We start from the raw sequence: 114,028 nt of genomic DNA on the forward strand, positions 1-114,028 counted from the left end.
CCGCGTACCAGCTTCACCTGCGTCTCCTCATACCGGCACGGCCGGTTGGTGCGATGCCGGCAACGCCGGTTCGCCGTCGACGATAGCCGCGTGTGTCATGCGGGAGCAATACGCTTATCTTTCGCACGGCGGTCGCCCGCTGGCACCGCTCCGCGCGCGCCGGCAACCGCAATCCGTCATCCTGACGAAAGTCAGGACCCAGAGCCAAGCAGGACAGCGCCCCGTAACCCTGGATCCTGACTTCCGTCAGGATGACGGACGGGACGGGCAGGGATACCAACCCCGCGCGCCCAAACCGCCCCGCGCAAACCGCCGCCCCGATCACACCACACCGCACCCAATCCCGTCATCCTGACGAAAGTCAGGATCCAGAGCCAAGCAGGCCAGCACCCCGCAACCCTGGGTCCTGATTTTCGTCAGGGTGACGAACGGGGAGGGGCAGGGCCTCCAACCCCGCCGCAACGCTCGCCAAACAACCCGCCGCCCCGATCACACCGCACCCCCACCCCAATTCCGTCATCCTGACGAAAGTCAGGACCCAGAGCCAAACAGGACAGCGCCCCGTAACCCTGGGTCCTGACTTTCGTCAGGATGACGAAGGGGGGGGCAGGGGGGCGGATAACCGAGGTGGGGGGGCGACCCCGGCCGCCCTCAAAGGACCAATCCACTGGCCAGCCAGTCCCGCCCAACCCACCCCAACCCCCCGCACGCCCCCCCGCACAGATCCCAGGTGTCCCACGCCGCAAATCCCGCTAGGGGCGGCCGGGTGATCGAACCCGTTCCCATCGCCACCGGCCCGGCGCCCGCCGATGCCCGCGCCGAGTTTCGCGCGCTGCTGCGGCTCGCCACGCCGCTGGTCGGGGCGAACCTGATCCAGATGGCGGTGTCCGCGGTCGACGTGATCTTCGTCGCGCGGCTCGGCACGGTCGATCTTGCCGCCGCGACGCTCGGCGTGTTCGTCTTCAACTTGCTGATGTTCGCGCTGATCGGGCTGACCAGCGCGGCGGCACCGCTAATCGCCGCCGAACTCGGCCGCCGCGCGCATGCCGTGCGCGAGGTCCGGCGCAGCGTGCGGATGGCGCTGTGGCTCGGCATCCTCGGTTCGCTCCCCGTCATCCTGGTCCTCACGCAGGGCGAAACGCTGATGCGGCTCGCCGGGCAGGACCCGGAGGTCGCGCGCCGCGCCGGCCGGTTCATGACGATCATCGCCTTTGCGCTGCTGCCCGGCGTGCTCGCGGGCGTCATGCGCACCGCCGCGGCGGCGCTCGGCCGGCCGGGCTGGGCGTTTCTCGTCACCGGGCTGTCGCTGCTCGTCGGGATCGCGGGCAACTGGCTGCTGGTGTTCGGCAATCTCGGCTTCCCCGCGCTCGGGCTGGAGGGCTCGGCGCTCGCCAGCGTCGCCAGCCTCGGCGTGATGATGATCGCGTATGGCGTGATCCTGACGACCGACCGGCGGCTGCGGCGCTTCCACCTGTTCGGCCGCTGGTGGCGGACCGAATGGTCGCGCTTCCACGAGATCGTCCGGCTCGGCACGCCGATCATGCTGACCTGGATCTTCGAGGGCGCGCTGTTCGGCGGCGCGGCACTGCTGATGGGGCTGATCGGCGTCGCGGAGGTCGCGGCGCATGCGATCGCGCTCAACATCGCCGCGATCGCGTTTCAGGTGCCGTTCGGCGTCGCGCAGGCGGCGACGATCCGCGTCGGCATGGCGTACGGCGCGCAGGACCGGGTCTGGATCACTCGCGCGGGCAATGTCGCGCTGGTCGTCGGGATCGGCTTCATGGCGGCCAGCGCACTGCTGATCTGGGCGGTGCCGCGGCTGATGATCGGCGTCTATGTCGATCCCGACCTGCCGCAGAACGCGGTCGTCGTCGCGCTCGCGCTGCGGTTCCTCGGCGTGGCCGCGGTGTTCCAGCTCGTCGACGGCGCGCAGGCGGTCGCGGCGGGCGTGCTGCGCGGGTTGCAGGATACCCGGACGCCGATGCTGATCGCGCTGTTCGGCTATTGGGTGATCGGCTTCGGCACCGCGATCCTGCTCGGCTTCCGCACGCCGCTTGCGGGCGAGGGGGTGTGGTGGGGGCTGTTCGCAGGGCTCGCGGTGGTGTCGGTGCTGCTGCTGTGGCGCTGGTCGCGGCGCGATCGGCTGGGGCTCGTCCTGACCCGCGGAATGTAACGATTGACGCGATTTTCGTTTGGACGCCCGTTGACGATGCCGGGGACGCGGCACATATGACGGCTGTTGGCACTCGATATCGTCGAGTGCCAGAAATCTGTCACAAACCTAAAGGACATGGATCCCATGAACTTTCGTCCGTTGCACGACCGCGTGCTGGTGAAGCGCCTCGAAGCCGAAGAGAAGACGGCTGGCGGCATCATCATCCCCGACACCGCCAAGGAAAAGCCGCAGGAAGGCGAAGTCGTCGCCATCGGCACCGGGACCCGCGCCGAGAACGGCACGATCACCCCGCTCGACGTCAAGGCTGGCGACAAGATCCTGTTCGGCAAGTGGTCGGGCACCGAGGTCAAGGTCGACGGCGAAGATCTGCTGATCATGAAGGAATCGGACATTCTGGGCATCGTCGGCTGACGCCGACGTGGCCTGGATCGGCTTTTAGAGCTGGTCCGGACCGCGCTCAAAAATACCGTTTTCGTCTCAACATTCACAACATTCGTTTGAAAGGGTAGCTGACATGGCTTCCAAGGACGTAAAATTCGGTCGTGACGCGCGCGAGCGCATCCTCCGCGGCGTCGACATCCTCGCCGACGCGGTCAAGGTGACCCTGGGGCCCAAGGGCCGCAACGTCGTCATCGACAAGAGCTTCGGCGCACCGCGCATCACCAAGGACGGCGTCACCGTTGCCAAGGAGATCGAGCTCAAGGACAAGTTCGAGAACATGGGCGCGCAGATGCTGCGCGAAGTGGCCTCGAAGACCAACGACATCGCCGGTGACGGCACGACCACCGCGACGGTCCTGGCGCAGGCCATCGTTCGCGAGGGCATGAAGTCGGTCGCAGCGGGCATGAACCCGATGGATCTGAAGCGCGGCATCGATCTCGCCGTCGTCAAGGTCGTCGAGGACGTCAAGGCGCGTTCGAAGCCGGTTTCGGGTTCGAAGGAAGTGGCGCAGGTCGGGATCATCTCGGCCAACGGCGACCGTGAAGTCGGCGAGAAGATCGCCGAAGCCATGGAGAAGGTCGGCAAGGAAGGCGTGATCACCGTCGAGGAAGCCAAGGGTCTCGAATTCGAGCTCGACGTCGTCGAAGGCATGCAGTTCGACCGCGGCTATCTCTCGCCCTACTTCATCACCAACCCCGAGAAGATGACCGTCGAGCTTCAGGATCCCTACATCCTGATCCACGAGAAGAAGCTGTCGAACCTGCAGGCGATGCTCCCGATCCTGGAAGCCGTCGTTCAGTCGGGTCGTCCGCTCCTGATCATCGCCGAGGACATCGAGGGTGAGGCACTCGCCACGCTCGTCGTCAACAAGCTGCGCGGTGGCCTGAAGGTCGCAGCGGTCAAGGCACCCGGCTTCGGCGATCGTCGCAAGGCGATGCTCGAGGACATCGCGATCCTGACCAAGGGCGAGATGATCTCGGAAGACCTCGGCATCAAGCTCGAGACCGTCACGCTCGGCATGCTCGGAACCGCCAAGCGCGTCACGATCGACAAGGACAACACCGTCATCGTCGACGGTGCCGGCGATCACGAGACGATCAAGGGCCGTACCGAAGCGATCCGTCGCCAGATCGAGAACACCACCAGCGACTATGACAAGGAGAAGCTCCAGGAGCGTCTTGCCAAGCTCGCCGGCGGCGTTGCCGTGATCAAGGTCGGCGGGTCTTCGGAAGTCGAAGTCAAGGAGCGCAAGGACCGCGTCGACGACGCGCTGCACGCAACCCGCGCAGCCGTCGAAGAGGGCATCGTCCCCGGTGGTGGTACGGCTTTGCTGTACGCGACCAAGGTGCTCGACGGCCTGACCGGTGCGAACGAGGACCAGACGCGCGGTATCGACATCGTCCGCAAGTCGCTGACCGCTCTGGTTCGCCAGATCGCGCAGAATGCGGGTCATGACGGTGCGGTGGTTTCGGGCAAGCTGCTCGACGGCAACGACTCGAACATCGGCTTCAACGCCGCGACCGACACCTACGAGAACCTGGTGGAAGCCGGCGTGATCGATCCGACCAAGGTCGTCCGCACCGCGCTGCAGAACGCGGCATCGGTCGCAGGCCTGCTGATCACGACCGAAGCGGCCGTGAGCGAAATGGCCGAAGACAAGCCCGCCATGCCCATGGGCGGCGGCGGCGGCATGGGTGGCATGGGCGGCATGGACTTCTGATCTTGGACCGGGGCAGGTCAACCTGCCCCGGACACAGGATCAGAACGGCCGGCGGGCTGGACGGCGAAAGCCTCCAGTCCCGTCCGACGAAAAGGGCCGGCTTTGCCGGTCCTCCGTTCCGACCAAGACGACCCAAAGCAAAAGGGCCGGGGAGCGATCCCCGGCCCTTTGTCCGTCCTCACTATTGCGAGAAGGCCTCAGCGGTTCTTCATCGCCGCGATCAGCTTCTTCACTTCCTGGCTGCGACCGCGCGGCATGATCAGCACGTCGTTGCCGCTCGCCACCACGATCAGGTCCTCGACCCCGACCAGCGCGACCTTGACGCCGTCGCTGCGCACCAGGCAGTTCTTGGTATCGATCGCCAGCACGCTGCCATCGCCATCGCCGCGATGCGCATTGCCGTCCGCGTCGCGCGCGCTGATCGCATGCAACGCGTCCCAGCTGCCAACGTCGTTCCACCCCATCGCCACCGGCACCACCGCGACGCGGTCGGCCTTTTCCATCACCGCATAGTCGATCGAATCATCGGGCGACGCGGCAAAGGCCTCGGCGTCGGGATAGATCCGCGTGCCTTCGCGGCGGGCGAGCTTCATCGCATCGGTCGTCGCGACCAGGATGCCGGGATCATGCTGAGCAAGGGCAGCGAGATAGGCATCGGCGCGGAACAGGAAGATGCCGCCATTCCAGGCATGATCGCCCGAAGCCAGCATCGCCTCCGCCTTGTCGAGCGGCGGCTTCTCGACGAAGCGCGCGACGCGGTGGACACCCGCAGCCAGCTCCTCGCCGACCTGGATCCAGCCATAGCCGGTTTCAGGCGCGTCGGGGGCGATGCCGAACGTCACCAGCCAGCCCTGCGCGACCATCGGCAGCGCCGCGGCGATCGCGGCGTGGAAGGCGGGCAGGTCGGCGATGACGTGATCGGACGGCATGACGAGCATCGCGTCGCCGCTGCCGGCACCGGTCTCGCCCGCGGCGATCGCCGCGAGTGCGATCGCGGGCGCGGTGTTGCGGCCCATCGGCTCGAGGATGAGCGCCTGTGCCTCGGCGCCTGCATCCTTCAGCTGCGCTTCGACCAGATCGGCATGCGCGGCGTTGGCGACGACGATCGGCGCCGCGAAGCGTTCGCCCTGTGCGCGGCCTGCCGTCAGCTGCAACATGGTCTGGTCCGCGGTCAGCGCGAGCATCTGCTTGGGCATTTCGGGACGCGACATCGGCCACAGCCGGGTGCCGGAACCGCCGGACAGAATCACGGGTATAATCGTTCGAACTGTCATGCGACCTCCACTCGGGAGACCGTATAACGACCAATCCGGGACTTCCAATCGCAAACCACCCCGCCAGCGCGCGGTCTTCAGCCTTTGTTTGCGAATTGGTGCAAAGAGACAGCTAGGTGTCGGGTGCGTTTACAGTCACCCTGTCGGGATCCCGCCGAACGATGATCAGGCTCTTCAAGCACTACGTCCCCTATGCGGTGCTGCTGCTCGGCATCGTCGACGCCGTGCTGCTGGTCGTGGCGGGGGAGATCGGCTGGGTCGTCCGTGCGCATCAGATCGGCATGGCGGTCGAGCCGATCCACACGCGCGTGCTCCAGCTCGCGACCTTCGCCGCGGCGTTGCAGATCGCGCTGGTCGCGGTCGGCGCCTATGGCGTCGCCTCCTTCCTGTCGCTGCGGTTCGCCGCCGCGCGGCTCGCGGTCGCCTTCTCGCTCGGCGTGATCTTCCAGTCGCTGATCTTCTTCCTGGTCCCCGCGCTCACCTTCTGGCGGTCGAACCTGCTCTATGCGACGCTGATCGCGGCCGTCCTGCTGGTGACGGTGCGCGCGGTGCTTGGCCGGCTGCTGGGTGGCGACACGTTCAAGCGACGAATCGTCGTGCTCGGCGCTGGCCATCGTGCCGCGCGGATCCTCGCGCTCTCGCAACAGCCCGGGATCAATTTCGTCGCGGCGGGCTTCGTCGCGATGGGCGAGGCGGAGGCGGTGGTCGACGGTGCGATTCCCCGCGCCGACATCCCGAACCTGGCGGCGCATATTGTCGACCTGAACGCGGGCGAAGTCGTCCTCGCGCTCGAAGAACGGCGCAACGCGCTGCCGCTCAAGGATCTGCTCCGTGTCCGCACGACTGGCGTTCAGGTCATCGAGATTTCGACCTTTCTCGAACGCGAAACCGGGCGGATCGATCTCAACAGCGTGAACCCGTCCTGGCTGATCTTTTCCGACGGTTTCGCCAGTGGCCGGATGCTGTCGAGCGTGTTCAAGCGCGCGTTCGACATCGTCGCCAGCCTGATCCTGCTCGCGGCCACGCTGCCGGTCATCCTGGTCACCGCGCTTGCGATCAAGCTCGAGTCGCGCGGCCCCGCCTTCTATCGCCAGCGGCGCGTCGGCCTCTACAATCAGGGGTTCGACATCCTGAAGCTCCGCTCGATGCGGCAGGATGCCGAGATTGCCGGCAAGGCGGTCTGGGCGGCGGAGGACGATCCCCGCATCACGCGGATCGGCCGTTTCATCCGCAAGGTCCGCATCGACGAACTGCCGCAGACCTGGACCGTGCTCCGCGGCGAGATGAGCTTTGTCGGCCCGCGCCCCGAACGGCCGCAATTCGTCGACGAACTCGAGACCCAGCTGCCTTATTATGCCGAGCGTCACATGGTGAAGCCGGGCATCACGGGCTGGGCGCAGATCAACTATCCCTACGGCGCATCGATCGAGGATGCGCGGCACAAGCTCGAATATGATCTCTATTACGCCAAGAATTATTCGCCCTTCCTCGACATGCTGATCCTTCTGCAGACGCTCCGGGTCGTCCTGTGGCCGACCGGCGCGCGCTGAGCGTGGCATGATCGCGCTGCTGATCCTGTGGGCGCACGCGCTGGCCGCGCTGCTGTTCGGCGCGCTCGTGTTCAGGCAGGCGCAGCGGCCCGCCGGCGGCTGGTCGAACGCGGCCTTTGTCGGCCCGCTCGTCCTGACGACGCTCTGGGCGCTGGCCGTGTCGGGCATAGACTTTCGCGATATTAGCACCCGGATCGCCGAAAGCGCGCGCACCATCGCCTGGCTCGGCTTCATGTTCGCGCTCGTACGCCGGGAACGGACCGGCAATCGTGCGCTGGGTGCTGTCTATGGCACCGTCGTGGCGATCACGGTGATCAGCGCGTTGCTCGCAGTCGTCGAACTGGTACCGATGGACGCCGATGCGCAGGCACAGACCGAGTCGGCGCGGCTGGTGTTCGGGATGATGGTGGCGATCAGCGCCCTGGTGCTGGTCCATCATCTGCATCAGGCAGCACGGGCCTCGCCCGACGCGGCGTGGCACGGCGGACGGCTGGTCGTGGTCGCGGTCACGATCATGTGGAGCGTCGATCTGCTGCTGGCTGTCAGCGCCTATGTCGCGCCGCGCTGGACGCCCGTGATCGTTGCCGCACGCGGTGTCGCGATGATCGGCATGGCGCTGCTCCTTCTCGTCGCGGTCACCCGTCGCGGCGACTGGACGTTCGCGGTGTCGCGGCGCGTCGCCACCCGGTCGCTCGGCGCGATCGCGGTGATCAGCTATGTCGGGATCACCGCGGTCGCGACCAGCGTCGCCGATGCCTATGGCGGCGAACATGCGCGGCTGATCCAGACCGCGATCATCTGCGGTGCGACCGCCGCGCTGTTCGGGCTGCTGGCGACGTCGTGGCTGCGCGCATGGGCGAAGGTGAAGATCGCCAAGCACCTGTTTCGCCATCGCTATGACTATCGCGCGGAGTGGCAGCGTTTCACCGAGACGCTGGGCGCACCGGGCGACGGCACCGCGCCGCTCGACGGACGGATCGTGAAGGCGGTGGCGGACCTGACCGACAGCCCGGGCGGTCTGTTGCTCGTCCCCGACGGCCTCGGCATGAGCAGCGCCGCCGCCTGGAACTGGGAGATGACGACGGCGCCGGCACCGATGTCGGATCGGGCGCTGGCCGAGCGTCTTCGTCTCAGCCCGCGGATCATCGAGCTCGACCCCGTACGACGCGGCACGGCGCCGGCGGAGGAAATCGCGAGCGTGCCGCACTGGCTCAGCGCGTGCCCCGCCGCCTGGGCGATCGTGCCTCTGGTGCATGGCGGTGCGCTGGTCGGCGCGATCATTCTTGCCCGTCCGCCGGTCGATCGCGCGCTGGACTGGGAGGATTTCGACCTGTTGCGGGTCGCGGGCCGGCAGGCGGCGAGCTACCTCGCCGAGGACCGCGCGCATGCAGCGCTCGCGGACGCGCAGCGGTTCGACGAATTCAACCGTCGCTTCGCGTTCATCCTGCACGACATCAAGAATCTCGTCAGCCAGTTGACGCTGGTCGCGCGCAACGCAGAGCGTCACGCCGACAATCCGGCGTTCCGCGTCGACATGGTCGCCACTCTTCAGGACTCAGCCGATCGCATGAACGCGCTGCTCGCCCGGCTTTCACAAACGCACGCGGCCCCCAGCGAGCCGTTCCAGCCGGTCGATGTCGCAGCACTGGTAAACCGCGTCGTCGGCACGCGTCGCGCACAGCATCCGATCGCGGCACAGGCGACCGGACAGGTGCTCGCCCGGGCGCAGGCGGCACGGCTCGAACAGGTGCTGGGCCACCTGATCCAGAATGCGATCGAAGCGAGCGACCGCGATGCTCCGATCGTCGTCGCGGTTGCGGCGAACGGCGCGACCATCGCGATCGACGTGATCGACCAGGGGTGCGGGATGAGCCCCGCTTTCGTCCGCCATCAGCTGTTCCGGCCGTTCGCCTCGTCCAAGCCGCTGGGGTTCGGGATCGGCGCGTTCGAGGCACTGCAACTGGTCGAGGCGATGGGGGGATCGCTCGATGTCTTCAGCCGGGAAGGTGAGGGGACGCGGTTCCGCATATCGTTGCCGGCGGCCGATGCGATGGAGGCGGCGGCATGAGCGCATCGGCATCCCCTGTGGAGGCGCGCCCGGTGCTTCTGATCGTCGAGGACGATCTCGGGCTGCAGCGACAGCTGCGCTGGGCGTATGAGGGCTATGAGATCGTCGTCGCCAGCGACCGCGCCACCGCGATCGAAGCGGTTCGTGCGCACGAACCCGCCGTCGTCACGCTCGATCTCGGCCTGCCACCCGATCCCGACGGCGTCACCGAAGGCTTTGCGACACTGCGCGAAATCCTCGCGCTGAAACCCGATACCAAGGTGATTATCGCCTCCGGGCACGGCGCCCGCGAAAGCGCGCTGCTCGCGATCGCGGAGGGGGCGTGGGATTTCTATGCCAAACCGATCGATATCGACGTGCTCGGGATGATCGTCGCACGTGCGTTCCACGTCCATGGCCTCGAGGCGGAGAACCGGCGGCTTGCGGCGCGGGTAGCAGCGAGCGGGACGGGATTTGGCGGCGTGATCGCTGCCTCGCCCGAAATGGCGCTGGTGACGCGGACGCTCGAACGGGTCGCGCCCGCCAATGTGGCGGTGATGCTGCTGGGCGCGAGCGGCACGGGCAAGGAAGTGCTCGCGCGCGGCATCCATGATGCGTCGCCGCGCGCGCGGGGCCGGTTCGTCGCGATCAACTGCGCGGCGATTCCCGAGACGTTGCTCGAAAGTGAACTGTTCGGCCATGAAAAGGGGGCGTTCACCGGCGCGATCAAGACCACCGAGGGCAAGATCGAGCAGGCCGCAGGCGGCACGCTGTTCCTCGACGAGATCGGCGACGTGCCCATGACGCTGCAGGTCAAGCTGTTGCGGTTCCTGCAGGAACGGGTGATCGAGCGGGTCGGCGGCCGCAAGGCGATCCCGGTCGACACGCGGATCGTCTGCGCGACGCATCAGGATGTCGACGCGATGGTCGCGACGGGCCGGTTCCGCGAGGATCTCTATTATCGGCTGGCGGAAATTGTTGTCCGGATCCCCTCATTAGCGGAGCGCAGCGGCGACGCGGCGCTGCTCGCGCGGCATTTTCTGGCGAAGTACGCCAAGACGATGAATGCCGGCGTAACCGGCCTCGCCCCCGATGCGCGCGCGGCGATCGATGGCTGGAGCTGGCCGGGCAATGTTCGCGAGCTCGAAAACCGGATCAAGCGCGCGGTGATCATGGCCGACGGCAAGCTGATTACCGCTGCCGATCTCGACCTCGGCGGTACCGCCGACACGGCCGATGGGCTCAACCTGCGGGCGGCGCGGGAGGTGGCGGATCGCAAGGCCATCCGTCGCGCGCTGAGCCGTGCCGGGGGCAATATCTCGAGCGCCTCCAGGCTGCTCGGGATCAGCCGGCCGACGCTGTACGATCTGCTCAAAAGCTATGATCTCCATGCGTGACCCGCGATATCCGCTGTTGCGCCGCAGACGCGCACCGCGGCGACGGCGTGTGTTCACGCGGAGCCATGCCCGTCTGCTGGCGATCGCGCTGCTCGTGGTGGCGGTCGCGGGGACGGCGACGCTGCTGACGCTGCGGCGCGATCCCCCCGATGCGCGACGCTTGCTCCGCGACGCGCGGATCACGCTGCAGTCGGGCAATTACAGCGCGGCCCGGTCCAATGCGCAGGCGGCGATCGCGGCGGCGCCGTCGAACGGGCCTGCGCATGTGGTCCTTGCACGCGCCCTGCTCGAACTGGGAGACGGGCTCGCAGCCGAGGCCGAACTGACCCGCGCGCGCGATGCAGGCATCGCGATCGCCACGCTCTACCCGTTCCAGGCGCAGGCGCGGCTGCTCCAGAATGACCCGGTCGGTGCGATCGAGGCGGCCGACCGCGCCGCACCGCGCCAGGCCGCCTATGCTCGCCGCATCCGCGCCGCCGCGCTGGCACTGCTCGGCAACGGCGCTGCAGCCCGCGTTGATCTTGGCCGCCTGGTGGCAGAGCAGCCTCGCGACGGGCGCAACTGGACTGCGCTCGGTCGCGTGGCGCTGGCTATCGGCGATGTCGGTACCGCCGCGGATGCTGCGACGCGCGCGGTCGCGCTGTTGCCGGATGAGCCCGCGGCGCTGACGTTGCAGGGCGAAATTGTCCGCCGGCGGTACGGCCTGGTCGCAGCACTCCCCTGGTTCGAGCGCGCGCTTGCACGCGATGCCTATTATCATCCGGCGCTGATCGAATATGCCGCCACGCTCGGTGATGCCGGGCGGTATCGCGCCATGCTGGCGGCGACGCGACGCGCGCAGCGGGCGCGACCCGGCAGCCCGCAGGCGCTGTATCTCCAGGCGGTGCTCGCGGCGCGCGCGGGCCGGACCGAACTCGCGCGCGGGTTGCTCCAGAAGACTGGCGGGGCGATCGACAGCATGCCCGGTGCGATCCTGCTCAGCGGTGTGCTCGACTATGCCGAGGGGCGGTTCGAACAGGCCGGCGCGATGTGGCGCGGTCTCGCGCGGCAACAGCCGCTCAACGTCAGCGTGCGCCGGCTGTTGGGCGCCGCGTTGCTGCGGTCGGGTGATCCGCGCGGGGCGCGGGAGGTGCTGAGGCCGATCGTCACCCGTGCGGACGCCGACAGCTATGCGCTCGTGCTTTTCGCGCGTGCGGCAGCCGCCACCGCAACGACGGATCGGGAGCGCGAGGGTGTGGCGCAGGATCTCGATCGCGCAAACCGCGGTGCCACCGGGATGGCGACGGCCTTCGCGATCGACGATCAGGTCGGCACGCTCGACGCGGCGATCCTGCAGGTTCCGGGGGATCCGGGCGCTCTGCTGGCGGCGATTCGCGGCCGGATTCAAGCGCGCGCGCCGGGTGATGCGCTTGCCCGCGCCCGCAACCTTGCGCGGGCAAGCCCCGGCGCGCCCGCCGCCCAGTCGACGCTGGGCGACACCTTCGCGGTGGCGGGGCGTTACGCGGACGCTGCACCGCTTTATGCGCGTGCTGCGGATCTCAGCTTCGACGAACCGACGATGCTGCGCCTGGTCGACGCGCTGAGCCGGGTCTCGCGCCAACGCGAGGCATCGACCGCGCTGGCCCTGTATCTTTCGCAAAATCCGCAGAGCCTGACCGGCCAGCGAATCCTTGGCCATTGGCACGTGATGGCGGGCAACTGGACCGCCGCGATCGATACGCTCGAAGCGGTGCGCCGGCGGATCGGCAATCGTGACGCGGGGCTGCTGACCGATCTCGCGCGCGCCTATGCCGGGGCGGCGCCGCGTGACGGCGCAGATACGGCTGCGCTTCGCTATGCGCGCGCCGCCCATGCGCTTGCGCCGATGAATGCAGCGGCGACCGACGCCTATGGCATCGCGCTGGCGGGCGTGGGCAAGCTGGACGGTGCGCGGCAGGTGCTGACCAAGGCGGTGGCGCTGGCCCCCGGGGATCGCGCCATCGCCAGCCATCTCGCCGAGCTCCGTTAGACCTTGTCGCACGGCGGCGGTGCCGTCATGACCGCGCGATGACCGACCCGCTCGACAGGATCGCCGCCGCCCTCGAACGCCTCTCGCCGCCGCCGCCGCCAGTAGCGGACTGTCTGGCGTTTCCCGCCTATGTGTGGCGCAACCGGGCGCTTGTCCCGATCCGCGGTTTCGCCCCGCTGCCGCTCGATCTGCTGATCGGCATCGATCGGCAGAAGCATCTGCTGCTGGAGATGGTCCGGCGTGTCGCCAGCGGTCACGCGGCGCATGACGTCCTGCTATGGGGCGCGCGCGGTACCGGTAAATCGGCGCTGGTGAAAAGCGTTGTCGCCGCGGTCCAGGCCGAACAGGGCAATGTCGCGCTGATCGAGATCGCCGACATGACCGCGCTGCCGGACCTGTTTGCGATGCTGGCGCCCGTTGACCGCGCCTTCATCGTCTTCGTCGACGATCTCGGCATCGATACTCCGTCCGAGGCGCGTGTGCTGCGATCCGTGCTCGAAGGCGGTGCAGAGCCACGTCCCACCAATGTGCGTCTGGCCGTGACGGCGAACCGCCGGCATCTGGCGCCACGCGATATCGCCGAACAGGAAAGCACCATCAATCCCCGCGATTCGATCGACGACCAGCTTGCGCTTGCGGATCGGTTCGGGCTGAGTCTGGGGTTTCATGCCGTCGATCAGGACGGCTATCTGGCGATCGTCGCGGGCTATGCGGCGCTACACGATCTGCCATTTCGGCCCGACGAGGCCCTGACATGGGCAACGCAGCGGGGAAGTCGTTCCGGGCGTGTTGGCTGGCAGTATATCGTTGATCTAGCGGGGCGGTCCGGGCGCGCGATCAGCAAATAACGTAAAAAGGGCCGGCGCCGAAGCGCCGACCCTCAGAACAGCTTAGTTGCTGTCCGAATCGTTGTCGTTGTCGTCCTTGACGATGGCGACAACGCCAATCGCAACGACGCCAGCTGCGATCAGGCCGGCGATCACGCCAGCGCCTGCAGCCTTGTTCTTGCCGGTCGTTGCCGAACCGACGCGTGCCTTCGAAACCGACAGGCTCGACGCAGGGTTGGCAGGCGCAGCAACGGCTGCAACCGACGTGGACATCATAGCGATAGCGAGCGCGCTACCGGTCAGGTTCTTCAGCTTCATAAGACTCTCCAAAACGTACAATGGCGGGATGCTGCAACGCAGTAACATGTGTCAAGTTCCAAATGGTTCGGAACGGTTTAGCTGCCGCTATTCGCCAACCTGCTCAGCCAGCTCCAGCCAGCGGAGTTCCGCGGCCTCTTTTTCGGCGCGCGCCGCCTCGATCGCGGCGGTCAGCCTGGCGAAGGTTGCATTGTCGCGCATGTACAGGTTCGGCGCGGCAAGCTTTGCGGCATCGCTAGCGATCTGGGCGTCGAGCGCCTCGATCCGCTTGGGGAGCAGCTCATAATCGCGCTGATCCTTGTAGGTCAGTTTCGCGCGCGGCGCGGGGGCCGGCGGGGCGGTCGCGGCGACCTTCTTGGAGGCCCGCTTGCCGCTGGTCTGGGTCGCACGGCGCTTTTCCCAATCCTCGTATCCGCCGGCGACGACATCCACGGTTCCGGATCCATCGAGCCCAAGCGTGATCGTCACGGTCCGGTCGAGAAAGTCGCGGTCATGGCTGACGATCAGGACGGTGCCGTCATAATCGCCGATCACCTCCTGCAACAGGTCGAGCGTTTCGAGGTCGAGATCGTTGGTCGGCTCGTCGAGCACGAGCAGGTTCGACGGCTTGGCGAATTCGCGCGCGAGCAGCAGTCGCGATCGCTCGCCACCCGACAGCGACCCGATCTTGGCGTCCACCATGTTCGGGTCGAACAGGAATTCCTTGAGATACCCGTGGATGTGCTTGCGCACACCAAGCACGTCGATCCATTCGCCGCCATCGACGACGACCTCGCGGACCGTCTTTTCAGGCGCCATCAGGCTGCGCTGCTGGTCGATCACGACCGCGTCGAGCGTCTGGGCGAGCTTGATCGAGCCGCTGTCGGGCTGGATCTCGCCGGTCAGCAGCTTCAACAGCGTCGACTTGCCCGCGCCGTTGCGGCCGACGATACCGATCCGGTCGCCGCGCGTGACGCGCAGCGTCAGGTCGCCGATGATTGTCCGGTCCCCATACGCCTTGGTGACGTTCTTGGCGTCGATCACCACCTTCGACTTGGTGTCGTCGCTGCCCGTCACGAGATTGGCGGAGCCCTGCGGTCCGACCATCGACGCGCGTTCGGCACGCATCTCGTGCAGCTTGGTCAGGCGGCCCTGGTTGCGCTTGCGGCGCCCGGTGACGCCGCGCAGCAGCCAATGTTCCTCCAGTTTCAGGCGTGCGTCGAGCTTCTCGGCCTGGCGCTGTTCCTCGGCATAGACCTGTTCGGTCCACGCCTCGAATCCGCCGAAACCGATCTCCGCACGCCGGATCGCGCCGCGGTCGAGCCACAGGGTCTGCTTGGTGAGACGCGTCAGGAAGGTACGGTCATGGCTGATAACGACGAACGCGCCGCGGAAGCGCTTGAGCCAGTCTTCGATCCATTCGATTGCGCCGATGTCGAGATGGTTGGTCGGTTCGTCGAGCAGCAGCACGTCGGGGTCCTGCGCCAGCGCACGGACGATCGCCGCGCGGCGGCGCTCGCCACCCGACGCGGATGTGGCTTCACGCGACAGATCGATGCCGAGCTGGTCGGCGATCGAGTCGGCTTCGTAGCTGACCGGCGCATCGTCGCCGCCCATCACGTAATCGCGCAGGGTCGCAAAGCCGCGCAGGTCGGGCTCCTGTTCGAGGATCACGACCCGGGTGCCCGGGACGATCGTCCGGCGGCCCTCATCGCCCTCGATGCTGCCGCCGAGCAGCTTGAGCAAGGTCGTCTTGCCCGCGCCGTTGCGCCCGATCAGCGCGAGGCGATCGCGCGGACCGATATGGATATCGAGGTTGCGAAAAAGCCATCCAGAACCCTGGACAAGGCCGAGGCCTTCGAATGCGAGAATAGGTGCTGCCATGTCCGGGTCACCTAGGGTCGCCGGGTGATGCAGGCAAGTTACACTATGCTGTCGTCCTGCTGTCGCCCTCATTCACAGGCTGTTCAATGCGCCGGGCCTATGCCACCTCCATGAAGATGCTGCTAATCCTGACAACTCTTGCTGCTTTCCCGATGCTGACGCCGTTGGCGGCGGGCGTTGCGGTGGCGCAGGCGCCCGATCAGCGACATGGCGACCAGCGTTCCGCCTTCGAAGCGCGCAGGACCGGCCGGTCGCTGTCGCTGCGCGAGATCGAGGCGCGGGTGATGCCGATGATGCAGGGCGCGCAGTATCTCGGCTTCGACTATGATGCGGGCAGCGGCATTTACACGCTGAAGTTCCTGCGCAATGGCAATGTGATCTGGGTCGACGTCGATGGCCGGACCGGCCAGATCATCGGCCGCACCGGCCAATAGCCCGGCCGCGAGCAATTCAAGCGAGAGGATTATCATGCGCGTTCTGATCGTCGAGGACGAGCCGAATCTCGGGGCTCAGCTCAAGAATACCCTCGAGGGCGCCGGCTATGCGATCGACCTCGCAGTCGATGGCGAAGAGGGGCATTTCCTGGGTTCGACCGAGAATTACGACGCGGTCGTGCTCGACCTCGGCCTGCCCGAGATCGACGGCCTCACCGTGCTCGACCGCTGGCGCAAGGAGGGCAAGGTCATGCCCGTCCTCGTGCTGACCGCGCGCGACAGCTGGTCCGACAAGGTCGCCGGGCTCGATGCGGGCGCCGACGACTATGTGGCAAAGCCGTTCCAGAGCGAGGAGCTGATTGCGCGCCTGCGGGCGCTGATCCGCCGTGCGAGTGGCAACGCCTCGTCCGAGCTGACCGCCGGTGACATCCGCCTCGACACGCGCAGCGGCAAGGTGACGCGTGCGGGCGAGCCGGTAAAGCTGACCGCGCAGGAATATAAGCTGCTGAGCTATCTGCTGCACCATAAGGGCAAGGTCGTCAGCCGCACCGAGCTGATCGAGCATATCTACGACCAGGATTTCGATCGCGATTCGAACACGATCGAGGTGTTCGTGACGCGTATCCGCAAGAAGCTGGGTCAGGACGTGATCACGACGATCCGCGGGCTTGGCTACAGCCTCGAAGATCCCGACGCCTGACCGACATGATTGCGCCGGATAGCTGATGAACACGCCCCCGCTGGCTGCCGACCTGCCGCTTCACGTGCAGGCCCGGGCAAAGGGATCGCTGTCGGGACGCATGATCCTGATCGCCGCGGTGTGGATCACGGTGCTGTTGGGGGCGGGCGGGTTCGCGCTCGACCGTGTCCTATCGAGCGCGGTGACGCGCAATTTCGACGATCAGCTGGAGTATGTCCTCCGTTCGCTGCTGAGTTCGTCCGAGATCGGGCCCGAGGGCGAGGTGATCTTCACGCGCGAAGCCGCCGCCGACCAGCGGTTCCTCGAGCCCGGTTCCGGCCTGTACTGGCAGGTATCGGGCCGGGGGCGCGAGGATTTCCCATCACGCTCGCTCTGGGACCGGCGGCTGGCGTTCGGGTCGTCGCATGACGATCTGAACGTACATTTCTACGACAGCAAACAGTTTCGCGACGAATCGCTGCGGGTCGTCGAACGCGACGTCGTCCTGCCCGGATCGAAGATCCACTGGCGCTTCCAGGTCGCGCAGGCTCGCGAAGGGCTCGATGCGCAGATCACGACGCTGCGGCGCACGCTGGTTCGCAGCTTCGCGCTGCTTGGGCTAGGCCTGATCATCATGGCCGCGATGCAGACGTTCTACGGACTCTGGCCGCTGCGCCGTGTCCGCGAGGAGATTGCGCGGATGCGCGCCGGCCAATCCAACCGGGTGGGCAGCGCGATGCCGATCGAGGTCGCGCCGATGGTCGAGGAACTGAACGCGCTGATCGAGCATAACGAACGTCAGGCCGAGGAGGCGCGGCGGCATGCGGGCAATCTCGCGCATGCGCTGAAGACCCCGCTGACCGTGATCATGAACGCCGCGACTGCGCAATCGGACGATCTGGCCGATACCGTCATTCGTGAAGCGCGGACGATGCGGCGCCAGGTCGATCATCACCTCGCGCGTGCGCGTGCGGTCGGCCGGCGCGGCTCCGCGCATAGCCGCGCCGATGTCTGGCCGAGCCTCGAATCGGTCGAACGTGCTGTCGCCCGTCTGTATCGGCATGTCCGGATCGACATTACCGGCGACAAGACGCTCAAGGTCCATGTCGAACGCCAGGATCTCGACGAGATGCTCGGCAATCTGATCGAGAACGCCGCGAAATATGGCGGTGGCAGCGTCTTCGTGACGGTCGGCGCGCAGGCCGGGTTCGTCGAGTTCCTGGTCGAAGACGACGGCGTCGGGATCCCTGAGGAACAGCGCGTCCGCATCTTCGATCGCGGCGTGCGGCTCGATACGGGCAAGCCGGGAACGGGGCTGGGGCTCGCGATCGTCCGCGACGTCGCCGAGATCTACGAGGGCACGGTCGGGCTCGAGGAGAGTGAGGACCTCGGCGGACTCATGGTCCGCCTGAGACTGCCCGCCGCGAGCTGATCAGGCCGCGATCTTCAGTTCCTGCATCACGTCGGCGGTGATCGACAGGCTCCGCTTGCGCGCTTCGTGGTCGAAGATCGCACTCGTCACCATCAGCTCGTCGACGCCGGTACGCTCGACGAACGCAGCGATCCCGCGCGCGACCTTGGCCGGGCTGCCCACGGCCGAGCATTGCAGGACATGGTCGAGAATCTGGTTGCCCTGCGCGCCAAGCGATTCGCGATAGCCCGCGACCGGCGGCGGCAACTGACGCGGATTACCGGTACGGAGCGCGACGAACGACTGCTGCTGCGAACTGGCGAGCAGTTCGGCCTCGGCATCTGTATCGGCCGCGAAGATGTTGAAGCCCGCCATGACGTGGGGCTTTACCAGCCGTGCCGAGGGGCGGAAATCCCGACGATAGATGGCGAGGGCCGCATCGAGCGCATCGGGCGCAAAATGCGACGCAAAGGCATATGGTAGGCCGAGTGCGGCGGCGAGCTGCGCACCGAAGGTGCTGGAGCCGAGAATCCACATCTCAACATGCGCGCCCGCGCCCGGCGTCGCGACGATCCCGGTCTGGCCGTCATTGGCGAAATAGCTCTGCAGCTCCATCACGTCCTGCGGGAAGGCGTTGGCGTCGGTTTCGAGCGTGCGGCGCATCGCGCGGGCCACCCTCTGGTCCGAGCCGGGCGCGCGGCCGAGGCCGAGGTCGATCCGGCCGGGGAACAGCGCGTCGAGCGTCCCGAACTGCTCGGCGATCACCAGCGGGGCGTGGTTGGGGAGCATGATGCCGCCCGATCCGACGCGTATCGTACTGGTCGCGGCGGCGATATGCGCGATCACGACCGCAGTGGCGGCGGAGGCAATACCGGTCATGCCGTGATGTTCGGCAACCCAGTAACGCTGAAATCCGACGCTCTCGGCATGGCGCGCGAGATCGGCCGCGTTGGCGAGCGACTGTGAAACGGTGCCGCCTTGGACGACGGGGACGAGATCGAGCAGGGAATAGCGTGTCATGCACTGGATATAGGTACCGAGCGGTAGCTTATCCAGTGTCCGCCAAATTTGCTGCGTCGCGCTCCGCGTGACCTGACCGCGCCGGCTTGTCCCTGCGCGCCGCGGTGCCTAGAGGTTCGCTCCGATGCTTGCCCGACTTGACCATGTCCGCAACTGGATCTTCGATCTGGACAACACGCTGTATCCGGCGAGCGCCGATCTGTTTTCGCAGGTCGACGCACGGATGACCGGGTTCATCCAGGACCTGCTCGGGCTCGAGCATGACGAGGCGCGGCGCGTGCAGAAGGGCTATTTCCACAATCACGGCACGACGCTGTCGGGGTTGATGACCGAGCATCACGTCGATCCGCACGCGTTCCTCGCGCATGTCCATGACATCGAGATGGACGTGCTGGAGCATGATGCGCCGCTGGTCGCGGCGATCGCCAAGCTGCCCGGGCGCAAGCTGATCTTCACCAACGGCGACACGCCCTATGCGCTTAAGATCCTCGACCGTCTCGGGCTTGGCGCGAGTTTCGAGGCGATCCACGACATCCATGCGATGGACCTGATGCCCAAGCCGCATGCATCGGCCTATGCAGGCTTTTGTACCGCGTTCGACATCGACCCCGCGCAATCGCTGTTCGTCGACGACATGGTTCGTAATCTGCTGCCGGCCAAGGCGATCGGCATGACGACGGTGTGGGTCGACAACGGGTCGGAACAGTCGCCGGGCGCGGAACGCGACCATATTGATTTCACCATCCCGGTGCTCGCGCCGTGGCTGGAAACCATCCTGGAGACATCATGAGCAACCTGCAGACGATCATCGACGCCGCCTGGGACGACCGGGCAAATCTCGGTCTGGAGACGAAGGGCGAGATCCGCGATGCGGTCGACAGCGCGCTGGCGATGCTCGATGCAGGCACCGCGCGGGTCGCGGAGCCCGCCGGTGACGGGTGGCAGGTCAACCAGTGGCTGAAGAAGGCCGTGCTGCTGTCGTTCCGCCTCAACGATAATGTCGTGATCGACGGCGGATCGGGCGGCGCACCCGCGTTCGACAAGGTGCCGTCGAAGTTCGCGGGCTGGGGCGAGGCGGAGTTCCGCGCGGCCGGCATCCGCGTCGTTCCCGGTGCGGTCGCGCGCCGCGGCAGCTTCATCGCCAAGGGCGCGATCCTGATGCCGAGCTTCGTCAATATCGGCGCCTATGTCGGTGAGGGCACGATGGTCGACGCCTGGGCGACCGTCGGATCCTGCGCGCAGATCGGCAAGAACGTCCATCTGTCGGGCGGCGCGGGCATCGGCGGCGTGCTCGAGCCGCTTCAGGCGGACCCCGTGATCATCGGCGACGGCGCATTCATCGGCGCGCGTGCCGAGGTCGCCGAGGGCGTCCGCGTCGGCGAGGGCGCGGTGCTGTCGATGGGCGTGTATCTGGGCGCGTCGACCAAGATCATCGACCGCGCGACCGGCGAGGTCTTCAAGGGCGAAGTGCCGCCTTACGCGGTCGTCGTGCCGGGTTCGATCGGAGGCGGGGACGGCAAGCCCGCGCTTTACTGCGCCGTAATCGTCAAGCGCGTCGACGCCCAGACGCGGTCGAAGACGAGCATCAACGACCTGTTGCGCGACTAATCCGGCCGCAGTGATGGTCGCGCAGACACTGTTCGCGATCGTCGCCGTCTACGTATTGGCGATCCTGTGGCGGGGGCGGACGTTCCGCGCTCGCCTGCCAACACGATCAGGGCGCGGCCCTGCAAAGCGTATGACGGCCTGGGCGGTCGGGTTGGCGGTGTCGTTCGGTCTGCCCGCTCTGATTGGCCTCGTACTGCTCGGCCAAAATCCGCTCGCGGCGGCGCAGCCGGCGGCGATCGCGCTGGTGCCGGACGACTGGCCGCGCCTGCCGATCGCGCCACTGATCCTCGGCATGGCGCTCGGCACGCTCGCGAACGCGGCGATCACGCATGCCTTGTGGCGAAGCGGCCGGCGCGCGTTTCAGATCGGCACCTTCCCGGACGTTTTGCCGAAAGCGCGGGAGGACATTCTCCCGGCCATCGCCCTCGCGATCAGTGCCGGGATCAGCGAAGAGCTGTTCTTCCGCTTGTTCCTGCCGCTGCTGATCGCGCTGGTGTCCGGCAGCGCGCTGGTGGGGACGGTCATCGCCGCCCTCTGCTTCGGCGGGGTGCATCGCTATCAGGGGTGGCGCGGCGTCGTCGCGACCACGCTGTCGGGCGTGGCGCTGTCCGTGCTCTACGGCCTCACGAACAGCGTGTGGATGGCGATCGCGTTTCACATAGCGATCGACGTCAACGCGCTGGTCGTGCGGCCGATGGCGCGCGGGGCGTGGCGCGCCTAGTTCTTCATCCGCCAGCCGGTCTTGAAGATCAACGCGATCACGACGAGGCAGGCGACGAGGAACGCCGCGGTCACCGCGAGGCTGATGCCGACCGCGACATCACCTTGCCCGAAGAAGCTCCAGCGAAACCCGCTGATCAGATAGACGACCGGGTTGGCCAGGCTGAGCGTGCGCCAGGGCTGGGGCAGCATGTCGATCGAGTAGAAGGCGCCACCGAGAAACGTCAGTGGCGTGATCAGCAGCGCGGGGACGAAGTTCAGCTGTTCGAAGCCGTTCGCCCAGACGCCGATGATGAAGCCGAACAGGCTGAACGCGACGGCCGTCAGGATCAGGAAGGCGAACATCGCGAACGGATGCGCGATATGCAGCGGCACGAAACAGGCGGCGGTCGCCAGGATGATCAGGCCGATGATCACCGACTTGGTGGTCGCCGCCCCGACATAGCCGATCACCATCTCCATCGCGGACACGGGCGCGGAGAGCAGTTCGTAGATGGTGCCGGTGAATTTGGGGAAGTAAATCCCGATCGATGCGTTCGCGATGCTCTGCGTCAGCAGCGACAGCATGATCAGGCCGGGGACGATGAAGCTGCCATAGCCGACGCCGCCGACCTCCTGCATCCGGCTGCCGATCGCGCCGCCGAAGACGATGAAATAGAGCGAGGTCGTGAGGACGGGGGTGACGAGGCTCTGCCACAAAGTGCGCAAGGCCCGCGCCATTTCGAAGCGATAGATCGCCCAGACGCCGTGCCAGTTGAGGAAGGGGGTGTTCATGCGCGCTCTCCGACGAGATCGACGAAGATGTCCTCGAGGCTCGACTTGCTGGTTTCGAGATCCTTGAAGCCGATGCCGAGTTCGGCGAGCTTGCGCAGGAGCGAGGGGATGCCGGTATGGTCCGCCTGTGCGTCGAACACATAGCGCAGGCGCTTGCCGTCGTCCTGCAGCGACACGTCCCATTCGGCAAGCTCGGGCGGGATCGCGGTCATCGGCTCCTGCAACGCCAGATCGAGTTCGCGCTTGCCGAGCTGTTTCATCAGCGATGCCTTGTCGTCGACGAGCAGCAGCTTGCCCTTGTTGATCACGCCGACGCGGTCGGCCATCTCCTCGGCCTCCTCGATATAATGCGTCGTCAGGATGATCGTCGTGCCACCCTCGCGCAGGCGGTGGACGAGCTTCCACATGTCGCGGCGCAACGCGACGTCGACACCCGCGGTGGGTTCGTCGAGGAACAGGATCTCGGGCTCGTGGCTCAACGCCTTGGCGATCAGGACACGGCGCTTCATCCCGCCCGACAATTCCATGATCTTCGCATGGCGCTTGTCCCAAAGCGACAGGTCACGCAGCACCTGTTCGATATGGGCGCTGTGGCCCGAGCGACCGAACAGGCGGCGGCTGAAGGTGACGGTGGCGAGCACCGTCTCGAACATGTCGACGTTCAGCTCCTGCGGGACCAGACCAATGCGGCTGCGCGCCTGCTTATAGTCGTGGATCGCGTCGAAGCCCGCGACGGTAATCGTTCCTGCGCTGGGCGTGACGATCCCGCAGATGATGCTGATCAGCGTGGTCTTGCCCGCACCATTGGGCCCGAGCAGCGCGAAGATCTCGCCCTTGCGGATGTCCAGATCGACGGGGTGGAGTGCGGTGGTACCGCTTTTGTAGGTCTTCGTGACGCCCGCAACGGACAGGATCGGTTCGGTCATTGGGGCCCCTTTTAAGTGAGGGGAAGATGGGGGCGGTGGGGTGTGAAAGTAAGGCCTGACGCGACCCCATCGTCATCCCCGCGGAGGCGGGGATCCATAGACTCGGGCGTTCGCCAATATGGGTCCCCGCCTCCTCGGGGATGACGAAATGGGGGTTTGCGAGGTCGGCTTATCCGGCGCGGGCGGCGGCGACCGCCTTTTGCAGGTCCTCGAGCGGCAGCGCGCCGGACAGGATGCGGTCGCCGACCACCCAGCTCGGCGTGCCCGTCATGCCGAGCTTGGCCGCGGTTTCCATGTTCTTGCCGATCTCGGCATCGGCGGTCTTGGTGAAGCCTGCCGGATTGATGTCGACCCCGGCCTTCGCCGCCGCCGCCGCGATCGTCGCGTCGCTGACCGGGCCGCCGGCGTAGAGCGCGTCGTGGAAGGCTGCGAACTTGCCCTGTTGGGCGGCCGCGAGGCTCGCGCGGGCAGCGACGCGGCTTTCTGCGCTGAGGATCGGCAATTCGCGGAAGACGACGCGGATCTTGGGGTCTGCGGCGATCAGCTTTGCGATCATCGGCAGGCTCGCGCGGCAATACCCGCAATTATAATCGAAATATTCGACGAGCGTGACGTCGCCCTTGGGGTTGCCCGCCCAGGCGCTGCCGAACGGCGTGACGATCGCATCGCGGTTGGCAGCGACCGTCTTGCCCGACTCGCGGTCGCGCAGTTTCTCCATCGCTTCGGGCAGGATCTCGGGATGCGCGAGCATGTAGTCGTGGACGATCGCCTCGACCTGTGCGCGCTCGACGCCACCGCCCTGGCGATCATAGCCCCACACCGCGAATCCGCCCAGGACCGCCCCGACCGCCGCGATGGCGGGCAACATCATCTTGTTCATCGGCGCCGCTTATACTGCTTGGGATTGTCGTCCATCTCGTTCTGCGCGGCCATTGCGATATCCTGCGCGCGGATCCAGTCGGGGGTGTTGGCGGGGATGTTGGCAAGCGCATAGCGCGCGCTGGCCGATGCGGTCCGCATGTCGCCGCCCATGCTCGCGCGCTCGGCGGTGGCGAGCGCAGCGCGCGCGGTATCGCCGGTCAGCTCGTAGACGGTGCCGAGCTGCATCCAGGCGAACGGATTCTGATCGTCGCGGCCGACCGCGGTGCGCAGGACCTTCGTCGCCTCGGGATAATTCGCCTTGTTCTCGGTCGCGATCAGCGCGTGGCCGAACGTCGTGGCGATCAGCGGGTTGTTGCGCGAACCCTCGGTCGCCTCGCGCAACGGGACGAGCGACTCGACCGGCCTGCCCGCCTCGAGCAGGATCTGGCCCTTGATCTCGAGGAAATAGGGATCGTCGGGCTTGGCCTTCACCAGCGCGTCCGCCTCAGCATCGGCTTTGTCGGGATAGCCCGATTTATGATAGGCATAGGCCCGGGCGTAATGCGCGTAGATCGACTGGTCGCTCGGCGGATAGCTTTGCAGCGTGCGCGGCGCGGGCAGGACATAGCCGGCAAGCTTGGCCTTCACGCGGCGGAAACGTTCCTCGAGCGCAGCATCGGGCCTGTTAGCCCAGGCGGGCGACGCCTGGAGATCCGCTGTCAGCGCCGAGACGCGCTCGCCCGACAGCGGATGCGACTGCATGAACGGGTCGATATTGGCGGTGCCGAAGCGATATTCCTGCTGCTGCAGCTTCTTGAAAAAGCTCAGCATGCCGCGGCCCGTGACGTTGGCCTCCCGCAGATATTTGGCGCCGCTCGCATCCGCAGTGGATTCCTGCGTGCGGCTGAACGCCAGGTAATTGCCCATCGCGGCCTGTTGTCCGGCCGCCATGATCCCCGCGCCCGCCTCGCCGCTGCCCGCCGCCATCGCCGCGAGCCCTAGCACCATCGAGAGCAGGTACATGCCCATCGCGGGTTTGGTCCCGCGATCGGAGAGCACGACATGGCCGTCGGCGATGTGACCGAGTTCGTGCGCGATCACGCCCTGAACTTCGTTCGCATTGTCTGCCGCCTGCAGCAGGCCCGAATGGACATAGACGGTCTGGCCGCCCGCGACGAACGCGTTGATCGAATCGTCGTTGATCAGCACGACCTTGACGTCGCGCGGCGACAGGCCCGCCGCGGTGATCAACGGGCCGGACATTTCGGCGAACATCGTTTCGGTTTCCGCATCGCGGAGGATCGACTGCGCCTGCGCGGGTTGCGCCCAGAGCAGGAGGGTAGCGGTCAGGGCCGCGACGAAGCGCTTCATATCGCGCAGTATCGTCGATCATCGGCGGGGGAGCAATGGCGGGGACGACGAGGTGCACGGCGCCGACCCCCGATGGCGAACATAGGACCCGGCCCAAGCCGCGAACCGCGGGGCAACGGGTCCGAGCGCGCCGAAATGAAAACGGGCGCGACCTTTCGATCGCGCCCGTCTCACCGGCTATGCTCCGGCGTCAGCCGAAGGTGCGCTGCCACCAGCCACGGCGCGGCGCGCCGTCGGGGTCGTCGTTCGTGCCCGGCGCGTCGGCGTCCTGCGGCTGGACCTCGACCTGCGGTGGCGTGGTCTCGACCGGCGCGGCGAGCACCTCGCTGGTCGGGGCGGCGTCGCCGGCCTCGATCACCGCGGCCTTGCGCGGCCGACCGCGCGGCTTGGCGACCTTGGCAGGGGCCTCCTCGACGGCTGCGGGCTCGACCACCGTATCGCTCGCCTTGCGACGGGCGCGCTTGGGCTTCGGTGCGGACGCCTCCAGCGTCTCGGCCGGCGTGGCGCCGACCTCGTCCATCGTCGCATCGGCAACCGCCTCGCGACGGCGCCGTGCAGGCTTGCGCGCCGGCTCTGCCGCAACCGGATCGGGAGCGGCCTGTTCCTGCGGCTCGGGCGTGACGGGCACTTCGGATACGACCGGTTCTGGTGCCAGGGTCGTCTCGTTGGCCGTCTCGACAGGACGCGGCTTGCGATCCCGACGCGACTTGGGCGCCGTTTCGGCGACCGGGTCAGCGTTGATCGTCGCGGCGGCCGCGCGGGCGCGCGGGCGACGACGCATCTTGGGAGCCTCGGCGACCGGCGCGGACGGCGCCTCCTCGAACACCGGCTCGGCCTCGGACGTCTCGACCGGCGCAAACGCTTCCGGCTCGGGTGCCTCGGCGATCAGTGCCGCGGTGTCGATGCTGCTGACGGCAATCGACTCGCCCGTCTCGGCGCCGGTCTGCTCGCCGCCCTGCTCGTTACGCCGACCACCGCGACGTCCGCGACGTCCGCGACGACGACGGCCTTCGCCTTCGACGCCGTTGGCATGTTCGGCCGGAGTCGTACCTTCGATCTCCTCGCCACCGCCGACTTCGACGATCTCGCCGACGCCCTCGTCGATCTCCTCGACATTGGTGTCGACGTCCTCGAACGCGCCATCCTCGCTCGCACCACCGACGGCGCCGTCCTCACCCGGACGTGCCCGGCCCCGACGACCGCGGCGGCGGCGGCGCTTCTTGCCGCCCTCGCCATCGGCATCGCGGCCCTCACGTGGCGCGGTCTGCTCACGACCACCTTCGCGGCCCCCCTCGCGACGACGCGGCTGTTCGGCCTCGGCCTCGGCCTCTTCGACCTCGTCCTCCTCGATCTCGTCCTCGATCTCCTCGGGAAGATCGTCCTCGTCCTCTTCGATGATCTGGACGAACTTCGGCGGATGCGCGGGCGGCGGGCCGCTGGCCTCGACCGTCATGTGCGCGCCTTCCTCGTCCTGGCCGGGGATGATCTCGACGATCACGCCGTAGCGATCCTCGATCTCGGCAATGTCCGCACGCTTGCGGTTGAGGATGTAGACCGCCGCCTCCTGGCTCGCGCGCAGCGTCAGCAACGAGCCGCGACCGCGCGCGGCCTCGTCCTCGATGAGGCGGAGCGCGGAGATGCCCGACGACGATGCGGTGCGGACAAGCCCGGTGCCCTCGCAATGCGGACAGGCGCGGGTCGACGCTTCGAGCACGCCGGTGCGCAGCCGCTGGCGGCTCATTTCCATGAGGCCGAACGACGAGATGCGGCCGATCTGGATGCGCGCACGATCGTTCTTCAGCGCCTCCTTCATCGCCTTCTCGACCTTACGGACATTGGAATTGTTATCCATGTCGATGAAGTCGATGACGACGAGCCCGGCCATGTCGCGCAGGCGCAGCTGGCGGCCGATTTCCTGTGCGGCCTCGAGGTTGGTCGCGGTCGCGGTCTGCTCGATGCTGTGTTCGCGCGTCGAGCGGCCCGAGTTGATGTCGATCGAGACAAGCGCCTCGGTCGGGTTGATGACCAGATAGCCGCCCGACTTCAGCTGGACGACCGGATGGTACATCGCCGACAGCTGGTCCTCGACGCCCGCGCGCTGGAACAGCGGCACGGGGTCGGCGTAATGCTTGATGCGCCGGGCGTGCGTGGGCATCAGCAGGCGCATGAACTCGCGCGCCTGGCGATAGCCGTCCTCGCCCTCGACGATGACCTCTTCGATTTCCTTGTTGTAGATGTCGCGGATCGCGCGCTTGATCAGGTCGCTGTCGCCGTAGACGAGCGCGGGTGCCGACGCCTTCAGCGTGGCTTCGCGGATCCCGTCCCACAGGCGGGCGAGGTAATCGAAGTCGCGCTTGATCTCGACCTTGCTGCGCTGCAGCCCCGCGGTGCGGACGATGCAACCCATCGACGGCGGCAGCTGCATGTCGGCCATGATCGACTTCAGGCGCTTGCGATCGCCCGCGTTGCTGATCTTGCGCGAGATGCCGCCGCCGTGGCTGGTATTGGGCATCAGCACGCAGTAGCGGCCCGCCAGCGACAGGTACGTGGTCAGGGCTGCGCCCTTGTTGCCGCGCTCTTCCTTGACGACCTGCACGAGCAGCACCTGACGGCGATGGATCACGTCCTGGATCTTGTAGCGGCGGCGCAGGTTCATGCGACGCTCGCGCAGATCCTCGACCGCGGCCTCGTCGCCGTTCGGCTTGCGCTTGCGACGCGGGGCCTCGCCGGTCTCTTCGCCGCCTTCGAGCTCCTCGGCGACGTCGGGATCTACCCCGCCATCGTCCTCGAAGCGCTCGATATCGTCCTCGTCGTCACCCTCTTCGTCGTCCGCGTCATAGTCGGCGCGCAGCGCGGCCTCCTCGGCGGCATGCTCGGCCTCTTCGCGGAGCAGCGCGTCGCGGTCTTCCTTGGGGATCTGGTAGTAATCGGGGTGGATCTCGCTGAACGCGAGGAAGCCGTGGCGATTGCCGCCGTAATCGATGAACGCCGCCTGGAGCGACGGTTCGACCCGCGTGACCTTGGCGAGGTAGATGTTACCCTTGAGCTGCTTGCGCTCGGCACTTTCGAAATCGAATTCCTCGATCCGGTTACCCTTGACGACGGCGATCCGGGTTTCTTCCCGGTGGCGTGCGTCGATCAGCATACGCGTTGTCATAATAGATTCTCCGCGCGCGCGCCGGGCCTGATGGCAGCCGTCGCGCGCTTGATGGTGGTGCGGTCGGACACGGACGCCCTGACTCGCGGAAGGTATGCGAAACTGCCTCTGCTCGACGCGCATGCCGCGGGAGCTCACCCTGCGGCGCCCGCACGACCGCGATCCCGTCGGCGAAGGCCGATCGGTGAGCGGGGCGGGGGGAATGCGTCATTCGAGCGTCAACCTGAAATTGCCGCGCCGTCGAGGATCCGAAGGCGGGCGTTGAGACCGGCGCGTCGCTGGCAAACTCTAGCGACGCACGGGTGCACGGCAGGACTAGCACCGCATTGCAGATCCCGCAACTGGCCCGGCGCGGGGCCGTCCGAAGCCTTGAAACCCGGCATTTTCACACGCTGTATTTCCGCGCGGCGATCTGTCCGGCAGCCGCGCCGGCAGCCACGGATATGGGAAAACCAAGGCAAACAGGCTATTAACCCTGCTCCGCAAGATCCTCTTGCGGGGGCGTGGCGTAGGCGTCTCGTTTCGGTCGGGCTCGACCGATCCAGGGAGTGTAGAATGGCTTTTCGCTGGACCGGCAGCGCGGTCGCACGGCATGGACGCAGGATGGTTGCGATCATCGCCCTGCTGCTCGGCTGGCTGTCCGGCGTTCCGGCGCTGGCGGCGTCCGTACAGAGCATCGCGATCGGCCGAACGCAGATCGTGATCCGCTTCGATGCACCGGTCGGCAGCGGCGCGAGCCAGATCCTGACCGGACAACGGCAGATCGCGGTCGATATCGCGAACGCGACGCCCGGCGGAACCGCGAAGCCGGGCGGCTTCGTGACCCGCATCACGCAGCGCCGGCATGGCGGGTCCGGGCTGAGAATGCTGTTCGACCTGTCCGAGCCGGTGATCGTGGCCGATGGCGGGTTCGATTCGCAGGGGCGCGAACTGACGCTGGCCTTGCGCCGCGTCGACGATGCGACCTTTGCGCAGGCCAGTATCGCCGGTCCGCTGAATTTCTTCCCGTTCAACTTCGCCGCGCGTCCGGCGCCGCGGTACAAGGTGTCGATCCCGGTGCCGCCGCGCGCGCGCGGGATCGCGCTGCCGCGGGTCGAGGGCGACGACATGCGGCCGCTGGTGGTGATCGATGCCGGACATGGCGGTGTCGATCCCGGTGCGATCGGCCCCGACGGGCTGCGCGAGAAGGACGTGACCCTCAAGGTCGCCAAGGCGATCCGTGACGCGCTGCTCGCTTCGGGCCGGGTGCGCGTCGCGCTGACGCGGAGCGACGACCGGTTCCTCGTGCTGCGCGAGCGGTACGGCGTCGCACGACGGTTGAAGGGAGACCTGTTCATCTCGGTCCACTGCGACAGTACCGGATCCGAAGGCGCGAGCGGCGCGACTGCCTATACGCTGTCCGAGGTGGCGTCCGACAAGGAGGCGGCGCGGCTAGCCGCGCGGGAGAACAAGGCGGATGTGATCTCCGGGGTGAATCTCGGCGAGGCGCCGGCCGACGTGTCGTCGATCCTGATCGACCTGACGCAGCGCGAGACGATGAACGCGTCGGCCACGTTCGCGCGGTTGCTGGGACGCGAGGCCAAGCCGTTGATGCCGCTCAAGCCGAATTTCCACCGCATGGCGTCGCTGATGGTGCTCAAGGCGCCCGACATGCCCTCTATCCTGTTCGAGACGGGCTATATTTCGAACCCGCAGGACGCGGCGTTTCTCGACAGCGACGAGGGACGGCAGCGGATCGCGGAGAGCGTGACGCGCGCGGTCACGGTGCATTTCGCGCGGCGGATGGTGGCGCGCTGATCCGGCCGGTTGCGCTCACGGCAAGAGCGCGGCATCCTGACGGCTAGGACCCCGGCGGAGGCCGAGGCCCGGTTGGAGGACGTTCCGACTGGGCTTCGGCCCCCGCCGGGGCACGTGTTTCTGGTTAGGACGATCTGATGACCGACGCGACGCGGGGCGTATCCGAGACCGGGCCCGAGACGAGCATGCGCGAGCTTACCTTTCGCGGGGTCGTGCTCGGCGCGATCATCACGCTGCTGTTCACCGCGGCGAACGTTTATCTGGGTTTGAAGATCGGGCTGACCTTCGCGACGTCGATCCCCGCCGCGGTGATCTCGATGGCCGTGCTGCGGCTGTTCAAGGATTCGACGATCCTCGAGAACAACATCGTCCAGACGATCGCGTCCGCCGCGGGCACGCTCGCGGCGATCATCTTCGTGTTGCCCGGCCTCGTCATGATCGGCTGGTGGCAGGGGTTCCCGTTCTTCACCACCGCGGCGATCACGATGTTCGGCGGCGTGCTCGGCGTGCTGTTCTCGGTCCCGCTGCGCCGTGCACTCGTCGTCGACACGGTGCTGCCCTATCCGGAGGGCCGCGCCGCCGCCGAAGTGCTCAAGGTTGGCGCGGGCAGTCGTGAGGGCGGCGAGGAGAGTGCGCGCGGGCTCGGCATCATCGTCGTCAACGCGCTGGTGTCGGCCGGGTTCGCGATCCTGACGCAGACCAAGCTGGTCGCTGCCGAGGCCGCGACGTGGTTCCGCGTCGGCGCAGGTGCGACCGGAATTTCGGGCGGGCTGTCGTTCGCGCTGCTGGGCGCGGGGCATCTGGTCGGGATCTCGGTCGGCATGGCAATGTTTACGGGCGTGGTGATCGGCTGGTGGATCCTGCTGCCGATCCTGACCTCGGCGGGGAGCGTGACCGGCACCGCGGAGGTGATCGCGACGACCGTGTTCCGGTCGGACGTGCGGTTCTTCGGTGCGGGCGTGATCGGCGTCGCGGCGATCTGGACCTTGCTCAAGATCGCAGGACCCGTGGTCGGCGGCGTGCGATCGGCGCTGGCGGCGTCGGCAGCCAAGCGCGGCGGCGAAGTGCTGGCACTCGAGGAGCGCGACATCCCGATCGGGATCGTCGGGATCGCGTCGCTGGCGATGCTCGTCCCGATCGGGATCCTGCTGTGGACGGTCCTCCAGGGCGGGCCGCTCGAGGCGTCGGCGGTCGGGCTGATCGCGGGGAGTCTCGCGTTCATCCTGGTCATTGGCCTCGTGATCGCGGCGGTGTGCGGGTACATGGCGGGGCTGATCGGCGCGTCGAATTCTCCCGTGTCGGGCATCGGCATCCTCGCCATCCTCGCCGCATCGATCCTGCTGGTGGCGTGGTTCGGTCGTGCGGTCGAGCCGGGGACGACGCAGGCGCTGGTCGCCTACGGCCTGATCGTGACGGGCGTGGTCTTCGGCATCGCGACGATCTCGAACGACAATCTCCAGGACCTGAAGACCGGGCAGCTGGTCGGCGCGACGCCGTGGAAGCAGCAGGTCGCGCTGCTGATCGGCGTGGTGTTCGGGTCGATCGTCGTGCCGCCGGTGCTCAACCTGCTCGGCAGCACGCTCGGCTTTGCCGGCGCGCCGGGGGCTGGGCCCAATGCGCTGGCGGCACCGCAGGCGGCGCTGATCTCGGCGCTCGCCAAGGGCGTGCTGGGGGGCAATCTCAACTGGGCGATGATCGGCTATGGCGCAATGACCGGTGTCGCGGTGATCGCGCTCGACGAACTGTTGGGCAAGGCGGGCAAGCTGCGGTTGCCGCCGCTGGGCGTCGGGCTGGGCGTGTATCTGCCGATGGCGGTGACGTTGCCGGTCACGATCGGCGCGGTGGTCGGCTATGCCTATGACCGCTGGGCCGACCGCGCGCGCGATCCCGAGCTTGCCAGGCGGATGGGCGTGTTGACCGCGACGGGGATGATCGTCGGCGAGTCGCTGTGGGGCGTGGGGTTTGCCGGGATCGTCTATCTCACCAACCAGGAGACGCCGCTGGCGCTGGTCGGGGAGGCGTTCGTGCCCATCGCGCTGGTCGGCGGGACCCTGCTGTTCGCACTGCTAACCTGGGTGATGTACCGGCGAACGATGGCGGCATCGCGGTAGGACGCCGTTTCCCCGCGAAGGCGGGGACCCAGACTGGGCTCCCGCCTTCGCGGGAGAACAGGATACACGAGTGCGCCGAGGTATTTAGCACCACCCCGGCGGAGGCCGGGGCCCAGTTGGGGAGGTCGACGTAACGGAGGGCCGTTAGTCGTTACTACCGTCCCCCAACTGGGCCCCGGCCTTCGCCGGGGTGGTGGTTGGGGTGCGGGGTAGCCTCACCTCATCGCAGCGAGCATGTCCGTGATCTTCACGAAGGCGAAGCCGATCGAGCTGTCCGCGATGCCGTAAGGCAGGAACAGCGCATCGCCGTGGCGCAGCGCGCCGCAGCTGTAGACGACGTTTGGGACATAGCCCTCGCGGTCCTGATCCTTGGCGGCTAGGATCGGATGCTGCGTGCGGCCGATCACTTTTGACGGGCCGTCCTTGTCGAGCAGCACTGCACCGATCGAATATTTGCGCATCGCGCCGACGCCGTGCGTGAGCAGCAACCAGCCCTCGTCGAGCTCGATCGGCGGGCCGCAATTGCCGATCTGGACGAGCTCCCACGGATAGAGCGGGGTCAGGATCTTCTCGCCGTCGTCCCAGTCGGTCAGCGTGTCCGACTTCAGCAGGAACAGGTTTTCGCCATCCTGCCGGCCGATCATCATATACTGGCCGTTCACCTTGCGCGGGAACAGCGCCATGCCCTTGTTGCGCGCGGCGGGGCCAGTCATCGGGACGAGATCGAACGCACGGAAATCGCGCGTCCGCATCAGTTCGGACTGGATAACCGAGCCGTTATAGGCGGTGTAGGTGCCGATCCATTCATAGTCGCCATTGTCATGCTGGAAGCGGACGATGCGCAGATCCTCTAGCCCCTTCGACTGCGCCTGGGTGATCGGGAAGATCACGGTGCCGCTGAGCGTGCTGTCGCGGTGGCGATAGACGGTGACGGGGCCCTGCGGCATCTCGTCCTCGCCGCTGCCGACCGCGTCGGTCGCGGTCGCGAAGGGCGGCTCGGGCGCCAGCTTCATCAGATTCTGGTCGGTGATGATTCCTTCGCGGAAGGCGACCGACGAGATGTGACCTTCGCCGACCGCGCGCATCGACATCAGGATGCGCAGGCTGCCCGGCGGCATCCCCGACTGGTCGAAATGCGGCACCGCGCTGGGGTTCATCAGCGCGGCGGCGGCATAGCTGTATTCATGGCAGAAATAGGCGCCGATCAGCTGGCGCTTCTCGTCGCCGATATCCGCGCCGTTGAGCCCGAGCATGTCCTCGATCTGGTCGTAGCGTGTCATGAACACGCGCCGCGTCTGCCAGTGCCGCGCCTCGAAATCCTTCAGCACCACCTCGAGCTGGATCCGCGCCTCGGCGCTCGTCATTTCGAGGACTTCGCCGACCAGTCGCTCGGTACGACTGGGCGCACCGGCATTGCCGGCCCAGGCGATATGAAAGGGCCGGACGACGACCCGTGACGGGTCGGCGTGCAACCGCAGCTGGTGGGTAAACAGGTCCATCGTGCTTATGCCTCGCGTGCCGTTCCACCTTGGGACGCCGACGCTAGCGAGGCTATGCGACGACGCGCGAGGCTCCTGCCACGCTTTGGGCTGCGTTTGATACCCCCGAAATCGCACAATTGGCCAATTGCAGCGCCAAAATCGACTCTGCACCCTGGTTGCGGTTCAATCCCGTCGGCATCAATCCATCGAAACAGCCACCATCGGCGATGCTCGCGAGCGGCAGATTGAGGTCATTACCGCCCAGGAACCAGCGATAGGCGCGTTCGGCCTCGTCACGCCAGCGCAGGTCGCCCGTCGCCTCGAACGCCGCCATGCAGGCATCGACGGTGGCCTGTGCCTCCAGCGGCTGTTGGTCGAACTGCAGCGGATCCTCATAGGAGCGTCCGAAGCTTTCCGTGCCAACCGCACGGAAGCGACCCTCGGGCGAGGTCTGCTTGGCGACGATCCATTCGAGTGTCGCCAGACCGCAATCGATCAGGTCCTGGCGGCCGAGCGCCTGGCCCGCACGGATGAGCGCCTGTGGCAGGCGCGCATTGTCATAGGCGAGGACGATCTCGAACCACTGCCACTCGGGACGCCGCGTCTTCTCGAGCAGTGCCAGATGGACATCGGGGAACTTTGCCAGGATCGACAGCGAGAGCTGATGCCCGGGGCTGGCCTCGAGCATCGCCGCCGCGCCGAGCATCGCAAAGGCCTGAGCGCGCAGGCTGCCGAGCTCGAGTGCACAGGATGCGGTCGAGTCATACATTGCCGTCGCCCAGTCGCGATGCTTGGCCAGCTGTGCATCGCGTGCGGTGATGCCGAGCGCCCAGACGGTGCGACCGTTCGAATCCTCGGACCCGACATCCTCGCACCAAGTTCGGTCGAAGCTCATGAAGTTGCGGAAGCGACGCTCGTCGGGGTTCCAGGCATATTGTACGAACGACGCATAGATCGTCGTCCACTTGTCACGCTGGACCTCATCCATGTCCGGCATCGCACTCATCAGCATGAGCGCACGGCAATTGTCGTCGATGCAATAGCCATGCCGGCGATCGGGGATTGAGTAGATCGAATGCTGGAGCATGCCCGTCGAATCACTCATCCGTTCGACGGCCGCGAAGTCAGGCGCAAGCGGCTTCAACGGGGGCGAAGGCTTGGCCAGACGAAAAGGGCGTGCCGCGACCACCGCGCGGATCTCTGCCATCGATGTTTCGGCAAGCTGTGGCCAGATCATCGTACGACCACGCGCATAGGCGCGTTCCGCCAGGCGATGACGGTCACGATCGCTCGACAGCAGCATGTCGATTTCGCGCGCAAAGGCAGCGACATCACCGAACGGGACAAGGACGCCATGCCCATCGGCGAGGATCTCGGTCGCATGGACGTACGGGGTCGAGATGACAGGCTTGCCGACGCCGATGGCGTAGCTGAGCGTGCCCGAGGTGATCTGCGCCGGGTTGGTGTAGGGCGTCACATAGATATCTGCCGCCTGCAGATAGCTCAGCAACTCGTCATGTTCGACGAACGCGTCGATGAAGGCGACATTGCCCGCCACGCCACGGGCTTCGGTCAGCGCCTTGAGACGATCACGATACGCCTCGCCCTGATGCGCGACGAGATTGGGGTGCGTCGCGCCGAGCACGACGTAAAGAAGATTGGGATGACGTTCGATGACCGCGGGCAGCGCTTCGATCACTGTTTCGATACCCTTGTTCGGTGCGAGGAGCCCGAAGGTCAGCACGACCTTGCGGCCTTCCCAGCCGAATTGCGCCTTCAGCGTGTCGGGTTCGACGAGGTCGCGATCGGGCACGCCGTGCGGGATCATCACGATCTGCCGCGGGCTGGCGCCATAAACGCGCTGGAGGATGTCGCGGCCACGCTCCGCCATCACGATGACGCGCGCGGCACGGCGCAACAGGCCCTCCATGACGCGGCGTTCGTCGGGATTGGGACGTTCGAGGATCGTGTGCAACGCAACGACGACCGGCAGCGTCGTGCGGTCGAGCAGCGCGAGCAGATAGTCCCCGGCCGGGCCACCGTAGATGCCGTATTCGTGCTGAACCCAGATTGCCTGGGCGCCGCTCGCATCAATCTTGCGCGCGGCATCCAGATAGGCGGTCAGGTCAGTTTCGGGGATCGTTCCAACGACTTCCGGCGGATACTCGTACAGGCCAGGATGATCATCCATCGCATAGACGTCGACCGCGACCTCGGGAAAGCGCGCCCGCATCGCGGTGAACACATCCGTCGTATATGTCGCGATACCGCACCGCCTCGGCAAAAAATTGCCAATGAGTGCCAGCCGCGTGATCTTGGTCCCGTCCGCCGGTAACGCCATACCCTGTCCTTTGTCTGAGCGCGCATAACAGGCTAACCCGGCATCGCGCTCACCCCCAACGGCTGACAAGGTATGAAAGTTGCATTAATATTGCACTGCAACACACGCTTTGATGTTAAACTTTATCAATCTTGCTGCATGCGGTGACGGCGTCAGCCACGCCCGCGATACGGGGCGACGCCCTGATCGGGCAGCCACAGATCGGCGGGGGGCGCCGAAGACTGCCAGAAGACGTCGATCGGGATCCCGCCGCGAGGATACCAATAGCCGCCGATCCGCAGCCAGACCGGCTTCATTTCGTCGAACAGCCGCTCGCCGATGCCGACCGTGCAGTCCTCATGGAAGCCGGCATGGTTGCGAAAGCTGCCGAGGAACAGCTTGAGCGACTTGGATTCGACGATGGTCTCGCCGGGAACATAGTCGATGACGAGATGCGCGAAATCGGGCTGGCCGGTGACCGGACAGAGCGAGGTGAATTCGGGGGCGGCAAACCGCACCAGATAGGTCCGGCCGACGCGCGGGTTGGGCACGTAATCGAGCACGGCCTCTTCGGGCGAGGCGGGGAGGGCGCTGTTCTGGCCCAGATATAACGGGTTTGTAGGAGCGGTCATGGTCCGCCATGTAGGATGCGATGCGCTCCAAGAAAACCACGCTCGTGCCGATCCTCGGCGACCAGCTCTCGCTGCAGATCGCCTCGCTGAACGGGGCCGACCCGGCGGCGACGATCGTGCTGATGATGGAGGTCGCCGACGAGACGACCTATGTCCGCCACCATCGCCGCAAGATCGCCTATATCCTGTCGGCGATGCGGCATCACGCCGAGGCACTGCGCGAGGCGGGCTGGACCGTCGACTACGTCGCGCTCGACGATCCGGAGTCGACCGGCAGCTTCACTGGCGAGGTCGCGCGCGCGATCGGGCGGCATGATCCGGCGCGGATCATCGTCACCGAGGCGGGCGAGTGGCGCGTTGCGGGGATGCTGGACGCGTGGGAAACGCTGTTCGGCCTGCCGGTCGAGATCCGCGCCGACGACCGCTTCCTCGCCAGCCATGCCGAGTTCGAGGCTTGGGCGGAGGGGCGCAAGCAGTTGCGGATGGAGTATTTCTACCGCGAGATGCGCCGCCGCACTGGATTGCTGATGGACGGCGACAAGCCCGAGGGCGGCGAATGGAATTACGATGCGGACAATCGCAAGCCCGCCAAGGCCGACCTGCTGATGCCGCGCCCGCTCTCCTTTGCCCCCGATGCGATCACGACCGAGGTGCTCGCGATGGTCGCGGCGCGGTTCGGCGAGCATCCCGGCAGCCTCGATGCCTTCGACTTCGCGACGACCCGCGACGATGCGCTGAAACAGCAGCGGCATTTCCTGAAGCACGCGCTGCCGCAGTTCGGGGATTATCAGGACGCGATGCTGACCGACCAGCCGTTCCTGTGGCACGCGGTGCTGTCGCCCTATATCAATTCGGGGCTGCTCGATCCGGTCGACCTGTGCCGCGCGGTCGAGGCGGAATATGCCGCCGGGCGCGTGCCGCTCAACTGTGCCGAGGGGTTCATCCGCCAGATCATCGGCTGGCGCGAATATATGCGCGGCATCTACTGGCGCGAGGGGCCGGATTATGTCGAGCGCAACTTCCTGGATGCGAGGCGAGACTTGCCCAGCTTCTACTGGACTGGCGAGACCGACATGCACTGCCTGTCGCAGGCGATCGGGCAGACGCTCGACCATGCCTATGCGCATCACATCCAGCGGCTGATGGTGACGGGCAATTTCGCGCTGCTGATCGGCGCGGACCCGAAGCAGGTGCATGAATGGTATCTGGAGGTCTATGCCGATGCGTATGAATGGGTCGAGCTGCCCAATACGCTGGGCATGAGCCAGTTCGCCGATGGCGGCCTGCTCGGGTCGAAGCCCTATGCGGCGTCGGGCGCGTATATCAACCGGATGTCGGATTATTGCGGGCATTGTCGCTATGACGTGAAACAGCGCGTCGGGGAGAATGCGTGTCCGTTCAATGCGCTGTACTGGGATTTCCTGGTGCGCAACGCGGACAAGCTCGATCGCAATCCGCGGCTGGCGATGCCGTATCGCAACTGGGCGAAGATGAAGCCGGCGGACCGGGACGCGACGCTGGCGCAGGCCAAGGAATTTCTGGCGCGGCTCGACGAGTGAGCGCTACATTCGCCGTCAGGACGGGTTTAACGCCGTCGATAGGAGTAGGCGGATGCCGCATTACGGCGATTACCAGAACGCGATCTACAATGCGGGGCTGAGCGGCGTGATCCCGAAGCTGCCGGTCGATTACGCGACGCTCGAACAGCGCGCGAGCGCGGCGATGCCGCCGTCGGTGCTGGGCTATGTCCAGGGGGGCTGCGGCGACGAATTTACGCAGGACAACAATGCACATGCGTTCCGCCACTGGGGCATGACGCCGCGGATGATGGTCGATTGCAGCAGGCGCGACCTGTCGATCGACCTGTTCGGAATGCGGCTGCCGAGCCCGATCTTCATGGCGCCGGTCGGGGTGATCGGGATCTGCACGCAGGACGGTCACGGCGATCTCGCCGCCGCGCGTGCCTCGGCCGAGACGGGGGTGCCGTTGATGGCGTCGACGCTGTCGAACGACCCTCTCGAAAGCGTGGCGGGGGCGCTGGGCGAGACGCCGGGGTTTTTCCAGCTCTATACACCAAAGGACAAGGCGCTGGCCGAGAGCCTGGTGCGCCGCGCCGAGGCAGCGGGGTATAAGGGGATCGTCGTCACGCTCGACACCTGGGTGACGGGATGGCGGCCGCGTGACCTGAACGTCGCGAACTTCCCGCAGCTGCGCGGCGCGGTACTGATGAACTATTTTTCCGATCCCGTCTTTCGCGCGATGCTCGCCAAGCCGCCCGAGGAGGATGGCGCAGCGGCAGTGCGGCAATGGGCGGGCGTGTTCGGCAAGGTGCTGACCTGGGACGACATGGCGTGGCTGCGCTCGCTCACTACGCTGCCGCTGATCCTGAAGGGGATCTGCCATCCCGACGACGCACGCCGCGCGATCGATGCAGGAGCGGATGCGATCTATTGTTCGAACCATGGCGGGCGCCAGGCCAATGGCGGAATCGCGGCGATCGACATGCTGCCGGGCGTGGTCGCGGCGGCGGGCGACGTGCCCGTGCTGTTCGATTCAGGGATCCGGTCGGGCAGCGACGTGGTGAAGGCGATCGCGCTCGGCGCGCGTGCCGTGGGCGTCGGGCGGCCCTATGCCTATGGCCTCGCGCTCGATGGGGCGGCGGGGGCGGCGCATGTGTTGCGGTGCCTGCTGGCGGAGGCGGATCTGCTGATGGCGGTGAATGGCTGGCCGACGATCGCCGATGTGCGTGCGGCGGGCGCGGTGCGGATCTAGCGCGACACGGCAAGGAAGGGGGCGAGCGCGTCCCAAGCAGGCTGCTTGGCGGCGCGGCCGATCGTGTGGAGCGGGCTGCTCGACGGCAGCGCGACGATCTGCGGGCCGAGCGTTCCGAGCCCCTGTCTGAGGCCGAGCTTCAACGCGGTGGCGCCGTTGAACGCGATCGCGCGGAGTTCCGGAAGGCGCGTTACCAGGTCGGCGACCGCATTGTCCTGCGCATCGAGGATCGCGGCATCGGTGCTGCCGGCGCGGCGTGCCGAGCCGATCACGTCCCACAGCGCGACGCGCGCATCGCGCAACGCGACCAGCCGGTCGTCATAGGCCAGCGCGACCAGATCGCGCGCGACGACCCCCGACATCAGCGCCCAGAACTGGTTCTGCGGATGCGCATAATAGCGAGCTTCGGCAAGCGAACGGTCGCCGGGCAGGCTGCCGAGGACGAGCAGCCGCGCATCGGCGGCGGCCACGGGCGGGAAGGAGGATTTGCGCGTCATCGTGCCCGACGACGTGGCGATTGCGCGCGATCGTGCAAGCATTCTATGCAGACGCGCATGAAGATCCTGCTGTCCGCAAGCCTCGCCGTGCTCGCTCTTGCAAGCGCCCCCGCCACCGCCACCGCCCGCCAGCTGACCATCGACGATGTCGTCAAGCTGTCGCGCGTGTCGTCGCCCGCCGTTTCGAAGGACGGCCGCTGGCTTGTGTGGGAGCAGCGCGAGACCGATCTCGCCGCCGATCGCGGCCGGTTCGACCTGTGGCGGCTCGACCTTACCCGCAAGGGTGCGAAGCCCGAACCGCTGATCGCCGAAGCCGATGTGAACGAGACCGGCGCGCAATTCTCCGCCGATGGCGCAACCGTCTATTATCAGTCGGACAAGGGCGGCAGCGACGCGGTATGGTCGATCGGGATCGCCGGTGGCACGCCGCGCAAGCTGACGAGCTTCAATGGCGGCTTCGGCGGGTTCAAGGTCGCACCGACCGGCGACAAGCTGGTGATCTGGGCCGACCGCAAGCCCGGCGCGCCGAGCCTTGCGCCGGCAATGGTCAAGAAGGACCCGAATGCCGGGGCGGGGCGGACCTATGACCAGCTGTTCGTGCGGCACTGGGACACATGGTCGAATGGCGACCGATCGCAGCTGTTCGTGCTGCCGCTGACGGCCGCGGGCGCAGCCGGCGACGGCGTCGCGGTGACGGGCGGCCTGATCGGCGATGCGCCGTCGAAGCCGTTCGGCGGCGGCGAGGAAGTGTCGTGGAGCGCGGACGGCCGGACGCTGTATTTCGCTTTGCGCGAGGCGGGGCGGATCGAAGCGACCTCGACCAATCTCGACATCTTCTCGGTCCCCGCGGACGGTTCCGCAGCGCCGGTCAACCTGACGGCGGCGAACACCGGCATGGACAATCTGCCGACGGTGTCGCCCGATGGCCGGACGCTCGCCTGGTTCGCGATGGCGCGCGCGGGGTTCGAGGCGGATCGCCAGGTGCTTATGACGCGCGATCTGGCCAGCGGCCAGGTGCGCGCGGTAACGCAGGGCTGGGATCGCTCGGTTGCGTCAATCGCATGGAGCCCCGACAGCAAACGTATATACGTCACCGCGGACGACACGCAGGAGACGCCGGTGTTCGCGGTCGATCCCGTGACGGACAAGGTGACGCGGCTGACGCAGGAAGGGCATGTCGGTGCGGTCGTGCCGACGCCCAGGGGCGTGGTCGTCGCGATCAGCAGCCTGACCGCGCCCGACGATTTCTATGCGCTGGCGGTGAAGGGCACGCGGATGCCGAAGCCGGAGCGGCTGACCTCGGTCAACGCGGCAAAGCTCGCGGGCATCGACATGCCGACCGTCACGCGGTTCAACTTCAAGGGCGCGAACGACGACACCGTCTGGGGTTATGCGGTGAAGCCGTATGGCAGCCCGGGCAAGGTCCCGGTCGCCTATATGGTGCATGGCGGGCCGCAGGGGTCGAGCAACAACAGCTGGTCCTATCGCTGGAATCCGGCGGTGTTTGCGGGTGCGGGCTACGGGCTGGTCGCGGTCGATTTCCACGGGTCGACGGGGTATGGCCAGGCCTTCACCGACGCGATCAGCAACAATTGGGGCGGCTGGCCGCTCGAGGACCTGCAAAAGGGACTGGCGGCAGCGACCGCGAAGTTCGGCTGGCTCGACGGCGACCGCGCCTGTGCGCTCGGTGCGTCCTATGGCGGCTATATGATGAACTGGATCGAGGGGAAGTGGCCCGACCGGTTCAAGTGCATCGTCCAGCATGACGGCGTCTTCGATGCGCGTGCGATGGCGTACGAGACCGAAGAGCTGTGGTTCGACGAGTGGGAGCATGGCGGGAAGACCTATTACGAGGATCCTGCCGCGTTCGAGAAATGGAACCCGGTCAACTACGTCGCCAACTGGAAGACGCCGATGCTGGTGATCACCGGCGAGAAAGATTTCCGCATTCCCTATACGCAGGGGCTCGCGAGCTTCACCGCGTTGCAGCGGCGGGGGATTCCGTCACGGTTGCTGGTCAACCCGAACGAGAATCACTGGGTGCTGAAGCCGAAGAACAGCCTGCAATGGTATGGCGAGGTGATCGGCTGGATGGACAAGTGGACGGCGAAATAGGGATCCGCTGATCCTTCCCCGTCATCCTGACGAAAGTCAGGATCCAGAGCCACGAACGTCAGTGCCCGTTACCCTGGGTCCTGACTTTCGTCAGGATGACGTATGGGGGTGGCTCAGTGCGCCTTGGGCTTCTTCACCGCGTGGAGGCCGAGTGCGATCGCGCCGCCGAGGATGAGGCCGACGACGCCCGACAGCGCGGCATTGACCACCCAGTTCACCACGCCCTTGGCCACCGGCACCGCGGCGGCGGCGCCCGCGGCGGTATCGTGAATGAAGTGCGGGATCGTCGTCAGCCCGAAATCCTCGATCCCGTGGACGATGATCTGGCCGCCAACCCAGACCATCGCCGCAGTGCCGACCACCGACAGCACCGACATGACGACCGGCATGCCCTTGACCAGGCCGCGTCCGAACGCCTGGACCGCGGGGCTTTTCCGCTCGGTCAGGTGCAGGCCGATATCGTCCATCTTCACGATCAGCGCGACGACGCCGTAGACGAGGATCGTGATTGCGACGCCGACCAGTGCAAGCACGATGGCCTGTTCCCAGATCGGTTCGGCGGCAACGTCCGACAGCGCGATGACCATGATCTCCGCCGACAGGATGAAGTCGGTGCGGATCGCGCCAGAGACCTTCTGGTCCTCGAGCGTCTTCGGATCGATCGGGGCGGTGGCTTCGGCTTCGGCATGGCCGCCGCCGAGCGCCTCGAGGATCTTTTCCGCGCCCTCGAAGCACAGATAGGTCCCGCCGATCATCAGCAACGGGGTCAGCGCCCAGGGTGCGAACGCGCTGAGCGCGAGCGCTGCGGGGAGGATGAAGAGCAGCTTGTTGCGGAACGAGCCGAGCGCGATCTTGCCGATCATCGGCAATTCACGCTTCGGCGAGAACCCAACCATGTAGCGCGGCGTGACCGCGGCATCGTCGACCACCACGCCGATCGCCTTGCTGCCCGCCTTGCCGGTCGCAGCACCGATATCGTCGAGGCTGGCCGCGGCCAGCTTGGTGATCCCGGCAATGTCGTCGAGCAGTGCGACCAGTCCTGTGGGCATCGATGGGTCCTTCGCGTGATCGGTAAGAGGCGGCAATAGCCGGTCCGCGGTAACGTGACAGCGATGTCATGCAACGGGTTTCGACCTTGCGCAAAGTGCGTGACGCGCGGAATGGTTGCGCGGTGACGCACATCACGACGGGATCGAGCATGACAGACGACTTCATCACCAACCTGCCCAAGGCCGAACTGCATCTGCATATCGAGGGCAGCCTCGAGCCCGAGCTGATGTTCGCGCTCGCCGAGCGCAACAAGGTCGCGATCCCGTTCAAGAGCGTCGAGGACGTGCGCGCGGCCTACAGCTTCACCAACCTCCAGACCTTTCTCGACATCTATTATGCGGGCGCGGCCGTGCTGCAGACCGAGGAGGATTTCCACGATCTGGCGCTCGCCTATTTCGACCGGGTCGCGCAGGACGGCGTGGTCCATGCCGAGATCTTCTTCGATCCGCAGACGCACACGCATCGCGGAATCCCGTTCGACGTCGTCGCCAACGGCCTGTTCGCGGGGATCGACGCGGCGCGGGCGAAGCACGGGATGAGCATCGGGCTGATCATGAGCTATCTGCGGCATCTCGACGAGGAGGACGCATTCAGGACGTTCGAACAGGCACAGCCCTGGCTCGACCAGATGATCGGCGTCGGGCTCGATTCGTCCGAGATGGGGCATCCGCCGTCGAAGTTCGCGCGCGTGTTCGAAGCATCGGCGGAAGCCGGGCTGCTGCTGTGCGCGCATGCCGGCGAGGAGGGCCCGCCCGCCTATATCGACGAAGCGCTCGACATCCTGCGCGTCGACCGGATCGATCACGGCAACCGTGCGCTCGAGGATCCGGTGCTGGTCGCGCGGCTCGCGCGCGAGGCAATGACGCTGACCGTGTGCCCATTGTCGAACGTCGCGCTGCGCAACGTCGACCGGATCGAGGATCACCCGATCGACCGGATGCTCGATCTCGGCCTGCGTGCGACGATCCATTCGGATGATCCGGCCTATTTCGGCGGCTATATCGGCGAGAACTACCGTCAGACTGCGCGTGCGCGCAACCTGTCGCGCGGGCAGATCGTGACGCTGGCGCGCAACAGCTTCCTCGGCAGCTTCCTCGATGACGAAGCGATCGCCGGGCATCTGGCGACCCTCGAGGCCTATGTGACCGCGCATCCGTGATCCGGCGCTTCCTATCGATCTTCGAGCCGTTCATCCTGATGCTGCTCGGCACCGTCGTACTGGCGAGCCTGGTGCCCGCGCGGGGACAGGCGGCGACGATCGTCGGCTATGTCGCCGACGTCGCGATCTTCCTGCTGTTCTTCCTTCACGGCGCGAAATTGTCGCGCGCGGCGATCTGGGACGGGCTGCGCAACTGGCCGCTCCACCTCGCCGTACTGGGGGTGACGTTCGTCGCCTTTCCCGCGCTCGGGCTCGGGCTGACCGCGCTGCCGTTCGTCGACGAGCGGATGGCGACGGGGCTGTTGTTCCTGACGCTGCTGCCCTCGACGGTCCAGTCGTCGATCGCCTTTACCGCGATCGCGCGCGGCAACGTCGCCGCCGCGGTGTGCAGCGCATCCTTTTCCAACCTGCTCGGCATCGTGATCACCCCCGCGCTGGTCGCGCTGCTGATGCGGAACGCAGGCAATGCCGGCGGGATGTCGATCGAAAGCGTCGAGACGATCATCGTCCAGCTGCTCGTGCCGTTCGTGGCGGGGCATGTGCTGCGGCCCTGGATCGGTGCATGGGTGACGCGGCGCAAGGCGATGCTGACGATCGTCGATCGCGGGTCAATCCTGCTTGTCGTCTATGGCGCGTTCGGCGCGGCGGTGGTCGAGGGGCTGTGGAGCCGGGTGTCGCTCGGCGACCTGCTCCTGATCGGGCTGCTCTCCTGTGCCCTGCTGGCCATCGTGCTGGCGCTGACGCTGACCATCGCGCGGCTGATGCGGCTGCCGCGCGAGGATGCGATCGTGTTGCTGTTCTGTGGGTCGAAGAAGAGCCTGGCGTCGGGGGTGCCGATGGCCGGCGTGCTGTTCCCCGCGGCGCAGGTCGGCGTGATCCTGTTGCCGCTGATGCTGTTCCACCAGATCCAGCTGATCGCCTGTGCGGTTATCGCGCGCCGCTATGCAGACCGGGCGGATGCGCCCGTGGAGGCGATGGTGCCGGTGGCGTAACTGCCTTGGCTTATTTGCTTTTCCACGCGCGAAACGACATGGTCGCGGCTTGACGGAAAGGCCCAGCATCTGTGACTGATACCGCGTTGGACCTTACGGCCTGCGATCGGGAGCCCATACACATTCCCGGCGCGATCCAGCCGCACGGGCTGTTGCTCGTCGCCGATGCGGCGAGCCTGCGCGTCGTTGCGGGCGCGGGCGATATCGAGACGCGGCTGACCCCCGACTGGCTGGGCGCAGACCTCGCGACGCTGATCGGCCAGGACGTTGCCGTGCTGCTGGCGGAGCGATCGGGGCGCGGCAGCATGATCGGCGCTGCCGTCGGCACGCTGGTCGCGGGTACCAGCGAGCAGTTCCACATGGTCCTGCATGCGAGCGAGGAACACGTCCTCGTCGAGCTCGAGCCCGCCACGACGGCGCCGTCGAGCGCCGCGACCGTGCTCGGCTGGCTCGATTCGATGGCGACCGCGTTCGAGCGGTCGGGCAGTCTCCAGGCGCTGTGCGAACAGGCGGCGGTCGCGTTCCGGACGTTGACCGGGTTCGACCGGGTCATGGTTTATCGCTTTCTCGACGATGAATCCGGACGCGTGATGGCGGAGGATCGCGATCCCGCGCTGCACAGCTTCCTTAACCATCATTTTCCTGCGACCGACATCCCGAAACAGGCGCGCGCGCTGTATGTCCGCAACCGGACGCGCGCGATCCCGCATGCGGTCTATACGCCTGCGATCCTGCGCCCCGCAGGGTTCGAGACGCTCGACCTGAGCGACGTCGCGCTGCGCAGCGTGTCGCCGATCCATCTGCGCTACATGACCAATATGGGCGTCGCGGCGTCCGCGTCGATCTCGATCGTCAAGGACGGGCTGTTGTGGGGGATGATCGCCTGCCACAGCATGACGCCGCGGACGCTGGCGCCCGATATCCGCGCGACCGCGAGCACGCTGGCGAGCAGCCTCGCCCGACAGATCCGCGCGAAGGAGGAGGCCGAGGGATACCGCGAACGCCTGCGGCTGCGGTCGGTGGAAGACGTCGTCGTGCTCAAGATGGCCACCGAGGGCAGCGCGCAGCGGACCGCGGCGGCGGTCGGCGACGACCTGCGCCGGATGCTGGCGAGCGACGGCTTCGCGCTCGTCCAGCACGGCGCGGTGCAGCGCGACGGCCAGTGTCCGGACGACAGAGACGTACTGGACCTGGTCGAGTGGATCCGCAGCCGCGGGACAGGCGACATCGTTGCAACGCATGCGCTGTCGACGCTCTACCCGCCTGCGGAACGCTATCGGTCGAAGGCGAGCGGGCTGCTCGCGATGCCGCTGATCGACGAGGGCGCGGTGCTGTTGTGGTTTCGTGCGGAGCGGATCACGGAGATTGAATGGGCGGGCAATCCGCACAAGGCGACGTCGGGCGATCCCGCCGAGCAGCTGACGCCGCGCACGTCGTTCGCATCATGGACCGAAGAGGTACGTGGCGAATCGCGGCGTTGGTCGCTCGAGGAGATCGAGGCCGGCTATCGCCTGCGCCGGATGTTCCACGACAGCTATGCGAGCAACCGGATGCGCGCGCTCAACCGCGAGTTGCAGCGGACGCTGGCCGAAAAGGATCTGCTGATCGAGCAGAAGGACGTCCTGATGAAGGAGGTCAACCACCGTGTGCAGAACAGCCTGCAGATGGTCTCCGCGTTTCTCGCGCTGCAGGCCAAGGCGGCGGGCGACGCCAACGTCACAGCACATCTCGCCGAGGCGCAGGCACGGCTGTCAGCGGTCGCGCTGGTGCACCGGCGGCTCTACCGCGACGACCAGGTCCAGTCGGTCGACCTCGCGCGCTATCTTGAGGAACTGGCGGGCGACATGAAGGGGACGCTGGGGCAGGAGTGGGGCGCGCAGATGCGGCTCGACCTAGCGCCGGTGCTGATGCCGACTGATCGCGCGGTCAATGTCGGGCTTATCCTGACCGAGCTCGTCATCAATGCGAGCAAATATGCCTATGGCGGACAGCCGGGGCCGATCCTGATCGCGCTCGAGCAATATCGCAACCAGATCCGACTGATCGTCGCGGACAACGGAGTGGGCCAGACCAGCACGCGCGTCGGGTTCGGCAGCCGGATGATGAACGCGGTGGTCGGACGACTGTCGGGATCGATCGCGCAGCATGACAACATGCCCGGGCTACGCGTGATCATGACCGCCCCGATCGAGGATTGAGGCTCAGCGCGCGACGGCGGCGCGGCGGTACAGGTCGAAGGTCGCGCGCGCGCCGGTGATCGCCTCGTCGATCCACGTGTCTGTTCCAGCGAGTGTCGCGGCGCGGTCGAGTGTACCGAGCAGCTCGCGCCATTCGCCCGACAGATGGCGCGCACCGAGATAGGCGGTCGGCAGCCCGTCGGGCACGGTACGCGCGAGCATGATGCCGCCGAGCCGTGATCCCTCCACGACATAGAGCGCGCCCCAAGCCGCCGCGTCGCCCGCGGGCAGCGTGAAGGGCAGGGGTAGAGGCATCGTCTCGCCCAGCGCCGCGAGGTCGGCGGCGAGGAGGGGCGTGCGGGGGCGGAAGTGGGGCAGGCCCGGGACGGCTGCCAGTGCATCCTCCGCTGCGGGAAGCGCGCGCGCGTGCGCGTGGAGGAACGCGCGATAGCTGTCGGGCGCGGCGAGGTCGAAGTTGCCATAGGCTGTGTCGACGCGGTCGTGATCGCCGCCGGTCTCGCTGCGCAGCGCGGCGACGATCGAGCGTGGCGGGTCGTTCAGCAGCATCGGCCACCGCCCTTGCCGCCGTAGCGCGCCTGTTCGCGGTCACGGAAGAACGCCGCGGGATCCATCGCCGCATGGCCGGGGTGATGCTCGGCCATGTGCTGCAGATAGGCGGCGTAGGAGGGCTGGCCGACCATCATGAGCGCGGTCTCACGCGCGCGAGCGAGCAGGTGGCGGATGCGCGGCGTCATTCGGCCGGGACCAGCATGGGCGGAACCTCGGTCACGGTCGGGCGATCGACCTTCAGCGCGGCGCGGCAGCTGCGGATGCCGAAGGCGAGAATCGACACGACGACGCCGAGGAACAGCGCGATCAGCGCCGCGTCGATCCGGTCGTTGAAAGTGATCCGCTGCATCTCCGCCATCGTCTTGGCGGGCGCGAGGATCTCGCCGCGCGCCGCTGCCTCTGCAAACTTGGACGCATGCGCGAGGAAGCCGACCTTCGGATCGCTCGAGAACAGCTTCAGCAGCCCCGCGGTGATCGTGCACAGGCACAGCCATGCGGCGGGCAGGATCGTCACCCAGGCATAACGCTGGCGCTTCATCCGGAACAGCACGACCGTGGCGAGGATCAGCGCGACCGCGGCGAGCATCTGGTTCGAGATGCCGAACAGCGGCCACAAGGTGTTCACGCCGCCGAGCGGATCGGTGACGCCCTGGTAGAGGAAGAAGCCCCAGGCGGTCACGCACAGCGCGGTCGCGACGATGCCCGGGCCGATCGCCGAGGCATTGCGGAACGACGGTACCACCAGCCCGATCAGGTCCTGCAGCATGAAGCGCCCGGCGCGGGTGCCGGCATCGACCGCGGTCAGGATGAACAGCGCCTCGAACAGGATCGCGAAGTGGTACCAGAACGCCTTCATCGCCTGACCACCGATCAGGTTGCTGAAGATCTCCGCCATCGCGACCGCCAGCGTCGGCGCGCCGCCGGTGCGGCTGATGATGGTCGTCTCGCCGACGTCGCGCGCGGCCTGCGCCAGCGCCTCTGGGGTGATCGCGAAGCCCATATTGGTGACCGCGGCGGCCGCCGACGCCGCGTCGGTGCCGAGCACCGCGGCGGGGCTGTTCATCGCGAAATAGATGCCGGGATCGAGGATCGTCGCACCAACCAGCGCCATGATCGCGACGAAGCTCTCCATCAGCATCGCGCCATAGCCGATAAAGGGGGCGTCGCCCTCGCTGGCGATCAGCTTGGGCGTGGTGCCGCTGGCGATGAGCGCGTGGAAGCCAGAGACTGCACCGCAGGCGATGGTGATGAACAGGAACGGGAACAGCCCGCCCGACCAGACCGGACCGCTGCCGTCGATGAACTTGGTGAGCGCGGGCATGCGCAGCGGCGGCGCGACGACCGCGATCCCGATCGCCAGCGCGACGATCGCGCCGATCTTGAGAAAGGTCGACAGATAGTCACGCGGCGCGAGCAGCAGCCAGACCGGCAGAACCGACGCGACCGCGCCATAGCCGACCATCAGGATGCACAGCTGTACCGGGGTCAGCGTGAAGACCGGGCCCCAGAAGGCGGACTCGGCGACCTGGCCGCCATAGACGATCGCGAGCAGCAGGCCGATGACGCCGAGGATCGAGACCTCGCCGATGCGCCCCGGACGGATCCAGCGCGTGTAGATCCCCATCGCGAAGGCGAGCGGGATCGTCGCCGCGACGGTGAACAGCCCCCAGGGGCTGCCCGCGAGCGCGCGCACGACGATCAGCGCGAGCACCGCGAGGATGATGACCATGATCGCAAAGGCACCGATCAGCGCGATCGTCCCGGCCACCGCACCCATTTCCATGCGGATCAGCTCGCCGAGCGAGCGGCCGTCGCGGCGCATCGAGATGAACAGGATCATGAAGTCCTGCACCGCGCCCGCCAGCACGACGCCGGCGAGGATCCAGAGCGTGCCGGGGAGATAGCCCATCTGCGCGGCGAGCACCGGCCCGACCAGCGGTCCGGCGCCGGCGATCGCGGCGAAATGGTGACCGAACAGGACGTTGCGGTCGGTCGCGACATAATCGAGCCCGTCCGCGCGGCGGATTGCGGGGGTCGGCCGCGTCGCATCGAGCTGCATGACGTTGCGCGCGATATAGCGGGCGTAGAAGCGATAGGCGATCAGGTTGACCGAGACCGACGCGGCGACAATCCACAGCGCGTTGACATGCTCGCCACGCTGGAACGCGACCACCGCGAGCGCGCACGCCCCGAGCAGGCTCATCGCACCCCAGCCGATCTTTTCGCGTAACGTCATGCGGTTGCTCCCCCGTCCGGTCCTTGTACCAGCCATCGCGGATTTGGCCGAGGAGCGCTAGGGGGGAGCCGCCTCAGACCTGCGAGTGGTGGCCCTTCAGCTCGTCGCCGACGATCCGGACGACATGCAGCACGTTGGTCGAGCCCGGCGTCCGGAACGGCACGCCCGCGAGCACGATCACGCGGTCGCCCGCCTTCGCCATGCCGTGGCGCAGCGCCATGCGCTTCGACTTGGCGACCATATCCTCGAACGACTCGACGTCGCGGGTGTGAACTGCATGCGTGCCCCACAACAGGCCGAGACGGCGCGCGGTGTCCTGGCTCGGCGTCAGCACCAGCAGCGGCACCGAAGGCCGCTCGCGCGCGATCCGCCGTGCGGTCGAGCCCGAGGTGGTGAAGCAGATGATCGCGACCGCGGATACGGTCGCGGCGATGTTCTTCGCCGCCTCGGCCAGCGCGTCGGCCGTCGTCGGATCGGGCTTCATCACGGTGAAGTGCATGCGGTCGCCATGCTCAGGATCGGCCTCGACCGACACGCCGATCGCGTCCATCATCGCGACCGATTCGACCGGCCACGCGCCCGCGGCGCTTTCCGCCGAGAGCATGATCGCATCGGCACCGTCATAGACTGCGGTCGCGACGTCCGAGACCTCGGCGCGCGTCGGCGAGGGCGAGGTGATCATCGATTCGAGCATCTGCGTTGCGACCACCACCGGGCGGCCCATGCGGCGCGACACCTCGACGATACGCTTCTGCAGCGGCGGCACCGCCTGCGGGGGCATTTCGACACCGAGATCGCCGCGCGCGACCATCACGCCGTCGCACGCCTCGACGATCTCCTCGAGCCGCTCGATCGCGGCGGGCTTCTCGATCTTGGCGAGCAGCGCGGCCTTGCCGCCGATCAGCTTGCGCGCTTCCCACAGATCCTCGGGACGCTGGACGAACGACAGCGCGATCCAGTCGACGCCCTGGTCGACCGCGAAGTCGAGATCGCTGCGATCCTTCTCGGTCAGCGCGGCCATCGGCAGGACGACGTCGGGAACGTTCAGCCCCTTGTTGTTCGACAGCGCGCCGCCGACCTCGACCCTGGTCGTGATCTCGCGCGGGCTGTGCGAGACGACGCGCAGCACCAGCTTGCCGTCGTCGAGCAGCAGGCGCGCGCCCGGCTCGATCGCGGCGAAGATCTCGTCATGCGGCAGCTCGACGCGGGTCGCATCGCCCGGCGTCGTGTCGCGGTCGAGCACGAAGGTCGAGCCGGTTTCGAGCACGGTGCGGCCGCCGTCGAACTTGCCGACGCGCAGCTTGGGCCCCTGGAGATCGGCGAGGATCGTCGAGGGGCGACGATATTGCTTCTCCAGCGCGCGAATCGCCTGGATCACCGCGATCTTCGACTGCTGGTCGCCGTGACTCATGTTGATGCGGAACGCGTCGGCGCCGGTGCGGAACAGCGTCGCGATCATCTCGGGCGTGCTGCTGGCAGGGCCTAGCGTCGCGAGGATGCGGACTTTGCGCGAGCGGGGTGCGATGGCCATGGTCATGCGTTGCGTTTCCTGGGGGAGGTCTTTGCCGCCACGGGCCTTAAACCCTATCTCGGTGGGATCAACTACGGAGCATACGAATGAACCACGATAGCGACACGCTGGACACACTCGACGATGCCGTAGCGGCGCAGGCCTTTCGCCGGCTGATCCGCCACCTGCGCCACCGCGACGATGCGCAGAATATCGACCTGATGGGTTTGGCGGGATTCTGCCGCAACTGCCTGTCCGACTGGGTCGAGGAGGCCGGTGGTCTCGACAAGGATGCGGCGCGCGAGGCAGTGTACGGCATGCCCTATTCGCAGTGGAAGGCGCAGCACCAGGGCGACGCCACGCCCGAGCAGCTCGAGCGGATGAAGGCCAGCGTCGCCAAGAATGCGGTCGTCTGACCCGGGGTCGCTTGAGCCGCGAACGGTTACCGCCTAGACGCGGCGCCGCACTTGCAGCGGCGCGATTCATCGGTGGTCCTCGGGGCCCCGGTCGCCGCATGCGGGTCTGTGTTTCGAGCGAATGGGGACGAGTATCATGACGGACGAACGCCAACACGGCATGGGCGGCGGCGCGGTCGCAGCGGACGAACTGCGCCTGCTGATCGAGCGCGCCGAGCGTCTCGAAGAAGAGAAGAAGGGTATCGCGGACGACATCAAGGACGTGATGGCCGAGGCCAAGGGCCGTGGCTACGACCCCAAGGCGATCCGCAAGATCCTGTCGATCCGCAAGAAGAAGAAGGAAGAATATCAGGAGGAGGAGGCGATCCTCGAGGTGTATCTCCAGGCACTGGGGATGATCTGACGATCGGTCTCTGCGCGGTGTCTCCCTCGCGATGCGTCATCGACGCCGGGGTGGACGCCGCGTCAACGTCGACGCGGTACCGGTGAGCCATGCCTGTCCCGATCGCTGCGGCGTCATTTCTGTTTCTGGTGATCAACGCGGTCACGGTCGCCGCGTTCGCGCTGGACAAGCGCCGATCGCTGGGTGGCGCATGGCGCATCCCCGAATCCCGTTTGCTCTGGTTCGCAGCGCTCGGTGGCAGCCCCGGCGCCTTCTGGGCACGCCGCCGATTTCGCCACAAGACCCGCAAGCAGCCGTTCGTCGGCCGGCTGCAGATGATCGCGATCGTGCAGATTGGCGTGGTCGCCGGACTGGTCTTCGCTTTCGCGTTCTAGTTAAGCCGCCTCTGCCGGCAGCGTCGTCCAGCCGAGTCCCGGGATCGTGATCGAGCGCTTGCCCGCCAGGTCTGTGCGGCAGACGATCAGGTTGCGGCTTTCGATATAGCCGATCAGGCGCTTCACCCGGCCGAGCGAGCTGGTGCCGTAGGTCGCGGCGATGCGCGCGTCTGAGGGGCAGGGTTCGCCCTCACGCGCGGCGCGGGCGACCAGCAGGAAGGCGCCGAGCATGTCGTCGGGCAGCCCGCTCGCGACGTCGAGCGCGGCGGTCCACGCCTCGTCGGTCATGTCGAAGATGCCGGCGCGTGCGCAGCTCAGCCGGCGGACGAAGCCCGGCAGATCGAGCGGGGGCTTGGCGAGGCCGCCCATCCGGCATCGCACCTGGAAATCCTGGAACAGCACCGAGGGCGGGCGCAGCGTCGATTCGGGATCCTCGACGATCGCGCGGAACACGTCGGCATAGACCGCCTCGACCTCGTCATCGGTCTTCTCGGGCGGCGGGGGCGCGGCGGTGCGCGGCTCGGGTGGGCGGGCGATACCGTCGAGCAGTTCCTCGGCCGGAACGCGCCGCGGCCGCGAATCGAAGAGCAGGCCGAGTTCGGGGGCGTCGACCACGGGCTCGGACAGCAGGTCCTGCAGGTCCATCGGCGCGGCGCTGGGGAGCGGGGTCAGCTTTGGGCTGCCGCTGCGTGCCGAGGTCGCGACGTCGCCGATCTTCACGGTGATGGGGCGGCGCGAGACCGCGGGGCCGAGCGCCATGAAGGTGCCGCGCTGGAGGTCGCGGATCGCCTCCGCCTGACGCCGCTCCATGCCGAGTAGATCGGCGGCGCGTGCCATGTCGATGTCGAGGAAGGTGCGGCCCATCAGGAAGTTCGACGCCTCCGCCGCGACGTTCTTCGCGAGCTTCGCCAGACGCTGAGTCGCGATCACGCCGGCGAGACCACGCTTGCGGCCGCGGCACATCAGGTTGGTCATCGCCGCGAGCGAGGCGCGGCGGACCTCTTCGGACACTTCGCCGCCGGTGACGGGCGCGAACATCTGCGCCTCGTCGACGACCACGAGCACCGGATACCAATGCTCGCGCGGCGCATCGAACAGCGCGGAGAGGAACGATGCGGCACAGCGCATCTGCCCTTCGACCTCGAGTCCCTCGAGGCTGAGCACCGCGGACGTCCGGTGTTCGCGCAGGCGGGTGGCGATGCGCGCGATCTCGCGTTCGCTATAATCGCCCGCCTCGATCACGACATGGCCGTGCGGGCCCGCGAGCGTCACGAAATCGCCCTCCGGATCGATCACGATCTGCTGGACATGCCCCGCCGACCGTTCGAGCAGGCGGCGCAGCAGATGCGATTTTCCCGATCCCGAATTGCCCTGCACCAGCAGGCGCGTGGCGAGAAGTTCCTCCAGGTCGACGCCGACGGCCGTACCATTGCCGTCGGTGCCCATATTCACGCTAACCGTCATGCCGCGCGTTTGGCAGGTGCGGGCGCATCGGGGCAAGGAGTCTTTCGCGGGTCTCGTCGCAAGCGCGGTTTTGCGCGCTGGCTTAATCCGCAATCGCGGTTACGCCTTTCGCCATGGCTACATCCTCTCCGCTCGACGATCTCTCGCACCGCCTGCTCGGCAAGCCCCCCGGCGAGCTCAACGACGAGCAGCGCCGCGTGCTCGCGGGGATCGAGGCGGGGACCACGGTCAGCCGCGATGCCGCCGACCTCGCCGATGAACGCGCGACGTTCGGCGAGCGGCTCTCGGACCGGGTTGCGGCGGTCGGTGGGTCGTGGGGGTTCATCATCGCGTTCACGGCGGTGCTGCTCGGCTGGATGATCCTCAATTCGGACATCCTCACGCATTTCAACGCGGCGTTCGATCCCTATCCCTACATCTTCCTCAACCTGCTGCTGTCGACGGTCGCGGCGATCCAGGCGCCGATCATCATGATGAGCCAGAACCGGCAATCGGCGAAGGACCGGCTCGCCGCGAGCCTCGATTACGAGACCAATCTGCGCGCCGAGCTCGACATTTTGCGCGTGCATCACAAGATCGACCATCTGGTGCTCGCGCGGCTCGACGCGATTGAGGGAAAAATCGATGCTCTGGCGAAATCGGGTGCCGGAGCCTAAGAGCGGCGCATCAGCTATAGAGGCACAGATGGCAGGCCATTCCAAATATAAGAACATCATGCATCGCAAGGGTGCGCAGGACAAGAAGCGCTCGTCGGCGTTCAGCAAGCTCAGCCGGGAAATCACGGTTGCGGCCAAGATGGGCCTGCCCGATGTCGACATGAACCCGCGCCTGCGCGCGGCGGTGAATGCGGCCAAGGCGGCGTCGCTTCCCAAGGAGAACATCCAGCGCTCGATCGACAAGGCGAGCCGCGGCGATGCCGAGAATTACGAAGAGATCCGCTATGAGGGCTTCGGCCCGGGCGGCGTGTCGCTGATCATCGAGGCGTTGACCGACAACCGCAACCGTACCGCAACCAACGTGCGCGTCGCGGTCGGCAAGAATGGCGGCAACCTGGGCGCCGGCGGTTCGGTCAGCCATGCGTTCGACCGCGTCGGGCTGATCTCCTATCCCGCCAGCGCGGGCGATGCCGACACGGTGTTCGAGGCCGCACTTGAGGCGGGCGCCGAGGACGTCACGTCGAGCGAGGACGGGCACGAGGTCTGGACCGCGCAGGGCGATCTGCACGAAGTCGCCAAGGCGCTCGAGGCGAAGCTCGGCGAGGCCGAGGGCGCGAAGCTCGCTTGGCGGCCGCAGACCATGGTCGCGGTCGACGCGGACGATGCGGCGACGTTGTTCAAGCTGATCGACGCGCTCGACGATGACGACGACGTGCAGACGGTGTGGGGCAATTACGAGATCTCGGACGAGATCATGGAGACGCTGGGTTGATTCGTTGGGGTTGAGATGAAGAAGGTGTTTTCACGCGGAGACGCGGAGGCGCGGAGAGATGCCCTGCGCGGGTTCGTCTTCCGCGTCAGCGGCCTATCGCCGATCGGTCAGCCCGACGGCGTGAAGGTCGCGCTGACGCGCGACGGCCGTAAAATGCGCACCCCCTCCGCGTCTCCGCGTCTCCGCGTGAATTCACCTTCTTACCTATGATTATTCTAGGACTCGACCCCGGCCTAGGCACCACGGGCTGGGGTGTCATCCGTGCGGACGGTAACCGGCTGAGCCATATCGCCAATGGCCAGATCAGGACTGATCCCTCGATGGCGTTGCCGCGGCGGCTGACGGCGCTCTACTCCGCATTGCTTGACGTGATCCGCGCCGAGCGGCCGGATGGCGCTGCGGTCGAGGAAGTGCTCGGCAACACCAATGCGCAGTCGACGCTGAAGCTGGGGCAGGCGCGCGGGGTGGTGCTGCTCGCAGCGGCGGGGGCGGGGCTGCACATCGGCGAATATCACCCCTCGACCGTTAAGAAAGGCGTCGTCGGCACCGGCGGCGCGGACAAGAAACAGATCCAGGCGATGATGGCGGTCTTGCTGCCCGGTGCGAAGCTTGCCGGCCCCGATGCCGCCGACGCGCTGGCGGTGGCGATCACGCACGCGCATCATGTCGCAAGCGCGGCGGCGCTGTCGCGACGCACGGGAGTAGGCGCATGATCGTCCATCTGAAGGGCCGGCTCGATTCGACCGGGATCGACCATGCGGTGATCGATGTCGGCGGCGTCGGCTATCTGGTCGGCGCATCGGCGCGTACGCTGTCGGCCCTCGGGCCGATCGGCGAGGCCTGCACCGTCTTCACCGAATTGCTGGTCGGCGAGGATTTCCAGCGGCTCGTCGGGTTTTCGAGCGCGGACGAGCGCGACTGGTTCCGGTTGCTGACCGCGGTGCAGGGCGTCGGCGCGCGGGTTGCGCTCGCGATCTTGTCCGCGCTCGAACCCGTCGACCTGTCGCGCGCGATCGCCAGCGGCGACAAGGCGATGGTCGCGCGCGCGAACGGCGTCGGGCCGAAGCTCGCCCAGCGCATCGTCATGGAATTGAAGGACAAGGTCGGCGGGATCGCGCTCGGGCTCGGGCCCGCGGTGGTCAATGCGGCGCCAGGGGCGTCGGCGGATGCGGTGTCGGCGATGCTCAACCTGGGGTTCCGGCCTGCCGAGGCGAGCGTCGCGGTGGCGGCGGCGGACGAGGAACTGGGGCCGGGCGCGACGCTCGACGCGCTCGTCCGGCTGGCGCTGCGCAAGGCGTCGAAGCCCTAGTCTCAGTCGGTCTTCGGCCGTTTCGCGGACCGGCGGGGCGCGGGGCCGGGGCCGAACGCGTCGAGCGCATCGGCATTGGTGCGGCCCCAGTCGTAGAGCAGATTGACCGGCTCGACGAACCGCCTGCCGAGCGGCGTCAGACTATATTCGACCGCGGGCGGCATCGTCGCGAGCACATCGCGCAGGATCAGCCCGCTGCCTTCCATGTCGCGCAGCGTCTGCGTCAGCATCTTCTTCGAGATGCCGGGCAAGCTGCGGTGGAGGACGCCGGTGCGCGCGCCGCCCTCGTGCCGCGCGTCGAGCGTGTGGAGCACCATGCTGGTCCATTTGGTCGCGAACAGGTCGAGGACGCGGCGCGGCGCGCAGTCCTCGCGCCAGTCGTCGGTCACGGGGGCGGGATCGTGATCGGGGGGCGTGGTTGTCATGCTGGGTCCCTGAACGTCGCTGGGTCCCGAAAGGTGCCCGGGGCCCCGAATGGTGCCGTCTAGAACGCGTCGCGGGCGATGCCTAGCTACTGCGTTCAAGTGAAACGGAGAATGACGATGGCCCGGACGGCATTGGTGGTTGGCACGAGCGGTATTGTCGGCAGCGCGACGGCGGCGCTGCTGATCGAACAGGGATGGACGGTCCATGGCCTCGCGCGGCGCCCGTCCGACCAGCCCGGCGTGCACCCGGTCGCTGCCGACCTGACCGACGCGGCAGGCACCGCCGCCGCGCTGAAGGATCTTGCGCCCGACGCGGTGTTCATCTCGACCTGGTCGCGCCAGGCGACCGAGGCGGAGAATATCCGCGTCAACGGCGCGATGGTCCGCAACCTGCTCGACGGCCTGCGTCCCGCGAAGTCGGTGCGGCATGTCGCGCTGGTGACGGGCCTGAAGCATTATCTCGGGCCGTTCGAGGCGTATGGTAAGGGCGTGCTGCCGCAGACGCCGTTCCGCGAGGAACAGGGCCGGCTCGAGGTCGAGAATTTCTATTATGCGCAGGAGGACGAAGTGTTCGCGGCGGCCGAGCGCGACGGCTTCAGCTGGAGCGTGCACCGTCCGCATACGGTGATCGGCAAGGCGGTCGGCAATGCGATGAACATGGGGACGACGCTGGCGGCCTATGCGACCCTGTGCCGCGAGACCGGGCGGCCATTCCGCTTTCCGGGATCGGCGGCGCAGTGGAACGGGCTGACCGACATGACCGACGCGCGGCAGCTCGCGGCGCAGCTCGTCTGGGCGACGACGACGCCCGAGGCGGCGAACCAGGACTTTAACATCGTCAATGGCGACGTGTTCCGCTGGAGCTGGATGTGGTCGCGGATCGCCGAATGGTTCGGGATCGAGGCGGCGCCGTTCGACGGCACGATCGTCCCACTCGAGGAGCAGATGGCCGATGACGCGGTCGTGTGGCAGCGGATCGCCGAGCGCGAGGGGCTGGTCGAGGCCGACCTCACGCGCCTCGCCTCGCCGTGGCACACCGACGCCGATCTTGGTCGGCCGATCGAGGTCGTTACCGACATGGGCAAGAGCCGGCGGATGGGCTTTACGCGCTACCAGCCGACCGACGATGCGTTCTTCGACCTGTTCGCGCAGCTCCGCGCGGACCGGCTGATCCCGTGAATCTGGTAGGCCGGTCGGGCGGGACGCGCGCGACGGGGTGACAGGGGCGGGCGTGAACGGGTAGGGAACGGGCTTGATGACCGATGCCGAACGCCTGCTCACGCCAGCCCGCCGCCCCGAGGACGTGGATGCGGCGCTGCGCCCCAAGAATCTCGACGAATTCGTCGGGCAGAAGGCCGCGCGCGAGAATCTGCGGATCTTCATCCAGGCGGCCAAGGCGCGCGGCGATGCGCTCGACCATGTGCTGTTCTTCGGGCCGCCGGGACTCGGCAAGACCACGCTCGCGCAGATCGTCGCGCGAGAGATGGGGGTGGGGTTCCGCGCCACTTCGGGCCCGGTGATCGCCAAGTCGGGCGACCTCGCCGCGCTGCTGACCAATCTCGAGGATGGCGACGTGCTGTTCATCGACGAGATCCACCGGTTGCAGCCCGCGGTCGAGGAGGTGCTGTATCCGGCGATGGAGGACCGCGCGCTCGATCTGATGATCGGCGAGGGACCCTCGGCACGCAGCGTGCGGATCGACCTGCCGCGCTTTACTTTGGTCGGCGCGACGACGCGGCAGGGGCTGCTGACGACGCCGCTGCGCGATCGCTTCGGCATTCCGGTGCGGCTGCAATTCTATACCGTCGACGAGCTCGAGCGGGTGGTGACACGCGCGGCCGGGCTGCTGGGCCTCGCGATTTCGAAGGACGGGGCGATGGAGGTGGCGCGGCGCGCACGCGGCACGCCGCGCATCGCTGGGCGGCTGCTCCGCCGGGTTCGCGACTTTGCCGATGTCGCGGGCGCCGAGATCGTCGATGCGCGCACCGCCGACGCCGCGCTCAACCGGCTCGAGGTCGATGCGCTGGGGCTCGATGCGATGGACCGGCGCTATCTGATGATGATCGCCGACATCTATCGCGGCGGGCCGGTCGGGGTCGAGACGCTGGCAGCGGGCCTCAGCGAACCGCGCGACACCATCGAAGAGGTGATCGAGCCCTATCTGATCCAGCTCGGCCTCGTCGCGCGGACCGCGCGCGGGCGGTGCATGAATGCGGGCGGGTGGAAGCATCTGGGCCTCAATCCGCCGGTCGGGAGCCAGGACGGGTTGTTCGACGTTTGAGGCAGGGCACGCAGCAATGACGATAGACCGGGCTTGCGCAGAAGAATACTTTTGTTGCGTGGCACCCAAGCGCTTGATCTGGTAGCTCCTCCCCATGCCCGTTTCGGCCGCCGCCTCCGCCCGCGAGATCCTCACCAGCCTTCACGACGTGATGGCCGCGCGCACGACCGCGCAAGCCAAGCTCAATTCGGTCGTCGGCATCATCGCCGCGGCGATCGATAGCGAGGTCTGTTCGATCTACCTCCTGCGCGAGGGCGTGCTCGAGCTGTTCGCGACGCGCGGCCTTGCACAGGAGGCGGTGCATGTCACCAAGCTGGCGCTGGGCGAGGGGCTGGTCGGCACGATCGCGCAGCAGGTCGAGGTGCTCAATCTCGACGAGGCGGCGAGCCATCCCGATTTCGCCTACAAGCCCGAGACCGGCGAGGAGCGCTATCACAGCTTTGCCGGGGTACCGATCATCCGGCGCGAACGCGCAGTCGGCGTTCTTGCGGTGCAGCATGCCGAAATGCGGAAATATCAGGACGTCGAGATCGAGGCGCTGCAGACCGTCGCGATGGTGCTGAGCGAGCTGATCGCCAATGCCGGGCTGATCGACACTGCGGGCGGCGGGTCGGATCGCCCGCAATCGACCGCGGCGATGCGGATCCCGGGGCAGAAGCTGGTCGACGGGATGGGCGCGGGCTTTGCCGTGTTCCACCAGCCGCGCATCCATATCGAGCATACGGTCGCCGAGGACACCGATGCCGAGCGGCACCGGGTCTATGCCGCGTTCGACAAGATGCGCGAAGGCATCGAGCGGATGACGCGCGAGGCCGAGTTCGGCGTCGGCGGCGAGCATGAGGAGGTTCTCGAGACCTACAAGATGTTCGCCTATGACGAGGGCTGGGCACGGCGGATCAACGAGGCGATCGATTCCGGGCTGACCGCCGAGGCGGCGATCGAGCGCGTCCAGCAGCGCACCCGCCAGCGGATGCGGCAGATCGACGATCCGCTGCTCGCCGACCGGATGCACGATCTGGAGGATCTGGCGAACCGCCTGCTGCGGATCGTGTCGGGCCAGATGGGTACCGCGGCGCAGATGGGGCTCAGGCAGGACACGATCCTGATCGCGCGTAATCTGGGGCCGGCCGAATTGCTCGAATATGACAAGCGCCGGTTGAAGGGGGTAATCCTTGAGGAAGGGTCGCTCACCGCGCATGTCACGATCGTCGCGCGGGCGATGGGCGTGCCGGTGCTCGGCCGTGTCCGCGACGTCCGGCGGCTGATCGCCGAGGGCGACCTGCTGCTGCTCGACAGTGCCGACGCCAATGTGTTCGCGCGGCCCTCCGCGGCGATGGAGGAGGCGTTCGAGGCACGGCTTGCGCTGCGGCAGAAGCGCAGGGCGGCGTTTGCGGCGCTGCGCGACGTGCCGCCGATCACGAAGGATGGCCACCGGCTGACGCTGATGGTCAATGCCGGGCTGCGCGACGATGCGGCCGCGCTCGACATCACCGGCGCGGACGGGATCGGCCTGTTCAGGACCGAATTCCAGTTTCTCGTATCCGCGACGCTGCCGCAGCGCGAGCGCCAGCAGCGGCTGTACCGCGAGGTACTGGAGGTGGCGGGCGATCGGCCGGTGATCTTCCGTACCGTCGATATCGGCGGCGACAAGGCGCTGCCCTATCTCAACAAGGCCGCCGCGGATGAGGAAAATCCGGCGATGGGCTGGCGCGCGCTGCGGCTGGGGCTCGAGCGCGACGGGCTGATGAAGGTGCAGGCGCGCGCGCTATTGGAGGCGGCGGCGGGGCGCACGCTTAACGTGATGTTCCCGATGGTCAGCGAACCCTGGGAATTCGACGAGGCCAAGGCGCTGTTCGAGGCGCAGCGAAGCTGGCTGGCGGGGCGCGGGCGCAAGCTGCCGACGACGATCCGCTACGGCGCGATGCTCGAGGTGCCAGCGCTTGCCGAGATGCTCGACATCCTGCTGCCCAAGATCCAGTTCCTGTCGGTCGGCACCAACGACCTGACACAGTTCCTGTTTGCCGCCGACCGCGCCAATCCCAAGCTCGCCGAGCGCTATGACTGGCTGAGCCCGTCGATCCTGCGGTTCCTTGCCCGGCTCGTCGAGCCCGCGCGTGCCGCCGGTGTCGATCTCGGCGTGTGCGGCGAGATGGGCGGGCGGCCGCTCGAGGCGATGGCGCTGGCGGGGATCGGGATCGACCGGCTGTCGATCACCCCGGCGGCGGTCGGGCCAATCAAGGCGATGGCGCGCTCGCTCGATCTGGCGGCGATTACCGCGAAGATGACGGCCCTGCTCGCCGATCCACCGCGCGACATGCGTGCCGTGCTGACCGACTGGGCGACGGAAAACGGCGTCGAGCTCGCCTGACGCGCGGGTTTCGCTAGGGCCTTCGCGTTGACATGGGTTATTGGCTCTGGAACATGACCCGCCTTGATGGGCGCGCGCTACAGCCCATAATCGGAGACAAGAATGGACGACGTCGCAACCGGGCAGATCCCTCCGCCCGCCTCGCCCGAACGGGCAGGCGATATCCTGCGTGCAACGCGCGAGGCACAGGGGCTGACGATCGCCGATGTCGGGGGCCGGACGCGCGTGCCGCTGCGGCATCTCGAGGCGATCGAGGCGTCTGATTACGCGACTTTGCCGTCGTCGACCTATGCGGTCGGGTTCGCCAAGGCCTATGCCCGCGCAGTCGGCGCGGACGAGGTGCGGGTGGCCAATCTCGTGCGTGCCGAGCTCGGCAAGATCGTGCGCCGCACGCCCGAATACGAACCCTATGAAATGTCCGATCCGTCGCGCGTACCCTCGCGCGGCGTGGCGGTGATCGCGCTCGGCATCGCGCTGGCCGTGCTGATCCTGGTCGGCATCTGGTACGGGACCGACCTGTTCCGTGGCGGCGCGACCACGTCCGGGTCTGCGGCGGGATCGGTGGCGACGGTCGCCGAAGTGCCCAGCCCGACGCCGGCCTCCCCCGCAGCGGCGCCCGCGGCGCCGGCGCTGGAGACCGGGCAGGTCACGCTGGCCGCGACCGACGAGGTGTGGATGCGCGTCTATGATGCCGACAACAAGACGCTGTATCTGGGCACGATGAAGGCCGGCGACCGGTTCGACGTGCCGCGCGACGCGAAGGATCCGATGATCAATGTCGGGCGCCCGGACAAGCTGACGGTCACGCTCAACGGCTCGAACGTGCCGCCGCTGGGAACCGGCGAACGCGCGATCAAGGACGTCCGCGTCGGCGCCCCGGCGATTGCCGCACGGCTCAACGGTGTGCCTGCCGCGAGCGGTGGCGATGCCGCTGCCGAAGGGGCGCCGGGCAATGCATCGGGAACGCCTTAAGGCTGGCGACAGGAATGATGTTGCAGCTATATCGCTCGTCTTATCCAGTGCCCCGGGGGGTATAGCCCATGCATAAATCCATCATCGTCGGCATCCTGCTTGCCGGTGCATCGCTGCCCGTCGCGGCATCCGCGCAGTCGAACGTCGAAGGTCGTGTCGGCAAGCTCGAGAGCGAGATGCGCGCGGTTCAGCGCAAGGTGTTCCCGGGCGGGGCCGGGCAGCTGCTGCAGCCCGAGGTGACGGGGCCGCAGACGACCGCAGGTCCCGGTCCCGGCACGCCCGCCACCAGCGCGGTCGCCGATCTGGCGCAGCGCGTGACCTCGCTCGAACAGCAGATCGCGTCGATGACCGGGCAGGTCGAGCAGACCGAGTACAAGATCCGCCAGTTGCAGGAGCAGTTCGACGCGTATCGGCGTGCGACTGATGACCGGATGAAGCTGATCGAGGCCGCCCGGACGAACAGCGCGCCCGGTGCAGCCGGATCGGCCGTCGAGGGCACGGGTGGTCCGGACGAAGACGCCGGGCCGCCGGCGCGGCCCTCGGGAACCAACGCCGCCGCGCGGCCAGCAAACGCGGTCGAGAAGCCGTCGACCGGCAATCCGGCCGAGGACGAGTATCTCTACGGCTATCGGCTGTGGGCGGCGAAGAACTATTCTGAAGCACAGACGCAGCTGAAGAAGGTGGTCGCGACCTATCCGAAGGACCGGCGCGCGAGCTATGCACAGAATCTGCTTGGCCGCGCCTATCTCGACGAGGGCAAGCCGAGCCTTGCGTCGATGGCGTTCTACGACAATTATAAGAAGATGCCCGATGGTGAGCGGGCGTCCGAAAGCCTCTATTATCTCGGCCAGTCGCTGACCAAGCTGAACAAGTCCGCCGATGCGTGCAAGGTGTATGACGAGCTCAACGACGTCTATGGCGCCAAGCTCTCACGCGACATGACCGCCAAGGTCGCTGCCGGACGCGCCGCCGCCAAATGCAAGTAAGCGTGCATCGCGGCGTGGGGTGGCCGGCAGGATGAGCGATCCTGTCCTCACCGAGGAGGCCCAGCGTTTTGCAGCGGAGGTCGCAAGGCTTGGCGCGGGGCTGACATCGCCCGTGCTGGCGGTGTCGGGCGGACCCGACAGCATGGCGATGCTGACGCTCGCGCAGGAATCGCTCGGGACCGGTTTCACCGTGGCCAGCGTCGATCATCGTCTGCGCCCCGAAGCCGCGGGCGAATCGGCGATGGTGGCGGCGCATTGCGCGACGTTCGGCATTCGCCACGCGACGCTGGCGCCAACCGAGCCGATCACCGGGGCCAGCATCCAGGCGCAGGCGCGCACCGTCCGCTATGCGTTGCTCGCGGACCATGCGCGCGCGATCGGTGCGGGATGCGTGCTCACCGCGCACCACGCCGACGACCAGGCCGAGACGTTCCTAATGCGCGCCGCGCGCGGGTCGGGACTGGCGGGGCTGGCAGGCGTGCGCGCCCGGACCGAGGTCGCGGGCATCCCCGTCATCCGGCCGTTGCTCGACTGGCGCCGGGCGGAGCTTCGCGCGATCGTCCGCCGCGCCGAGGTGCCGTTTTTCGACGATCCATCCAACCACGACGATCGGCATGACCGCACGCGGTTTCGTCGGCTGCTCGGCGCGAACGAATGGCTCGGCACGCCCAATCTGGCGCGCGCGGCTGCGGCACTGGCGGAGGCGGATGCCGATGTCCGCGCTGCGGTCGAATGGCTCTGGGCCGACCGTGCGAAAGTCACGGCGGGCGAGGTCCGGCTGACCGTCGGCGACGTGCCGCGCGAGCTGTTGCGCCGGATGGTCCGGCGCGCGATCGGCGTAGTGCGCGACGCGGTGACGGAGGCCGCACGCGACGGTGGCGGGCAGGACGCGGCCGCCACGATCGAGGGCGACTGGAGCTCGGCGGTCAATATCGAACGGCTGCTCGATGCGCTGATCGCGGGCAAGCGCGCGACTCAGGCGGGGGTGATCGCATCGCCCCGCGCGGGTGTCTGGCGCTTCCGTCCCGCGCCGCCGCGTCGCTCGGTGTAGATTCGTCCCGCGCGGACACATTGATTGCTGCCAAGTCGCGGCTTGTTCCATTGCCATTAACCTGCGCGCGCTTATCTTGTAGGTTCGAAAGGTATCCGGCACCCATGAACGACAATGACAATCGAGGGGACAACCGCGGCAACAAGCCACAGGGCCCCGAAAATGGCAGCCCGTGGATGAAGAGCCTGCTCATATGGGTCGGCATTCTCGTCGCGCTGGCGCTGTTCGTGACCATGTTCGACGGCCGCACCGCGACCTCGAGCGGCAACACGATCGCCTATTCGGCGTTCCTCGACAAGGTCGACGAGGGCACCGTCAAGGACGTGAACATCTCGCGCGACATCATCTCGGGTACGTTGTCGAGCGGCGAGAAGTTCAAGGCCTATCCGATCCAGGACGCGACGCTGGTTCCAAAGCTGCGCGAAAAGGGCGTGGCCATCAGCGCGAAGCCCGAGGAAGGGCCGTCGATGCTGGCGTTGCTGCTGTATCAGTCGCTGCCGTTCCTGCTGTTCCTCGGCATCGCGTTCTTCGTCTTGAAGCAGATGCAGAAGAATTCCGGGTCGGGCGCGATGGGCTTCGGCAAGAGCCGCGCGAAGATGCTGACGCAGAAGGAAGGCAAGGTCACGTTTGCCGACGTCGCGGGCATCGATGAAGCGCGTGAGGAGCTTGAGGAGATCGTCGAGTTCCTGAAGGACCCGACCAAGTTCGCCCGCCTCGGCGGCAAGATCCCCAAGGGCGCATTGCTAGTCGGCTCGCCCGGTACTGGCAAGACGCTGCTCGCCCGCGCGATCGCCGGCGAGGCTGGTGTGCCGTTCTTCACGATCTCGGGTTCTGATTTTGTCGAGATGTTCGTCGGCGTCGGCGCGAGCCGCGTGCGCGACATGTTCGAGCAGGCCAAGAAGTCCGCGCCGTGCATCGTCTTCATCGACGAGATCGATGCGGTCGGTCGCCATCGTGGCGCCGGTCTCGGCAATGGCAATGACGAGCGCGAGCAGACGCTGAACCAGTTGCTGGTCGAGATGGACGGCTTCGAGGCGAACGAAGGCATCATCATCATTGCCGCGACCAATCGTCCCGACGTACTCGATCCCGCACTGCTGCGTCCGGGCCGCTTCGATCGCCAGGTCGTCGTGCCCCGCCCGGATATCGAGGGTCGGATCAAGATCCTCGAAGTGCACATGAAAAAGGTGCCGCTGGCACCCGACGTCGACGCCCGCGTCATTGCGCGTGGTACGCCGGGCTTCTCGGGTGCCGATCTCGCCAACCTCGTCAACGAAGCGGCGCTGCATGCGGCGCGCAAGGGCAAGCGCCTGGTGGCGATGGCCGAGTTCGAGGAGGCCAAGGACAAGGTCATGATGGGCGCGGAGCGTCGCTCCATGGTCATGACCGATGACGAGAAGCGGATGACCGCGTATCACGAGGCCGGCCATGCCGTCGTCGCGATGCACGAGGCTGCCTCGGATCCGATCCACAAGGCGACCATCATCCCGCGCGGTCGTGCGCTGGGCATGGTCATGCGTCTGCCCGAGCGTGACAGCTACAGCTATCACCGCGACAAGATGTACGCGAACCTCGCGGTGTCGATGGGTGGTCGTGTCGCCGAGGAGGTCATCTTCGGCTACGACAAGGTCTCGTCGGGCGCGAGCGGCGACATCCAGTACGCCACGGGTCTGGCACGCGACATGGTCACGCGCTGGGGCATGTCGGACAAGGTCGGCCCGCTCGAATATGGCGAGCCCGAGGGTGAATCGTTCCTTGGTTACTCGTCGAGCCGTCCGTCGCGCATGTCGAACCAGACGGCGCAGCTGATCGACGACGAGATCAAGCGGATCGTCGAAGGCGGTCTCGACCGCGCCAAGCAGGTGCTGAGCGATCATGTCGACCAGCTCCATACGGTCGCGGGCGCGCTGCTCGAATATGAGACGCTGACGGGTGATGAGATCAAGCAGCTGATCGCTGGCGAAGATCTCGACCGGCCGGATCCAGGTGCGAAGGCGAGCCTCGTACCAAAGGCGGGGACGTCGATCCCCAAGACCCGGCGACCCAATGGGCCGTTCGGAACGCCGACCCCGCTAGGCGCCTGATCCGGTTCAGCGGCTAGTCAGCTAAATGCCTCCATGGGCGGTCTTTTCTTCGGAAAGGCTGCCCATGTCGTATGTGCTTCCCAAGGCCGTGATTGCCGCGATGCTGGCGGGCGGGATGGCGATGCCTGCGTCTGCGGCGATGACCGTGGGGACGTTTCTCGCCCGCGCCAATGCGCTCCGCGACCAGGGGCCGATGGCGCTGATGTCGCCCGACTTCCCGGCATTGAAGGCGGAGGCGAAGGCCGCGACGACGCAGCTGAAGGCCGAGCGGGCGGCACGTGCGGCGGCGGGCAAGCCGCCGATCGCCTGCGTCCCCGAGGGGGAGTCGGTGGGAATCATGGACATGCTCGACGGCCTGTCGGATTTGCCGGCGAGTTATCAGAAGCGGCCGTTGAAGGACGGCTATGCGCGCGTGCTGGCAAACTTATACCCGTGTCGGTGAGCGGGTGAGCCGGACGCGGGGAGGGGCTCGTCGAGGCGAAGCGAAGCAACCGCTGGCGGCCATCTACTCCGTCAGGCCGTGCAGCAGGATCAGCACCACAAACGCAATTAGCACAGTGAACGCGAAGGTGAGCAGCGCGACGGTGCGCCAGCCGGCCGAAACCTTGCCGAGCGCATAGGCGCCGCGGAGCTGCGCGAACATGTGGACGGGCGGGACGAGCAGCGCCGCCATCACGATCCACCCGCTCGCCAGCCCCGCCAGCCCGCCAAGCATCAGCGCGATCACCAGCAGCATCATGAACGCCAGCGAATAGGTCACGAAGATCGCGTGATCGTAGAGATGGTGCTTGCGGCGCCACAGGAACAACAGCGCCATGAACGGCACCGAGAGCGGGATCAGCCCCCAGCTATATTTATACGCGCTCGACTGGAGCTTGTAGATCATCAGCCCGGGATTGGCGTTCGCCTTGGCGATGCCGTGGTCGAGCAGTGGCCAGCCGGTCTTCTTCACGTCGGTGAAGGTAAAGTTGTCCGTGTCGCGTCTGGTCGTGCCGCTTGCGCTCGTCAGCGCGCGGATGCTGCCGCGCAGGACGAGTGCCTGCGTATCGAGATCGGCGGTCGATTGCCCCGCGCGCACCGCGACCGCGCGCGCACGCTCGACGCGGGCAAGGTCGCCACGGGCCTCGTCCAGCCCGCGTGCGAGTTCGGCGCGGTCGCGCAAAGTGGGGGCGGCGATCTGCTCGGTTATCTCGCCACCGACCACACCGATCGTTGCGAACATCAGGAAGACGGTGAACAGGAACAGCGCGAGCGGCGAGACGAACCGCGCGCGCTCGCCGTTGACGTAGCGCCGGGTAAGTGTGCCGGGATGCAGGACGAGCAGCGGCAGCGTGCGCCAGATCTTGCCCTCGAAATGAAACACGCCATGCGCAATCTCATGCCCGATCGCGCCGAGTGACCGGTGGACATGCGCGGCCTGACCGCAGGCATGGCAGTGCGCGCCGATCAGCGCGGTGCCGCAATTGAGACAGAGCGCGCCCGGTGCATGCGTCCTGCCGATTGCGGTCGATTCGCCAGCACATGGTTCGAACGCGCGTCCGACCAATGCCCCCGTGGCGATGTCCGCCGTTGCCCCCATGTCCCCGTTCATAACGCAAGCGTAACGCAGCCCGGGCGTTGGCGCGAGTCGGTTTGGCGTGATAGTCGGATGGCATGACCGACCTTCCCGACGCCGAGACGCACCCTGAAACCCTGATCGCCGACATGGGCGCGCGCGCGCGTGTCGCATCAGGCGTTCTCGCGGCGCTGCCGACTCCGCGCAAGGCCGCAGGCCTGGTGTCTGCGGCGGCGGCGCTGCGCAACGCGGCGGCGACGATCGAGGCGGCGAACCGCGAGGATATGGCGCGGGCGACCGCCTCGGGGCTGTCGGGGGCGCTACTCGATCGGTTGCGGCTCGATCCCGGGCGGATCGCGGCGATGGCGGACGGCGTCGCCGCGGTTGCCGCGCTCGCCGATCCGGTCGGCCAGATCATGGATTCGCGCGCACGTCCCAATGGCCTCGTCCTCAGCCGGGTCCGCGTACCGATCGGCGTGATCGGGATCATCTATGAAAGCCGGCCCAACGTGACCGCCGACGCTGCCGCGTTGTGCGTGATGGCAGGCAATGCCGCGATCCTGCGCGGCGGATCGGAAGCCGTGGCGAGCAATCGCGCGATTCACGCCGCGTTGATCGAGGGCTTGGCCGCGGGCGGGGTCCCCGCGGACGCGGTGCAGCTGGTCCCGACCACCGACCGCGCGGCGGTCGGCGCGATGCTCAAGGCGGACGGCGCGATCGACCTGATCATCCCGCGCGGCGGCAAGAGCCTGGTCGCGCGCGTCCAGGCCGAGGCGCGCGTGCCGGTGCTCGCGCATCTTGACGGGATCAATCATGTCTATGTCGATGCATCCGCCGATCCCGCGATGGCGGCGGCGGTGGTGGTCGATGCGAAGATGCGCCGGACCGGCATTTGCGGCGCGATGGAGACGCTGCTGATCGACCGCGGCTATGATGGCGCGGCGTCGTTGATCCGCCATCTGGCCGATACAGGCTGTGTCGTGCGGGGCGATGCGGCTGCGATCGCGCTCGTGCCGGAAATCGCGGCGGCGGACGCGGCGGACTGGGATACCGAATATCTCGACGCGATCGCTTCGGTCGCGATCGTCGACGGGCTGGACGGCGCGGTCGCGCATATCGCGCGGCACGGGTCGCACCATACCGATGCGATCGTCGCGGCGGATGCGGACGTCGCCGAGCGGTTTCTCGCGCAGGTCGACAGCGCGATCGTGCTGTGGAACGCCTCGACCCAGTTTGCCGATGGCGGCGAATTCGGGCTGGGCGCGGAGATCGGCATCGCCACCGGGCGGCTCCACGCGCGCGGGCCCGTCGCACTGGAGGGGCTGACGACCTACAAGTGGATCGGGCGCGGCACGGGGCAGGTGCGCGGTTGAGGTGTCGGGCCGATCGGCGTCGCGCGTGACTCCATGACCCGCGTCGGTATTCTCGGCGGATCGTTCAACCCGGCACACCGGGGGCACCGCGCGATCACGCTGTCGGCGATCGAGGCGCTCGCGCTCGACGAGGCGTGGTGGCTCGTCTCGCCGGGCAATCCGCTGAAAGAGGCGGCGCGCGACATGGCGCCGCTGGCGGCGCGGCTCGCCTCTGCGCGGCGGATGGCGCGGCGCGCCCCGATCCGCGCCACCGATATCGAGACCCGGCTCCACACCCGCTACACGCTCGACACGATCCGCAAGCTCAGGCGGCGCCATCAGAAGATCCACTTCATCTGGCTGATGGGCGCGGACAATCTCGCCGACTTCCACCGGTGGAAGAACTGGCGCGCGATCGCCCGCGAGGTTCCGATTGCGGTAATCGCTCGGCCGGGATATGACGGGCGCGCCCTCGCGGCCCCCGCGATGGGTTGGCTGCGGCGCTTCCAACGGCGCACAGACCATGCGAAGAGCTGGACGACGTGGAGATTGCCGGCCCTTGTGCTGTTGCGCTTCCGACCCGACCCGACCTCCGCAACCGGCCTGCGCGCCGAAAATCCCGACTGGTTCCAGCATGTTGCCGGGCCGGTAACCTGACCCAGGAGCTGACTTGGCCACTTCCCCTACTGCCCCTCGCGCGACCGACCCCGAAGAGGTTGAGGCGCTGCATCGCCTGATCCTCGCGTCGCTCGACGACGACCAGGCGGTCGAGACCATCTCGATCCCGCTCGCGGGCAAGACGAGCATCGCCGATTACATGGTGATCGCCAGCGGCCGTTCGACCCGCCAGGTCGCCTCGATGGCACAGAAGCTGGCCGAGCGTATCAAGGCCGAGTTCAAGCGTCCGGTGAAGATCGAGGGGCTGCCGACCGCGGACTGGGTCCTGATCGACGCCACCGACATCATCGTCCACCTGTTTCGCCCCGAAGTCCGCAGCTTCTACAATCTGGAGCGGATGTGGGCGTTCGGCGATGCGCCGACGCCGCCGACTGCTCCGTTCGCCGACCTGTCCGACCAAGACTGACCCGGGTGCGCGGGCGATGCTGCTGCATATCGTCGCCCGCGGCCGGATCGGGCGATCGCCCGAAGCCGAACTCGTCGATCGCTATCTGAAGCGGATCGCCTGGCCGACCAAGGTGTCCGAGCTTCCCGACACCGGGGGACGGATTCCCCCGGTCAGCGACCAGACCCGGCGGATCCTGCTCGATGAAAAGGGCGACGTGCTGTCGTCGATGGCGTTCGCACGCGTGCTCGAGCGGTGGCGCGACGACGGCGTGCGCGAGGCGCGGTTCATGATCGGTGCGGCCGACGGCTTCGACGATGCCGCGCGCGACGAGGCCGACCTGCTGGTCTCCTTCGGCCGCGCGACCTGGCCGCATCTGCTTGCGCGGGCGATGCTCGCCGAACAGCTTTTCCGCGCGACGAGCATCCTGGCCAACCACCCGTATCACCGCGAAGGCTGATCGTGCGGATCACCGCGTCATCGCGCCTGTCATCGGCGGTGCTGTTGCTGTTCGCAGCGGTCGCCCTTGGTCTTGCCGCCACCCCGCGCGCGAGTGCGGCGGCGACACCGCAGCAGCGACTGATCGAGGCAAGGCGCGGCGCGCGGATCGCGGCGATACGCGCCGAGCGTCTGGCCGCCGCCGCGTCGCAGGAGCGTGACGCCGCCGAACGCGCCAAGGCCGAGGCGCGCGCGATGGCCGCAAGGATCGACGCGACCCGCGCCGATATCGCCGCCGCGCGAATCCGCCTCGCCATCCTCGAACAACTGCTCACCGAACAGCGCGCGGCCCTGGGCGTCGTCCAGTCGCCGATCGCGCGGTTGCTGGCGGCGCTGCAATCGCTGGCGCGGCGGCCGACGATCGTCGCGGTCGCGCAGCCCGGATCGGTCGACGATCTCGTCCATGTCCGTGCGGTTCTGGGCACCGCCCTGCCTGCGGTCCGGCTGCGGGCGGACGCGGTGCGCACCGCGCTCCGGCGGACCCGGCGCCTGCAGACGGGCGCAGCGCAGGCGGCACGCGCGCTGCGTGACGGACGGATCCGGCTCGAGGCACAGCGCGTCGCGCTCGCCAAACTCGAAGCGACGCATCGCCGTCGCAGCCAGGCCCTGGGGCGCGGCGCGATCGGCGAATCCGATCGCGCCATCGCGCTGGGCGAACGCGCGCGCGACCTGGTCGACAGCCTCGCCGAGTCGGGCAGTGCGGAGGCGACCGCGATCGACCTGGCGGCGCTGGCGGGGCCGGTGCCGCGCCCGCTTGCCCCCGGCAGCATCCCCGCCGCCCGTGTCCGCGGCGCCTATCGCCTGCCCGTACGCGGTCGGCTCGTCACCGGCTTCGACGCGGTGTCCGATGTGGGCGTGCGATCGCGCGGGCTGACCTTCGCGGTCGCGCCGGACGCGCGCGTGGTGGCGCCGGCGGCGGGCATCGTCCGTTACGCCCGGGCGTTTCGCGGTTATGGCCGGATCGTGATCCTCGATCACGGTGATGGCTGGACGACGCTGTTGACCGGGCTTGCCGACACCGGGGTGAAACCGGGCGTCCACGTCGCCGCCGGATCGCGGATCGGGACCGCGCCGGGGGGCGAGGATCCCCTGATCACCGTCGAGCTTCGGCGGCGCGGGCGACCCGTCGACGCGGCCGCATTGATCGGCTAATCAACCGAGAACCGGTCCGGCGTCCATTCGCCGGACCGCGAAGACCGTCGCGGCTTTGCTCCGCGCGCACTATACCGCTACGCTGTGCCTTCCCCCGGTTTCAGGACCTTAGATGCCACGTCCGATCCTTACCGCTACCGCCATCCTCGGCGCGCTGACCCTCGTGCCGCTGGCCACCTCGGCGATGGCGGCGGTCGACACCGACACGTATCGCGAGTTCGACCAGTTTCTCGACGTCTTCAACCGCGTGAAGGCGGAATATGTCGACAAGGTCGATGACAAGACGCTGATCAAGGGCGCGATCCAGGGGATGCTCGCAAGCCTCGACCCGCATTCGAGCTATGTCGATGCGCTGGATTACGAGAATTTGCGGATCATGACCGAGGGCAATTATGGCGGCCTCGGCCTGACGGTGCAGATGGAGGACGGCGCGATCAAGGTCGTCACCCCGCAGGAAGACTCGCCCGCCGCGCGCGCGGGCGTCAAGTCGGGCGATTACATCACGCATATCAATGGCAAGCTGATCTACGGCGATTCGCTCGACGAGGCGGTCGCACAGATGCGCGGCAAGCCCGGCAGCAAGATCACGCTCGGGCTCGTCCGGCCGGGCCGCGACAAGCCGCTCGACGTGTCGATGCTGCGCGAGATCATCGTCCAGAAGCCGGTGAAGTGGGAGGTGCGCGGCGATGTCGGTTATATCAACATCAACACCTTCAGCGAGAATACCGGCGCGGACACGCGCGCGGCGATCATGGCGATCGATAAGTCGCTGGGGCATCGTCCGCTCGGCTATGTCGTCGATCTGCGCCAGAATGGCGGGGGGCTGCTGACCCAGGCGATCGCGGTCAGCGACGCGTTCCTGGATCATGGCGAGATCGTGTCGCAGCGCGGCCGCGAGAAGACGGATATCGAGCGCTACTACGCCAAGCCCGGCGACGACGCGCATGGCCTGCCGGTCGTCGTGCTGACCGATCCAGGGACCGCATCGGCCTCCGAGATCGTCGCCGGCGCGCTGCAGGACCATCACCGCGCGCTGATCATGGGCGAACGCACCTTCGGCAAGGGATCGGTCCAGACCGTGCTCCAGCTCGGCCCCGAGACCGCGTTGCGCCTGACGACCGCGCGCTACTTCACGCCGTCGGGCCGGTCGGTTCAGGAGGGCGGAATCGAACCCGATATCCGCGTGCCGCAGATCAGCGATCCCGATCACAAGGCGCGCCCGGTGTTCCGCGAGGCCGATCTGCGTCGTCACTTGATCAACGAGGTCAAGGCCGACAATGCGGTGCTCGAGGAAGATACCAAGGACGATCCGCGCTTCTCGGCGACGCCAGAGTCGCTGAAGAAGCAGGGGGTCGAGGACTTCCAGCTCTATTATGCGCTGAAGACGGTCGCCCGGCTCGGTGGCGCCGCGCAGGTCGCCGCCGCGACCAAGGCACCCGTCAAGTGAGCGTACGCCGCGGGCTGGGGATGACCAAGAACGAGGAGATCGCCCGGTCGATCGCGCTCGTGCTGCCGCTGCTGCTGTTGCTGGGGGCGCTCGGGTCGCAATATCTTGGCGGGCTCTATCCATGCGAGATGTGCCATTGGCAGCGCTGGCCGCATTATTCGGCGGTGTTGCTCGCGGCGGCGACGTTCGTGGTGCCGCAGCGCTCGCTGCGCGCCTCGCTGGTGCTCGTCGCGGCGTTGCTGATCGGGATCAGCGGCGCGATCGGGCTGTTCCATGCCGGGGTCGAATATCACTGGTGGAACGGCATCACCGCCTGCACCACGACGGTGTCGATGGCGGGCACGACGCCGGCCGAACGGCTCGCCGCGATCATGAACGCGCCGATGGTGCGCTGTGATGCCCCGCAGTGGACGCTGGCGGGGATTTCGCTCGCGGGGTTCAATGCGATCTTTTCCCTGGGCGGCGCGATTACCATCTTCGTGCTGATGAGGAAGACACGATGACCACCGCGACCCCGATCCCGACCGTCCCGCGCGGCACCGGCTGGAAGCCGGGCGATCGCAAGCATCCGAGCGAGGCGATGGTCCGCGTCGACCAGGCCGGCGAATATGGCGCGATCCGCATCTATGCAGGGCAGCTCGCGGTGCTGGGCGACCGGCATCCGTCGTCGCGCCTGATCCATCACATGGCGCAGCAGGAGGAACGCCACCGCGCGTTCTTCGACCGGATGATTGTCGAGCGGCGTGTGCGGCCGACCGTGCTGCAGCCGATCTGGAAGGTCGCGGGCTTCGCGCTTGGCGCGGTCACGGCCGCGATCAGCCCGCGTGCCGCGATGGCCTGCACCGCGGCGGTCGAGACCGAGATCGACAAGCATTATGCCGAGCAACTCGTCGCGCTGGGCGACAGCGATCCCGAACTGAGCGCCGCGATTCTCGATTTCCAGGCCGAGGAGCTGGAGCACAAGGCGACCGCGATCGCTGCCGGCGCGGAGGAAACCCCCGGCTATCCGGTGATGAGCGCGCTGATCCGGCTGGGGTGCAAGGTCGCGATCGCGACCGCAAAGCGGATCTGACCGCGGCGCCGGCCGTTGGGACTGAAACGCGTGGCGTTGCGGCGTTCAGCCTAGGGCCACCGACGATCGCCGATCCTGTCGGCCAACAGATACGGATTATGGGAGTGGTGCGTATGAGGATGATGATGGCGGCGGCTTTGCTGGTCTCCAGCCCGGTGGCTGCACAGACGGTGACGTCGGGTGCGGCAATCCCGGCCAAGCCCGGTGCCCCCGCAGCCAAGCCCGCCTCCGCGCCGGGCGAGGTGTCGCGCAGCGCGCCGGTCAATGGCGTGCTCACGCTGTTCGGCAACGAGCGCTGCCCGACCAATGCACAGGGCGAGGAAATCGTCATCTGCGTGCGTCGCAGCGCGCAGGAGCAATATCGCGTCCCCAAGGAGTTGCGCGAGTTCGCCGTGACGCCCGAAAATGAGAGCTGGGCGGCCAAGGCGCAAGGCACGCTCGGCACCGGTGTCGGTGCGAACAGCATCGGCAGCTGCTCGACCGTCGGCGCTGGCGGCGCAACCGGATGCTTCGGCCAGCGCGTTCGCGAAGCGCGCCGGGAAAACAAGGAGCGTGCAGCTGAGGTGCCCGTCCTCCCCTAGGCTGCCGCGACCGGTTTGCGTGCAGGGCGCGAACCCGTCGATGCTGTTGCGTCGTCAAAGACAACCGCATAGCGTCGGCGCGTCCGCGTGACTGGCGCCGAGTGGATCACCACGGGGAAGCGCGGACGGTTCCGCCGCGCGCCTGGGCAGCCTCTCTGGACGGAGCCTGTGCCATGCGCGACCCTCTTCGTATCGCCTTCCTGCTGTTTCCCAACGTCACCCAGCTCGACCTCACCGGTCCTGCCCAGATCCTGTCGCGGCTTGGCGAGGCGCAGGTCGATCTTGTCTGGAAGACGCGCGATCCGGTGCCAACCGACGCCGGGTTTTCGATCCTTCCGACCGCGATCTTTGCCGAGGTGCCGTACGCGGACATCCTTTGCGTCCCGGGAGGCTTCGGACTCAACGACGTCATCGCCGACGACGAAGCGATGGCATGGGTGGGGGCCGTCGGGGCAGGCGCGACATGGGTCACCAGTGTCTGCACCGGCTCGTTGATCCTGGGTGCCGCGGGATTGCTCGACGGGTACCGCGCGGGGTGCCACTGGGCTCAGCGTGACATGTTGCCGCTCTTCGGTGCGATCCCCGTCGACGCGCGCACCGTGGTCGATCGGAACCGAGTCACCGGCGGCGGTGTGACGGCGGGCATCGACTTTGCGCTGACGCTGATCGCGCTGATCCGCGGCGAGGCGCATGCACGCATGGTGCAATTGGCACTCGAATATGATCCCCAGCCACCGTTTGACAGCGGTTCACCCGCACAGGCCGGGCCGGAGATCGTCGCCGCGTACCAGCGCCGCGTGCAGATGCTGGCACCAACGCGTGACGAAGACCTGCGCGCGCTTGCCCGGCGTCGTGGTTACGGGTGACGCTTCAGCCCGCGGACGCGGTGCCAGATATAGAAGCCGACCAGCGCGATCAGGACGATGCCGATCAGCAGGTCCGCGCTGTGGAAGGCGGCCTTCACGCGCGGATCGCTGTCCCATTTATCACCGAGCTTCATGCCGACCCAGGCAAGCCCGAAGCACCACGGCCAGGAGCCGATGAAGGTGTAGAGGTGGAAGGGCACGAGCTTCATCCGCGCGACACCCGCCGGAAAGGCGATGAACGATCGGATGACGGGGAGCAGACGCCCGATCAGCACCGCCATGCTGCCCCAGCGCGCGAAGAACCGGTCCGCCGTATCAAGCTCGCCCGGCCCGATCAGGACATAGCGACCCCAGCGCTCCGCCATCGGCCGACCGCCGCGCTTGCCGACCTCATAGGCGACGATCGAACCTAGATTGCACCCGATCGCACCCGCAGTAGCGGCGAGATACAGGTCGAACCGGCCGGTTGACACCAGATAGCCGGCGAACGGCATGATGATCTCGGACGGAAGCGGAATACACGCGCTTTCGATCGCCATCAGGATCGCAATGCCAACATAGCCGCCGGACGAGATCACCCAGATCGTGAAGGTGGCCAGCACGGCCAGAATCTTTTCGAACATGACGCGGGGATTTGCGCGATGCGGCGCGCGAAGGGAAGGGCCAATCGGTTCGTCTAGGTCAGCCGCGCGCCGGCCATACGCAGATCCTCGACGAATCGCGCATATTCCTCGTCGGCCTGAACCTTGTCCGGCAGGCGCAGCAGGTAGCTGGGATGGACGGTGATCCATGCCTCGCCGCCGCCGGGAAGCTGCAGCGCGCGGCCGCGTTCCTTGCCGATCGTCATCACCTTGCCGAACAGCGAGCGGGCCGCGGTGGCGCCGAGCGCGACCGTCACCTTGGGCGCGACGAGCATCTGCTCCTGTTCGATCCACCACCGGCAGGCCTCGATCTCGCCGGCGCCGGGCTTGGCGTGGATGCGCCGCTTGCCGCGCTGCTCGAACTTGAAATGCTTGACCGCGTTGGTGACATAGGCGCGGCTGCGGTCGAGTCCCGCCTCCGCCATCGCGCGATCGAACATCTGACCGGCGGGGCCGACGAACGGCCGCCCGGCAAGATCCTCCTGGTCGCCTGGCTGTTCGCCGACGAACATCAGCGGCGCGTCGATCGGTCCCTCGCCGAACACGGTCTGGGTCGCGGGCTTGTAGAGCGGGCAGCGGGTACAGCCCGCGGCCTCGTCGCGCAGCGCCTCCCAGGCGATCATGCTGTTACCGCCGACGACGTCGCGCGCGCGCGCGATCATGCCGCTCTCGCGTGCCTGTGCGGTGGCGATCATGCCGGGGACGAGATCGGTTTCGGGCATGTTCTTCCAGTATTTGCGGGGCATCTCCTTCAACATCGCGCCGATCTTGACGCGTGCGGGGTTGAAGGTGCTGGCGTAATAGGTCTTCCAGACCTCTTCGGTCGGATCGCCCTCGGGTGCGTCGGTCTTCTTGGCGCCCGGCCCTTCGCTGAGCATCGTCCCGTCCCAGTGGATCGAGACGTCGGGGGTCAGGATCGACCAGCGCATGCTTGCGAAGCGATTGACGAAGAAGGCGGCGTTGGCGCGGACGATGTGGTGATCGGGTTCGAACCAGGCGACGAACCGGGTTTCGCCCTCCTCCTCGACCTCGCGGAAGCGCAGGAACGCGCGCATTTTGTGGATGTCGCGGCGGACATCCTTCGCGATCCGGTCGAGCCGTCGCACGAGCGGATCGGCCCGATCCTCGATCAGCTTGGGTTCGCGGCGCAGGCGGTGGAGCAGCGTGTAGAGCAGCGCGAACCGCTCCGGATCGCTCCCGAGAATGACGCTGCGGGCGAGATCGAGGAACGCGCGCGGGACCGAGACGGTCGTGGAGGCAGCCCGCGGCGCGGATGCTGCAGGAGGATCCGGTGGCACCGTCCCGAACAGGTCGGCCGGGGCACTGCCGACCTGCCACACCACGTCGTCGGGGGGCACGTCATCGGCCATCAGGCCGCGCGCTGCATCGCGCCAGCCATCGAAATCGTCCGGTTCGGCAAGGGTCACGACGCGCATCGCCGGTTCTACGCCGGGTAGCGGCGCTTGTTCCGCCGCGCTTGTATCTCGACCCCGGCGGATCGCCGTCCTATTTTATGGCGATGACCCAACAGACCTCAGCCCCGGAACCCGCTCGTCCGCTGATCGGGCGCGATACCCGCCTGTGCATGTCCTTGTCCGCGCGACCGGGCAATTTCGGGACGCGGTTCCATAATCGGCTCTATGCGCTGACCGGACTCGACTATGTCTACAAGGCGTTCTCGACCCGCGACCTGGAGGGCGCGGTGCGCGGTATCCGGGCGCTCGACATCCGCGGCTGCGCGATCTCGATGCCGTTCAAGGAGGCGGTGATCGCGCTGCTCGATGGACTCGCGCCCTCGGCCGCGGCGATCGACAGCGTCAACACGATCGTGAACGACGATGGCGTGCTGACCGGGCACAACACGGATTATGCCGCGGTCGCGGCGCTGATCGCGGATATCGACCCGGCAACGCGGTTCGTGCTGCGCGGGTCGGGCGGGATGGCGAAGGCGGTCGCCGCGGCATTGCGCGACACGGGGTTTCGCAACGGCGTGATCGTCGCGCGCAACGAACCCGCCGGGCGTGCGCTCGCCAATCTCTATGGCTTCGCATGGGCCGCGGATCTTCACACCGAAGAGCAGGCGGACCTGCTGATCAACGTCACGCCGATGGGGATGACGGGCGCCGATGCGGATGCGCTCGCCTTTCCGCCGGCGATGATCGCGACGAGCGCCATTGCGTTCGACGTCGTGCAATATCCCCCGGAAACGCCGTTCCTGCGCGCCGCAGCGGCGGCGGGGAAACGCTGCATCACCGGCACCGAGGTCGCGATCCTTCAGGCGCTCGAACAGTTCGTGCTCTACACCGGCGTCTGCCCGACCGACGCGCAGGTCGCCGACGCCGCCGCCTTCGCGCGGTCGCACGGCTGAGCTCCGGCAGCGATTTACCCTTGTGATCGGGCAGGGGCGGCACAAGATATGCTGCACTGCACCATTCACGGGGCCGGGCGTCAAGGCGTCGGGCGCGCATGACGGGACGATCGATGGCCAGGCTTTCGGAAACACTCGCGCAACTGGCGCAGGCGCAACGCGCCGCGGCGGCGCACTTCGCCGAGCAGCCGGAGGGCGAGGACTCACGCCTGCGCCCGCTCGAATCGTTCGGCGCGAATCCCGGCGCGTTGCGTGCGTTGACCTATGTGCCCGGGGCGACGTCCGACCGGCGGATGCCGCTGGTCGTCGTTCTCCATGGCTGCACGCAAACCGCCACGGGGTATGACCGGGGGGCAGGCTGGTCCGATCTCGCCGACCGGCACGGGTTCGCCGTGCTCTATCCCGAGCAGCAGCGCGCGAATAACGGCAATCTCTGCTTCAACTGGTTCGACGCCGAGGACATTCGCCGCGGTGGCGGTGAGGCACAGTCGATCCGGTCGATGATCGCGACGATGGTCCGCGACGTCGCGATCGATCCCGATCGCATCTATGTGACGGGATTGTCGGCCGGTGGCGCGATGGCTGGCGTGATGCTCGCCACCTATCCCGAGCTGTTCGCTGCCGGGGCGATTATCGCAGGTCTTCCCTATGGCACCGCGACCTCGATGTCGCAGGCGCTCGACCGGATGCGCGGGCGGGGCCTGCCCGCCGATCCCGCGCTGGCCGCGCTGGTCGACGGCGCGGCGCCGGCCGGCGGACGTGTGCCACGCGTCTCGGTCTGGCACGGCGATGCCGATGCGACCGTGGTGCCCGCCAATGCCGATGCGATCGTCGCACAGTGGCGCGGCGTGCACGGGCTCGCCTACGCACCCGACGAGGTCGAACAGGTCGAAGGCCATGCCCATCGCCTCTGGCGCGACGCGCAGGGCCGTGCCGCGGTCGAGGAGTATCGGATCCGCGGGCTGGGCCATGGCACACCGCTGGCCACGACGGGCGCTGACGGCCTCGGCCAGCCGGGTCCGCACATGCTGGAGGCGGGGATCTCGTCGACGTTGCACAGCGCCGCGTTCTTCGGGCTGATCGAGCGCCCATCGGCGCGCGCGGCGGCGACCCGCGCGAAGCCGAAGCCCGCATCGCCCCGTCCGCACCCATGGAGCCACAGTCCGGGCCGATCGCAGGTCGGCGACATGATCAACGGTGCGCTCCGCGCTGCGGGGCTGCTGCGCTAGCCACTGGAGCGGATCCGGCAATGGTACGGGCGGGCGGCGCAGGTCGTGGCGCAAAGGATCGATCGAGATCCGCGCCAACCGCGAAGGCGGCAGCTTGCGGGGCGGCGATCCACTGTTATACCTTGGTATAACAGTCGTCGTATTCCGGGGAAAAATCCATGTCGTTGAAGCTCTTGGCTCTAGCTGGCGTCGCCACCGCCGCGCTTGTCGCGCCGGTTGGCGCGCAGGTCGCGAAGCCGGCGCCGGTCGCCACGCTCGTCACCTCGGTCGATATTCCCTATCAGCAGTTCACGCTGAAGAACGGGTTGCGCGTGATCGTGCACACCGATCGCAAGGCGCCGGTCGTCGCGGTGTCGGTCTGGTATGACGTCGGGTCGAAGCACGAGCCGCGGGGCCGTACGGGCTTTGCGCATCTGTTCGAGCATTTGATGTTCAACGGCAGCGAGAATGCGCCGGGCGATTTCTTCGCGCCGCTGAAGGAGGTCGGGGCGACCGACTTTAACGGCACGACCTCGTTCGACCGGACCAATTATTTCGAGACCGTTCCCGCCGCCGCGCTCGAGCGCGCGCTGTTCCTCGAGAGCGACCGTATGGGGCATCTGACCGGCGCGATCACGCAGGGCGTGCTCGACGAGCAGCGCGGCGTAGTCCAGAACGAGAAGCGCCAGGGCGACAACCAGCCTTACGGCCTCGTCCAGTACAAGCTGTTCGGCGGGCTGTTCCCCGCGGACACGCCCTATGGCCACACCCCGATCGGGTCGATGGCGGATCTCGACCGTGCCAGCCTTGCCGATGTGAAGGACTGGTTCCGCTCGCATTACGGGCCCAACAATGCGGTGCTGGTGCTCGCGGGCGATGTCGATGCGGCGACCGCAAAGCCGCTAGTCGAGAAATCTTTCGGCGATATCAAGACGGGCCCCAAGTCGGTCCTGCCGACCGTCACCGTGCCGACGCTTGCCGCGCCGGTGAACGAGGTGATGAAGGACCGTGTCGCAGCGGTGATGATCACCAAGAACTGGGCGGTGCCGGGGATGCTCGATCCCGATGCCGCGGCGCTCGACGTCGGTGGTACGGTGCTGGGCGGGCTCGCCTCGTCGCGGCTCGACAATGCGCTGGTCCGCAAGGAGAAACTCGCGGTCAACGTGTCCGCGGGTTACAGCGACATGGCGCAGATCGGCATGTTCACGATCCGCGCGATCGTGCGGCCAGGCGTCGACCCCGCAGTCGTGTCGAAGCGGCTAGACGAGATTCTTGCCGACTTCCTGAAGACCGGACCGACCGCGGACGAGATCCAGCGCGTCCAGACGCAGGCCGTTGCGGGCCGGATCCGCGGCTATGAATCGGTCGGCGGGTTCGGCGGCAAGGCGGTCGCACTGGCGGGCGGCGCGCTCTATGCGAACGACCCGGGCCACTACAAGAAGGAGCTGGCGGCGATCGCGGCGCAGACGCCGGCGAGCGTCAAGGCCGCCGCGACGCGCTGGCTGACGCGCCCCGCCTACACGCTGACCGTCGTCGACGGCGAGCGCGACAAATATGAGGAGGCGGTCGTACCGCCTGCGGTCGCGGTGAAGCCCGCGGCCGAGACGCCGGTCAAGGGCACGCGCGCGGGCGGTATTCCCGCGGTCGGTACGCTGACCGGGCTTGCCTTTCCCGCGGTCGAGCGCGCGCGGCTGTCGAACGGGATCGAGCTCGTCTATGCGCGTCGCGATGCGGTGCCGATCACGCAGGCGGTGCTGAGCTTCGACGCGGGCTATGCCGCCGATGTCGCGGACAAGCTCGGCACGCAGCAGCTGACGCTGAGCGTGATGGACGAGGGGACGCGGACGCTCGACGGGATCGCGCTGGCCGAGGCGCGCGAGCGGCTGGGCGCGTCGATCGGGACGGGCACCTCGCTCGACCGGACGACGCTGTCGATGAGCGTGCCGAGCGCGAACCTGACGCCCGCGGTCTCGCTGTTCGCCGATATCGCGCGCAATCCGGCCTTCGCGGACGAGGAGGTCGGCCGGGTCCGCAACCAGCAGCTGGCCGGCATCCAGCAGGAACTGACCAGCCCCCAAGGGCTGGGCAACCGCGTGATCGGCAAGCTGATCAACGGCGATACCCCTTACGGCAAGGCGCAGGGTGGCGGTGATCCGAAAGCGGTCGCCGCGTTGACGCGCGCCGACCTGGTCGCGTTCCAGCAGGCGTGGCTGCGCCCCGACAAGGCAAAGATCTTCGTCGTCAGCGACCGCCCGCTCGCCGAGGTCAGGGCGGTGCTCGACCGCGGGTTTGGCGACTGGACGGCGCAGGGGCCGGCGGGGGTCAAGAGCTTCCCGACGACGCGCACGCCGCTGACACCGAAGATCGTGCTGGTCGACCGGCCCAACAGCCCGCAGTCGTTGATTCTCGCGGGCCAGCGGACCGGGTTGAAGGGCAGCGACGACATGCTCGTGTTCAACACCGCGAACGATGCGCTGGGCGGCAGCTTCCTCAGCCGGATCAACATGGACCTGCGCGAGGAGAAGCACTGGTCCTACGGCGCGGGCGGGCGGTTCCAGACGGCCGCGTTCGATGCGCCCTACGGTATTTCGGCCGGGGTGCAGGCAGACAAGACCGGCCCGTCGATCACCGCGCTGCAGCAGGACGTGACGCAGTTCGTGACGACCAAGCCGATGACGAAGACCGAATTCGGGCTGGCGATCGACGGCGGGATTCGCGCGTTGCCCGGCAGCTTCGAGACGTCGGGCGCGGTGCTCGGCGCGATGCAGCAGAATGATTTGTTGAAGCGCCCCGACGATTATTACGCGACGATCACGCGACGCTACGGCGCGCTAACCTTGCCGCAGCTGAACACCGCGATCGCGGGCGTCATCGACGTGAAGAAATTCACCTGGGTGGTCGTCGGCGACGCCAAGACGGTCAAGCCGCAGCTTGACAGCCTGGGGTTGCCGGTCGAGGTCGTGAGCGCGGCTTCGGTCGCGGGGCTGCCGGTGGTTCCGGTGACGCCGCTTGCGGCCAAGGCCAAGTAATCGAAGGAGAGAATAGCATGGCAAATGTCGATGGCAGCTGGGATTGCGTCGTGAAGTCGCCGCTCGGCGATCAGAAGATGACGCTGACCGTGAACAGCGCGGACACCAGCTTTTCGGGCGCGGTGTCGGGTGCGATGGGCGGCATGGATGTGACCGGCGAGGTCGATGGCGACACGCTGAGCTGGAAGCAGGCGATGACCGTGCCGATGCCGATGACGCTCGACTGCAAGGCGACCGTCGATGGCGACACGATGACCGGCACCGTCGGTGCAGGCGCCTTCGGCAGCTTCCCGCTGTCGGGAACGCGCACCGCTTGATCGCCTCTGGCATCATGACGTGACGAAAAACGGCCCGTCTTCCCGGTGGAAGGCGGGCCGTTTGCATTTCGGAGAGTGGGATGAGTTTGAAGATCCATCGCCGTGCGGTGCTTGCGGGCACGATGCTGGGCGGCGCGGCGTCGCTGGTACCGGCGCTCGCGCAGGCGGCCGAGGCGCCCGCGACGCCGCTGTCGCGACTGTTCGACCGGCTCGTCCAGGCGCAGTTGCGGCGCAGTCCCGAGAGCGCGACCTCGCTCGGGCTCGACACGGGTGCCAATGCCGATCTGCGTGCCAAGCTGTCGGACCAGTCGGCGACAGGGATCGCCGCGGCGCGGGCGCAGACCAAGGTCGAGCTGGCGCAGCTTGCGGCGATCGACCGCGCCGGGCTGTCGCCGGCGGAGCGGATCGACCTCGATTGCGTGGTCTATACGCGGCGGTCGGCGGCGGCGGTGCAGGCGTTCGATTTCGGCGGCACGTCCTATGGCCCCAGCCCCTATGTCGTGTCGCAGCTCTCGGGTGCGTATCAATCTGTGCCCGATTTCCTCGACACCAAGCACCGGATCGAGACGAAGGGCGACGCCGACGCCTATCTGCAGCGGCTCCAGGCGTTTGCCGGACAGATCGACGCGAACACTGCGCGGATGCGGCATGACGCGGGCGTCGGCGTGGTCGCCCCCGATTTCATCCTCGACCTCGCGCTCGACCAGATGACCAAGACGCGCCAGCCCGCAAGCGAGGCGCTGGTCGTGCAGAGTCTCGTCCGGCGCGCGGCGGCCAAGGGGCTGGGCGAAAGCTATGGCCGCGATGCCGCGCGCATCTATGACGCGGCGGTGCTGCCAGCGCTCGACCGGCAGATCGCGGCCACCCGCGACCTCCGCCGGACGGCCACGCATGATGCGGGCGTGTGGAAGCTGAAGGAGGGCGCCGCCTTCTATCCCGCCGCGTTGCACGCAACGACGACGACCAATTTGTCGCCCGACGAGGTGCACAGGTTCGGGCTCGACCAGGCGAAGATGCTGTCGGCGCAGCTCGATACGCTGTTGCGCAAACAGGGGTACAGCAAGGGGAGCATCGGCGCGCGGATGGCCGCGCTCTACAAGAATCCCGACCAGCTCTATCCCAACACCGATGCGGGCAAGCGCGAGGCGATCGCCTATTGCAACGACCGGCTCGCGGCGATCCGCGCGAAGCTGCCCAGCGTGTTCGAGCGGATGCCACCTTATGGCTTCGAAGTGCGGCGCGTGCCTGCGCAGACCGAGGCCGGTGCCGCCGCGGCGTTCGCGCAGCCACCGGCGATCGATGGCTCGCGCCCGGGGTTGGTCTATTTCAATCTGAAGGACAGCGCCGACTGGCCCAAATTCTGCCTCGCGACGACGGTCTATCATGAGGGACTGCCGGGGCATCAGATGGAGAGCGGGCTCGCGCTGTCGAACACCCGGCTGCCGCTGATCCGCAAGATGACGAGCTTTTCGGGCTATGGCGAGGGATGGGCGCTCTATGCCGAACAGCTCGCGGACGAGATCGGTATGTATGACGACGATCCGCTCGGGCGGCTCGGCTATCTGAAGTTCCAGCTGTTCCGCGCGAACCGCTGTGTCGTCGATACGGGCATCCATCACCTGCGCTGGACCCGCGAACAGGCGATCCGCCATTTCATCGACGCGGAAGGCGAGGCGGAGGGCTTCGCGACTCGCGAGGTCGAGCGCTATTGCGTCAATCCGGGCCAGGCGGCGAGCTACAAGCTTGGCCATTCGGTGTTCGTCGATATCCGCGAGCGCGCCAAGGCGAAGATGGGCACGGCATTCGACCTCAAGGCCTATCATGCGGCGGTGCTCGCTTATGGGCGCGTGCCGCTCGATATGCTGCGCGAGATCGGCGATGCCTGGATCGCGAAGGGCTGAGCGACGGGCGCTGAGCGACGGGCCGCGTAACTCTACGTAATCGCCCGTTAAAGCCTGACCGTGCAAGGGGAGGGGAATGCCGAGCGCTCCCCCTCGATGACGCATGCCGTCCGCCCAAGGCCCGATCCGGTCATCAGCGTCGTCATGCCGGTGTATAATGGCGCAGCCTTGTTGCCCGCCACGCTCGACAGCCTTGCCGCGCAGTCTTTCATCGATTTCGAGGTGATCGTCGTCGACGACTGCTCGACCGACGCGACGCGTGCCTGCATCGCGGGCTGGTCCGATCCGCGCGTCAGGCTGGTGGCGATGCCGGTCAATGGCGGCCCCGTGTTGGCGCGCAACGCCGGGGTCGCTGCAGCGCGGGGCCGCTATATCGCCGCGCTCGATGCCGATGATCTGTGTCGCCCCGACCGCTTCGCCCGCCAGGTCGCGTATCTGGAGGCGAACCCGGCGACCGTGCTGCTCGGCACGGCGGCGGACCTGCTCGTCGACGGCGTGATCAGGCCGTCCGACCATGCCGCGATCACCACGCCCATGCTCATCGACTGGCTGACAGGAATCGAGAACCCGCTGATCTGGTCATCGATCATGATCCGGGGTGACGCGGCGCGGCGGCTCGATCCGTTCATGCGGCCCGAGCGGCTCTATGCGGAGGATTTCGACCTGTATCAGCGGATCCGCCGGTTCGGCGCGATCGCGCGCCTCGACGAGCCGCTGATGGTGTACCGCGTGCACGCGGGCGGGGTCTCGAAGAGGTTCACCGAGCGGATGGAGACCGTGGCCGCGGCGATTCTGGCCGAGCGGCATGCGGATCTGTTCGGCGAACAGGCGCGCCCGATCGCGGCGCTGATCGTGGCGCACATCCTGGCACGGCGTCCGGTGCGCGATCGTGCTGGGTTGATGGCGCTGGGCAGCGCACTGGGGGCGATCCAGGCCGAGTTTCTTGCGCGGCATCACTGTTCGGGGGAGGATCGCCGGCTGATCCGATGGGAAACCGCGCGGCGCTGGCGCGGTGTCGGGCGGGCCGGCTTGCGCGCGGGGACGCTCGGGGTCGCCGACCTGCTTGCCGCACGGCCGGCGCATCTCGGGCTTGGCTATGCCGGGCTGCCCGCGCTGTTATGGTCCGGGGCGATCGGCGGCGTACGCCGCGCGATGCACCAACCGGCGCGCGCGTCTTAGACCTTCGCGGCGAAGATCATCCGACCCTGACCCAGGCGTGCAAACACCTGGTCGAGATCCTTCTCGCCGACCGCGAAGCAGCCTTGGCTGCGGCCGAGCATGCCGTGCGACGCGATCATGTCCTTGTTCGCATACCACGCCGAATGGACGACGATCGCGCGTCCCAGCGCGTTGTTGTTGGTGCGATCGAGCCCGATCAGCCGCTGCGACCGGCCATGTTTGCCGACATAATAATCGTCGGTCACGAAGGCTCCTTCCGACGACGCATTCGAGCCGAACGCGTTCGAGAAGCGCTCGAGATAGCCGGTATGCGCCGGGTCCGACCCGCTGCCGTGCGACACGAGCAGCGACGTGCTGCGGCCGCTGGCGAGGTCGACGAAGTGGAACCGCGGCTGCGAGGACGAGGCGGTGAAGTCGGCGATCGCGATCCGGTCGTGATGCGGGATCCGACTGCCGTTGCGACCCAGCGCGGCCATCGCCTGGCGCAGCAATTCGGGGCGCACGACGCGTGACGACGAAATCGGCATCGCCGGCGAACGCGGCAATGGTGGCTGAGTCATCGGCTTCAAATCGCGTGCCGTAAGACGTTGTGTTGCAGATACCGCACTCGGAACTGCAAGTGCACCGGCCAATACAAGGCCGTTCTTTAGAATGGCACGACGATCTCGCCGTGCGCCCTGTTCATCGTACATCGAAATTCCCGAAAAACCCCAATCCCGTGACCCTCTCTATAGCGTAGAAATGATGAACATTCCTCAACCATTTCCACCAGTTGTCGTGATGTTCCTTCTGTCCGCCCCGGGAAGGAGGCGGTTCGTCGTAGGCGCGTGCGCGGCGAGGTGACTCTCCGGCTGGCCAGCGGCGTCGGAGTGGGTTGCCATATCGGGCGACACGATCGGTCCTGACGCGGCACATCCGATGCGCGGTCTTGGGGCGTTTCTATGGGAAGTACGGGCGCGCATCGTCGTGCGCGCGCGGTTCAGCGCGGGGGCGTTTCGCCCGTAGCGGCAATCGGCAGGCCCAGTTCAACGAGTCGCGACCGGAAGCTGGCGGCGTCGGTGAACAGCACCGATTCGATCCCGAGCGCGCGTGCGGCGGCGATATTGGCCGGATTGTCGTCGACGAACACCGTCTCGTCCGCACGCACGCCGAATCGATCGAGCGCGAGCCGATAGATGGCGGGGTCGGGCTTCACGATCTTCTCGTCGCCCGACACGACGATGTCGCGGAAGCGGTCGAACATCGCCGATTCGCGGGCGCGAAACGGCGGCCAGAATTCGTGGCTGAAATTGGTGATCGCGAACAGCGGTACGTCGGCTGTGTCGAGATCGCGGACGAGCTCGTGCATCCCCGCAATCGCCGGGCCGATACTCTCGTTGAAGCGCGGGCCCCAGACGGCGATCAGGTCGGCATGCTGCGGATGCAACGCGGCCAGCTCCGCCGAGGTGTCGGCGAAGTCGCGACCAGCATCATGCTGGAAATGCCAGTCGATCGTGACGACATCGCGCAGGAACGCGTCGAGCGCCCGATCGTCATCGATCAGGCGCTCGTACAGGATCCGGGGATCCCAATCGTACAGGACACGACCGACGTCAAAAATGACGCTGGTCTTCAGGGGTTTAGCCCTGGCGTGCCTTGAAGCGACGGTTGGTCTTGTTGATGACGTAGGTACGGCCACGACGACGGATCACGCGGTTATCGCGGTGACGATCCTTGAGCGACTTCAGGGAATTGCGGATCTTCATGATCGATTCGCTTCTTTTCAAATCTAGGTGTGCGGAAAGACGGGATCGCCTAATGGCGGGGTGTGTCCAAGTCAAGCAACAGACGCACTCGTTCCGGCCGGGAACCCTCCCGGCTGGTCCAAGCGTTACTGTAGCGCAACATTCTAAGGAAGTCCCGATGGCGGTTCGTTCGATCATGGTTCTCGCGCTGGCGGGCGCATCCCTCACGGCCTGCGCGACCGGTCCGTCGCTGCCGCCGACCGAGGTCTTGCGCTATCACCTCGGCGAGCCGCTCGACCGCGGCACGATCGCGGTCCAGCCGCTGACCGCGGGCGCGCCTGCGAGCCTCGAGTTCAAGAGCTATGCCGCCGCCGTGCAGGGCCAGCTGATCAAGGTCGGGTACAACCCGCCCGCGCCGGGTGCCAAGCCGATGCTGATCGCGACCGTCGCCTTTACGCGCACCACGCAGGCAGGGCCGCCCAAGCGGTCGCCGTTCAGCGTCGGGATCGGCGGCGGTGGCTTCAGCGGCGGCCGGGGCGGCGGCGGTGTGGGGCTTGGCGGCGGGGTCGGCTTCCCGATTGGTGGGGGCGGCCGCGACGCGATCCTGGTCACCGAGATGGCGGTGACGATCAAGCGGTCGCTCGACCAGTCGCCGGTCTGGGAGGGGCGCGCGCAGACCTTCGCCGACGCAAGGAAGCCCGATGCGACGAGCCAGATCCAGGCCGAAAAGCTCGCCAGCGCGCTGTTCGCGGGGTTCCCCGGCGAGTCCGGCCGCACTATCCAGGTGAAATGAACGATCGCCCTATGACCGCCGCCGCCGCCACGCCTCTCGCCATCAACGCCGCCTTCGATGGCGGCAATATCCGCCTCGTGCGGGTCGATGGCGACCGGATCGACCTGGAAATCGTCAAGGACCGCGACTCCGACTATTTCCAGTGGTTCTACTTTCGCGTGGCGGGGGCGGCGGGCCGGACGCTGACCTACCGGATCCTCAATGCCGGTAGTTCGGCCTATCCGTTCGGCTGGCCCGGTTACAAGGCGCGGGCGAGCACTGATCGGCAGGCGTGGCGGATGATCGAAACCCGCTACGCCGATGGCGTGCTCGAATTCGATTTCACCGCCGAGACCGACCTTGCCTGGTTCGCCTATTTCGCGCCGTACACGATGGAGATGCATGCGGCGCTGGTCGCGCGGACCGCCCTGTTGCCGGGCGTCACGCACCGCGAGCTTGGCCAGTCGCTCGACGGGCAGGCGATCGATGCCTTCACGATCGGCAGCGGGCCCAAGCAGGTGTGGATCTATGGCCGCCAGCATCCCGGCGAATCGATGACCGAATGGTGGATGGAGGGCGCGCTGGAGCGGCTGACCGATTCGGCCGACCCGGTGACCGCGACGCTGCTGGAAAAGGCGACGTTCCACGTCGTGCCGAACATGAACCCCGACGGCACGTGCCGCGGGCATCTGCGCACCAATGCGGCCGGGGTGAACCTCAACCGCGAATGGGCGACCCCGAGCGCGGAAAAGAGCCCCGAGGTCCTGTGCGTCCGCAACGCGATGGACGTGACCGGCGTCGACATAGCGATGGACATTCATGGCGACGAGGCGATCCCGGCGAACTTCATCGCGGGCTATGAGGGCATCCCGTCCTGGACCGATGCGCATGGCGAGAAATTCTACGATTATGGCCGCCGTCTCGCGGCGCACACGCCCGACTTCCAGACCGAGAAGGGCTATCCCAAATCCGCGCCCGGCACCGCCAATCTGTCGATGTCCACCAACCAGCTTGCCGAGCGCTTCGGGGCGGTGTCGATGACGCTCGAGATGCCGTTCAAGGATCACGACGCGAATCCCGATGCCGAATATGGCTGGTCGCCGGAACGGTCGAAGCAGCTTGCGCATGCCATGCTCGAGACGCTCGCGGATGTAATCGACGCGATCTGACTTCCGTCGTCCTGACGAAAGTCAGGATCCAGAGCCAAGAGCGACAGCGTTCGGTTACCCTGGATCCTGACTTTCGTCAGGATGACGGACAAGAGTGCTAAACGCCCCTTTCTCTATCATTGCAGGAGCCCGCATGCCCAAACTCGTCCTGATCCGCCACGGCCAGTCCAGCTGGAACCTTGAAAACCGTTTCACCGGCTGGTGGGACGTCGACATGACCGCCAAGGGCGAGGCTGAGGCCAAGGCGGCAGGCGAGCTGATGGCGGCCAAGGGTCTCGATTTCGACCAGACCTTTGTCAGCCTGCAGACGCGCGCGATCAAGACGCTGAACATCGCGCTCGAGGCGATGGGGCGGCTGTGGCTGCCGGTCGAGAAGGACTGGCGGCTGAACGAGCGGCATTATGGCGGGCTCACCGGGCTCGACAAGGCCGAGACCGCGGCCAAGCATGGCGACGCGCAGGTGCATATCTGGCGCCGCAGCTTCGACGTGCCGCCGCCCCCGCTCGAGGATGGCAGCGAGTTCGACCTGTCGAAGGACCGGCGGTATGACGGCATCGCGATTCCGAAGGCCGAGAGCCTGAAGGACACGATCGATCGCGTGCTGCCCTATTGGGACGCGCGGATCGCGCCTGCGCTCAAGGACGGGCAGCGCGTGCTGATCTCGGCACACGGCAATTCGCTGCGCGCGCTGGTCAAGCACCTGTCCAACATCCCGGACGACGAGATCACGAGCCTCGAGATCCCGACGGGTCAGCCGATCGTGTACGAACTGGACGCGGACCTGAACGCGACCGATCGTTATTATCTGAGCGAGCGGTAAGCCTTTCTTCTCGAATGACCCACCCCGGCGAAGGCCGGGGCCCAGTTGGAAAGGTAGCAGTAACGGGGCGCCGTGCTTCGTTGACGGCATCCCCCAACTGGACCCCGGCCTCCGCCGGGGAGGTGCGGTCGGAAATGGTGGCAATCGCGTTTGCCGGTCGATCCGTACGATGCCACCAACAGCGTTGCCCTCGTCCCCCCGCGTCGCTAGGCACGGCGCTTCCTGAAGCGGGGGGCGAAATTGGCTCTAATCGGCATCATCATGGGCAGCACCTCCGACTGGGAGACGATGCGCCACACCGCCGAGACGCTCGATGCGCTCGGTGTCGCGTACGAGACCAGGGTCGTCTCCGCGCATCGTACCCCGCAGCGGCTCTACGACTATGCGACGACCGCCGCCGATCGGGGCCTGAAGGTTGTGATCGCGGGCGCGGGCGGCGCGGCGCATCTGCCCGGCATGGCGGCCTCGATGACGCACCTGCCGGTGCTCGGCGTGCCGGTAGAATCCAAGGCGCTGAAGGGCATGGATAGCCTGCTATCGATCGTCCAGATGCCGGGCGGCATCCCGGTGGGCACGCTGGCGATCGGCAAGCCCGGCGCGATCAACGCGGGGCTGCTCGCCGCGGCGATCCTCGCGACCGCCGACGATGCGCTGGCCGAGCGGCTGAAAGCCTGGCGCGCCGCGCAGACCGATTCCGTCGCCACCAACCCAGCCTGAAAGACGCCGACATGACGCCGCTTCCCCCCGGATCGACCATTGGTATCCTTGGCGGAGGTCAGCTCGGCCGGATGCTTGCCACCGCCGCGGCGCAGCTCGGCTATCACACGCATGTGCTCGCCCCCGACCAGGAAAGCGTCGCCGCGCAGTCCGCCTCGACGATGACGCGCGCCGATTATCACAACCGGATCGTGCTCGCCGACTTTGCCGACGCCTGCGACGTGGTCACCTACGAATTCGAGAATATCGCGGTCGAGCCGGTCGAATGGCTCGCCGACCGCGTTCCCGTGCATCCGAGCCCGCGCGCCCTGCGGGTGGCGCAGGAGCGGATCGGTGAGAAGCGCTTCGTCGAGAGCGTCGGTGGCCGGCCCGCGAAATGGGCGGCGGTCGACAGCCTCGCGAGCCTGCGCGAGGGAATGGCGCGCGTCGGGACGCCCGCGGTGCTCAAGACCGCGCGGTTCGGCTATGACGGCAAGGGGCAGGTGAAGATCGACGCGCCCGAGGGTGCGCAGGACGCCTGGGATGCAATCGGCGGCCCCGCGGTGCTCGAGGCGTTCGTGCCGTTCGAGCATGAATTCTCGATCCTGATCGCGCGCGGGCTGGATGGCAGCATCGTCCGTTACGCGCCGCCGCTCAACCTCCACCGCGATGCGATCCTGCGGCACTCCACCGTGCCTGCGCCCGCCGCCGTGCTGGCGCAGGCGGACGAGGCGGCGGCGCTCGCCGAGCGGATCGCGACCGAGCTCGACTATGTCGGCGTGCTGGCCTGCGAATTCTTCGTCGGCGCGGACGGCCCGGTGTTCAACGAGATGGCGCCGCGGGTGCATAATTCGGGGCACTGGACGATCGAGGGCGCCGAATGCTCGCAGTTCGAGAATCATATCCGCGCGATCTGCGGCCTGCCGCTCGGCGCACCGACGCTGACCGGGCGCGAGGCGACGATGGAGAACCTGATCGGCAGCGACGTGGATCGCTGGCAGGATCTGCTCGCCGAACCGGGCGCGCATCTCCACCTCTACGGCAAGGGGACGGCGCGGCCCGGCCGCAAGATGGGTCACGTCACGCGGGTGCGGCGCTAGGCGCGGCACCCGCTACGCGTCACTTCGCCGGGGGCTTGCCCGTAAGATCCTGAATTGCGTGCGCGAGCTCGATCCACATCGCGCCCTCGGGGATGACATATTCATTCTCGCCCCAGAAGAACGGCCAGTCCTCGTGATTTTCGGGGAAATCGGGTTTCACGATCAGGACGCCCGGCACCACGCCGCCGGCGATGAACGAGAAGTCGGCGCGGTTGTTGCCGTAGGCGACCTCCTTGGATCGTGTCCCGACGCCCGACACGAACGAGATGTCCGAACCGGGGTGATGCCCCAGCAGGAACTCCGCACCGCGGAACACGGCATCGGCAGGCATGATCTCGGGAAACGCCTTGTGCAGCGCATAGGCGTTCAACGCACCGGCGATCACCGTACCGCTACCGGCCCAGCCGCCCGTCGTGATCGGCACGCCGAACGGGTTTACTGAGGCTGCCTTGACCGTCGCGGCCGCATAGGCGCGGACCGCGGGGATCATGCCGTCGCGATAGCTTTGCGGCATGAGCGGGATCGCGGCGACGGCATCGCGCAGGTTGAACGCGAAGCGCCGCTCCATCGCCGGCCATAGCGTCTGGACCGCGGTGGCATAGCGCGGGTCGCGGGTCGTGCGCAGCAACTCGACAGCGGCGGCGAACCGCTCCGAGTCGAGTGGGCCCCCGGTGGTGTTGCCGTGCCGGTACAGGTCGGGGGCATGCGTCTGTTCCTCGGCCCAGATGCGAGTCGCGATTCCCAGCGCCGTCTTGGCCAATGCCGGATCGGCCTTGCCAAGTGAGCGTGATGCGGCGGCAAGCGCGGCGATCGAACCATAATTGAGTGCCGAGGCCTTGGTCGTGAAGGCCCAGCGATCGTCGGGCGTCCCGCTGCGGCCACCGCGCTCCTCGCCAATCTTCAGCGCCGGATCGTGGATCAGCCCGTCGGTCTTGGTCGATGCGTCGCCGAGATGCGTATATTGCGCGACGTCGGGCTCGACGATGCCGTGGATCGCATGGCCGACCGCATCGAACTGGGCAACCAGCTGGAGCGTGCCGTGGCGGATCTGCTGGAGCAGATCGGGCGTGCCGTCGGGGACGTGAATTTCGGTCCGGCGACGGGTCCAGTCGACCGCGGTCGTGTCGCGCGTCGGGCGCCATTGCTCCCAGGTGTCGACCAGCGACCGGACGACCTGATATTGCGACTGGGTACGGATGTCGAAATCGCCCGCGTCGAACCAGCCGCCGACCGCGAGACCGGGGATATGCTCCCCCGGCTTGTACTTCGTATCGGTGGTCGGCCCCTGCGCATACAGGTCGATATGCTCGTGGTTCAGCGGCGCCTGGCGCGCATCGTCGCGGTGCGCGTCGCCATGCCACACGCGATAGCCCTCGTTCACGTACATGTGATCCATCGCGACGGGGAAGTAGACGTCGAGCGTCGGGTGCCACACGCCCGCATAGACGTCGTCGGCGATGCGGAACGGCGCGGTGCGCGTCTCGCCATATTCGAGCATGTAGAGGCCGGGCTGGCGGACGTCGCTGAAATCGAGCTGCCGGTAATTGTAGCGCAGATAATCGCCCCAGCGGGTCGCCGGTGCGGTCTTGACCACGGTCGTGCTGCCATCGGCGCCGACCCGCAGCAGGCGCGCGGGTGCCGTCGTGCGATCGTTGCGATCGAGCTCGATCGTCGCGACCTTGCGTGCGCCGGGGGCATAGCCGAGCTGCGAATGCGCGATCACGGGCGCGCGCAGCCAGCCCGGCACGCTGTTCGGCTGGACCTCCCATTCGAGCACGGTCCCGGTCCGCCCGGCGGGGAGGAGCGAGCGGAGAACGAACCAGCCATTCTGCGCCTGGTTACGACCGTCGAACAGCTGCACCGGCGCGCTCGACCGGATCGTCACGCGGCGGGCGGGATCCTCCGGCGCGAGGACGAAGCGGGTGCCCTGCGCGATGGCGTTCGGCTCTGCGCCAGGCCCCTCGGCGCGACCGCTCGCCGCATTGCGCTGTGGCGTCGCGGTCATCGTGTCGGCGGGGTGCAGCGGGAAGACGCCGCTGCGATCGTCGGCGAGATAGCCGTGGTGGAAATAGGCGGCGGGGAGGAATTCGAGGTTGAATCCCGCCTTGCCCGCGAGCGCTGCGGGGACCGGCGCGTCGAGGATCACCGCCAGCGCGACGGCCGAGCCCTTGGTCGAGGAGCGGATCCGGTATCGCCAGTTATAATCGGGATATTCGAGCGTGACGGTGACGGTGCCGGCCGCGCGATCGACCTGCCGGTCGACGAAACGGGCGGTTGCATCCCATTGCCCCGGCGTGGCGGACAGGCGCACATCGCCATTGGTCGCGATCCGTTCGCCCTGCTGGATGATCTCGACGCCGCTGATCTTCGAATCGGCGAACAGTCCGTCATACCAGTTCGAGAAGACCAGCACGTTGACGGCCGGCGCCTCGTAATAGCCCGCATCGCCAAGCGTCGGTGCGGCCGCGTCCGGGCGGGCAGCCCGAGCTGTGCGGGCAGGGGCGATCCGTGGTCGTGGGGTGGCATCCTGCGGGGCTGCTGCATCGCGCGGCAGCGCGCGCGCGACGCCGGGTGTCGCGGTCGAAACCAGTGTCCCCAGCAGGCAAAACCAAGCTGTTCCCGTCATATACCCTCTCCCACGTCCCAATGTCGCCGATCGCTGACCGGTCATTCTTACTCAGACTATAGCGCTAACTTTCGACGGCGCTACCATGTCATCAGGACTGCAAATGCCAGCCGACACGATGCTGGACATGATAGCGGTATCGACTTACGTTCGCGCCTTACGAGCAGGGCAGGCATCGGGCGAAGGCGCCGGTGGATCGACCCGATGCCGTGGCGGAGGGAGAGAGATGACGGGGCTCATCATCGATCGGCGTCGTGCACCGCGGGGATCGCTTGTGCACTGGGCATGCATGCTGTTGCTGGCAGGCCTGTCGCCCGGCACGGCGGCGGAGCCCTTGGCGAGGCCGGGTTCGAGCGCGATCGCGGCCATGGCGGACCCACAGGCTGCGGCCAGACCGATACCGCCCGCGCTGGCGCCCTATTTCACGGCGGTGTCGGACGCGGCGACGACGCCCGATCGCGACGGCTTTCTGCGCCGCTGGCTGTTGCTCGAACCGATCGCCAAACCCAATCGCACCAACACCGGCTTTACCGCCACTTATGTCCGGCAGGCCTTGACCGCATCCCTGCCAGGGTCGCCGGCCGCAATTCCGAGGGACGGGCAGGTCGAGACGGCCGCCGCGCCACTGCGCTGGCATGCGCTCGATTCGAAGGGGTTCGACGTCAAGCTGTTCGACTTCGCCAAGGCACTGGGGGCGCCGACCTATGGCGTGATATTCTGGGCGGTGACGATCGTCGACAGCCCCCGCGAGCAGCGCGACGTCCGCCTGGCGGTCGGTTCGAACGCGGCATCGATCTGGTGGCTGAACGGCACCGAGGCGGTCGGGCTGTTCAACGACCGTCGCATGGTGATGGACGACGTGCTGTCGGATCGCCTGACGCTGCGCAAGGGACGCAACGTCATCCGCGGCGCGGTGATCAACGGCCCCGGGCTGAGCAGCTTCTGCGTCCGCTTCGTCGACGAAGCCGGCCGCCCGATCACCGATCTGACGACCCATGTTCGATAGCCCCCGTCGCGATACCGCGGTTCGGCAACAGGGAGGTCTCCGGATGCGGTGCGGACTGATCGCGGTGTGCCTCGGGTTTGCGGGCGCAGCGCCCGCCGCCGCGCAATTGGCGGGCGAACCCTTCATTCACGATCCCTCGACCGTCACGCTGTCGGACGGGAAATACTACACGTTCGGCACCCGCGGCGGCGGGTTGGTGTCCGAAGACGGCTGGACCTGGCATGGCGGCCCCGAGCGGCCGGGCGGCGGCGTGGCGCCCGACGTCATCCGGATCGGCGACCGCTATTACGTCGCCTATGCGGTCGGCGGCGGGGGCATGGGGGGCGGCCATGCCAGCCAGGTCAAGATGATGTGGACGCTGTCGCTCGATCCGGCATCGCCGCGCTTCAAGTTCCACGACATCGGCGTCGTCGCGTCGAGCGACGGGGTCGAGACGGCGGATGCGATCGATCCTGCGTTTCTCTACGCCGAGGGGCGGTTGTGGCTGACCTACGGCACCTATTTCGGCCCGATCCGGATGATCGAACTCGACCCGAAGACGGGACTGCGCATGGTGGGCAACGTGCCCGTCGACGTGGCGATCGACATGGAGGCCACCGCGATGCTGTATCGCGACGGCTATTATTATCTGCTGGGTACGCACGGCACGTGCTGCGACGGGCCAAATTCGACCTATCATATCCGCGCAGGCCGCTCCCGCAGCCCGCTTGGCCCCTATCTCGACCATATGGGGATCCCGCTGCTGCGGGGCGGCGGCAAGATGGTCGTCAGCGCGCGCGGCCGCCGCATCGGACCGGGGCATTTCGGACGGATTGCGCTCGCCGGCGGGGTCGAGAAACTGTCGCTCCATTATGAAGCCGACATGGATCGCAGCGGCCGGAGTGTCCTTGCGATCGAACCCCTGCGGTGGACCGACGGCTGGCCGGTCGTGGGCGAGACGGTGGCGCCGGGCACCTATGAGATCGCCTCCGAGCGCAGCGGCTATGCCTTGAGTCTGGCGACCGATATCGTCCGTATTCCGTTCGACGTTCGCCGCAGTTTCATGGCGGCCGCGACCGATCCGGTCGTGCCCATCCCCGACCAGACGCTGGCTCAGGATTCTGCCGACTGGCCACGCGGGCGGATCCGGGTGGATCTCGCGGACTATCTGGTGCGGCCGCATCAGTTGTGGACGATCACGCCGGTGCCCGCGGCGGGGGGTTATTTCGGCGCCCCCTATTACCGGATCGCGATCGCAGGCACGTCGCGCATGCTCGCCGCCACCCCGACCGGGGAGGTCGAGACGATCACCGCAGTCACCGCAGGCGCCGAGCCCCTATGGCAGATCGATCAGCTCACCGACGGCAGTTACCGGATCAAGCCGAAGGTCGTGCCCGGGGATGGGCAGGATCTCGCGCTGGTCGCGATCGGTGCGAGCACGCCGACTCTTGCGGCCTTCGATCCGGCAAGCCCGGCGGGACGGTGGACGTTCAGGCGACCCTGACAAGGCCATCGGTCGCCAAGCGGAGTTGACGGATGCGTAGAGTCCACTACTCCTACTATTAACTTCAAAAGACGGGGCCTCGCCAAGGGGCCGAAAGGGAGAGCATGAACCGGATCAGTCCTCGCCTCGCACGGTCGTGCGCCATCCGCCCAGGTCGCATGGGACGCATGGGACGCATTACCGCAGCGTCGTTGCTCGCGCCGCTGATCCTTGCGGGCACGGCGCTGTCCGGCGGCGCCGCAGCGCAGACCCTGTCGGCGGAGACGGCCAGTGCGACATTGCAGGCCGACAAGCCCGGCCCACAGATCCACCGCGACGTGTTCGGGCAGTTTGCCGAGCATCTCGGTCATGGCATCTATGGCGGCATCTGGGTCGGCAAGAACTCGCGAATCCCCAATGACGGCGGCTATCGGCGCGACGTGCTCGCGGCGATGAAGGCGATCAACGTGCCGATGGTGCGCTGGCCGGGCGGCTGCTTTGCCGACGAATATCACTGGCGTGACGGGATCGGCGCGACCAAGGCGCGGCCGACCAAGGTCAATACCAACTGGGGCGGCGTCAACGAGGATAACAGTTTCGGCACGCACGAATATTTCGGGCTGATGGACCGGCTGGGCGGCAGCACCTATGTCTCGGCCAATGTCGGCAGCGCACCGCCCGTCGAGACCGCGCAATGGGTCGAATACATGACCGCGCCGCAGGGCACCACGGTGCTGGCCAAGGAGCGCGAGCGCAACGGCCACGCCGCGCCGTGGAAGATCCAGTATCTCGGCATCGGCAACGAATTATGGGGCTGCGGCGGCAACATGCGTGCGGAATATGCCGCCGACCTGACCAACCGCTATGCCCAGTTCGCCAAGTCCGCCAACGGCCCGATGCTCAAGATCGCGAGCGGCCCGAGCGATTCGAATTATGAATGGACCGAGGCGATGATGCGCATCGCCGGCAAGAATATCGACGGGCTCGCGCTGCATTATTACACGCGTCCGCGCGACAAGAACTGGGCCGACAAGGGGCCGGCGCTGGGCTTTGCCGAGCGCGAATGGGCAAGCACCATGGCGCACACGCTGCAGATGGAGGAGTTCATCACCAAGCATTCGGCGATCATGGACAAATATGATCCCGCCAAGCGCGTGATGCTCGCGGTCGACGAATGGGGGACATGGTATGACCCGACGCCGGGCAGCAATCCGGGCTTTCTCGAGCAGCAGAATTCGGTGCGCGATGCGGTCGTCGCGGGGCTTAACATCAACATCTTCGCGCGCCATGCCGACCGGGTGAAGATGGCGGCGATCGCGCAGATGGTGAACGTGCTGCAGGCGATGCTGCTGACCGACGGCGCCAGGATGGTGAAGACGCCGACCTATTGGGTGTTCGACCTGTACAAGCCGTGGCAGGGCGCGACGTCGTTGCCGATCACGCTGACCTCGCCCTGGTATCACAAGGACGAGGTGGCGGTGCCCGCGGTCAGCGCGTCCGCGGTGCGTGACGCTGCGGGGCAGGTGCATGTCGCGCTGGTCAACCTCGACCCCAATCGGGCGATGCCGGTCTCGGTCGCGATGACGGGGTTGCAGGCGACCCAGGCGAGCGGCCGGATCGTCACCGGTCCGACGATGGACGCGCATAACAGCTTCGATTCGCCGGATGCGGTGACCCCGCAGCCCTTTGCCGATGCCCGGATCGCGGGCGGGACGCTGAGCGTGACCGTCCCGGCAAAGTCGGTGCTGGTGCTCGATCTGCGCTGACCGGCCGGCCGGGCATGACGTGTTCGGCGGCGATGATGGATGGGGGATGCGATGCGGAGTCGTGGTAGAACATGGCTGCTGGGTGCGGCGCTGGGGCTGGCATCGATCGGGAGTGCGGGCGCGCAGGTGAAGACCCCGGCGCCCGCGGTCGTGGCCGGCGCGAAGGCCGTCACAATCGAGCGCATCACCGTCCATTCCCCCGCCATCGCCGGCAATCTGGAGGGGAATAGTCCAGACCGCGCGGTCATCGTCATCCTTCCGCCCGGCTACAGGACCAATCCGGGCAAACGCTATCCCGTGGTCTATGCGCTGCACGGCTATTCGATCGGCGTGGAGCAATGGATCGGCGAGATCCATGTGCCGCAGACCATCGAGGGGGCGTTCGCCAAGGGCGTCCGCGAAATGATCGTCGTGCTGCCCGACAGCAAGACGGTGCACAACGGATCCTTCTATTCGCGGTCGGTGACGGTGGGCAATTTCGAGGCCTTCGTCGCGCACGATCTGGTCGGCTATGTCGACGCGCATTACCGGACGATCGCGGATCGGCGCAGTCGCGGCCTCGCGGGGCATTCGATGGGCGGCTATGGCACCGCACGGATCGGGATGAAGCATGCCGATATTTTCGGCGCGCTCTACATGATGAGTCCCTGCTGCCTGTCAACACGCGCGCTGGGCACCCCCGATGCCGCGGTCGAGGCCACGATCCGGGCGCTGAAATCGCCCGCAGACGGCGCGACGCTGCCCTGGGGCGTGCGGGCGCAGCTCGCCACGGCCGCCGCCTGGTCGCCCAATCCCAAGGCCCCGCCGCTCTATCTCGACCTGCCCGTCAAGGACGGCCAGCCCCACCTCGAAGTGACGGCCCGCTGGGCCGCCAACGCCCCGCTCGCCATGCTCGACCAATATGTCGGCGACCTGCGCCGCTATGCCGCGATCGGGATCGACGTGGGGGACCGCGACGGATTGAAGGACGACGCGGTCAAATTCCACGAGGCGCTCGATCGATACGGTATCGCCAACGGCTTCGCGATCTATCCGGGCGATCATACCAGTGGCGTTGCCGGACGCGTGCAGGACCAGATGATGCCGTTCTTCGCGCGCGCGCTGGCGTTCGGCAAATGAAGGCGGGATCGGCGATCGCCGCGAGCCTGCTCCTCGCGACCGCGGCCTCGGCGCAGGTCTGGCGGTCGGATCAGGGCGATGGCAGCTACCGCAATCCGGTGCTGTATGCGGACTATCCGGATCCCGACATCATCCGCGTCGGTCGCGACTATTATTTCGCCGCGACGACCTTTGCGAACACGCCGGGGATCACGATCCTGCACAGTCGCGACCTGGTGAACTGGACGATCGCGTCGCATCTGGTGGCGCGTCTCGAGGGTCGGCCGCAATATGACCTGGTCGGCGGCAACGCCTATCGCAAGGGGCTCTACGCCTCGAGCCTGCGCTATCACGCGGGCACCTATTATCTGGCGAACACGCCGGTCGGGCAGAATACGCGGATCTGGTATGCCAGGGACGTACGCGGTCCGTGGCGCTACCACGAGCTCGATCGCCAGGCGTTCGATCCCGGCCTGTTCATCGAACCCGATGGCCGCGCCTATCTCGCCACCGCGAGCACCGCCGACGGGACGATCACGCTGCTGACGCTCGATCGTGCGCTCGCGCACGTCACGGCATCACGCAAGGTCCATTATATCAAGGGGGCCGAAGGGTCGAAGCTGCTGCGGCGTGGCGACTATTATTATCTGTTCAACGCGCTGCCGCCGCGGCTCGCACTCTCCGTATCGCGGTCGCGCAGCCTGTTCGGGCCGTGGGAAACCCGCGACCAGATCGACGACACGACCGGTGGGCACCAGGGCGCGCTGGTCGATCTGCCCGACGGGCGCTGGTTCGGGTTCGTGATGGAGGATAGCGGCGCGATCGGGCGGATGACCAATATCAGCCCGGTCTTCTGGCGCGACGACTGGCCGGTCTGGGGTACGCCCGCCGCGCCAGGCCGCGTGCCGCGTCAGGCGACCAAGCCGATCACGGGCCATCGCTTTGCCGAGCCTGCAACGTCGGACGATTTCGGCGGGCGGCGGCTCGGGCTGCAATGGCAGTGGAACCATAATCCCGAACCGGACCGCTGGTCACTTGCCGCACGCCCCGGCTGGCTGCGATTGCGCCCGACCGTGGCGGAGCGGTTCTGGTCCGCGCGCAACACGCTGACGCAAAAGGGGCAGGGGCCTGCGAGCCGCGGCGAGGTGAAGCTGGATATCGGCCATCTGGCGCCCGGCGATCGCTGCGGTTTCGGCACGCTGGGACAGATCAGCGCGAACCTGACCGTGACGCGCGACGCGAACCGCCGGGCGCGGGTCGCGATGGAGGTGACGACGGACCGGGCCGAGGGCGCGCAGACCGAAACGCGTGCCACCACCGACCTGCCGCAGGGTGATACGCTGTGGCTGCGCACCGACATGGACTTCACGACGAGCCGGGGCCGGGTCGCCTATAGCGCGGACGGTGTTCGCTGGACCGGGCTCGGCGGTGACTTCCCGCTCGCCTTCGCATGGCAGACCGGGACGTTCCAGGGCGAGCAGTTCGCGCTGTTCTGCTACGCGCCCGCCCGCAGCACCGGCTGGATCGACATCGACAGCTTCCGCCTCTCGCGACTGACACCGTCGGGCAACGCGCCACGATAGGCGAAGGCCGGTCGCCGCCTATCGCAGCAGCGCCGCCTCCGCCCAAGCGACAGGTTGCGTCGCGGTCGAGGTGCTGCCGCGAGCGACGAGTTCGACGATCCGCACGCCCTTGATGTCCGCGCGCAGCGGCGCGGCGGCCATGCCGAACGCCATTGCCGGGGAGGTCGCGAGCAGGCGCCCGTCGCCCCAGACCTCGAACGTGACCGTGCCTGCCTTGGGGGTGCCGGAATCGTTGACGCCGACCTTCGTTGCGAAGCGCGTGAACCCGGCATTGCGCACCTCGAGACGCGACTGGCCGAGCACGCCGAGCCCCGTGTCGAAGTCCGTCCCGGCGATCCGCAACAGCTTCCCATAGGGTGCCCGGTCCGCCTCGGCCCCGCCCCAGCCGCCATATTGCGGATGCTCGCCCGGCCCGTGCGTGCCGATCCAGGGGGTGATCGAATGGTGGATGGTCGGATCGGCCTGGGGCGACGCCACCCCGTCGACCGCTGGATTGACGCGTCCGGTCTGTTCGGAAAGATAGAGCCCGTCGGCAAGGCGCCGGGTGCCCGCGGCGCGGAACACGCGCGTTTCGTGCGGGGCCAGCGACAGGGCCATATCCTTGCGGAAGCTGCTGTCCGCCTTGCTCCACAGGTCGCGCAACCGGACATCGATATCGGGGCGCAGCTTGAGATGCTCGGCGGTCAGCGTCGCCTTGGCAGGCTGCGCGGTCCGGTTGACGACCGCGACGCCCTTGCTGCCGTCGGCCAGCGCCTTGACGAGGATCTGCACCTCGTCCGAGTCATAGGCGAGCACTGCCTGGTTGCCGGCCGGGTCCTGGTTCAGCGCGACGATGTCGGCATTGCCGAAGATCGCGAGCAGATCGGGCGTCAGCTTGCGCAGGTCATAGCCGATGATCAGCGGCGAGTTCAGCATCGCCCAGAGCGTGAAATGCGCCCGCGCCTCGACGAGATGGCTGCGATCGAAATCCCCCGATCCGACGAACAGCATGTCGGCGTCGTTCCACGACCCGGGATGCGCATAGAGCGCACGGTGCGTCACGGTGTCCATATTGGTCAGCATGCGCGGCCAGAGCGGCTGGATGTCGTCGCTGGTGCGCGAGGTGTTGCCGACGTCCTTCCCCCAGGCGCGCACGTCGCCCGCGCCCCACAGGCACAGCGAATAGACATAGGGCCGTCCCCCCGCCTCGGCGCGGATCGCCGCCCCGACATCTTCGTAGAGGCGGCGGATACCCGCCACGTCGGACCGGCCGAGCGACTGCATGTCGACCAGCGGCGGCAGCGCGCGATACAGGCCCGATCGCACGCGCGGCGCATCCGCGGGCAGCCCCCGGATACCGCAGGCATCGACCTTGATGAAATCGAAATTCCAGTCGCGGAAATAGGTCTTCATGTCCTGATCGACATGGCCGTAGAGCCCGACTTCGCGTTCGGCGACGCTGCCTTCGGGCTGGTTCTTGAAATCGGGGGTGTAGATCTGTCCGCAGCTGTTGCGGCCGATGTCCGAATAGATCCCGGCCTTCAGCCCCATCGAGTGGAGCCGGTCGGTGAGCGGGCGGAAGCTCGTGTCGGGGCCGGTCGCCGCAGACGGGAAGTGGCTGGTCCGGATGATCATCCGTCCGTCGGGCTGGCGGCGCTTGAGCCACCAGCCGTCGTCGATATTGACGTAGCGATAGCCGAGCGTTGCCAGCTTCGTGTCGACCAGCGCCTGCGCGGAGGCGAGCACCTTCTCCTCGTCGACATCGCTGTTGAACGCGTTCCACGAATTCCAGCCCATCGGCGGGACGGGGGCGTGGCCATCGGCGTTCGCGCTCCACCGGCCGGTCGCCGCAAGCGGATCGCGCGGGGCGGCGTGGGCGGCCGAGGCGGCGGCACCGGCGAATGCGAGCGCGGTGCCGAGCAGCAGGACCGAGCGGGCGATCATAGCGGCAGCGCCGCGGAAGCGCGCGCGGTGAAGCTTGTCGTCGCGCCCGGAACGCCGGTGCCGGGCTGGCCCGACCCCAGCGTCACGCGGTACGTGCCGGCGGCGACTGATCGCGTGCCGTCGAGCGCGACCGAACTCAGGTCGCGCGGCGACAGGTCGAAGCTGAGCATGCGCGTTTCTCCGGGGTTAAGGTCGACGCGGCGAAATCCGCGCAGTGCGATCCGGGGCATGCCCGGCCGGTCGGGAAAATCGAGGTAGAGCTGCGCGACTTCGGCGCCCGCGCGCTTGCCGATATTGCGGAGCCGCGCGGTGACACGGATGCCGGTCTCCGCCCCGCCCGGCGCGGGCTCTACCTGGACCGAGTCATAGGCGAAGCGCGTGTAGCTGAGCCCCGCCCCGAACGGATAGACCGGCGTGCCGGTGAAATAGCGATAGGTGCGTCCGGCCATCGCATAGTCGCCGAACGGCGGCAGATCCGCGACGCTGCGGTAGAAGGTCAGCGGCAGCCGGCCCGACGGATTGGTCCGTCCGGTCAGGATATTGGCTGCGGCGAGACCGCCCTGTTCGCCCGGGTACCAGGCTTCGAGGATGGCGGCGGCGTGATCCTTGGCCCAGGCGAGATTGATCGGGCTGCCGTTCATCGCGACCAGCACGATCGGCTTGCCCGCGGCGCGCGCCTGTTCGAGCATCGCGATCTGGTCGGCGGGAAGGTCGAGCGTGGTCTTGTCGCCGCCGGCGAAGCCCGGGACGCTGACGCCGGTTTCCTCGGCTTCGAGATCGGAGGTGAGGCCGACGACCGCGACGACGATGTCGGCGGCCGCAGCGGCGCGTTTCAGCGCGGCGGTCGGATCGTCCGATACGCGTTTCCAGACGAGATCGCCGCCGCCGCCGTCGACCTCGATGCGGTAGCGTCGCCCGGCGGTGAGCGTGAGCGTCTTCATTCCGGGCAGATCGTTCCAGCGGGCCTTGCGACGGTCCGACACGACCACCCCGTCGACCGCCAGCACGCCGCCCGCCCCCGACAGGCCGAGGCGATAGCTACCGGTTTCGGGGGGGATGAGGAATCCGGTCCGGATCGCCCGGTGCACGTCCGCAACCCCGGCCAGCGCGAGCTGACGGTCGCCGACATCGGGTTCGATCCGGGTCACGACGGGGGTGTCCCGATAGCGCACCGCGGCGACGATCGCGTCGCGCGTGCCGGGGGCAAAAGCGGTCGGCAGCGGGGCGACCGGGTTGTGATAGCGTGCGAGCACGCCCGGCTTGCCATCGGGGGTCTGCAGCGCGGTGGTCGGAACGCGGTCCCCGTCGGTGACTGACTCGCCGAACGGGACCAGCGTGATCCGCTCGGCGCCGAGCGTCGTGCGCAGACCTTCGAGGATCGAGACCGGCGGTCCCGACAAGGGCGATGCGTAATTGCCGCGCAACACGCGTGTCGCGTCGCCCAGCGGCCCAATCACCGCGACCTTCGTCCCGGCGCGCAGCGGCAGGACGCCGTCATTCTTCAGCAATACCATCGACCGTTCGGCGGCGGCCAACGCGAGCCGGCGATGCTCGGCGGCACCGACCGCGTCGACCGGTATTGCGGCGGGCGCGCCGGCCAGACCGGGCAGATCGCCGGTGCGGTAGCGCGCCGCGAACAGGCGGACGAGGCTGCGATCGATATCGGCCGGGGTAACGAGGTCGCGCTGCAACGCGGTGCGATAGCGGGCGTCGAGCCCCGCCGTGTCGCTCAGCGTATCCCCGCTGCATTCATTGTCGACTCCCGCGCGCAGTGCCGCGGCGACCGCGGCCGCGCCGTCGGGGGCATATTTGTGGTTGTCGGCAATGTCCTTCACCGCGTCGCAATCGGACACGACATAGCCCGAAAACCCCCAGGCGCCGCGCAGATGCGTCTTGAGCAGCGGGTCGCTGGCACAGGCGGGCTGACCATCGATGCGGTTATACGCGCACATGACCGACCCCGCCTGTCCGTCGACGATCGCCGCGCGGAACGCCGGCAGGAACGTATCCTCGAGGTCGTGCGCCGAGACATAGACATTCGCCTGGTGTCGCGTGGCTTCCGGCCCGCTATGGACGGCGAAATGCTTCGGCGTGGCGATGACCTGCGGGTGCTCCGGATCGGGGCCCTGCAGTCCGCGGACGAAGGCGACGCCCATCGCCGCGGTCAGGACGGGATCCTCGCCATAGGTTTCCTGGCCGCGTCCCCAGCGCGGATCGCGGAAGATGTTGATGTTGGGGGACCAGCTGTCGAGCCCGGTTCCGATATGCCCGACCCGCCCGGTTTCGCGCGCGAGCGTGTGGAGCCCGCGGACCTCGGTGCTGATCGCGCCTGCTACCGCCTGGACGAGCGGCGAATCGAAGCTGGCGGCCAGACCGATCGGCTCGGGGAAATTGGTCGTCGCGATCGGCCCCAGCGCGCCGTGGAGCGATTCCGTCCACCAGTTATAGGCCGGAATGTCGAGCCGCGGGATTGCGGGCGCGACGTTGAGCAGTTGGGGCAGCTTCTCGTCCGCGCGAAGCTGCGCAACGAGCGCGGTGGCCATGACCGTGGCCTGGTCGGGCGCGGCCGGGCTGGTCTGCGCAGCGACGGGGGCCGCGACGAGCGCCATCGCAAGCGCGAGCGACGGGCCGATTGCCGCGCGCCGGGTGGGCATCATAGTCTTGCGCATCATCGTCTCCCCCATGCTCGCCGGACGTCGCCGCCGGCGCGTCACGATAGCGGCGTTTCGAACGGGCCGACGGGCAGCCCCGCATCGTCGACCAGGTTGATCGCGGGCGCGTCCGACCAGGCATAGCGGACCCGCGTGACGGGCTGGCCGTCGCCGGGCAGCGTCACCTGCGTGCCGACGACCGTGCCGGATGCGTAGCGACAGCTTGCAGCGGCGGCGCCGCACATCTCGAACCCGATCGCCTCGCGCGCGCTTTTCGCGTGCAGCGCGCCGGTCACGCCGGAAAAGTCGAGCGCGACGCCACCACCGGCGGCACGCTGCGCACGGGCGAGGGCCGGGCCCGAGGGTGCGATCCGTTCGCCATAGACCGTCGCCCGCATGAACTGGGCAAGGCGTTGCCCCACCGCATGCTTTTCGCCCGGATGGATGTCGAGCGCATCGCCGATGTCGAGCGTGACCGCGACGCCGGCGTGGCGGTCCGCGGCGGCGACGCGACGTTGCGCATCGCGCACGGTGGCCCAGCCGCTCTCGCCCGGCGCAAAGGACGGTGCGCCGTAGCCGGCGAGCTGGGCGATGGCGAAGCCGGCCTGCGGGCTGCCGAGACGCGTGCGCCAGTCGGCGATCAGCGCGGTGAGACGCTGATCATAGCCCGGAATGCCGGTGTCGGACTCGCCCTGATACCAGGCGATCCCGGCGACGCGCGTCCGGCCAAGCGGTGCGATCATCGCATTGTAGAGCGTCCCGGCGCCGTTGATGTCGTCCCACGGCACCCGGGGGGCGGAACCCGCGATCCGCTGTGCCTTCGCATAGCGCCAGCCGTCGCCGAGCGGCACGCTGCTCCCGTCCCCGAAGGTGATCCGCATCGTGTCCGCAGGACCGGTCATCCCGCCATAGGCATAGACGTCGTCGTCGTTGACGGTGATGACGTTGCGCCCGGCCTTCAGCGTGCCGACGGGTAGTGCATAGACGCGCGATTGTGAGGCGAGGCTGCTGCCGCCGACACCGATCCCGTTGACCCAGGTCCGGTCGGCATCGTCGATCGTCCCCAGCACGAGCGTGGCGGGACCGCGCGCCTGTTCGGCGGTGATCTCGACGCTGCGCTGATACCACAGCATGCCGTTGTAGCTGGCGAGGTCGGCGATGCCCCAGGTCTCGAAATTGGTCATCGCGGGCACCGCCTGCCAGTCGAGCGCTGCGCCGGGTTGCCACGGCTCGCGGCCGACCGCGTCGCCCGATCCGGTCCGCCACCATGTCTCCCACAGCGTCATCGCACGCCGGTTCGCCGCCCCGGGATCGCGGGCATAGAGCGCCAGCAGATCCGCCTGGTCGCCGAGCCCCGCCCGCCGCAGCGCGGGGTCGCTCATCCACGCGCTGATCCGCGACCCGCCCCAGCTCGCATGGATCGCACCGATCGGCACGGCCGCGCTTCGCCGCAGCGCTTGCGCCATGTAGAAGCAGGCCGCGGAGAAGGTGGGCTGGCTCGCCGGGCCGGCGACGGTCCAGCGCACCGCATCATCGAGCCGCGCGACGGGCGTCGCGGCGGCGCGCTTCGGGATGGTCAGCAGGCGCAGGCTGGGGTCGACGGGTGCATGCGCGTCGGGGATCAGGTCCTGCGCCTCGCTGACCGCCAGTTCCATGTTGCTCTGTCCCGAGCAAAGATAGACATCGCCGATCAGCACATCGTGCAGCACCGCCGCACCGCTCTGCGCCGCGATCGTCAGATCATAGGGACCGCCGGCGTCGAGCGCGGGCAGCTCCGCGGCGAAGCGGCCTACTCGGTCCGCCTTTGCCGTCACCGAACGCCCCGCGAGCGTGATCATCACCGTCTCCCCCGACGCCGCCTCGCCGGTCAGCGCGATCGGCTGACCCCGCTGGATCACCGCGTGATCGGTCAGCACGCCGTCGAGGCGCGGGGCGGCCAGCGCGGCGGACGCGCTGCTGGCGAGAAGGACGGCGATGGCGAGACGCACGGGCAGGCGTTGCATGATTCGATGGGTCCTCTGGCAGGTCAGACGGGCTGGAGCCCGGAGCGAACGAAACGGTGGATACGATCGCGGTGGTGAGGCGGGCTGGCCACCAGACGGTGTGTCGGGGCGTCGTTTGCGATCCAGCCGGGCATCACCGCCGTGCGTGCGCGGAGGCTGACGACTATGTCGTTACCAGCCCCGTCTATCGCGGGCAGGGGTAGCGTGTTGCTCTGAATGGCAATGTCTTGCGCGAAGGCGGGCAGCGCGCAGGTCAGCGCGGCAACGCTGATCACGTGCGCGATTGCAGGGCCACGGCGGGCGAGCGTCGGGTTGCGGGCCGCAACGGTGGAAGCAGCAGACGTCGTCGAGCCCATCCTTGCGTCCCCTCATGTATCGCATTGCCTCATCGTGCGTGGGGCATGGGCGACCGAATTGCATGTCTCCGACTTCAGAAGGAGATGCGCAATTTAGCATTTGCGATAGCGCTCACACTACCTCGGATATCGGGCTTTGCAAGTATTTGTCCGAGTGAAGTCAAAACAGCTCTCAACTGCCAGAGCGCCATGCGATCTGGAGCACAATTGATTAGACTATAGGTTCGATGGCCGCCCGGGAGAGGCTGGACCAAGAGCGGCAAGATGCGGCTGTGGAGCGCACATTGACGCTCGCCGGAGCTTGAAGTCCGCGGTCGCGGAAGAAGGGAAAAATGGTGCCCGGAGACGGGGTCGAACCGCCGACACTGCGATTTTCAGTCGCATGCTCTACCAACTGAGCTATCCGGGCATCGTCCGATCGGGATCGGATGAAGGGCCGATCGTGCGATCGGAAGGGCGCGTTTAGTCGGGCTCTTCACCGCTGTCTAGCCCCGTTTGCGATATTGCGCGACCGGGGATGCGATAGCCTTCGCCGAGCCATTGCAGCAGGTCGCGGTCGCGGTGCCGGCTCGAGCAAAAGGGGGCGTAGTCGGAGACCGCGGGCTGGCCGCAGATCGGGCATTTCACGGCGGGCATCAACGGCTCTCCAGATCGTGGACGACGCCCGTACGACGGGCGAGCGTCGCCAGCCAGTCGGGGTGCGCCATGAGGCGGGCATGGACCGCGGCGGGCAGCGCATGGCGCCGCGGGGCGGTCGGCGGGGTGCGCTCGAGCGTGCGCAACGCGGCGCGAGCGGCGGCACCGACGGGATCGGCGCGCAGGATCTCGGGGATCGAGGCGCGGGCGCGCGGGCGGATGATCTGCAGGAAGCCGAAGCCGTTGACTGCGGTCCGTTCGAACGGGGGCGGCAGCGTCGCGTCGATCGCCGCGGCGACGGCGTTTCGCTGCGCCTTGCCCGCGATGGTGGGGAAGTCGACGCCGATCGAGCCGCCGATCCCGTGGCGGCGGATCGCGCGCGCGACGGCGTGCGCGGCGGCGACCGCCAGCGGGTCGAGCGGCGGCGCGCCGTCGACATCGAACAGCGTCATCGCCGGCGTCGGGGACAGCCGCAGCGCACCGAGCGGGAAGACGATCTCGCCGCTCATCGCCTCGTCGAGCAGTTCGGACCAGCCCGCGGCCTCCAGCGCGTCGGGCTCGTGCGCGCGCGGGGCATGGATCGGCAGGCCGGTCGCGACGAGGCGGTCGTACAGCGTCGGCGCGGCGCAGGGCGGTCGGTCGGTGGCGTTCGCCTTGGCGAGCTTGGCGCGGCCGGCCTCGGGCAGGGCCTCGCGGACGATCTCGACGGTCAGGCTGGCGCCCTGCGTGATGCCGGGCGGGAGGTGGCTGACCAGCGCCTCGCCGCCGTCGAGCGCGACGCGGCCGCGCCCGCCGCCCAGCGCCTCGACGAGACGTGCGCGCGCGACGTGGCCGACGCGCAGCGCCACGTCGTCGCGCTCGATCAGTGCCTCGACGATCTGGTCATTCTCGACCAGCGCGGCGCGGTCTTCGCCGATGCCGGCTTCGTACAGCCAGACGGGGCCGGGTTCAGGCAAGCGCGAGCCCGGCGGTCTTCAGCAATGCGCGGGTTTCGAACAGCGGAAGCCCCACGACCCCCGAATGGCTGCCCGAGAGAAAGCGCACGAACGCCTCCGCGCGGCCCTGGATCGCATAGCCGCCCGCCTTGCCGAGCCCTTCGCCGCAGGCGATGTAGTCGTCGATCTCGGCGCTCGAGAGCGGCTTGAACGCGACGATCGTGTCGGCGAGGCGGGTGCGGACGGTGCCGGCGGCGTCGATCACGCAGACCGCGGACAGGCAGTGATGACGTCGCCCGGACAATTTGCCGAGCAGGTCGCGCTGGATGTCGGGCGTATCGGCGGGCGGCAGGATGCGGCGGCCGAGCGCGATGGTGGTGTCGCCGGCGATGACGATCTCACCCGCCGCGCGATCGACCGCGCATGCCTTCTCGACCGCGAGACGCAGCGCATAGGCGCGCGGCACTTCGGCCCGGTGCGGGCTTTCGTCGATATCGGGGGACGCCACGCGCGACGGCACGACGCCGAGCCGCGCCAGCAGGTCGCGGCGGCGGGGCGAGGAGGAGGCTAGGACGAGCACAATTGCCTCGATCTTGCTGCACGACCGCGGACGACCCGCGGCCAGCGCTTATTTGAAGCGGTAGGTGATGCGACCCTTGGTCAGATCATACGGGGTGAGCTCACACAGCACCTCGTCGCCGACCAGCACGCGGATGCGGTTCTTGCGCATCTTGCCGGCGGTGTGACCGAGAATCTCGTGGTCGTTTTCGAGCTGTACCCGGAACATCGCGTTGGGGAGGAGTTCCACCACGCGGCCGCGCATCTCGAGCAGTTCTTCCTTGGCCAAATATAATCTCTGAATTGGGGGAATTTCGGGACGAGCGCCCTTACCGCAGCTTGGCGAAAAAGGAAAGCACGCCCGAAAGGCGCGCATGGCCCTTATGCCCATACGCGCCCCTCAGACCTGGATGTCGGTGTTCGCCGCGTCCGAAACAAGGGCGCGTCACAGCAGCCCGGGCTGTGTGCCCGTGGCTTCGCGCGCGGCGCGGCGGAAGGCGGCGCGGTCGACATTGGGGATCCGCGGCCGCTTGCCCTGGAACAGGTCGGCGAGCGTGAGGATCTGAAGCCGCGGGAACGTCTCGTCGACGCCGGCGCGGTAGATGCCGACCGCGGCGGCGCGGCGCTCCATCTCGCGCGTGGGCCTGGCGTTCATGATCAGCACGCCGATCGGCGCCTTTTCGCGCGCGATCGTCGCCGCGAGCGTCTCGACCATCGTCACATCGGGATTGAGCCCGCCCTTGACCGAGACGATCGCGCGGTGCGTGACCATCTTTCCTGCGGCGACATCGTGATCGTTGAAATAGATGAGCCCGTCGATCCCGCCATCCGCCCCCTTCTTGCGGCCGCCAAAAGGGAGCGCATCGACCAGCGACACCGCCCACCACTGGAACTGGTATTTGTCGCGCAGTGCCAGATCGCGTGCGGAGGCGAGGTCGGTCGGCGTGCCCTCGACACTGAACATGACGGCGGGAAAGGCGTCGCGCATCCGCTTTTCGATCAGCGAGATCGCAAGATGCGTGACGTCGATCCCGATCCACTGGCGGCCGAGCTTCTGCGCCGCGTGGACCGCCGTGCCGCAACCGCAAAAGGGATCGAGGACGACATCCCCCTCGCGGGATGAGGCGGCGATGATACGCTCAAGCAGCGCGACCGGTTTCTGCGTCGGATAGCCGAACCGCTCCTTCGACGACGACGACAGGATCGGCATCGGCCAGACGTCCGACATCGCTTTGCCGCCGGCGAGGATATCGTCAATGCGGCGAAGCTTGTTTTTGGAATGCCCCTTGCCGCCCGGCATCCAGATCCACTCCACCCCGGCCTCGTCGACATGGACCGCCTGGCGGCGCGATG

At 67.4% G+C, this 114,028-nt stretch carries 100 protein-coding genes, 1 tRNA gene and 1 riboswitch (2 of these 102 cut by a window edge); of the genes, 63 read left to right on the plus strand and 38 right to left on the minus strand.

The window, feature by feature from the left end:
- Positions 1 to 17: the 5' portion of a signal peptide peptidase SppA gene (sppA, locus tag IFT54_RS16925; protein ID WP_192071474.1), read on the minus strand. The gene continues 1,858 nt to the left of window position 1, outside the view; the window shows 17 of its 1,875 coding nt (coding positions 1-17); the start codon lies at positions 15 to 17; the stop codon falls past the left edge of the window.
- A gap of 749 nt (positions 18 to 766) precedes the next feature.
- Between sppA and IFT54_RS16930 the strand changes: the two genes are divergently transcribed.
- The 3 genes from IFT54_RS16930 to groL all read left to right on the plus strand — a co-directional run bounded on the left by IFT54_RS16930 (position 767) and on the right by groL (position 4,337).
- Entirely contained in the window at positions 767 to 2,173 is a 1,407-nt protein-coding gene (locus IFT54_RS16930; protein WP_342354853.1) for an MATE family efflux transporter, read from the plus strand.
- A 126-nt stretch (positions 2,174 to 2,299) separates the two neighbouring features.
- The gene (groES, locus tag IFT54_RS16935; RefSeq protein WP_031394281.1) at positions 2,300 to 2,587 is read left to right on the plus strand and encodes a co-chaperone GroES; all 288 of its coding nucleotides are present in this window, start codon (positions 2,300 to 2,302) and stop codon (positions 2,585 to 2,587) included.
- Between the two features lie 103 nt (positions 2,588 to 2,690).
- On the plus strand, positions 2,691 to 4,337 hold the full coding sequence (gene groL, locus IFT54_RS16940; protein WP_031394280.1) for a chaperonin GroEL: 1,647 nt from the start codon (positions 2,691 to 2,693) through the stop codon (positions 4,335 to 4,337).
- Positions 4,338 to 4,534: 197 nt separating this feature from the next.
- On the opposite strand, the gene IFT54_RS16945 is transcribed toward groL, so the two are convergent.
- A complete protein-coding gene (locus IFT54_RS16945) occupies positions 4,535 to 5,611 on the minus strand; it encodes a mannose-1-phosphate guanylyltransferase/mannose-6-phosphate isomerase (protein ID WP_107931531.1) in 1,077 nt (358 codons plus the stop codon).
- 161 nt (positions 5,612 to 5,772) lie between these two features.
- On the opposite strand from IFT54_RS16945, the gene IFT54_RS16950 reads away from it, so the two are divergent.
- The 5 genes from IFT54_RS16950 to IFT54_RS16970 are packed head-to-tail and all read left to right on the plus strand — an operon-like array spanning position 5,773 to position 13,461.
- Positions 5,773 to 7,161 (plus strand): TIGR03013 family XrtA/PEP-CTERM system glycosyltransferase, encoded by a 1,389-nt coding sequence (locus tag IFT54_RS16950; protein ID WP_192071475.1) that lies wholly within the window; start codon positions 5,773 to 5,775, stop codon positions 7,159 to 7,161.
- A gap of 7 nt (positions 7,162 to 7,168) precedes the next feature.
- A complete protein-coding gene (prsK, locus tag IFT54_RS16955) occupies positions 7,169 to 9,229 on the plus strand; it encodes an XrtA/PEP-CTERM system histidine kinase PrsK (RefSeq protein WP_192071476.1) in 2,061 nt (686 codons plus the stop codon).
- Positions 9,226 to 10,605, plus strand: a complete 1,380-nt coding sequence (gene prsR / locus IFT54_RS16960) for a PEP-CTERM-box response regulator transcription factor (protein ID WP_192071477.1) — start codon at positions 9,226 to 9,228, stop codon at positions 10,603 to 10,605. The genes prsK and prsR overlap by 4 nt, the downstream gene beginning before the upstream one ends.
- A complete protein-coding gene (locus tag IFT54_RS16965) occupies positions 10,598 to 12,613 on the plus strand; it encodes a tetratricopeptide repeat protein (protein WP_192071478.1) in 2,016 nt (671 codons plus the stop codon). Before prsR ends, IFT54_RS16965 begins: the two co-directional genes overlap by 8 nt.
- A 38-nt stretch (positions 12,614 to 12,651) precedes the next feature.
- The gene (locus IFT54_RS16970; protein ID WP_192071479.1) at positions 12,652 to 13,461 is read left to right on the plus strand and encodes an ATP-binding protein; all 810 of its coding nucleotides are present in this window, start codon (positions 12,652 to 12,654) and stop codon (positions 13,459 to 13,461) included.
- Positions 13,462 to 13,503: 42 nt separating this feature from the next.
- On the opposite strand, the gene IFT54_RS16975 is transcribed toward IFT54_RS16970, so the two are convergent.
- Together IFT54_RS16975 and IFT54_RS16980 are read right to left on the minus strand one after the other, a co-directional pair.
- Entirely contained in the window at positions 13,504 to 13,758 is a 255-nt protein-coding gene (locus tag IFT54_RS16975; RefSeq protein ID WP_031393487.1) for a hypothetical protein, read from the minus strand.
- Between the two features lie 87 nt (positions 13,759 to 13,845).
- A complete protein-coding gene (locus IFT54_RS16980) occupies positions 13,846 to 15,621 on the minus strand; it encodes an ABC-F family ATP-binding cassette domain-containing protein (RefSeq protein WP_192071480.1) in 1,776 nt (591 codons plus the stop codon).
- 110 nt (positions 15,622 to 15,731) lie between these two features.
- Here IFT54_RS16980 and IFT54_RS16985 point away from each other — a divergent pair, with 110 nt between their 5' ends.
- The 3 genes from IFT54_RS16985 (at position 15,732) to IFT54_RS16995 (ending at position 18,166) form a co-directional block, all read left to right on the plus strand.
- The gene (locus tag IFT54_RS16985; protein ID WP_192071481.1) at positions 15,732 to 16,055 is read left to right on the plus strand and encodes a hypothetical protein; all 324 of its coding nucleotides are present in this window, start codon (positions 15,732 to 15,734) and stop codon (positions 16,053 to 16,055) included.
- Positions 16,056 to 16,089: 34 nt separating this feature from the next.
- Positions 16,090 to 16,755 carry a response regulator transcription factor gene (locus tag IFT54_RS16990; protein ID WP_031393490.1) on the plus strand — a complete coding sequence of 222 codons (666 nt, stop codon included), beginning with the start codon at positions 16,090 to 16,092 and terminating at the stop codon, positions 16,753 to 16,755.
- Between the two features lie 100 nt (positions 16,756 to 16,855).
- Complete coding sequence (locus tag IFT54_RS16995; protein WP_031440086.1) at positions 16,856 to 18,166, plus strand: sensor histidine kinase; 1,311 nt, start codon at positions 16,856 to 16,858, stop codon at positions 18,164 to 18,166.
- Here the strand turns inward: IFT54_RS16995 and IFT54_RS17000 are convergent, their stop codons facing one another.
- Positions 18,167 to 19,165, minus strand: coding sequence for an LLM class flavin-dependent oxidoreductase (locus tag IFT54_RS17000; RefSeq protein WP_192071482.1), 999 nt, complete (start codon positions 19,163 to 19,165; stop codon positions 18,167 to 18,169).
- A 124-nt stretch (positions 19,166 to 19,289) separates the two neighbouring features.
- On the opposite strand from IFT54_RS17000, the gene IFT54_RS17005 reads away from it, so the two are divergent.
- The 3 genes from IFT54_RS17005 to IFT54_RS17015 all read left to right on the plus strand — a co-directional run bounded on the left by IFT54_RS17005 (position 19,290) and on the right by IFT54_RS17015 (position 21,494).
- Entirely contained in the window at positions 19,290 to 19,955 is a 666-nt protein-coding gene (locus IFT54_RS17005; protein WP_031393493.1) for a pyrimidine 5'-nucleotidase, read from the plus strand.
- The gene (gene dapD, locus IFT54_RS17010; protein WP_037529708.1) at positions 19,952 to 20,773 is read left to right on the plus strand and encodes a 2,3,4,5-tetrahydropyridine-2,6-dicarboxylate N-succinyltransferase; all 822 of its coding nucleotides are present in this window, start codon (positions 19,952 to 19,954) and stop codon (positions 20,771 to 20,773) included. Before IFT54_RS17005 ends, dapD begins: the two co-directional genes overlap by 4 nt.
- A 130-nt stretch (positions 20,774 to 20,903) precedes the next feature.
- Positions 20,904 to 21,494: a CPBP family intramembrane glutamic endopeptidase gene (locus IFT54_RS17015; protein WP_192071483.1), complete on the plus strand. Its 591-nt coding sequence runs from the start codon at positions 20,904 to 20,906 to the stop codon at positions 21,492 to 21,494.
- Here IFT54_RS17015 and IFT54_RS17020 read toward each other — a convergent pair.
- The 5 genes from IFT54_RS17020 to IFT54_RS17040 form a co-directional block, all read right to left on the minus strand.
- On the minus strand, positions 21,491 to 22,267 hold the full coding sequence (locus IFT54_RS17020) for an ABC transporter permease (RefSeq protein WP_031394470.1): 777 nt from the start codon (positions 22,265 to 22,267) through the stop codon (positions 21,491 to 21,493). The genes IFT54_RS17015 and IFT54_RS17020 overlap by 4 nt on opposite strands.
- Positions 22,264 to 23,193, minus strand: a complete 930-nt coding sequence (locus IFT54_RS17025; protein ID WP_192071484.1) for an ABC transporter ATP-binding protein — start codon at positions 23,191 to 23,193, stop codon at positions 22,264 to 22,266. The genes IFT54_RS17020 and IFT54_RS17025 overlap by 4 nt, the downstream gene beginning before the upstream one ends.
- Before the next feature lie 169 nt (positions 23,194 to 23,362).
- Positions 23,363 to 24,073: a DsbA family protein gene (locus tag IFT54_RS17030; protein WP_192071485.1), complete on the minus strand. Its 711-nt coding sequence runs from the start codon at positions 24,071 to 24,073 to the stop codon at positions 23,363 to 23,365.
- A complete protein-coding gene (locus IFT54_RS17035) occupies positions 24,070 to 25,425 on the minus strand; it encodes a M48 family metalloprotease (protein ID WP_192071486.1) in 1,356 nt (451 codons plus the stop codon). The genes IFT54_RS17030 and IFT54_RS17035 overlap by 4 nt, the downstream gene beginning before the upstream one ends.
- A gap of 190 nt (positions 25,426 to 25,615) precedes the next feature.
- Positions 25,616 to 28,582 (minus strand): Rne/Rng family ribonuclease, encoded by a 2,967-nt coding sequence (locus tag IFT54_RS17040; RefSeq protein WP_244649145.1) that lies wholly within the window; start codon positions 28,580 to 28,582, stop codon positions 25,616 to 25,618.
- A 555-nt stretch (positions 28,583 to 29,137) separates the two neighbouring features.
- Between IFT54_RS17040 and IFT54_RS17045 the strand changes: the two genes are divergently transcribed.
- Entirely contained in the window at positions 29,138 to 30,379 is a 1,242-nt protein-coding gene (locus IFT54_RS17045; protein ID WP_244649147.1) for an N-acetylmuramoyl-L-alanine amidase family protein, read from the plus strand.
- Between the two features lie 137 nt (positions 30,380 to 30,516).
- Positions 30,517 to 32,490, plus strand: coding sequence for an OPT family oligopeptide transporter (locus tag IFT54_RS17050; protein WP_244649148.1), 1,974 nt, complete (start codon positions 30,517 to 30,519; stop codon positions 32,488 to 32,490).
- 215 nt (positions 32,491 to 32,705) lie between these two features.
- Here the strand turns inward: IFT54_RS17050 and IFT54_RS17055 are convergent, their stop codons facing one another.
- From IFT54_RS17055 to queF, 3 genes are all read right to left on the minus strand, one after another.
- Complete coding sequence (locus IFT54_RS17055) at positions 32,706 to 33,989, minus strand: glycoside hydrolase family 130 protein (protein WP_192071487.1); 1,284 nt, start codon at positions 33,987 to 33,989, stop codon at positions 32,706 to 32,708.
- Positions 33,990 to 34,041: 52 nt separating this feature from the next.
- The gene (locus IFT54_RS17060) at positions 34,042 to 36,312 is read right to left on the minus strand and encodes a glycosyltransferase family 4 protein (RefSeq protein ID WP_056408880.1); all 2,271 of its coding nucleotides are present in this window, start codon (positions 36,310 to 36,312) and stop codon (positions 34,042 to 34,044) included.
- 152 nt (positions 36,313 to 36,464) lie between these two features.
- Positions 36,465 to 36,923 (minus strand): preQ(1) synthase, encoded by a 459-nt coding sequence (gene queF, locus IFT54_RS17065; protein WP_031440073.1) that lies wholly within the window; start codon positions 36,921 to 36,923, stop codon positions 36,465 to 36,467.
- A gap of 20 nt (positions 36,924 to 36,943) precedes the next feature.
- Between queF and IFT54_RS17070 the strand changes: the two genes are divergently transcribed.
- Both IFT54_RS17070 and IFT54_RS17075 read left to right on the plus strand, forming a co-directional pair.
- The gene (locus tag IFT54_RS17070) at positions 36,944 to 38,482 is read left to right on the plus strand and encodes a cryptochrome/photolyase family protein (RefSeq protein ID WP_192071488.1); all 1,539 of its coding nucleotides are present in this window, start codon (positions 36,944 to 36,946) and stop codon (positions 38,480 to 38,482) included.
- Positions 38,483 to 38,534: 52 nt separating this feature from the next.
- Entirely contained in the window at positions 38,535 to 39,695 is a 1,161-nt protein-coding gene (locus IFT54_RS17075; RefSeq protein ID WP_192071489.1) for an alpha-hydroxy-acid oxidizing protein, read from the plus strand.
- Here IFT54_RS17075 and IFT54_RS17080 read toward each other — a convergent pair.
- Positions 39,692 to 40,234, minus strand: coding sequence for a DNA-deoxyinosine glycosylase (locus IFT54_RS17080; RefSeq protein ID WP_244649150.1), 543 nt, complete (start codon positions 40,232 to 40,234; stop codon positions 39,692 to 39,694). The genes IFT54_RS17075 and IFT54_RS17080 overlap by 4 nt on opposite strands.
- Before the next feature lie 15 nt (positions 40,235 to 40,249).
- Here IFT54_RS17080 and IFT54_RS17085 point away from each other — a divergent pair, with 15 nt between their 5' ends.
- The gene (locus IFT54_RS17085) at positions 40,250 to 42,307 is read left to right on the plus strand and encodes a S9 family peptidase (RefSeq protein ID WP_192071490.1); all 2,058 of its coding nucleotides are present in this window, start codon (positions 40,250 to 40,252) and stop codon (positions 42,305 to 42,307) included.
- A gap of 113 nt (positions 42,308 to 42,420) precedes the next feature.
- Here IFT54_RS17085 and IFT54_RS17090 read toward each other — a convergent pair whose 3' ends face one another.
- On the minus strand, positions 42,421 to 43,356 hold the full coding sequence (locus tag IFT54_RS17090; protein ID WP_166747105.1) for a DUF808 domain-containing protein: 936 nt from the start codon (positions 43,354 to 43,356) through the stop codon (positions 42,421 to 42,423).
- A 149-nt stretch (positions 43,357 to 43,505) separates the two neighbouring features.
- On the opposite strand from IFT54_RS17090, the gene IFT54_RS17095 reads away from it, so the two are divergent.
- The 3 genes from IFT54_RS17095 (at position 43,506) to IFT54_RS17105 (ending at position 47,706) form a co-directional block, all read left to right on the plus strand.
- A complete protein-coding gene (locus tag IFT54_RS17095; RefSeq protein WP_192071491.1) occupies positions 43,506 to 44,516 on the plus strand; it encodes an adenosine deaminase in 1,011 nt (336 codons plus the stop codon).
- A complete protein-coding gene (locus IFT54_RS17100) occupies positions 44,516 to 45,508 on the plus strand; it encodes a bile acid:sodium symporter family protein (RefSeq protein ID WP_446740682.1) in 993 nt (330 codons plus the stop codon). The genes IFT54_RS17095 and IFT54_RS17100 overlap by 1 nt, the downstream gene beginning before the upstream one ends.
- An 86-nt stretch (positions 45,509 to 45,594) precedes the next feature.
- A complete protein-coding gene (locus tag IFT54_RS17105) occupies positions 45,595 to 47,706 on the plus strand; it encodes a histidine kinase dimerization/phosphoacceptor domain -containing protein (RefSeq protein ID WP_197984729.1) in 2,112 nt (703 codons plus the stop codon).
- Positions 47,707 to 47,709: 3 nt separating this feature from the next.
- Here the strand turns inward: IFT54_RS17105 and IFT54_RS17110 are convergent, their stop codons facing one another.
- The 4 genes from IFT54_RS17110 to pyk form a co-directional block, all read right to left on the minus strand.
- The gene (locus IFT54_RS17110) at positions 47,710 to 48,252 is read right to left on the minus strand and encodes a biliverdin-producing heme oxygenase (protein ID WP_192071493.1); all 543 of its coding nucleotides are present in this window, start codon (positions 48,250 to 48,252) and stop codon (positions 47,710 to 47,712) included.
- The gene (locus tag IFT54_RS17115; protein WP_107931579.1) at positions 48,243 to 48,440 is read right to left on the minus strand and encodes a YbdD/YjiX family protein; all 198 of its coding nucleotides are present in this window, start codon (positions 48,438 to 48,440) and stop codon (positions 48,243 to 48,245) included. The genes IFT54_RS17110 and IFT54_RS17115 overlap by 10 nt, the downstream gene beginning before the upstream one ends.
- Positions 48,437 to 50,491, minus strand: a complete 2,055-nt coding sequence (locus IFT54_RS17120; protein ID WP_192071494.1) for a carbon starvation CstA family protein — start codon at positions 50,489 to 50,491, stop codon at positions 48,437 to 48,439. The genes IFT54_RS17115 and IFT54_RS17120 overlap by 4 nt, the downstream gene beginning before the upstream one ends.
- A 73-nt stretch (positions 50,492 to 50,564) precedes the next feature.
- Positions 50,565 to 52,028, minus strand: coding sequence for a pyruvate kinase (pyk, locus tag IFT54_RS17125; protein WP_056408891.1), 1,464 nt, complete (start codon positions 52,026 to 52,028; stop codon positions 50,565 to 50,567).
- 80 nt (positions 52,029 to 52,108) lie between these two features.
- Between pyk and IFT54_RS17130 the strand changes: the two genes are divergently transcribed.
- The 3 genes from IFT54_RS17130 (at position 52,109) to IFT54_RS17140 (ending at position 53,194) form a co-directional block, all read left to right on the plus strand.
- Positions 52,109 to 52,417, plus strand: a complete 309-nt coding sequence (locus IFT54_RS17130) for a DUF1244 domain-containing protein (protein ID WP_031440324.1) — start codon at positions 52,109 to 52,111, stop codon at positions 52,415 to 52,417.
- A gap of 160 nt (positions 52,418 to 52,577) precedes the next feature.
- Complete coding sequence (locus IFT54_RS17135; RefSeq protein ID WP_197975315.1) at positions 52,578 to 52,820, plus strand: DUF2312 domain-containing protein; 243 nt, start codon at positions 52,578 to 52,580, stop codon at positions 52,818 to 52,820.
- Positions 52,821 to 52,948: 128 nt separating this feature from the next.
- A complete protein-coding gene (locus IFT54_RS17140) occupies positions 52,949 to 53,194 on the plus strand; it encodes a DUF1294 domain-containing protein (RefSeq protein WP_342354855.1) in 246 nt (81 codons plus the stop codon).
- On the opposite strand, the gene IFT54_RS17145 is transcribed toward IFT54_RS17140, so the two are convergent.
- Positions 53,195 to 54,658, minus strand: a complete 1,464-nt coding sequence (locus IFT54_RS17145; protein WP_107045068.1) for an ATP-binding protein — start codon at positions 54,656 to 54,658, stop codon at positions 53,195 to 53,197.
- Positions 54,659 to 54,771: 113 nt separating this feature from the next.
- On the opposite strand from IFT54_RS17145, the gene IFT54_RS17150 reads away from it, so the two are divergent.
- From IFT54_RS17150 to ruvA, 4 genes are all read left to right on the plus strand, one after another.
- Positions 54,772 to 55,314: a DUF1003 domain-containing protein gene (locus IFT54_RS17150; protein WP_107931587.1), complete on the plus strand. Its 543-nt coding sequence runs from the start codon at positions 54,772 to 54,774 to the stop codon at positions 55,312 to 55,314.
- 28 nt (positions 55,315 to 55,342) lie between these two features.
- A complete protein-coding gene (locus IFT54_RS17155; protein ID WP_031395214.1) occupies positions 55,343 to 56,086 on the plus strand; it encodes a YebC/PmpR family DNA-binding transcriptional regulator in 744 nt (247 codons plus the stop codon).
- Positions 56,087 to 56,292: 206 nt separating this feature from the next.
- Positions 56,293 to 56,799 (plus strand): crossover junction endodeoxyribonuclease RuvC, encoded by a 507-nt coding sequence (ruvC, locus tag IFT54_RS17160; protein ID WP_031395213.1) that lies wholly within the window; start codon positions 56,293 to 56,295, stop codon positions 56,797 to 56,799.
- Complete coding sequence (gene ruvA / locus IFT54_RS17165; RefSeq protein WP_031440320.1) at positions 56,796 to 57,395, plus strand: Holliday junction branch migration protein RuvA; 600 nt, start codon at positions 56,796 to 56,798, stop codon at positions 57,393 to 57,395. The genes ruvC and ruvA overlap by 4 nt, the downstream gene beginning before the upstream one ends.
- A gap of 2 nt (positions 57,396 to 57,397) precedes the next feature.
- On the opposite strand, the gene IFT54_RS17170 is transcribed toward ruvA, so the two are convergent.
- A complete protein-coding gene (locus tag IFT54_RS17170; protein ID WP_192071496.1) occupies positions 57,398 to 57,820 on the minus strand; it encodes a winged helix-turn-helix transcriptional regulator in 423 nt (140 codons plus the stop codon).
- A 117-nt stretch (positions 57,821 to 57,937) separates the two neighbouring features.
- Between IFT54_RS17170 and IFT54_RS17175 the strand changes: the two genes are divergently transcribed.
- From IFT54_RS17175 to IFT54_RS17210, 8 genes are all read left to right on the plus strand, one after another.
- Positions 57,938 to 58,999, plus strand: coding sequence for an SDR family oxidoreductase (locus IFT54_RS17175; protein ID WP_192071497.1), 1,062 nt, complete (start codon positions 57,938 to 57,940; stop codon positions 58,997 to 58,999).
- Positions 59,000 to 59,075: 76 nt separating this feature from the next.
- Complete coding sequence (ruvB, locus tag IFT54_RS17180) at positions 59,076 to 60,101, plus strand: Holliday junction branch migration DNA helicase RuvB (protein ID WP_031440317.1); 1,026 nt, start codon at positions 59,076 to 59,078, stop codon at positions 60,099 to 60,101.
- 94 nt (positions 60,102 to 60,195) lie between these two features.
- Positions 60,196 to 62,469: a phosphoenolpyruvate--protein phosphotransferase gene (gene ptsP / locus IFT54_RS17185; protein WP_192071498.1), complete on the plus strand. Its 2,274-nt coding sequence runs from the start codon at positions 60,196 to 60,198 to the stop codon at positions 62,467 to 62,469.
- A gap of 102 nt (positions 62,470 to 62,571) precedes the next feature.
- Entirely contained in the window at positions 62,572 to 63,441 is an 870-nt protein-coding gene (locus IFT54_RS17190) for a helix-turn-helix domain-containing protein (RefSeq protein ID WP_192071499.1), read from the plus strand.
- A 68-nt stretch (positions 63,442 to 63,509) separates the two neighbouring features.
- A complete protein-coding gene (locus IFT54_RS17195) occupies positions 63,510 to 64,427 on the plus strand; it encodes a tetratricopeptide repeat protein (RefSeq protein WP_192071500.1) in 918 nt (305 codons plus the stop codon).
- A 31-nt stretch (positions 64,428 to 64,458) separates the two neighbouring features.
- A complete protein-coding gene (gene tilS, locus IFT54_RS17200) occupies positions 64,459 to 65,478 on the plus strand; it encodes a tRNA lysidine(34) synthetase TilS (RefSeq protein WP_192071501.1) in 1,020 nt (339 codons plus the stop codon).
- A gap of 104 nt (positions 65,479 to 65,582) precedes the next feature.
- Entirely contained in the window at positions 65,583 to 67,562 is a 1,980-nt protein-coding gene (gene ftsH / locus IFT54_RS17205; protein ID WP_031396187.1) for an ATP-dependent zinc metalloprotease FtsH, read from the plus strand.
- Between the two features lie 64 nt (positions 67,563 to 67,626).
- Positions 67,627 to 68,004 (plus strand): hypothetical protein, encoded by a 378-nt coding sequence (locus IFT54_RS17210; RefSeq protein WP_244649152.1) that lies wholly within the window; start codon positions 67,627 to 67,629, stop codon positions 68,002 to 68,004.
- Positions 68,005 to 68,067: 63 nt separating this feature from the next.
- Here IFT54_RS17210 and IFT54_RS17215 read toward each other — a convergent pair whose 3' ends face one another.
- Positions 68,068 to 69,153 carry a DUF3667 domain-containing protein gene (locus IFT54_RS17215; protein ID WP_192071502.1) on the minus strand — a complete coding sequence of 362 codons (1,086 nt, stop codon included), beginning with the start codon at positions 69,151 to 69,153 and terminating at the stop codon, positions 68,068 to 68,070.
- Between the two features lie 62 nt (positions 69,154 to 69,215).
- On the opposite strand from IFT54_RS17215, the gene IFT54_RS17220 reads away from it, so the two are divergent.
- From IFT54_RS17220 to IFT54_RS17265, 10 genes are all read left to right on the plus strand, one after another.
- Positions 69,216 to 70,490: a glutamate-5-semialdehyde dehydrogenase gene (locus IFT54_RS17220; RefSeq protein WP_192071503.1), complete on the plus strand. Its 1,275-nt coding sequence runs from the start codon at positions 69,216 to 69,218 to the stop codon at positions 70,488 to 70,490.
- Between the two features lie 33 nt (positions 70,491 to 70,523).
- Positions 70,524 to 71,126: a nicotinate-nucleotide adenylyltransferase gene (locus IFT54_RS17225; protein WP_192071504.1), complete on the plus strand. Its 603-nt coding sequence runs from the start codon at positions 70,524 to 70,526 to the stop codon at positions 71,124 to 71,126.
- 13 nt (positions 71,127 to 71,139) lie between these two features.
- Positions 71,140 to 71,553: a ribosome silencing factor gene (gene rsfS, locus IFT54_RS17230; RefSeq protein ID WP_031395980.1), complete on the plus strand. Its 414-nt coding sequence runs from the start codon at positions 71,140 to 71,142 to the stop codon at positions 71,551 to 71,553.
- Positions 71,554 to 71,569: 16 nt separating this feature from the next.
- Positions 71,570 to 71,992 (plus strand): 23S rRNA (pseudouridine(1915)-N(3))-methyltransferase RlmH, encoded by a 423-nt coding sequence (locus tag IFT54_RS17235; protein WP_192071505.1) that lies wholly within the window; start codon positions 71,570 to 71,572, stop codon positions 71,990 to 71,992.
- A 2-nt stretch (positions 71,993 to 71,994) separates the two neighbouring features.
- Positions 71,995 to 73,182 (plus strand): murein hydrolase activator EnvC family protein, encoded by a 1,188-nt coding sequence (locus IFT54_RS17240; RefSeq protein WP_342354856.1) that lies wholly within the window; start codon positions 71,995 to 71,997, stop codon positions 73,180 to 73,182.
- A 112-nt stretch (positions 73,183 to 73,294) separates the two neighbouring features.
- Entirely contained in the window at positions 73,295 to 74,629 is a 1,335-nt protein-coding gene (locus IFT54_RS17245) for a S41 family peptidase (protein WP_192071506.1), read from the plus strand.
- Between the two features lie 20 nt (positions 74,630 to 74,649).
- Entirely contained in the window at positions 74,650 to 75,132 is a 483-nt protein-coding gene (locus tag IFT54_RS17250; RefSeq protein ID WP_192071552.1) for a disulfide bond formation protein B, read from the plus strand.
- On the plus strand, positions 75,129 to 75,701 hold the full coding sequence (locus tag IFT54_RS17255) for a demethoxyubiquinone hydroxylase family protein (protein ID WP_042466726.1): 573 nt from the start codon (positions 75,129 to 75,131) through the stop codon (positions 75,699 to 75,701). The genes IFT54_RS17250 and IFT54_RS17255 overlap by 4 nt, the downstream gene beginning before the upstream one ends.
- A 113-nt stretch (positions 75,702 to 75,814) precedes the next feature.
- Positions 75,815 to 76,282: a hypothetical protein gene (locus tag IFT54_RS17260; protein ID WP_192071507.1), complete on the plus strand. Its 468-nt coding sequence runs from the start codon at positions 75,815 to 75,817 to the stop codon at positions 76,280 to 76,282.
- A gap of 77 nt (positions 76,283 to 76,359) precedes the next feature.
- Positions 76,360 to 76,437: riboswitch (ZMP/ZTP riboswitch) on the plus strand.
- Between the two features lie 18 nt (positions 76,438 to 76,455).
- Positions 76,456 to 77,148 carry a DJ-1/PfpI family protein gene (locus IFT54_RS17265; protein ID WP_192071508.1) on the plus strand — a complete coding sequence of 231 codons (693 nt, stop codon included), beginning with the start codon at positions 76,456 to 76,458 and terminating at the stop codon, positions 77,146 to 77,148.
- Here IFT54_RS17265 and IFT54_RS17270 read toward each other — a convergent pair.
- Both IFT54_RS17270 and IFT54_RS17275 read right to left on the minus strand, forming a co-directional pair.
- Positions 77,139 to 77,771: a DedA family protein gene (locus IFT54_RS17270; RefSeq protein ID WP_031439961.1), complete on the minus strand. Its 633-nt coding sequence runs from the start codon at positions 77,769 to 77,771 to the stop codon at positions 77,139 to 77,141. The two genes, IFT54_RS17265 and IFT54_RS17270, sit on opposite strands and share 10 nt — an antisense overlap.
- A gap of 53 nt (positions 77,772 to 77,824) precedes the next feature.
- Positions 77,825 to 79,225 (minus strand): UdgX family uracil-DNA binding protein, encoded by a 1,401-nt coding sequence (locus IFT54_RS17275; protein ID WP_192071509.1) that lies wholly within the window; start codon positions 79,223 to 79,225, stop codon positions 77,825 to 77,827.
- Between the two features lie 83 nt (positions 79,226 to 79,308).
- Between IFT54_RS17275 and IFT54_RS17280 the strand changes: the two genes are divergently transcribed.
- The 6 genes from IFT54_RS17280 to IFT54_RS17305 all read left to right on the plus strand — a co-directional run bounded on the left by IFT54_RS17280 (position 79,309) and on the right by IFT54_RS17305 (position 87,791).
- Positions 79,309 to 80,157 (plus strand): shikimate 5-dehydrogenase, encoded by an 849-nt coding sequence (locus IFT54_RS17280; RefSeq protein ID WP_192071510.1) that lies wholly within the window; start codon positions 79,309 to 79,311, stop codon positions 80,155 to 80,157.
- A 113-nt stretch (positions 80,158 to 80,270) separates the two neighbouring features.
- Positions 80,271 to 81,386, plus strand: coding sequence for an extracellular catalytic domain type 1 short-chain-length polyhydroxyalkanoate depolymerase (locus IFT54_RS17285; RefSeq protein ID WP_192071511.1), 1,116 nt, complete (start codon positions 80,271 to 80,273; stop codon positions 81,384 to 81,386).
- A gap of 158 nt (positions 81,387 to 81,544) precedes the next feature.
- Complete coding sequence (locus IFT54_RS17290; RefSeq protein ID WP_192071512.1) at positions 81,545 to 84,394, plus strand: M16 family metallopeptidase; 2,850 nt, start codon at positions 81,545 to 81,547, stop codon at positions 84,392 to 84,394.
- 17 nt (positions 84,395 to 84,411) lie between these two features.
- Positions 84,412 to 84,711 (plus strand): hypothetical protein, encoded by a 300-nt coding sequence (locus IFT54_RS17295; RefSeq protein WP_031439525.1) that lies wholly within the window; start codon positions 84,412 to 84,414, stop codon positions 84,709 to 84,711.
- A gap of 80 nt (positions 84,712 to 84,791) precedes the next feature.
- On the plus strand, positions 84,792 to 86,612 hold the full coding sequence (locus tag IFT54_RS17300) for a DUF885 domain-containing protein (RefSeq protein ID WP_244649155.1): 1,821 nt from the start codon (positions 84,792 to 84,794) through the stop codon (positions 86,610 to 86,612).
- A gap of 96 nt (positions 86,613 to 86,708) precedes the next feature.
- Positions 86,709 to 87,791: a glycosyltransferase family 2 protein gene (locus tag IFT54_RS17305; RefSeq protein ID WP_192071513.1), complete on the plus strand. Its 1,083-nt coding sequence runs from the start codon at positions 86,709 to 86,711 to the stop codon at positions 87,789 to 87,791.
- Here the strand turns inward: IFT54_RS17305 and IFT54_RS17310 are convergent.
- The 3 genes from IFT54_RS17310 to ykgO all read right to left on the minus strand — a co-directional run bounded on the left by IFT54_RS17310 (position 87,788) and on the right by ykgO (position 89,536).
- A complete protein-coding gene (locus IFT54_RS17310; protein WP_031439528.1) occupies positions 87,788 to 88,483 on the minus strand; it encodes a murein L,D-transpeptidase catalytic domain family protein in 696 nt (231 codons plus the stop codon). The two genes, IFT54_RS17305 and IFT54_RS17310, sit on opposite strands and share 4 nt — an antisense overlap.
- Before the next feature lie 287 nt (positions 88,484 to 88,770).
- The gene (locus tag IFT54_RS17315) at positions 88,771 to 89,406 is read right to left on the minus strand and encodes an HAD family hydrolase (RefSeq protein ID WP_192071554.1); all 636 of its coding nucleotides are present in this window, start codon (positions 89,404 to 89,406) and stop codon (positions 88,771 to 88,773) included.
- Between the two features lie 4 nt (positions 89,407 to 89,410).
- Positions 89,411 to 89,536 carry a type B 50S ribosomal protein L36 gene (ykgO, locus tag IFT54_RS17320; RefSeq protein WP_003046794.1) on the minus strand — a complete coding sequence of 42 codons (126 nt, stop codon included), beginning with the start codon at positions 89,534 to 89,536 and terminating at the stop codon, positions 89,411 to 89,413.
- Positions 89,537 to 89,693: 157 nt separating this feature from the next.
- On the opposite strand from ykgO, the gene IFT54_RS17325 reads away from it, so the two are divergent.
- The 5 genes from IFT54_RS17325 (at position 89,694) to IFT54_RS17345 (ending at position 94,072) form a co-directional block, all read left to right on the plus strand.
- Positions 89,694 to 90,308: a hypothetical protein gene (locus IFT54_RS17325; protein WP_031395071.1), complete on the plus strand. Its 615-nt coding sequence runs from the start codon at positions 89,694 to 89,696 to the stop codon at positions 90,306 to 90,308.
- Entirely contained in the window at positions 90,305 to 91,456 is a 1,152-nt protein-coding gene (locus IFT54_RS17330) for a M14 family metallopeptidase (protein WP_244649157.1), read from the plus strand. Before IFT54_RS17325 ends, IFT54_RS17330 begins: the two co-directional genes overlap by 4 nt.
- Positions 91,457 to 91,589: 133 nt before the next feature.
- The gene (gene gpmA / locus IFT54_RS17335; RefSeq protein ID WP_192071514.1) at positions 91,590 to 92,276 is read left to right on the plus strand and encodes a 2,3-diphosphoglycerate-dependent phosphoglycerate mutase; all 687 of its coding nucleotides are present in this window, start codon (positions 91,590 to 91,592) and stop codon (positions 92,274 to 92,276) included.
- A gap of 261 nt (positions 92,277 to 92,537) precedes the next feature.
- Positions 92,538 to 92,993, plus strand: a complete 456-nt coding sequence (gene purE, locus IFT54_RS17340) for a 5-(carboxyamino)imidazole ribonucleotide mutase (RefSeq protein WP_192071515.1) — start codon at positions 92,538 to 92,540, stop codon at positions 92,991 to 92,993.
- A gap of 11 nt (positions 92,994 to 93,004) precedes the next feature.
- Positions 93,005 to 94,072 (plus strand): 5-(carboxyamino)imidazole ribonucleotide synthase, encoded by a 1,068-nt coding sequence (locus IFT54_RS17345; protein ID WP_192071516.1) that lies wholly within the window; start codon positions 93,005 to 93,007, stop codon positions 94,070 to 94,072.
- Between the two features lie 19 nt (positions 94,073 to 94,091).
- Here the strand turns inward: IFT54_RS17345 and IFT54_RS17350 are convergent, their stop codons facing one another.
- Positions 94,092 to 96,698: a glycoside hydrolase family 9 protein gene (locus IFT54_RS17350; protein WP_192071517.1), complete on the minus strand. Its 2,607-nt coding sequence runs from the start codon at positions 96,696 to 96,698 to the stop codon at positions 94,092 to 94,094.
- Positions 96,699 to 96,987: 289 nt separating this feature from the next.
- Between IFT54_RS17350 and IFT54_RS17355 the strand changes: the two genes are divergently transcribed.
- The 5 genes from IFT54_RS17355 (at position 96,988) to IFT54_RS17375 (ending at position 103,613) form a co-directional block, all read left to right on the plus strand.
- Complete coding sequence (locus IFT54_RS17355; RefSeq protein ID WP_192071518.1) at positions 96,988 to 97,704, plus strand: acetylxylan esterase; 717 nt, start codon at positions 96,988 to 96,990, stop codon at positions 97,702 to 97,704.
- Positions 97,705 to 97,747: 43 nt separating this feature from the next.
- Positions 97,748 to 99,187 (plus strand): family 43 glycosylhydrolase, encoded by a 1,440-nt coding sequence (locus IFT54_RS17360; protein ID WP_192071519.1) that lies wholly within the window; start codon positions 97,748 to 97,750, stop codon positions 99,185 to 99,187.
- Between the two features lie 167 nt (positions 99,188 to 99,354).
- Positions 99,355 to 100,932 carry an alpha-N-arabinofuranosidase gene (locus IFT54_RS17365; RefSeq protein ID WP_192071520.1) on the plus strand — a complete coding sequence of 526 codons (1,578 nt, stop codon included), beginning with the start codon at positions 99,355 to 99,357 and terminating at the stop codon, positions 100,930 to 100,932.
- A gap of 51 nt (positions 100,933 to 100,983) precedes the next feature.
- A complete protein-coding gene (locus IFT54_RS17370; RefSeq protein WP_192071521.1) occupies positions 100,984 to 102,051 on the plus strand; it encodes an alpha/beta hydrolase in 1,068 nt (355 codons plus the stop codon).
- Positions 102,048 to 103,613, plus strand: coding sequence for a glycoside hydrolase family 43 protein (locus IFT54_RS17375; RefSeq protein ID WP_192071522.1), 1,566 nt, complete (start codon positions 102,048 to 102,050; stop codon positions 103,611 to 103,613). Before IFT54_RS17370 ends, IFT54_RS17375 begins: the two co-directional genes overlap by 4 nt.
- A gap of 18 nt (positions 103,614 to 103,631) precedes the next feature.
- On the opposite strand, the gene IFT54_RS17380 is transcribed toward IFT54_RS17375, so the two are convergent.
- The 10 genes from IFT54_RS17380 to IFT54_RS17425 form a co-directional block, all read right to left on the minus strand.
- A complete protein-coding gene (locus IFT54_RS17380; RefSeq protein ID WP_192071523.1) occupies positions 103,632 to 105,536 on the minus strand; it encodes an NPCBM/NEW2 domain-containing protein in 1,905 nt (634 codons plus the stop codon).
- Entirely contained in the window at positions 105,533 to 108,205 is a 2,673-nt protein-coding gene (locus IFT54_RS17385; protein WP_446740683.1) for a glycoside hydrolase family 3 C-terminal domain-containing protein, read from the minus strand. Before IFT54_RS17385 ends, IFT54_RS17380 begins: the two co-directional genes overlap by 4 nt.
- Before the next feature lie 41 nt (positions 108,206 to 108,246).
- Positions 108,247 to 110,190, minus strand: coding sequence for a sialate O-acetylesterase (locus tag IFT54_RS17390; RefSeq protein ID WP_192071524.1), 1,944 nt, complete (start codon positions 110,188 to 110,190; stop codon positions 108,247 to 108,249).
- A gap of 23 nt (positions 110,191 to 110,213) precedes the next feature.
- Positions 110,214 to 110,546, minus strand: coding sequence for a hypothetical protein (locus IFT54_RS17395; protein WP_192071525.1), 333 nt, complete (start codon positions 110,544 to 110,546; stop codon positions 110,214 to 110,216).
- 333 nt (positions 110,547 to 110,879) lie between these two features.
- Positions 110,880 to 110,955 (minus strand) — tRNA-Phe (locus IFT54_RS17400).
- Positions 110,956 to 111,008: 53 nt separating this feature from the next.
- Positions 111,009 to 111,182, minus strand: coding sequence for a DNA gyrase inhibitor YacG (locus tag IFT54_RS17405; protein WP_192071526.1), 174 nt, complete (start codon positions 111,180 to 111,182; stop codon positions 111,009 to 111,011).
- Positions 111,182 to 112,138, minus strand: coding sequence for a ribonuclease (locus tag IFT54_RS17410; RefSeq protein WP_166747073.1), 957 nt, complete (start codon positions 112,136 to 112,138; stop codon positions 111,182 to 111,184). Before IFT54_RS17410 ends, IFT54_RS17405 begins: the two co-directional genes overlap by 1 nt.
- Positions 112,131 to 112,700: a Maf family protein gene (locus IFT54_RS17415; RefSeq protein ID WP_031441080.1), complete on the minus strand. Its 570-nt coding sequence runs from the start codon at positions 112,698 to 112,700 to the stop codon at positions 112,131 to 112,133. The genes IFT54_RS17410 and IFT54_RS17415 overlap by 8 nt, the downstream gene beginning before the upstream one ends.
- Positions 112,701 to 112,745: 45 nt before the next feature.
- Positions 112,746 to 112,964, minus strand: a complete 219-nt coding sequence (infA, locus tag IFT54_RS17420; RefSeq protein ID WP_031441079.1) for a translation initiation factor IF-1 — start codon at positions 112,962 to 112,964, stop codon at positions 112,746 to 112,748.
- A 156-nt stretch (positions 112,965 to 113,120) separates the two neighbouring features.
- Positions 113,121 to 114,028, minus strand: partial view of a DNA methyltransferase gene (locus IFT54_RS17425; RefSeq protein ID WP_192071527.1) — the 3' portion only. It continues 604 nt past the right edge of the window; the window shows 908 of its 1,512 coding nt (coding positions 605-1,512); its start codon lies beyond the right edge, outside the window; its stop codon occupies positions 113,121 to 113,123.

Origin of the sequence: Sphingomonas sp. CFBP 13714, from assembly GCF_014842205.1 — a bacterium.
GTDB lineage: Bacteria > Pseudomonadota > Alphaproteobacteria > Sphingomonadales > Sphingomonadaceae > Sphingomonas > Sphingomonas aerolata.

What these genes read in the sequence shown, in the direction of transcription:
- IFT54_RS17130 (WP_031440324.1), top strand. Translation starts at nt 52,109, where the DNA reads ATGAACCACGATAGCGACACGCTGGACACACTCGACGATGCCGTAGCG.
- IFT54_RS17020 (WP_031394470.1), bottom strand. Translation starts at nt 22,267, where the DNA reads ATGAACACCCCCTTCCTCAACTGGCACGGCGTCTGGGCGATCTATCGC.
- tilS (WP_192071501.1), top strand. Translation starts at nt 64,459, where the DNA reads ATGAGCGATCCTGTCCTCACCGAGGAGGCCCAGCGTTTTGCAGCGGAG.
- pyk (WP_056408891.1), bottom strand. Translation starts at nt 52,028, where the DNA reads ATGACCATGGCCATCGCACCCCGCTCGCGCAAAGTCCGCATCCTCGCG.
- prsK (WP_192071476.1), top strand. Translation starts at nt 7,169, where the DNA reads ATGATCGCGCTGCTGATCCTGTGGGCGCACGCGCTGGCCGCGCTGCTG.
- IFT54_RS17015 (WP_192071483.1), top strand. Translation starts at nt 20,904, where the DNA reads ATGACGGCCTGGGCGGTCGGGTTGGCGGTGTCGTTCGGTCTGCCCGCT.
- IFT54_RS17030 (WP_192071485.1), bottom strand. Translation starts at nt 24,073, where the DNA reads ATGAACAAGATGATGTTGCCCGCCATCGCGGCGGTCGGGGCGGTCCTG.
- queF (WP_031440073.1), bottom strand. Translation starts at nt 36,923, where the DNA reads ATGACCGCTCCTACAAACCCGTTATATCTGGGCCAGAACAGCGCCCTC.
- IFT54_RS17300 (WP_244649155.1), top strand. Translation starts at nt 84,792, where the DNA reads ATGAGTTTGAAGATCCATCGCCGTGCGGTGCTTGCGGGCACGATGCTG.
- IFT54_RS17360 (WP_192071519.1), top strand. Translation starts at nt 97,748, where the DNA reads ATGCGGTGCGGACTGATCGCGGTGTGCCTCGGGTTTGCGGGCGCAGCG.
- gpmA (WP_192071514.1), top strand. Translation starts at nt 91,590, where the DNA reads ATGCCCAAACTCGTCCTGATCCGCCACGGCCAGTCCAGCTGGAACCTT.
- IFT54_RS17155 (WP_031395214.1), top strand. Translation starts at nt 55,343, where the DNA reads ATGGCAGGCCATTCCAAATATAAGAACATCATGCATCGCAAGGGTGCG.
- IFT54_RS16970 (WP_192071479.1), top strand. Translation starts at nt 12,652, where the DNA reads ATGACCGACCCGCTCGACAGGATCGCCGCCGCCCTCGAACGCCTCTCG.
- IFT54_RS17310 (WP_031439528.1), bottom strand. Translation starts at nt 88,483, where the DNA reads ATGTACGATGAACAGGGCGCACGGCGAGATCGTCGTGCCATTCTAAAG.
- IFT54_RS16950 (WP_192071475.1), top strand. Translation starts at nt 5,773, where the DNA reads ATGATCAGGCTCTTCAAGCACTACGTCCCCTATGCGGTGCTGCTGCTC.
- IFT54_RS17225 (WP_192071504.1), top strand. Translation starts at nt 70,524, where the DNA reads ATGACCCGCGTCGGTATTCTCGGCGGATCGTTCAACCCGGCACACCGG.
- IFT54_RS17095 (WP_192071491.1), top strand. Translation starts at nt 43,506, where the DNA reads ATGACAGACGACTTCATCACCAACCTGCCCAAGGCCGAACTGCATCTG.
- groL (WP_031394280.1), top strand. Translation starts at nt 2,691, where the DNA reads ATGGCTTCCAAGGACGTAAAATTCGGTCGTGACGCGCGCGAGCGCATC.
- IFT54_RS17040 (WP_244649145.1), bottom strand. Translation starts at nt 28,582, where the DNA reads ATGACAACGCGTATGCTGATCGACGCACGCCACCGGGAAGAAACCCGG.
- groES (WP_031394281.1), top strand. Translation starts at nt 2,300, where the DNA reads ATGAACTTTCGTCCGTTGCACGACCGCGTGCTGGTGAAGCGCCTCGAA.
- IFT54_RS17250 (WP_192071552.1), top strand. Translation starts at nt 74,650, where the DNA reads ATGACCAAGAACGAGGAGATCGCCCGGTCGATCGCGCTCGTGCTGCCG.
- IFT54_RS17000 (WP_192071482.1), bottom strand. Translation starts at nt 19,165, where the DNA reads ATGACACGCTATTCCCTGCTCGATCTCGTCCCCGTCGTCCAAGGCGGC.
- IFT54_RS17195 (WP_192071500.1), top strand. Translation starts at nt 63,510, where the DNA reads ATGCATAAATCCATCATCGTCGGCATCCTGCTTGCCGGTGCATCGCTG.
- IFT54_RS17060 (WP_056408880.1), bottom strand. Translation starts at nt 36,312, where the DNA reads ATGGCGTTACCGGCGGACGGGACCAAGATCACGCGGCTGGCACTCATT.
- IFT54_RS17190 (WP_192071499.1), top strand. Translation starts at nt 62,572, where the DNA reads ATGGACGACGTCGCAACCGGGCAGATCCCTCCGCCCGCCTCGCCCGAA.
- IFT54_RS17045 (WP_244649147.1), top strand. Translation starts at nt 29,138, where the DNA reads ATGGCTTTTCGCTGGACCGGCAGCGCGGTCGCACGGCATGGACGCAGG.
- IFT54_RS17285 (WP_192071511.1), top strand. Translation starts at nt 80,271, where the DNA reads ATGGCCAGGCTTTCGGAAACACTCGCGCAACTGGCGCAGGCGCAACGC.
- IFT54_RS17280 (WP_192071510.1), top strand. Translation starts at nt 79,309, where the DNA reads ATGACCCAACAGACCTCAGCCCCGGAACCCGCTCGTCCGCTGATCGGG.
- IFT54_RS17390 (WP_192071524.1), bottom strand. Translation starts at nt 110,190, where the DNA reads ATGCAACGCCTGCCCGTGCGTCTCGCCATCGCCGTCCTTCTCGCCAGC.
- IFT54_RS17235 (WP_192071505.1), top strand. Translation starts at nt 71,570, where the DNA reads ATGCTGCTGCATATCGTCGCCCGCGGCCGGATCGGGCGATCGCCCGAA.
- IFT54_RS17120 (WP_192071494.1), bottom strand. Translation starts at nt 50,491, where the DNA reads ATGACGTTACGCGAAAAGATCGGCTGGGGTGCGATGAGCCTGCTCGGG.
- IFT54_RS17145 (WP_107045068.1), bottom strand. Translation starts at nt 54,658, where the DNA reads ATGACGGTTAGCGTGAATATGGGCACCGACGGCAATGGTACGGCCGTC.
- IFT54_RS17330 (WP_244649157.1), top strand. Translation starts at nt 90,305, where the DNA reads ATGAACGATCGCCCTATGACCGCCGCCGCCGCCACGCCTCTCGCCATC.
- IFT54_RS17265 (WP_192071508.1), top strand. Translation starts at nt 76,456, where the DNA reads ATGCGCGACCCTCTTCGTATCGCCTTCCTGCTGTTTCCCAACGTCACC.
- IFT54_RS16965 (WP_192071478.1), top strand. Translation starts at nt 10,598, where the DNA reads ATGCGTGACCCGCGATATCCGCTGTTGCGCCGCAGACGCGCACCGCGG.
- IFT54_RS17255 (WP_042466726.1), top strand. Translation starts at nt 75,129, where the DNA reads ATGACCACCGCGACCCCGATCCCGACCGTCCCGCGCGGCACCGGCTGG.
- IFT54_RS17305 (WP_192071513.1), top strand. Translation starts at nt 86,709, where the DNA reads ATGACGCATGCCGTCCGCCCAAGGCCCGATCCGGTCATCAGCGTCGTC.
- IFT54_RS17135 (WP_197975315.1), top strand. Translation starts at nt 52,578, where the DNA reads ATGGGCGGCGGCGCGGTCGCAGCGGACGAACTGCGCCTGCTGATCGAG.
- IFT54_RS16975 (WP_031393487.1), bottom strand. Translation starts at nt 13,758, where the DNA reads ATGAAGCTGAAGAACCTGACCGGTAGCGCGCTCGCTATCGCTATGATG.
- IFT54_RS17050 (WP_244649148.1), top strand. Translation starts at nt 30,517, where the DNA reads ATGACCGACGCGACGCGGGGCGTATCCGAGACCGGGCCCGAGACGAGC.
- ruvA (WP_031440320.1), top strand. Translation starts at nt 56,796, where the DNA reads ATGATCGTCCATCTGAAGGGCCGGCTCGATTCGACCGGGATCGACCAT.
- ruvB (WP_031440317.1), top strand. Translation starts at nt 59,076, where the DNA reads ATGACCGATGCCGAACGCCTGCTCACGCCAGCCCGCCGCCCCGAGGAC.
- IFT54_RS17395 (WP_192071525.1), bottom strand. Translation starts at nt 110,546, where the DNA reads ATGGGCTCGACGACGTCTGCTGCTTCCACCGTTGCGGCCCGCAACCCG.
- IFT54_RS17385 (WP_446740683.1), bottom strand. Translation starts at nt 108,205, where the DNA reads ATGCGCAAGACTATGATGCCCACCCGGCGCGCGGCAATCGGCCCGTCG.
- IFT54_RS17115 (WP_107931579.1), bottom strand. Translation starts at nt 48,440, where the DNA reads ATGACGCCGCGCATCCGCCACCTGCTCGCTCGCGCGCGTGAGACCGCG.
- IFT54_RS16985 (WP_192071481.1), top strand. Translation starts at nt 15,732, where the DNA reads ATGAAGATGCTGCTAATCCTGACAACTCTTGCTGCTTTCCCGATGCTG.
- IFT54_RS17005 (WP_031393493.1), top strand. Translation starts at nt 19,290, where the DNA reads ATGCTTGCCCGACTTGACCATGTCCGCAACTGGATCTTCGATCTGGAC.
- IFT54_RS17290 (WP_192071512.1), top strand. Translation starts at nt 81,545, where the DNA reads ATGTCGTTGAAGCTCTTGGCTCTAGCTGGCGTCGCCACCGCCGCGCTT.
- IFT54_RS17055 (WP_192071487.1), bottom strand. Translation starts at nt 33,989, where the DNA reads ATGGACCTGTTTACCCACCAGCTGCGGTTGCACGCCGACCCGTCACGG.
- IFT54_RS16980 (WP_192071480.1), bottom strand. Translation starts at nt 15,621, where the DNA reads ATGGCAGCACCTATTCTCGCATTCGAAGGCCTCGGCCTTGTCCAGGGT.
- IFT54_RS17070 (WP_192071488.1), top strand. Translation starts at nt 36,944, where the DNA reads ATGCGCTCCAAGAAAACCACGCTCGTGCCGATCCTCGGCGACCAGCTC.
- IFT54_RS17210 (WP_244649152.1), top strand. Translation starts at nt 67,627, where the DNA reads ATGTCGTATGTGCTTCCCAAGGCCGTGATTGCCGCGATGCTGGCGGGC.
- IFT54_RS17295 (WP_031439525.1), top strand. Translation starts at nt 84,412, where the DNA reads ATGGCAAATGTCGATGGCAGCTGGGATTGCGTCGTGAAGTCGCCGCTC.
- IFT54_RS17175 (WP_192071497.1), top strand. Translation starts at nt 57,938, where the DNA reads ATGGCCCGGACGGCATTGGTGGTTGGCACGAGCGGTATTGTCGGCAGC.
- IFT54_RS17405 (WP_192071526.1), bottom strand. Translation starts at nt 111,182, where the DNA reads ATGCCCGCCGTGAAATGCCCGATCTGCGGCCAGCCCGCGGTCTCCGAC.
- ftsH (WP_031396187.1), top strand. Translation starts at nt 65,583, where the DNA reads ATGAACGACAATGACAATCGAGGGGACAACCGCGGCAACAAGCCACAG.
- IFT54_RS17380 (WP_192071523.1), bottom strand. Translation starts at nt 105,536, where the DNA reads ATGATCGCCCGCTCGGTCCTGCTGCTCGGCACCGCGCTCGCATTCGCC.
- IFT54_RS17355 (WP_192071518.1), top strand. Translation starts at nt 96,988, where the DNA reads ATGCTGTTGCTGGCAGGCCTGTCGCCCGGCACGGCGGCGGAGCCCTTG.
- IFT54_RS17035 (WP_192071486.1), bottom strand. Translation starts at nt 25,425, where the DNA reads ATGAAGCGCTTCGTCGCGGCCCTGACCGCTACCCTCCTGCTCTGGGCG.
- IFT54_RS17080 (WP_244649150.1), bottom strand. Translation starts at nt 40,234, where the DNA reads ATGCTTGCACGATCGCGCGCAATCGCCACGTCGTCGGGCACGATGACG.
- IFT54_RS16990 (WP_031393490.1), top strand. Translation starts at nt 16,090, where the DNA reads ATGCGCGTTCTGATCGTCGAGGACGAGCCGAATCTCGGGGCTCAGCTC.
- purE (WP_192071515.1), top strand. Translation starts at nt 92,538, where the DNA reads ATGGGCAGCACCTCCGACTGGGAGACGATGCGCCACACCGCCGAGACG.
- IFT54_RS17365 (WP_192071520.1), top strand. Translation starts at nt 99,355, where the DNA reads ATGGGACGCATTACCGCAGCGTCGTTGCTCGCGCCGCTGATCCTTGCG.
- IFT54_RS17075 (WP_192071489.1), top strand. Translation starts at nt 38,535, where the DNA reads ATGCCGCATTACGGCGATTACCAGAACGCGATCTACAATGCGGGGCTG.
- IFT54_RS16995 (WP_031440086.1), top strand. Translation starts at nt 16,856, where the DNA reads ATGATCCTGATCGCCGCGGTGTGGATCACGGTGCTGTTGGGGGCGGGC.
- IFT54_RS17345 (WP_192071516.1), top strand. Translation starts at nt 93,005, where the DNA reads ATGACGCCGCTTCCCCCCGGATCGACCATTGGTATCCTTGGCGGAGGT.
- IFT54_RS17325 (WP_031395071.1), top strand. Translation starts at nt 89,694, where the DNA reads ATGGCGGTTCGTTCGATCATGGTTCTCGCGCTGGCGGGCGCATCCCTC.
- IFT54_RS16945 (WP_107931531.1), bottom strand. Translation starts at nt 5,611, where the DNA reads ATGACAGTTCGAACGATTATACCCGTGATTCTGTCCGGCGGTTCCGGC.
- IFT54_RS17025 (WP_192071484.1), bottom strand. Translation starts at nt 23,193, where the DNA reads ATGACCGAACCGATCCTGTCCGTTGCGGGCGTCACGAAGACCTACAAA.
- IFT54_RS17375 (WP_192071522.1), top strand. Translation starts at nt 102,048, where the DNA reads ATGAAGGCGGGATCGGCGATCGCCGCGAGCCTGCTCCTCGCGACCGCG.
- IFT54_RS17245 (WP_192071506.1), top strand. Translation starts at nt 73,295, where the DNA reads ATGCCACGTCCGATCCTTACCGCTACCGCCATCCTCGGCGCGCTGACC.
- IFT54_RS17150 (WP_107931587.1), top strand. Translation starts at nt 54,772, where the DNA reads ATGGCTACATCCTCTCCGCTCGACGATCTCTCGCACCGCCTGCTCGGC.
- IFT54_RS17085 (WP_192071490.1), top strand. Translation starts at nt 40,250, where the DNA reads ATGAAGATCCTGCTGTCCGCAAGCCTCGCCGTGCTCGCTCTTGCAAGC.
- IFT54_RS17170 (WP_192071496.1), bottom strand. Translation starts at nt 57,820, where the DNA reads ATGACAACCACGCCCCCCGATCACGATCCCGCCCCCGTGACCGACGAC.
- IFT54_RS17215 (WP_192071502.1), bottom strand. Translation starts at nt 69,153, where the DNA reads ATGAACGGGGACATGGGGGCAACGGCGGACATCGCCACGGGGGCATTG.
- IFT54_RS17090 (WP_166747105.1), bottom strand. Translation starts at nt 43,356, where the DNA reads ATGCCCACAGGACTGGTCGCACTGCTCGACGACATTGCCGGGATCACC.
- ykgO (WP_003046794.1), bottom strand. Translation starts at nt 89,536, where the DNA reads ATGAAGATCCGCAATTCCCTGAAGTCGCTCAAGGATCGTCACCGCGAT.
- IFT54_RS17260 (WP_192071507.1), top strand. Translation starts at nt 75,815, where the DNA reads ATGAGGATGATGATGGCGGCGGCTTTGCTGGTCTCCAGCCCGGTGGCT.
- IFT54_RS17110 (WP_192071493.1), bottom strand. Translation starts at nt 48,252, where the DNA reads ATGCTGCTGAACGACCCGCCACGCTCGATCGTCGCCGCGCTGCGCAGC.
- prsR (WP_192071477.1), top strand. Translation starts at nt 9,226, where the DNA reads ATGAGCGCATCGGCATCCCCTGTGGAGGCGCGCCCGGTGCTTCTGATC.
- IFT54_RS17270 (WP_031439961.1), bottom strand. Translation starts at nt 77,771, where the DNA reads ATGTTCGAAAAGATTCTGGCCGTGCTGGCCACCTTCACGATCTGGGTG.
- IFT54_RS17350 (WP_192071517.1), bottom strand. Translation starts at nt 96,698, where the DNA reads ATGACGGGAACAGCTTGGTTTTGCCTGCTGGGGACACTGGTTTCGACC.
- IFT54_RS17370 (WP_192071521.1), top strand. Translation starts at nt 100,984, where the DNA reads ATGCGGAGTCGTGGTAGAACATGGCTGCTGGGTGCGGCGCTGGGGCTG.
- dapD (WP_037529708.1), top strand. Translation starts at nt 19,952, where the DNA reads ATGAGCAACCTGCAGACGATCATCGACGCCGCCTGGGACGACCGGGCA.
- ruvC (WP_031395213.1), top strand. Translation starts at nt 56,293, where the DNA reads ATGATTATTCTAGGACTCGACCCCGGCCTAGGCACCACGGGCTGGGGT.
- IFT54_RS17220 (WP_192071503.1), top strand. Translation starts at nt 69,216, where the DNA reads ATGACCGACCTTCCCGACGCCGAGACGCACCCTGAAACCCTGATCGCC.
- ptsP (WP_192071498.1), top strand. Translation starts at nt 60,196, where the DNA reads ATGCCCGTTTCGGCCGCCGCCTCCGCCCGCGAGATCCTCACCAGCCTT.
- IFT54_RS17275 (WP_192071509.1), bottom strand. Translation starts at nt 79,225, where the DNA reads ATGCGCGTCGTGACCCTTGCCGAACCGGACGATTTCGATGGCTGGCGC.